Genomic DNA, 115,343 nt, shown 5'->3' with positions numbered 1-115,343 from the left:
TGCACTGCTGCAGGACGGAGTAGTCCAGCTCCTTGAGCAGGAGTTTGCCAGTTTGCTTCTGAGTCCCCGCCCGCTCCGCACTCATTCGATCACCACGGAAGACACCTCGAACTCAGGCTTCACCTTGTGTGTGTATGCCACACCGGCGCCCAGCGCCAGCAACAAGACCGCCACCATCAACAAACCAACAACGAGGAGTAGACGTGAGTTCATAATCAGTTCCACCAAAAACCCTTTACTTCAAAACTCGGCAGACCGCCCCACAGCAACCACGCAAGACCCAGTGACACCACGAGGAGAAGCACCACCGCCAGACCAGCCAGCATGAGGATGCGCGCATTGGATGGGCTCATGAGAAGACATTTTAATCAAAGATCTTTCCTGGGTTCAAGAGCCCATTGGGGTCGAGTGCCTTTTTCACCTTCTGCAAAAGCACGTAGCTCACATCACCAAACTGCTGACGTAGAAAGGCCTTCTTTGCGAGGCCCACACCATGCTCCCCAGTCACCGTCCCGCCGACCGCAAGTGTCTCATCCACAATCTCCTGCAGCGCCAGCTCCACTCGATGCATTTCCTCGGTATCCTTCTCATTTGTCAGGAAGGTGGGATGCAAATTCCCATCTCCCATATGGCCAAAGGTTCCGATGAGGAGGCGGTGTTTCGCCGCCGTCGCATTGATGAACTTCACCATGCGGGCGAGTTCGCTGCGGGGCACCGTGACGTCTTCCAAGATGGTCGTGGGTTTCACTCGAGCCAGCGCGGAGAAGGCATTGCGTCGCGCAGAGGCGAGTCGCGCGCCTTCCGCATCGTCTGCCGCCATTTTCACTTCACGGGCTCCATGGCTCCGGGCAATCTCCATCATGCGTGAGGCTTCATCCTCTACTGCAGCAGGATGACCATCCGTCTCCATGAGCAGCAGCGCCTCCACATCCGTGGGCAGGCCGATGCGCGCATAGTCCTCCACGCACTGCACCGTCATGCGGTCCAGAAACTCCAGCGTGCAGGGGATGATGCGTGCCGCAATGATGGCGCTCACCGTTTCTGCGGCCGCCTCCATGGAGTCATACATGGCCAGCATGGTGCGTCGTGCGGCTGGACGCGGGAGCAATTTCAACAGCACTTCCGTGATGATGCCCAGCGTGCCCTCGCTACCGATAAACAAATCCTTCAACGAGTATCCGGCAACATCCTTCACGCATTTGTTTCCCAGGCGTGAGATCTCGCCATCCGGCAACACCACGGTCATGCCCATGATGTAGTCCCGCGTAACGCCATACTTCAGTCCACGAAGCCCGCCGCTATTCTCAGCGACATTCCCACCGATGGTACTGATCTTCATTGAACCCGGGTCGGGCGGATAGAAGAGGCCGTGCTTCGCAGCAGCGTCATCAATCTCTTTCGTGATCACGCCGCACTGCGCACGCATGGTGAGATTTTTCTCATCCAGCTCGAGAATGTGGTCGAGCTTCACGAGGCAAAGCACCATGCAGCCTCCCATCGGCACGCTGCCGCCACTCAAGCCAGTGCCGCTTCCACGCGTCACGACTTGCCTCCCCTCGCGTGCGGCCAGCTTTACGCACGCAGAGACTTGCTCCGTGCTGCGAGGAAACACCACGCACGCAGGACGCTGCTTCAGCGCCGCCGTACCATCGAAGCTGTACGGAATGAGATCCTCGTCCGCCGTCAGCACCGCCTCTGCGCCGACGATAGCACGAAGCTCCGCAAGCACCGCCTCGTTCAAAGGCTTGGCAGTTGCGTGAATAATCGCGGATGGAACAGAACTACTCATGGGATGCGGCAGCCAAAGAAAGTAGTCCGCCAAGCCTCGGCGGCAGGGTGGCGCAACCCACAACTTTGCCAAGCACCCTGGCTCCAAATCCATCCACGACTGTCTCTTGTATCTTCTGCATTCGGATTGGAAAATCAAGAGTCATGCAACGAACCGCCGAAGCTCGGCGGACTACTTTCAAAGACTGCGGTAGCCATAGGCTTCACCAAGGTTCAGGCATTCATCCACAGGACGCAAACCCAAGGAGGGCGTGGCATGCGTGAGACACGCGGCAGCAGTGCATACGGCGGTCTTCAGACAACGGGAGACGTCCCACTGTTCATGCCAGCCATGCAAATAGCCTGCGGCAAAGGCATCACCCGCGCCCGTGGCGCCCACGATAAACCCTGTGGGCAGCTTCAAGGAGCTTTGCTTGGCGACCGCTCCATCTTTTGAAACGACCACACCACCCTCCACAAAGTGGATCACGACCTGCTGTAGCACGCCTCGATCCAGCAAGGCTCGCGCGGCAGCCACACAACCGTCCACATCAACGGCCTCGCCCTTCTTCAAATTCATACCCGCCACCTTGCCGGCCTCGATTTCATTGATGATCAGCACGTCGGTGTACGGCAAGGCACTCTCCGCAATCTCACGGAACTGCGGGTTCTCCGTGCTGACGATGTCCACCGAAGTAGTGAGCCCGCTTTTCTTCGCGGCTTCCAAGGCGAGCGAGGCGCGTGTGCGACCGCTGCTCACAAAGCTGTCCATCGCATCCAGCAGCATGAGATAGCCGAGATGGAAATGCTTCGCGTTCGTCGCGGTGAAGTCCACATGGGTTTCATTGAAGTGCGCATTCGCCCCGCGCTGATGGAAGAAGGTACGCCGTCCCGTGGATACCACTGTCATGGCGTCCGTATAGCTCGTGGGTGAGCTCGCGGTGTGATGAAGCTGCCGCGTATTGATCCCCGTCTTTGCGCAGTCCTGCTGGATCCACGCGCCGTTGGCATCATCTCCCACCAACCCACAGGCCTCCAGAGGATAGCCCACGCCCATCGCGGCGAGGTCCTTGAGCACATTGTACGGTCCGCCTCCATTGCTGGAGGTCTCCGAGCGGATGCTCGAGAGCATGTCCTGCTCCGGCCACGCGTCGATGATCTTCACGTAGTCGATGATGAAATTACCCGCGGCGAGGATTCCGGTGCGCATGGAGAGGGAACTCAAAGGTCAACGATTAGGTGTCAGCGGGATCAAGGATTGAGCAGTGTCAGTCGATACCGGTCACCACCCGCTTCCAGGCTCAGCGGCGCGCCATACGCCTCGCTCAAGCATTCACTGGTGAGCACCTCCTGTTTGGTGCCCGAGGCGAGCACGGCGCCTTGTTTCAGCACCAGCACATGGGTGAAGCACGGGAGAATCTCCTCCACGTGATGCGTCACCAGCACCATGGACGGTGCGCCGGGCGCGGTCGCAAGCTGTTGCAGCCATCCGAGGAAGTGCTCACGCGCCACGGGATCGAGACCAGCGCAGGGCTCATCAAGAATGAGTACGTGGTATTTCGACATCAGCGCTCGGCAGATCAAAATCTTCTGTCGTTCCCCCTGGGAAAGCACGCCCCAAAATGAGTCTGCAAGGTACCCGCAACCGATACGCTCCAATAGTGCACGCGCCTCGGTGCGCACCTCCGCACTGACTTCGCCCACCAGATTCAGCATGGCCTCGCGACCACTGGCCACGGCATCCAGCACGGGTTCGCCAGGTTCCAGATAAGACGTGAGTGTGCTCGTTACCAGGCCTACACGCTTGCGCACTTCGCGCCAGTCCGTGCGGCCGAATTCGGAGCCATCCACCGTGATGTCTCCAGCAGTGGACATCTCATAGCCGGTGAGGCAGTTGATAAGTGATGTTTTTCCACATCCATTTGGACCCAAGATCACCCAGTGCTCCCCTGCCCCGACACGCCAGTCCACGCCCTTGAGGATCTTCCGGTCGTTGCGCTCATAGCGCAGACCGGAGATGTTCAGGACGGGAGCGTTGCTTGTATCCGCCATGGTGTGGGTGCTCACAGGGAGAGCTTCACTGCCGTGCCAGTCTTCTGCGATTCCAGCGCGGCGGCGAATATCTCCTGCGAAGCCACCGCCTCCTCCACCGTGGCGCAACCGAAACGATCGCCCAGCTTGCCCTCACGCTCCATGAGGAACGCGGCCCACATCTGCTGAATCACATCCGGGAATCCCGGTTCGAAGATGCCACCCGTCACCGCCTTAAACGGCGTGCCAAAGCCAAGGTCCGTCTGTTTCCAGTACTGCTCCTTGCCGCCCTCGAACACCCAAAGGGTCTTGGGATGCTTCGTGGAGTAGCGCACGCCCCCCTCGGTGCCGAGCACTTCGATGAACCACGTATTCGTCTCTCCGGGAGCCAGGCGCTTCATCTCCAGGCGAAGGGGCGCCTCCTGCCCACCAATGTCCGCCCACGTGTGCAGCACGGCGTTGTCCCACGTATCGCAATCAGTCATGCCGCCCTTGCCATCCGGGCGCTGGGGGTAGCCCTTCTGGAGCTGGGCGAAGAGTGACTTGGGCTTCCACCCGAAGCGGAGCGGCAAGTGGCATGCATGCATGCCAAGGTCACCCAACACGCCAATCTCACCGCAAGTGCGGCTGAAACGTTTCCAGTTCGCAGGCTTCGTGGCATCCAGGTCACTGCTGTGATGGAAGCCGGACACAACCTCCAGCACACGACCGAATTTGGCGACCTTCACCGCCTGCACCACACGCTGCGCGCCGGGGAAGAAGGGAAACTCCGAACTGCACCGCGTGTAACGGCCCGTCTTCTTCACGACAGCAGCAATGTTCTTCGCTGCAGTGAGATCGAAACCGAAGGGCTTCTCCGCGAAGAGATCCTTCCCTGCCTCAAGCACATCAATATAGATGCGCTCATGCAGGTTGTGCGGCACGGCCACGTACACCACGTCCACGGCGGGATTCGCGAGCAACTCCTTGTAGTCACCCGTGAGCTGCGTGCAGGAAGGGATGCGCTGAAACCAGTTCCGCACGTCCTCCACCACGTCCGCCACGGCGACGAGTTCCGGTTTCACCTCCACGTCCGTGAGGGCGCACCAGCGCCCAAAGGCGCTGGCCATTTCACGGCCCATGAGGCCGCCACCAATGATGCCGATACCGACAGATTTCATCGTGAGGAAATTTGATGCTGGTACTGTCGAGGACTAGGCGATGAGCTTCAGCGCGTCATCCACGCTGACGTTGTCATGCACCATGGCCATGAGCGCTCGGGTGATGCCCTTGGGATTTGGGTGCTGGATGATGTTGCGTCCGTACACGATGCCCGCGGCGCCCTGCTTGAGCAGTCCTTGGGTGCGCTCGAGGATCTCGCGATCGCTCACACGACCGCCGCCACGCACCAGCACGGGGATGCCACCAGCGGTCTCCACCACTTGATTGTAGAGGGAGACATCGTCCGTGGGGTCCGCCTTGATGATGTCCGCCCCGAGTTCCACGGCCTGGCGTACGAGGTGCATGATCTGCACCACATCGCCATTCACCATGTAGCCACCGGCTTTTTCATTCGGCTGGAAGACGAGGGGCTCCACCATCATCGGCATGCCGTAGTAGTCCGCCTGCGGCTTGAGCTTCAGAATGTTCTCCACGCACTGCTCGTGGACTTCCGGCGCGCCGGGAATCTGGAAGAGATTCACGCACACGCACGCGGCATCGAAACGCACCGCCTGCAGCATGGTCTCCTCAATCATGAGGCTGAAGCGTGAAGTGGGCAGTTCCTTGCCGTAGATGTTCGCCACGTCCGTGCGCAGCACCAGGGAAGGCTTCTCGCGCCCGGGAATCTCCTGCAGGTGACGCGCCTGCCCTACCGTGAGCTGGATGGCATCCGGAGCGGCGTCCACGAGGGTCTTGATGACCTTGGGCATGGACTCGATGCCCTGGAGGAAGCCTGGCTGATTGAAGAAACCGTGGTCCACGGCGACGTCAAAGCAGCGTCCGGACTTGGCGTTGAAGAGGCGATTGAGGCGAAAAGACTTCATTGGAATGGGTTAGCTATGCTGGAAAGGCGGGCGGTGCTGTCAATGCGCAGCTCCCGTTACTTCACTCCCATCAGGTGATTGAGCACAAAAAGCTCAAGCGCCTCATAGTCACGGGCCTCGATGTACTGCTGCTCCAGCTTCCGGTCGTAGCTGCGCACCTTGTCCACGAGGTGCAGGAAGATGGTGCGGCTGTTCGCAAGGTGGGCGGTGATGGGACTGCCCTTCTGCGTGCGCATGGCCTTCACATCAAGACCGATGAACTCACCCTTCGAGCCGTAGCCATTCTCCTCAAGCACGCGCACCTGGTTGAAGGCCGCACGCAGGTTCGCCGCGCCGAAGTTCTTGTCCTGGTCGTACTTGAGGCCGTTCTGGTCGTTCAGGTGCACGCTGCCCAGTTTGTCGTGCGCCAGGGCAAAGGCCATTTCATCGGAGGGGTCCAAACCGGCGAGCAGAGCATGGGCCGTTTCGATGAGGCCCTTCACTCGCTTCGAGTCCTTCGAGGCATACGCCAGCGCAATGGCATGGCCGATGGTCGGCACGTACGCCTGATCGGTGGGTTCATTCGGCTTGGGCTCAATCCAGATCTCGATGTTCTTGTCGTAGTCGAGCATCTTGTTGATGGTCTCCAGCAGGCGGTCATAGGCCACGCGCGCATTCTTGCTCTCACGGATGTAGCTGCCTTCGCGTGCCAGCCAGAGGACGACGGCCTTGCTGCCCACAGCGTTCGCGATGTCGATGCACTTCTGGGTGCGGTCCCAGGCATACTGGCGATCTGCGGCGCTGTTGGAGGTATAGCCGCCATCCACTGTGGCATCCGCGAACCAGAGACGCGGCGCGACGAATTCGGGAGTGAGTCCCTGATTGCCGAGCATGGCCTTTACTTCCGTCGCCTTCTTGGAAATCTGGTCTGGTGTGAGGTCATCCATGCCGGGCACCACATCGTCATCATGGAACTGCACGCCATCGAAGCCGAGTGGCTTGTAGAGGGCATATTTGGCCTCATGCGGATACTCAGCGCGAACGGTGGGACCAAAGGGATCGCCGCCCTCGGAGATGTTCCAGGGGCCAAAGGAGAAGCGGTAGGTGGTGGGCGTGCTCATGAATGGGAAGAACTAGGAGTGAGAAACGGTTCGTGAAATACAGGTGCAGTAAACACCAGCTACACCCCGCGATTCTCCGTGTGGCGGCTCATAAAATTGCACAATTGTCTCAGCCACTCTCGACTTTACGGATAGATCGTGAGACGATGATGCATGGACCTCCAGCGCGAAGCCATCCATCTCGATGCCCGCCAGTCCTTTCGCCTCCTCCGGTGGAAGGACAACGTGCGCGATGTGGAGTCCATCCTCTCCCCCCGGCGACGCGTGAAGTTTCAGGGATCTGGAGAGCGCTGGCACTACCATCCGGAGATGGAGATCACCATCACCCAACACGGAAATGGTACCCGGTTCGTGGGAGATCACATCGGACCGTTCGACTCGCTGGATGTCGTGCTCATCGGCCCCAACGTGCCGCACTTTTGGAAAGGTCTGCACGGTTCGGCTGGCTATGCCGTGCAGTGGAATCTTTCACCTGGCCAGAGGCAGGCACAAAGCATGGCGACCACCACCGGTCTCGCACTCAGTCTTCCCGAGATGGAAGAGCTGAAGCCCCTCTGGAAACTCTCCGCTCACGGCATTCGCTTCAGCGGGCAGACTGCAGAGAAGGCCCTCTCCCTTGCCGAGGAGATGTCCCGCGAAGAAGGCATGGTCCGGTTGCATCTCCTCCTGCAACTCTTCACCACCCTCGCCCGCGCTCCCCGCCGCGAGTGGCAGCGGCTCTCGCAGCGGCCCTTCGACCTCTCCGGCCTGCACGCCCACCAGCCCGCCATCGAGCGTGCCATCCGCCACATCCTGGATCATTTCCGCGAACCCCTACCCCTGTCAGATGTGCTGAAAGTCGCCGGCATGAGCAAAGCCACCTTCGCCCGCCAGTTCCGCAAACATGCGGGAACTCCCTTCAGTGCGTTTGTGAATCGCGTGCGTCTGGATTCGGCGTGCAGGGAGTTGGTCGCAGGAAGCGCGACCGTGGGTGAGATTGCGTTTGGGAATGGGTTCAACAGTCTCTCGTATTTCAACCGAGTATTCAGGAGCGCGATGAAGTGCAATCCGAAGGACTATCGGAAGAAGGCGATGCGAAGATAGCAGCGCAACCTGCATAAAATATTCTTGTGTCCCATGCGCGGAACAAGCTATACATGCACGTCGAGCAACCCTCTTACACGACATGCACCACTATCAATGCGAAAAGTGTGGAACCACCATCAAGAATGCAACAACCCCGAACGCCCAAGGATGCCCCAAAAGCTTCCCCCACAAATGGCACAAGCTGGGCCCGGTCGGCGATCGCAACTATCAATGCTCCAAATGTGGCACCGTCATTGGCACCAATGCCACACCATCTGCACATGGATGCCCCAACGGCTTTCCTCACAAATGGTCCAAGCTGTGATTCGCATCAGCCACCAACCTTTTAGAAATACCACTTTGTGCATCGCGCTCGCAGGAACAGGCAGAGAGCCCTATGCACGAGGACAACATTAGCGGAACTCCAGCCATGACCGTCTTAGCCATCCTCGGAATTGCCATGGGTTTGACTCTGCTTTGCTATTCTGCGGTCGTTGTCAATGCATACGCCGTCCGAAAGTATTGCCACTCCCCGTTTTCGCCTCCCTACCTCATAGCATCGGGCATTTCCGCGACACTGCTTGTCATCGCTTGGTTTGTCGGAGGACAGGACTTTGACATTTGGGCAGCAGCGCGCCGTGATCTGAATGTCATGGTCCTCTTGATCCTCGTGTTCTTGGGGTTGTGCTGGACATTTTATTGCATTGGCATGCGAACATCCATCCCGATAGCAGCCTACATTACCCTCCTCCAATTTGCAGCCTCCCTGGTGCTCGTTGTCGCTATCGGCATCCTCCTTCTGGCCACTTTAAGTCGAAGGCAAAAAAGGGTAGTTCGCGTCGAGTATGAATGACACCACACGCGCAATCATTGGTGGGTCCTACCCCACCATCCCCTTCACGAGGTGCCCATGCACATCCGTAAGGCGGTAGCGTCTCCCCTGGAACTTATATGTCAACCGCTCGTGGTCGATGCCCAGGAGGTGCATCAGCGTGGCATGGAAGTCGTGGATGTGCACGCCGTCCTTCACCACGTTGTAGCCGAATTCACAGGTCTCGCCATAGACTGAGCCGGCTTTCACGCCGCCTCCTGCCATCCAAACGCTGAAGCAGCGGGGATGGTGGTCGCGGCCGAAGTTTGGCTGAATCTTGCCCTGGCAGTAGTTGGTGCGGCCGAACTCACCGCCCCACACCACAAGGGTGTCATCCAACAAGCCACGCTGTTTAAGATCCTTCACGAGGGCAGCAGCGGGTTGGTCGGTTTCCTTGCAAAGCTTTGGCAAGGATCCGGGAAGGCCGCCGTGGTGATCCCAGTCCTGATGATAGAGCTGGATGAAACGCACATCCTTCTCTGCGAGACGGCGTGCGAGCAGACAGTTCGCTGCGAAGGTACCGGGCGTCTTCACATCCGGACCGTAGGAGTCGAGGATGTGCTGTGGTTCATCCGCGAAATCCGAGACCTCTGGGATGCTCGTTTGCATGCGGTAGGCCATCTCATAGTGGTCGATGCGATTCTGAATTTCCGAATCCGGTGTGCCAGCGAACTGATGCTCATGCAGGTCCTTCAAGCGATCGAGCATGAGGCGTCGGCTCTGGGCGCTGACGCCCTCGGGATTGCCAAGATACAAGACTGGGTCTTTCGCCGCACGGAAGAGCACACCTTGATGTTTTGTAGGAAGGAAGCCGCTGCCCCAAAGATGCGCACCAAGCGGCTGGCCGCCTTTGCCCTTGGTGATGAGCACCACGAAGGAAGGCAGGTTCGCATTTTCCTGGCCAAGGCCATAGCTCAGCCAGGAGCCCATACTTGGACGCCCCGCAATCTGGCTGCCGGTCTGGAAGAACGTGACACCAGGACCGTGATTGATGCTCTCCGTGAACATCGAACGCACGACGCAAAGCTCATCCGAAATGCTTGCGGTATGCGGCAGCAAATCGCTGAACCACGCACCGGATTGCCCATACTGCGCGAACTTGAACGGTGAGCCCACCAGCGGGATGGATGACTGGTTCCCCGACATCCCCGTGAGCCGCTGTCCACCACGGACGGAGTCAGGAAGTTGCTCGCCATGGCGCTGATTCAGCAGCGGCTTGTAGTCCAGCAGATCCAGATGCGAAGGACCGCCGGACATGAAGAGATAGATGATGCGCTTCGCCTTGGGCGCCCAGTGGGTGCCTCCGAGCACACCGCGATCCACTGCGGCAGTGGCCGAAGAGGCTCCGAAGGCCTGCTCTTTACCCAGCATCTCTGCCAGTGCAATGCCACCCAGGCCCATGCCGAAGCGGTTGAGCATCTGGCGTCGGGAAATGGTACCGGCATTCATGGCTGGATGGGTCGCTGTATCAGAGTGTATCATCGTTTCACCACACAGGCATCATGGTTCATCAGGGCCTGCACCAGCACGGTGGCGGCCGCCGCCTCGGGCGCAGGAAGGGAAGCATCACGCTTTGCACTCCCCTGTTTCAGGAGCGCATCCGCTTCGGCGGGATGTTGCTTGAAGTGCGCGAGCTGCTCTGCGTGGAGTTGCTGGAGGATGTCCATCTCCTTCGCATCCGGTTCACGACTCAGGCAGGTGAGGAATCCCTGGATGATCATCTGTTTCACGTCGCCCTTTGCCTCTCGATGCAGTTTCTCCCCAAGTACCCGGGCGGCTTCCACATACTGGGTACCATTCAGAAGAATGAGAGCCTGTAACGGCGAATCGGTGCGTTCACGCTTTGCGATGCACACCGCACGGCGCGGAGCGTCAAAGGCCACCATGGCCGGTGGTGGACTGGTCCTGCGCCAGATCGTGTAGAGGCTGCGACGGTAGGCATCGTCACCGGCATCCGCCTTCATGGGCTTGAAGGCCTCAGTCATCTCATACGGACGCACGGGCGGCCCACCCGTCCTGGGCCTCAGCAGGCCGGAGGCAGCGAGTGCATTGTCGCGAATCATCTCCGCAGGCAGGCGGAAGCGCGGACCACGGGCCAGCCAGGCATTGTCCGGATCATCCGCCATCACCTGCGCACCGCCAAAGCTGTCCTGCCGATAGGTGCGCGACATGACGATGGTCTTCATCAGGTGCTTCACATCCCAACCGCTCTCGCGGAAATGCCATGCCAGCCAGTCCAGCAGCTCGGGGTAAAGCGGGCGCTCACTCTGGCTTCCAAAGTCCTCCGACGTCTTCACCAGTCCACGCCCAAAGAGACTCTGCCAGATGCGGTTCACCGTGACTCGAGCGAAGAGCGGATTCTCCGGACTCGTGAGCCACTTCGCGAGGTCGAGCCGGTTCTTCGGTGGCTGCTTGCTGAAAGGTGGCACCGCCGAGGGTGTGGATGGCGGCACCACTTCGCGACGCTGGTTGTACTCACCGCGGAAGAGGATGTACGCCGTCTTCGGCTCTGGCAGCTCACGCATCACCATGATTTCCTTCGCTGCATCCTGGGCCTTGTACAGCTCAGCACGAGCGACCTTCAGGTTCTCCAGGTGACTCTTCCACTCCTCATCTGCAGTGGCGAAAAAACGTTCCTGCAACAGCCTCTTGTCACTCACCTGTTCCGCGGCTGCGCCCCCCTCTTTGTCCGCATACAGCAGTGCAGCCTCCCCCGCACCCACCTCCCGACCGAAAACCCGGAAGTCATCGAGCATCCCACCCTTGAATCCCTTGTCGCGGAAGCGTTCTGCCAGCGCGATGTTATCGCCACCGCCACCTGTGATTTCCCTGGTGAGGCTGTCTCGGATGACATCCACGGCCGCGTGTTTGCCGTTCACATAGAGCTTCAATCCGTCAGCCCGGCTGGAGCCATCATAGCTCACCGTGACATGGGTCCACTGCTTCACGGGCAGCGGTTCCCTGGCTCGTACAGAAATGGCATTGCCCGGCCAGAAGTGAATCAATGACCACTTCAGCCTGCCCTCCTCGATGAGCAGCTCATACCCGCGACTGGCCGCATCTGTCCACGCGCGTGAGCGGTGAAACACGACCGCCCTGTCCTTCACATCCGGTGTCTGCATCCACAGTGAGATGCTGAACGGCTCCTGCCGCTGGAAATTGCCGATGGGCAGATCCACCGCATCATCTCCCGTAAAGAGCAGTGCCTGCCCTGCATGTCCCGGGACCAGCATGTTTTCTCCTTTGAGCTTCGCAGGTTGGTCGGCCTTGAGATCATTGGCCAGAGTGTTCTTCTTTCCCAGCGTCTCAAAACGATAGCGCCCCAGTTCACCCGGCACGGAGCCAGCATGAGTGTTCGCCGCATCTGTTTGCAACCAGGCCTCGAAGGCGTTGCGACGAGATTCACGAAGTGCCGCCGTTCTCTTTTCAAGGTCATCGACGCGCGCCTTCAATTCCCCAAGCTTTTTCTTTCCAGCCTCATCGACCAGCGATAGCGCCGGAGTCGGAGCGGACGACGTGAAGAAAGAATACAGGCCCGCTTCATCGATGTTCTGAAAGAGCGAGAACAACCCGTAGTAGTCCTGCACAGAGATGGGATCGAACTTGTGGTCGTGGCACCGTGCGCACTCGAAGGTGAGCCCGAGGAATGCCGTGGCAAAGGTCTGAACTCGATCTGCCACGTACTCCACGCGATACTCCTCCTCCACACTGCCGCCCTCGCTCTCCTGCTGATGCAATCGACTGAAAGCCGTGGCGAGGATCTGTTCATCGGTCGCATCCGGCAGGAGATCACCGGCGATCTGCCATGTGGCGAATTGATCAAAAGGCAGGTTCCGATTGAAGGCGGAGATCACCCAGTCGCGCCACATCCACACATCACGGTCACGATCCACCTGGAATCCGAAGCTGTCTGAGTAGCGGGAGACATCCAGCCAGTCCACGGCCATGCGCTCTCCAAACTGAGGAGAAGCCAGCAGACGGTCCACGAGCGCCGCGTAGGCCTTGTCCGGTTCCGCTGCGTAGGCCTTCTTAAACGCCAGCACTTCCGCAGAGGATGGCGGCAGGCCAGTAAGGTCAAAGCTGACGCGACGAATCAGCGTCTCTGCCGTTGCCTCCTTCTGGGGCTTGATTCCACGTTCCGCGAGTCCACTACCCACAATATCGTCAATAGGTGAAACGCTCCCAGCGCCCGGCATTCCCAGCTCCGGCTTCTGCACTGGAATGAAAGCCCAATGCGCCTCGTACTCCGCACCCTGCTCAATCCACTTCTTCAGGATGTCCACTTCCGCAGGCGTGAGAGACCCGAGCTTGGACTTCGCCGGAGGCATGTGTTCATCCGGATCCGTGCTCAGGATGCGCACCAGAGCCTCACTCTTCAAAGGATCTCCGGGGGTGATGGCCTTGTCCTTGATGGCATCCTCGCGGACATCCAGTCGCAGTCCCGCCTCACGCTTTTTGCTGTCGAAGCCATGGCAGTGAAAACACTTGTCCGAGAGGATGGGTCGGACATCACGATTGAACTGGACCTTGGCCGGGGAGGCAGCGCAGACCTCCACTCCACCAGCAGCGAGGCTGATGATGAAAAAAGCATAGAGAAAACTGGCTCGTGCAAAGCGCATGTGGTGATGCAGATGCAGGGAAATCACGCGGGAGAGTGATATTTGGACAATTGGACCGTCACGAGAGGCTGCCGGTTGAGGCAAATTGTGGAACTCGCTGGGGATCAGAAAACGTCAGAAATTGGCCAAACGAACTATCGTTTTGCGAACCGGGCACTGATTCTCAACGAGGTCCACAGATGGTCTTTTTGACCCTGCGGCATGTTCTTGAAAGCGGTCGCCGTGACGATAGCTGGGATGCCTGTTCCGGACGATCCTTGAGCGAGTATGGGTCCATGCCCATTTTATGCCGATATAATAGTTGAAACAAGCGTTGAATTGAGCGTGAAATGGGTGAGCGCGGCTCCCGGGCGGGAGGAGGCTGCGCAAGGGATTGATGGCTCATCGAATGTCAGGCCGGAAGGCCTAACGCCCACAGTCGGGCCGGAAGGCCCAACCTCCATCACTGATGTGACCGCCGAGGCTCGGCGGACTACTTTTTGGCAGACTACTTTCCTGCGGCCTCCTGCTTCCCCTGTGCCTTTTGCGGAGCCCGCCTCCCGGGCTCACGAGTTCCGGTGCCATCTCTCTTGTGCAGGGAGTCACCGAGGTCCTCGCGCGCACTCTCGGCGTAGCCTTGCAGCCGAGCCACCACTTCGGGGTGCTTGTCCGCCACGTTCATGGTTTCACCAGCGTCATTGTAGAGGTCGTAAAGGGCAAGCTCAGCTTGAGCATTGGTGTACTGCGCTGGCTTTCCGCCATCACCTCCCGGCTTGCCGCCGAGGGTGCGATAGGTGTGAGGCAGCACCAACTTCCACTGGCCGCCCATCACCGCCTGGAGTTGGTTGTTGGCGTAGTAGGTGAAGTAGAAGGGATGGGGGCACTTCGCATCCTTGGGGCTCTCCAGCATCTGCGTGATGTCCAGACCATCGATCTTATGGCCAGGCAGGGAGGCCCCGATGATCCTCGCAAAGGTCGGGAAGAGGTCGATGGTCATCGCCGGCTCACGACACTCGGAGTCCGCCGGAATCTTCCCAGGCCAGCGCGCGATGAATGGCACACGAATGCCCCCCTCCCATGAGGTGCCCTTGCCTTCCTTCAGAGATCCCGAGGAACCTGCATGCGTGCCATAGGAAAGCCACGGACCATTGTCACTGGTGAAGATGACGATAGTATCTTTCTCGATTCCAGCTTTCTCCAGAGCCTTCATCACCTCTCCCACGGACCAGTCGATCTCCATGATCACATCGCCGAAGACACCACGCTCCGATTTGCCTTTGAATTTGCTGCTCACATAGAGCGGCACATGCGGCATGGAGTGTGCGAGGTAGAAGAAGAAAGGCTTGTCCTTGTTCTTCTCAATGAACTTCACCGCGCGTTCCGTGTATTGCGTGGTGAGCTGCTCCTGCTCTTCTGGCGTCACTTCCGGATCGACGACTTTATCACCTTCAATCATCGGGAGCGGTGGGAAGCCCTTGCGCTTCTTCGGCTCTTCCCCCTTCTTGGCGTTGACCTTTTTCGCGTTTGCTTCGGCCTTGGCGAGGTTCGCCATCATTTCAGGATGGTATGGCCACATGTCATTCGAGTATGGCAGGCCATAGTATTCATCGAAGCCATGGTGCACGGGCAGGAACTGCGGCGCATCACCCAGGTGCCATTTGCCGGACATTCCCGTGGCATAGCCTTTCTGCTTGAAAAGCTCTGCCATGGTCACCTCATCCTTGCTGATACCCACCTGCGCGCCCGGCCCGAGGGCTCCGTGAATGCCAATCCGGTTGTTGTAGCACCCCGTCATGAGTGCTGCACGCGAGGCAGAGCACACCGCCTGGCTCACGTGGAAATTTGTGAAGCGTACCCCCTCCTTCGCGAGACGGTCGAGATTCGGCGTAGTATATCCCCTGGCTCCAAAGGAACCGATGTCCGCATAGCCAAGGTCATCGCAGAAGATGAGCACGACGTTGGGGGTCGTGGAGCGGTCGGCGGCATGGAGTGCCGCGATGCTCGACGTGAGCAGGACGAACGAGAGGAAAAGAACTCGTTTGATAGGGAACATCATGGTAGGCGAACGTGCTGGGTGATGGTGGCTACGGTAACGGAGGGTTTGGACATCACTTTCAGGAAACGTCCTGAATGCATGCGGGGAAGTGTTTGGCTGGTTGGTTCCGGGGTGATGGGCGTGTTGGTGTGCATTGGATTCAACACAGAGACACGGAGACGCAGAGGAACTTCAGAGACTGAGTGGGGAGTGTTGGGAGGGGTTCGCGGTGCGTGCCACCCTCTTCGCAAGTATTCCTTGTCCTTGTGTGAAACCAAGACGAACCGCCAACGGATCCTTTTCGTCCGAAGGCACCTCAGGGAGCCTCACGCGCGATCATGGCAAACTTGAGTTCTTCGCCGATGCGAAGGATGATTGGCGGGCAGGAACCCGCCGACCGCTGTCCGGTCAGGAGACCCGACTTCCTATTGGGGGACGCATGCTGATCCGCAGCTTTACGCAAACACACCCATCACCGGCTTCCCATGGCCATCTTCCGTCGCGTAGAAGGGACGCTTCTCCACGTCATACGCGGTCTTGGGATTGATTCCCATGGCGGTGAAAATGGTGGCATGCAGGTCCATGATGCTCACCGGGTCCTTCACCGCGATCAGGGGACGCTCGTCCGCAGTCGCGCCGTGCACATACCCCTTCTTTGTCCCACCGCCGAACATCACCACGGAAGTTCCTCCGGTGAAGTGGCGATGCAGTCCATAGTGCTTCATCTCCTGCAACTTGTCCGTTTTTGCACGGCTCTGGTCTCTGGCCTCCGATCCGGGGACACCTTCGATCATCATATCGCGGCTGAACTCACTGGCTACGATCACCAGCGTCCGCTCCAGCAGGCCTCGCGACTCAAGGTCCTTCACCAACTGGGCAATCGGGCGATCCACCTCTCCTTTGAGTCGCTTCACGGTTTCATGACCATTCTCATGCGTATCCCAATGCAGGAAGGGCACGTACTCGGTGGTGACTTCGATGTAGCGCGCTCCAGCCTCCGCAAGACGACGCGCCAGCAAGCAGCCCCTGCCAAAGCGACTGTCGCCGTAAGAAGCGATGGTCTCCTTGCTCTCAAGTGAGATATCAAAGGCGTCCTTGTCCTGTGAGCTCAGCAGACGCTGCGCGCTCTCCATGCTGCGGAGCATCGACTCCTGCTGGTAGTCGCTCATGAATTCACGATGCGGATTCTTGTCGATGAGCTTGCGGTAGGCCTTGTAGCGATTCGCAAAACGCCCCGGCTCCATGCCCTCCGGCGGCTTCACCGAACGCGCCGCCTCCTCAGGGTACGGCAGGTTAAACGGACCAAACTCCGCGCCGAAGAATCCACCGGTGGTGAAGGCCTTCAATTCCTCCTGCTCCCCCACCCCTTCAAGCCTCTGGCCAATGTTGATGAAAGGCGGAATGACCTGGTTACGCGGACCGAGCACCCTCGCCATCCAGGCGCCAATGTGGGGAGCTGCGACCGTCTGCGGAGGCACGTAACCGGTGTGCCAGTGGTACTGATGTCTCGAATGCAGGATGCTCCCCAAATCCGGCTGCACATGCGAGCGGATGAGCGTGGCACGATCCATGACGCCGGCACAATGCTCCAGCCCCTGGCTGATCTGCAGTCCCTCCACCGCCGTGGGAATCGCAGGGAACGTGCTCAGAATCTTCTCGACCGGAAGTCCTACCTCGAACGGCAGATACCGTTTCGGATCCCAGGTCTCAGGCGCCGCCATGCCGCCGCCCATCCAGAGCAGAATGCAGCAGTCTGCCTTTGCCGTGGGATTCACGAGCTTCGCACCCGGAGTGGACGCCGCACCCAGCAGTCGAGGCTCATGCGCCATGAGTGCGGCGAGCGTAGACGCGCTCAAGGCCTTGAGGAACGCACGTCGCGTCTCCCGCTTCTCACCATGAGTGAACACGCGCCCTGCGGCATGAGCTTGGAAATCCGGAGAATAGGGATGCATGGCGGCAGCAGGCTACAAGGATCAAACTGGGCAGGAAGTGCAATCTTACCGGACAAACTGAAACTCGGGAAGAAGCATGAGCATCCACAACATATCCTCCACCCCTTGGCTCTCATGCTTCCCGCCAACCATCTCAATCAGCAAGGCGGCCTCATCCGGCGTGGGAGCGCGCGACAGCGCCTTGCGAAACACTCCCTGCACCAGCTCAGGCGTGGCCGGATACCTCTGCTGCAGATCCACCGCGCCGCGCTTCAACAATCCAGCGAGGATGTTCCCATTGGCCAAATCGATGGCCTCAAGCGTCGTGAGATTTTCAGGGCGCACGGTGACGATCTGTTCGCGATTGGGCCTCCCCAACGCACGCTGGAGCAAATCACTCTGCACCACCGAGGCACGTACACGCTCTGGCGCCTTTGCGTGAGCACGGCCCAGCGCTTGGGTGATGCTGGGCATAAAACCATCCCAGGTCTGTTGTGCTTTCACGACATGTGCACGCTGCCAATCCTCGGGAGCCCTGGCAAATTTGCCCTTGGCATCCGGCAGCGACCTGGACCATTCCCATGTGCCATCGCTGGTGATGGCCTGTGATTTCCCGCCCGGCAGCACAACGTTGGCTTCGAAATACACACCCGCCTTGTTCGGCCCATTGCCGGCGTTCTTTGCCACCACAAGAACGTAGTTCTTGCCCGGCTTCAGCCCTCCCAAAGACACCACCTCTGCCGTGCCGAGATCCTCATCCTTCCCGAGCGAAGCACCATTTAGAAAGATCTCATAGCCATTGTCCACGGAGATCACGGCGCTCGCGCTCGTGGGCGCGCCCTTCACCTCGACCATCTTGCGGAAAGTCAATGTCTCGCCCGCCTCAGCGTGGCCAGATGCATTGGCCCAGATCCATCTGCCAGCGGGCTTCACCCCCAGCTCAGGCCTGCCACGGACCACGGACTTGTGCGCCGCCGCAGGAGCAGTGCCGGTGATTTGCCACACAGCGTCCACAAACTGCTCCGCGGTCAGTCGCTTGGCGATGGGACCACGGTACACATAGTGCGAGACCTCGTTTCCTTCCGCAGAGGTGACGCATTCTGACTGATAAGCCTGCGATCCTGCGATGAGCGCCAGCACGGCTTTCAGGTCATGCTTCTGCTCCACCAGATAAGATGCGAGGTAATCCAGCAGATCCTCGGACCACGGCTCCGTGCCCATCGCATCCACCGGATGCACAATGCCACGTCCCATGAGGCGGTGCCAGAGACGGTTCACCATGGTGCGGGTGAAGCGGCCATTCTCCGGGTGAGTCATGAGCCTCGCGAGTTGCTTCAGACGTTCCGGCTGCGGAGCCTTCGCATCCACGGTGCCCAGCTCGGGAAAGATCCACGCGGCCTGCGCCGTTCGTCCCGTAGGCTTGTCGCAACGATTGATCTCCAGCGGCTGCTCCGCGTAGATCGCCGCGAGCCCATAAGCCTCATCGAGCTTCCAGCGATCAATGAAGCTGTCGTGGCACGAGGCGCACTTCATGTTGATGCCCAGGAACACCTGCGAAATGCTCTGGGAAAACTGCACCTCCCGTACCTGGCTGGCATTCACCCCACCGCGCCATTTGATGCCAAAGATGAAGCCCTCTGACTCCGGCGTGGGTGAAAGCAATTCACGGGCGAACTGATCATACGGCTTGTTCGTCACGAGCGCCTGGTACAGCCAGTTTGTGATGGGCTTGCGACCGCCGTCGATGTAGCCCGTGCCCACGTAGTCATTGCGAAGCAGGTCATTCCAAAAGGTGAGCCAGTGCTCCGCGTAGTCCACACGGCGTTCCAGCGTGCTCTTGATGAGGCGAGCCCGCTTATCCGCCTTCTTGTCATTCACGAAGGCATCGACCTCCGCCGACGTAGGAAGCACTCCCACGAAATCGAGCGTGAGCCGACGGATGAATCCCGCGTCATTCAGCGGCTTGGGACGTGGAACTTTGTGATCCACAAGGTACTTGTCGAGGATGCGGTCAATGGGATTGGTGCGTCCATCCACCACGGGCGGCAGTTTGGGGAGACGCGGCTTCAATGGCGGTTCATAGGCGGACTTTCCAAAGGTGAAGCCATCTTCCCAGAGCACGCCTTCCTCAATCCACTTGCGCAGCAGCGCAATCTTCTCCTCCGGCACGCGCGCCCCCTTGGGCGGCATCTGGACATCCTTGTCCTTTGTGGTGAGCACTTCAATGAGCAAGTGTCCTTCCACTTTCCCCAAGGAGAGCACCGCGCCATTCTCCGAACCCGCGAGCAGGTCCTCCCGGGTATTCATGGAGAAGCCACCCTTCTTCTTGTCGCCGAGGTGGCAATCCGCGCAGTGCTCGCGCAGCACCGGCACGATCTGGTGGGCGAAATCGATCGCGGCACCGAGTGATCCGTATGAAACGGAAAGGAACACTAAAGCAGAAGGCAGCAGTCGCATATTGGTTGGCGGCACTGCAAAACGCCCTTACGCCATGATCCCTTTCACCACATGGCCCGCGATGCCGGTGAGACGCACATCCAGCCCCTGGAATTTCACCGTGAGCCGCTTGTCATCAATGCCCATGAGACGCAGCATCGTGGAGTGTAGATCATGCACGTGCACCACGTCATCCACGGCGCGATAGCCCAGCTCATCCGTAGCGCCATAGGTGCCCGGCTTCACACCACCACCAGCCATGGCCACACTGAAGGCGAGGATGTGATGGTCGCGGCCACTGCCCTGCCCCATCGGCGTGCGGCCGAACTCCCCACCCCACAGGATGAGCGTGTCATCCAGCAGACCGCGCTGCTTCAGGTCCTTGATGAGCGCCGCAGTGGCCTTGTCCACATCTGCGGCCGCGGACTTCATGCCGTCCTCAATGCCGCCATGGTGGTCCCACGCGCGATGATAGAGCTGGATCATGCGCACCCCACGCTCCGCCATGCGACGTGCCAGCAGGCAGTTGCTGGCGAAGGTACCATCCCCTGGTTGCTTCACGCCGTACATATCGAGGATGTGCTGCGGCTCGTTCTTCATGTCGGTGAGTTCCGGCACGGAGCTCTGCATTTTGAAAGCCATCTCGTACTGTGCGATGCGCGTCTGGATCTCCGGATCGATGCGCTCCTCCGCCAGCATGCCATTGAGCCGCTTCACCTCCTCGACAATCTGGCGCTGCGTGCTCTGGCACACCCCCTCGGGATTGCCCAGATAGTGCACGGCATCTCCTTTCGAGTTGAACAGGATTCCCTGGAACTTACTGGGCAGGATACCGCTCGACCACTGACGTGCAGAGATGGGCTGCTGACCTGTCTTGCCCGCCGAAGTCAGCACCACGAAGCCGGGCAACTCTTCTGTCTCACATCCCAAGCCATACAGGAGCCACGAGCCCATGCTCGGACGTCCCTTGATGATGGAGCCCGTGTTCATGAAGGCATGTGCCGTGTCATGATTGATCTGCTCCGTCTGCATGGAGCGGACAATGCACAAATCATCCGCAATGCCTGCCATGTGCGGGAAAAGATCCGAGATCTCATTCCCCGTCTGCCCATACTTCGCGAAACCGCAGAAAGCGCCACGCGCCTTGAGCTCCGCACCCTGGAGCTGCGCAAGTTGCTGCCCCTTCGTGAAGGATTCAGGGAAGGCTTTGCCATCCAGTTCCTTGAGCTTCGGCTTCCAGTCAAAGGTCTCCAGATGGGATGGACCTCCTGCCATGCAAAGATGGATGACACGGCGTGCGCGCACTGGCGCATGCGGCTTGGCCAGCACGCCATTCCAGCGGGCACTCTCGGGAGTCGCAGCGGCATTTGCGCGATTCAGCAACGACGCAAAAGCGATGCCTCCGAGACCATACGCCGACTGATGCAGAAACGCCCGGCGCTTCAATCCGCGATCGTAGCTCTGAAAATCAAAGTTCATGGGATTCACCTGGAAAAGCTTGGAGGATGAAATCAATCAATAGCGGGTGATGGTCTCGTGCAGGTTCAGGATCACGCGGCAGACGGAGGTCCACGCTGCCACTTCTGCCTTGTCCAGCTCTGCGGGCACAGGTTTCAAGCCGACCTTCAGCGATAACTCTGCGTCGGCGGTGTTTGCCTTGAAGGCTTCGCGCTGCGCATTCAGGAAGCCCAGCAAGGACTCGCGCTCCTCCTTCTTCGCGGGACGGCTTACCGCCAGCATGAAAGCGCGATTGAGCCGTGCGGCATCATCCAGAGGTTTGGCAGGGTCGGTCGACTTCGCCTCCAGCAGCCGGACCGCAAACACCCGTGCCGCTTCCACGAAGGTGGGGTCATTCAACAATGTGAGCGCCTGCTGGGGTGTGTTGGAATTGTTTCGCAACGCTGTGCATTCATCACGCATGGGCGCATCGAAGTTGGCCAGCATGGGATGCAGGAAAGTTCGCTGCCAGTGCATGTAAACCCCGCGGCGCCACTGACGGTCATCCGCGTCCGCGATGTAATTGCGGTCTGGGAACTGCAGATTCTCATAGTAGTCGGCAGGCTGGTAGGGCTTCACGCTGGGTCCTCCGAGGTCGCGGTTCAACGCACCTGAGATCGCGAGGGCATTGTCCCGCACGAACTCCGCATCAAGACGCCGCGGATTCTGCGAGGACAGCAGGCGGTTGGCCGGATCCACTTCGCGCATGTCCGCACGAAGGCTGCTGCTCTGGCGATACGTGCTGGAGCTCACCATCAGGCGAATCATGTGCTGCATGTCCCAGCCACTGTCGCGGAACTCGCACGCCAGCCAGTCGAGCAACTCCGGATGACTGGGAGGTTCTCCCTGAGCTCCAAGGTCATCCACCACTATGGAGAGGCCGTTGCCGAAAAACTGCTTCCACAGCCGGTTCATGGTCGCACGTGGCGTGAGTGGATTCTCCTTTGAGCAAAGCCACTCTGCGAGCTGCAGGCGCGTCGCCTGGGGCTTGTCCTTCTCCGGACGGAAGGTGGCAGGCAGAAACTCCGGCACTGCAGGCGGCGTGACTTCGCCAGTCTCATCCATCCAGTTGCCACGTGGCAGGATACGGACTGTCAGCGGATCCATCGCTTTGGTGACCATGGTCCAGGTCTTGCCGTCACGGCAGGCGAGCCACTCGCTGTGCAGCTTGCGGTACTCCGTGATGGCTGCGCGGTCGGTGCCTGTAGAGGTGAGATACAGCTCAGCCAACTCGTCGGAAAGCTGCTCCAGCTTCAGAGCTTCCGCGAGCTTGGCGCCCCATTCCCTGCCAAGCGGCTTGAGGGGAGCAAAGGGAGAAACTGACACGCGCATGACCCCGGCCATGTTCCCGGGAATGGTAACATGCAGTGTATCACCTTCCATCAGGGTCACCGGCGTGTCCAGGATCCATGCAGAGGCCTGCGGCTGATTCCATTCCTTGGATGAGGTCTTCCAGCCGCCGCGGAGATTGAGCTGTTGCACCGTACTGCTGTACTGGGGATCTTCATGGGTGGCAGTCGCATAGGCAATGGTTGCCGCAGCCGCCTTGTCGGCACCCTTACGCTGCACACTGATGGCAGGCTTCACTGTGAACGAGGTATCCTTCGCCCCGCCACGCAGGATGCTGTCGCCATGACGCGCATCCGGCAAAAGCTCCAGCCACACCGCAGCGACACGACCCGTGACACTTAGTGAAACCTTCGTGGTGTCGGCTGCTTTTCCGCTGAAGACGATCTTCCTTCCCTCCTCTACCACGGGCTGCGGCAGTTCGGGTTTGGGCTTCTCCGCGGCAGCACCATCCTTCTTGGGCGCGGGTTTGGCGGGTGCGTCCTTCTTCTTTTTGTCCGCAACCGGCGCCTCGCTCACCGTCACCTGCGGTGCGGGTGTGACCCAACCCTTCTGGTGTTGCGCAAGGAATTCCTGCGATGCACTCTTCCACGCTGCAAACTGTTCTTGCGGCACCGCTGCCAGCGCCTTCTTCGCGACAGCCATCATCCCGGCATGCAGCTTCTCGCCACGCTTCTTGAGGTAGGGGCTCACCACTTCGATTTCCGGCGGGAAGGGATAGTCGTTGCTCCAGCCCTTGAGTTCGGGGTTTTTCGTGTAGCCGTAGTCGGAGTACACGCCCCACTGCTTCACATCTGCAAAGAAGGCCTGCATCGCATAGAAGTCCTTTGCGGTAAAAGGATCGAATTTGTGGTCGTGACACTCGGAGCAGCCGAGCGTGGCTCCCATCCACGCGCCTCCCACGGTGCGCACGCGTTCTGCGCCATACTTTGCGAGATACTCTTTCGGCTGCGCCCCACCTTCGCGGGTCATCATGTTCAGGCGATTGAACCCGGAAGCCACGAGCTGCTCTGTCGTCGGGTTTGGCAAAAGATCGCCGGCAAGCTGGTCCCTTGTGAACTGGTCAAAGGGCTTGTTCTTGTTGAACGCGCTGATCACATAATCGCGATACGGGAAGATGCGCTGGTTCTGGTCTCCATGGAAACCGACCGTGTCTGTGAACCGCGCAACATCCAGCCACCACACCGCCATTCGTTCGCCGTAGTGCGGCGACTTGAAGAAACTCTCACGCAGGGCGTCGTAGGCGGCATCAACTTCCGAAGGCGACTTGCCCGCGGCGGCCTTTACAAAGTCACCCACCTGCTTGGGTGATGGCGGCAGCCCCGTGATATCCAGAGACAGGCGACGCGCCAGCATCCGAGCATCCGCCTGCGAGGATGGGCCCGCCTTTTTCTCGATCAGTTTCTCGGCGATAAAAGCGTCGATGGGATTGTGAATCGTGAAACGCGCGTCCTCAATCTTCGGCACCGCGGGCCGCACCAGGGGTGTGTAGGCCCAGTGCGCTTCATACACCGCACCCTCTGCCACCCAGCGGCGGAAGATTTCCTTCTGTGCGGCGGTGAGTTCCTTGTGCGCGTCATCCGGCGGCATCAGATCGTCAGCATCCTTCGTGAAGATGCGCGTGACGATCTCGCTTTCCTCCGGCTTCCCGGGGACGATGGGAATCGCGCCGGACTTGCCCGGCTTCAGCGCCTCTTCGCGAATATCCAGCCGCAACCCTCCTTTGCGTGAGTTCTTGTCTGGACCATGGCAGTGGAAGCATGTGTCCGACATGATGGGCCGCACATCGCGATTGAAGCGAATGGGTCCCTCTGCCGCAAAGACAGGCATGGCGACGTGGGTGGCGAGAACAAGGGCAACCAGAGAAGAGCGGCTCATGGGGGCAATAGCATAAAACGTCCAGACAGGTGGGGTCTAGCGGGAATCCCAAGGTGGATGACTCCATAAGAAAGGCGGCGCCATGGCAGAATGCCAGATAGACTCTTCATTCATGGACGATCCTTTGATGCGTTTTGTATGAAATTGCTCATCCTCTACATAGTCGCTCTCCTACCCTTGGTGGTTCATGGTCAGGCGCGTTCTCCTGCACCGTCCTTTGCGATTGATGCCAGCTTCCCCGGTGGAAACGTCCTCGTGGCCAGGGTGGATGGCGACACCATCCACCTCGCTCCAGACAAGCGGGACAGCATGGTCCCCTGGTTCTACTGGTACTTCCGGGTCACGGGCGCGGCAGGTCGCACCCTGACCTTTGTGTTCGACAAGGCCAACATCGGCGTACGCGGCCCGGGCGTCAGTGTCGATGCAGGGAAATCTTGGAAGTGGCTCGGAGCAGACGTAGTGCAGGATGGCACGTTCTCCTTTGCCTTTCCCCCGAAGGCCCACGACGTCCGCTTCTCCGTAGGCATGCCCTACGTGCAGGGTGACCTGGACCGGTGCCTGCAGAGGCACAAGGGCAACCCATTCCTCCACCTTGAGCAGCTCACCAAGACACGCAAAAGCCGCGAGGTTCCCTTGATTCGAGTCAGCGACCCGGCAAAGAAGGCTCGCTACGCCATCGCCATTACCGCACGGCATCACTGTTGCGAAATGATGGCCAGCTACACCTTGGAAGGCCTGATGGAAGGAGCCCTGGCGGACGATGCGGCGGGACGCTGGCTGCGGGAGCATGCGGAGTTTCTCTTCGTTCCCTTCATGGATGTTGATGGCGTTGAAGATGGCGACCAGGGGAAGAACCGCTCACCCTTCGACCACAATCGCGACTACGCCACCAACGTGCCGCGGTATCCGGAAGTCGCCGCGCTCAAGGAACGGCTGCCCGCATGGAGCGCAGGGCGGCCCATGGTGTTCCTGGACCTGCATGATCCGGCCCTCCGCAATGACATCCACGAGGTGCTGCATTTTCTGGAGCCAGAGGACAAGATCCAGGCCGGACGCCTTGATGCACTCTGCACCCATCTCGAACGTGAGCAGCAGGGCCCGATCCTCTATCGCAAGTCAGGCAATCTACGCTTCGGCTCTGGTTACAACAAGATCACAGCTCAACCTGCTCCCATCAGCTCCGGTTGGGCGCGGTCTCTGCCGAACACTCTTCTCGGCTGCACCGTGGAAATTCCCTACGCCAATGCCAACGGCTGCGAAGTGAACGCCGAGTCGGCACGCGAGTTTGGACGAGACCTTGCCGTGACACTGATGAAGTTCCTTCAAGACCAAACCGGCAAGACCACTGACAAATGAAATCTCCCATCATGCTTTCTTCCCTCGTCGCGTACTCCAGGTTAGCAATCATCGTCGCCGTACTGACCTTTGTCTTCGGCGCCGCGGGTATTGGGAAAACACATCCACCCTTGAGCTGATACAATCCCATCCATGCAAAGGCACTTTCTCTTTTTCGCTCTGCTGCTGTTCATCACCAGCACTTTCTCTCCCATTCACGCACAGACGACGCGGCATGACGCCCGGTCATGGCTGGTATGCGGCGACAGCAGAATCCACCTCATAGACAGCACTTCGTCCAAAGGAACGACACCTCATATCGTATGGACGTGGGATGCGCATCTCGTCGAGGATCTGCCAGAAGAGTTCAGAAAACGAAAATTCAATTCCGTCGATGACGTGAAGGCGGTTCAAGGAGGCAGCCAGTTGCTGATCTCCTCTTCTTCAGGCGCCGTAGCCGTGTGGGATGTGGAGAAGAACAAGACGCTGTTTCATGCCTCGGTGCCCAACGCCCACTCCATTGAACTGCTGCCAGGAGGACTGCTGGTCGCGGCTGCTTCCACACATGCGGAAGGCAACAAGCTGATGCTCTTCGACCCGGCCAAGGGGAATAGTCCGGTATTCACGGACGAACTGCACTCCGCTCACGGCGTGGTCTGGCATGAAGGGCGTCAATCCCTGTTCGCTCTCGGCTTCGATGTGCTGCGGGAGTACAAGTTGGAGGGCACCACCCTCAAGCGTCTTCACGAGTGGAAGATTCCAGGAGAGAGCGGGCACGACCTGACCCTCTCGCCTGATCAAAAGAGCTTTTTCCTCACCGAGCATACCGGAGCGTGGAGGTTTGATCTCGACACTGCAAAGTTCTCAAAAATCGATGGCTTTCCTGATGCACCGAATATCAAGAGCCTGAGCATGACGGTCGATGGGCAATACCTCTACACCGTCCCTGAAGAAAGTTGGTGGACACATCACGTGAGTCTCCTCAATCCCGCAAGTCGCCTGGCGTTCCCAGGCATGCGAGTTTACAAAGCACGCTGGTATAAAGAGTAGCGTAGCCACGGCGCAGCGAGGCAATCAGGTCCACTGGCTCACTGAGTGATTGGGGCTCGGCATGGGAGTAGCCGGCATTGGTCTCGGCCGCGACACTTATGGTCGCGTCGCACCAACGTGCGCCAAAAATCAACCGGCCTCCACCGCCGCTTGGCGTGACGCTTACATCCAAAACGTCATTGATGACTCGCTTGGCAATCAAGCTCTTGATCGACTCGTTGCTTATTCTAGTTCATGGGGATAATAAGAATTGAGGAATGCCCCCAACTCTCACCCCTTCATCAGCGAAAACAAATCTTCCATGTGACTCAAGAGGACGATGCTCACTACACGGGCTAAATCTTCAAACTTGGGATCAAACGTCACATCAAGCGAATCAAGCGAGTCCTCTGTGCGATTGTAATGACAGTAGATTTCCCCAGGAAAAGAATATTCTGTTTTGATCTCAATTTTTTGCTTAACCCATTCCGCTTCCGGTTTGCCTCCTTCCAATAGCCGTATTTCAATCACAGGCTGCGAGAAGGCCCCTCTGGGAACAAACATTCAGTTCAAAATTATCACCTGTGATGCGACCCGAATAAGATCTGACGAAGCGAGCATCTGTTGCGGTGTCGAGTGAGGCAATCGAAGAAACTGTTGAATCATCATAGAAGATGACCTTTCGTTCCTCAAATTTAAACTCGACCATTCCAGGCGCGAACTCCAAGACGTTTTCCGAGGCGACTTCGTATGGAAGCCATCGAATCGGCCTGCGATAATGGCGGCGGGCCTTGATCAGGATCATACGATTCAGTCAATTCGCAAAATTCATCAGCGGTACTGTAGCGTCCCAGTTCGGCGTTGTATATGGGTTCCCATTTTCATCTGCGATTTGAGTCGTGAGCCGGAAAATCTCGTTTTGGCACTTATATCCCAAGACATTCACCTTGGCTTTTACTCTAAAGTTCACACTCACTGGACCACCCTCCCCATGAATACTAACCGCGCTCTCGCTTGCGTCACCAGACAAATTCCATGAAGTGTTGGCGCCACCTTCACCTAAAATCTCGGCCGCGTCCAACATGTCCTGTCCTCTTATGCCAACCCAGCCCGTCAGGCGCAAGGCCCTGCTCCAATACTCCAAGCTGGACACGGCCGCGATGGTAATGATCTGGAAACACTGGAAGGAAACCCAACCGTGATGTTTTCACTCTTCTTTCTAGCACCTAATTAGTGGCTCACAAGGAGAGTGCCCGCGGAGATTCTCGCGCCTACAGGATATTCAATGGAGACATTACACCTTCCTGCCGGCAGAAGAGCTTTGATACATCGACCACTTTTGATACCGCGGTCTTACGAGAGTAAAAAGCTGGCGGTCATTGAATTGTCCGTGCCGAAAACTCAGTCTGCCAGGTTTTGAGTTTCACCAAGTCCTTTTCAATTTCGTCCGGGTCTGGCAACTGCACCGGGCCTCTTTGGGCTGGGCGTGCTCATAGCGGGAATACTTATCCCACGTTGCCGCTGGCATGTCGCTTTTCGTAGATCGGGTATGTCTTTGGCGTCAGGCACACGAAATGTGCCTCGAACGTGCCTCGCCAGAGAAGTAATTCAATGCCAAATCTTGAGCATTGTCCTCAGGATGAAAAGCGCACCCGTCAGGATTCGAACCTGAAACCTTCTGATCCGTAGTCTTTCGCCGGCATGTTTCCTTGAGATGCCTTAAAAATACTCGTGACACGTCCTCTGGTCCATTTCACAAGGGAACCAGCGTCATCGTGAGTATTTTTAAGAGAACTCTGCGTAACCAGAATGAGCAGCGAGATTGCACAACAAATGCACAACACTACTCACCTGAACGGAAGTGCGCGCTACTGCCGGCATTCGGTCCTCCACTTTCAGCGTCTATGCGCAAGCTCTCCGACTCATCGCCAGCGAAATTGCAGAAATTTGCGACCAACCAGCCTTGGGAGCCGATGGGATGGCCCTGAGGGACAAGAAAGGCCGTCCAATTCTAATGTCCCGGTTTGACTACAAAAAAAGGAGGGCGCAAAGCTTGGGTTTCGAAGGTCGACGCGGTGCCGCAGAGCATATTCTCATCGAATGAAGTCCAGCGATGGAAGCTCTCGTATGTTGAAAAGAGAGAGGCAGCTCCGGATGCCGCGCCGACGCGCGGTCAACAGCGTAACCTCCCATCTTAGGAATGCTCGCTCGCTGTTCAGCGAAAAGGCTCTGAAGCATGTCCATTCGAAATTGACGCTCCCCTCTCCCCTGCCCTTTGCCGACGTGAGCTTGGAAAAGCGCGGTAACAGCCGGTATCAGTCAAAAATCGAGGCCCCGCAACCCGTCGCGGACGCTCGAGCGGAGCTTGCTGAAGAGCCCGCGATGGGGTTCGGTGCTGGCTGGCACGGGGCACCATTTCCACCCCTGGGTTTATCGACAAATTCAAGAGCTTCGCATGCATTTCCGAGGAGGAATGTTTCCCTATCAAAGCAGTCCTCATCGTGAGAACCTCAAAGTGCTGCAGACTGATATCGCTCAAGTGCCCACGCTCGGAAGAATAGTGAGAGCAAAGCAGCGCCGCAAGCAGCCAACGAGCGAAGTCGAAATGCAGATGCTCGCATTTTGGCAATGGTATGACCGTGCGAATCGCTACCATTGGAGGAGGCTCTCAGAAGCCATGCTAGCCGCTGCCGCATGTGGGGAAGTGGAATTCTTCATGCACGTCGCAGACATTCTGCAGAGGGGCTTCGTATCCCCAGATGCCGCGGCCAACGAACGCCATGGTATCTGGACAGCAATCAAAGTCCGACAGGCAAAGTGGGTGGAGGCGAACCAGATTCGCCTTCCATGCCTCAAGAGTGACATCGTGATATCGTGGCAGGAGGTCGATGAGGAGATCGAAACCAATTCCGTCTTGAGACAGATGCTCCCAGAGTGGTCCGAAAAGTCCAGTGAGGCCCGCCGACGCATCATCACCCGTGTTGCCAAAATCGTGGGCGCGAGGTTGAGCGGAAGCAAGGGTTCCTCTGGCCGAAAGGTTACGGACAAGCATAGGCGCTAAGGCTGTCCACGATATCAACACCGAACTTTTGCGAACACTGAAAGTGATGACATTTATCCAGGCCACCAGAGCAATCACTTGGCAGTCTTTCCCAGTGGTGCCTTTGACTGCATCAAGTTCCAAGGAGATGGGCCAGAAGCGGCTCACCACCGACAGGAGATTTTCTCGCTTGTCGGGCTTCCCGGCGATCCTCTCTTGAATGTGCCACCCACGAAACCCCTTGAAGTCAGCGCTGAGCAGCTGAACTGGGAGGCCGACTGTCAGCGTTTGCTTCGAGATGTCAATTCACTGGCCAAACTGGCTCATTGGAGGGGCTGGTCAGAGCAATTCTGCACCGAGATCACGAAGGCAAATGTCATAGGCCTGCACGAAAACTGGATCTGCTTCCCAGTCCGTGAAATCAATTCTGGGTTAGTAAGGGGCAGACACGTGTTTGCAATGGCCAGGAGAAAATGGCGGCAAGGCAGGGTATGCTCCAGGCCCGAATATCCCCTTGATACTCGGTGCGACGTCGCTGGATGGCGTAACGCATGCGCACCTCATGGCTCAATCCCAAGGCCGAAAATCCCCCGACTATGCGCTAGCGGCACCGACAAAACCGTACAGAACTGCGTTTTGTCGGTTTTGTCGGTGCAAGGGAGCGAGGTTCTACAGAATTCCTCCTTCAACAGCCCAAACCTTTCGCCAGGTCCATCAGGACACAATGGTGCCAGGGAAAAGAGTTAGTGAACGGATCGATTCCCTGGTAGTCACCGTGAGCCACATCTTGGTTGATGGTCTCTGATTGCCCCTCATTCCGCAACGTGAGTGTGCTTGTCTCGCGCGGCAGGTGGATGGGCCGCGAGGCTCCATCCTCGCCCGCCGCGCGTCATGCACGCACTGCATGATTTTTTCGAACCGGCCTACTTCGAGTTTCGCTGTCCCAGTGGGCGTGTATTCGCCAGTTCCACGGACTGCGGCACCCGGTCGCCCATGGAGCGCGCAGGGGGGCTGCCATCCGGCTCACGTGGGGTGGCGATGTGCTCTGCACCCGCAGCGTAGGTGATGAGTCCGCTCGTGAAGTAGAGCAGGCTGTAGCCCAGCTTCGCCTGGTCTCGCTCCTCCTCCGCGATGCGGATATTCGCCGAGGTGACTTCATTCTGGATATCGAGCATGCTCAGCAGCGGGCGCGTGCCCAAGTCGAACTGCTCCCGGTACAGTCCAACGGTCCCCTTCAGGCTCTTGGAATACTTCCGCAACAGATCGAGGCGGTATCCTGCGGAAGTGTAGTCCGCCCAGTGGGCCGCCGCATCCTGCCGGATGGTCTCATACACCTCCTGCGTGATGGCCTCCTGCCGCTCGATGTCAGCACTGGCCTGCTGGATTTCCGCTTTGCGCCGTCCCCCATCAATGAGATCCCAGCTCATCACTATCATGGCACTGGCCGAGTTGTCCCGGCCCTCGATGCCATCCACGTCCTGTCCCACCGTGCCGCGTCCTTCGAGGTAGAAGCGCGGGGCATACTTGCCCTTCAGAGCGTCCTTCTGCAGGGTGGCGGCGGTGTGCTGGTGCAGAGTGGCCTTGTAGTGCCAGTTCTTATGGAAGTCGAGTGAAGCAAAAGATTTCACGGAGGGCACGCGCGGCATGGCCAGGGTGTTGGGCACAGGCTCGCCCACGAGCCGGAGGTACTTCGCCTCGGCCTGCTTCAGCGCGAGACGGCGCTCGCGGACCAGGTTCAGGGCAAGATTGTAGCGGGCATCGGAGAGGTCCACATCCGCTTGGGTGCCGGCAGCCTCCGCACGCTCCTTTGCCAATCCGAGGACGCGGCTGTGCTCGGCCACATTGTTTTCCGCATACATGATCTGCCGCCTGGCATGGATGATGTCGAGGAAGACACCAGTCACCGCATACGCGGTGAGCTCGCGCTGCTGCTTCTCCAGCATCAGCGTGGCCTCACGACGCTGCTGGGCGTCCTTGTAGCGATTGGAGAAATAGTTATTCGACCACAGAAGCTGGCGTCCCACGAGACTGGCGCTCCTGCTGAAGAGCCATTCGTCGCTGGCAAGGAAGCCATCGGAACTGCGGTCTCGTCGTTCTGCGCCTGCCGAGGCCTCCAGGAAGACCTGCGGACGCATGTCTGCCCGCATCTCCTTGGCGAAACCATCGGCCTGGATGACATCGGCAAAGACTTTGCGAACAGTGGGGTCATGCGCCAGCGCTTTGGTGATGGCGTCCTTCAGGTTGACGCTTCCTCTGGAGGCCGCGCCTCCGCCCTCTCCTGCCCTGGCCGTTGCAAGGAAGGCCATGCAGGTGCCCGTGATAAATACCATTGTTGTTTTCATGTTGTGCGTACATGTGTTTTTCAGGCTTGGGTTTTGTCTTTACATTAACCTAATAAAAAGAGACAAAGCTCCGCCATGATGCTGTGTGCCATGCCGGCTGGCGCGCTGCTCCATGGTGGCAGCCGTATCGACCCGCAGTGTCTTCAGCAGTGATGGTGTGTGTGTGTGACGGTCCTATCCGTCTGCCCCGTCAGCGTTCGCGGAGGGCTCGCTCCTTCGCGCGGTAGACCGGGCTGAGCAGGTAGTTGAGTATTGTCTTTTTCCCAGTGATGACGTCCACCTCGGCAACCATGCCGGGGATGATGGAAAGCTGTCTGCCATTCTTGTCCAGACCGAGAGTATTTTTGTGCGTGCGCACGCTGATGGGATAGTAGCTGGCCTCCTGCCGGGAGACTCCCAGACCTGCGGCGGAGCGAGCGGGCCGCCCCGGCTCATCCGTGACCGTATCCGCGCCGATGCGCTCCACCTCGCCATCCAGCCCGCCATAGATGGAGAAGTCATACGCGGTGAATTTCACCCGCGCGTTCGCACCGGGACTGAGGAAGGCGATGTCAGACGGCTTGATATACGCCTCCAGGAGCAGTGTGTCATCCAGTGGGACGATGGCCATGATGTCCGCACCGCTCGGCACCACGCGACCCACGCTGTTGATATAGATCTTGTTCACGATGCCGTGCACCTCAGAGCGGATGATCGTGCGGTCGAGCCGGTCCTTGTCGCGCTTGATGGCCTGCACCACGGATTCATACTCCACACGATCCTTGTCCAGTTGCTCCATGGCGAGCCGCTCAAAGTTCGAATTCAGCGTCTGGAGATCCCCCACCACGGCGGCAATTTCCTTCTGCGTGCGTATCAGCTCTATCGGAGACACGGCGCGGGAGGCAGCACCCGTTTGCAGCAGTTCCTCCTCACGGCGCATCAGCTTCAGGCGGCTCTCCAGGCTGGCCTGCGTGGCCAGGCGGTCCGCCTTCCGTTTTTCGAAGAGCTTGCCCTCCGTAGCCACGAGTTCGGCCCGCACGTCCGGAGGGAAGGTGAGCTCTGGTGAGCGCTCCGCCTCCGCCTGTAGCCGCACGAGCCGCGCCTCGAGCACCTCACGGCGCGCCACATTCTCCTGGTAGTTCGAGGCGAAGATGACATCGCGGATGCGCACCAGCGGCTGGCCCACCTCAACCGTCTGCCCCTCCACCACATGCAACTCCTCCAGAATGCCGCCCTCCAGGCTCTGGATGATTTGAACCGCCTGCGAGGGGATCACCTTGCCATGGCCACGTGTAACTTCATCGATCTCCGCATGCGATGCCCACCAGATGAAAAGGCCCACGGCGCCCACGGCAAGCCAGGGTCCCAGGGCGCGGAGCTTGCGCCCGCGGCGGCTCAGGAGCACACGCGCGCCCTGCACGAAGTCGGCGTCCTCATTCTCCACGATATCCCGGCGTGACTTCGCCGTACCGGAGGTGGAGTTCCGGCGCATGTCCGAGGCACGCCAACCCCTGCCGGCGGTCGCGCCCTGGCCTCCCTTCATGTGTAGTGCCGTGCTCATACTCTGGATGCGTGGACTTGTGGCTGCGCTGCAAGCGGATGCTGCGGACGGGACTTCTGCTGAAGGTGCTCGATGGCACCCTCCGCGGGACCATCATGGTGTATCCTACCCTCGTGCAGAATGATGATGCGGGTGGCGATCTTGAGCAGGCTCGACTTGTGCGTGGCCACCACCAGGGTGCGAGTGGCATCCCCCGCAAGGTAGTTGCTCAGGCAGTTCATGAACTGCTGCTCCGCCTGGAGATCCAGACTCGCGGTGGGCTCATCCAGCAGCAGCATCTTTGGCCGACGGACCAGCACCCGTGCCAGCGAGAGCGCCTGCCGCTGCCCACCGGAAAGGAGGGAACCCTGCTCACCCACCTGGGCGTGGATGCCTGCGGAATTCCTCACCACAAAGGAGGCCAGTCCCACCATCTGCACCACGTCCATCACCTGTTCATCCGTGATGCCACGAGCACCCAGGGTGATGTTGTCCTTCAGCGTGCCGCAGAAGATGGCGGCATTTTGCGGGAGGTAGCCCACATGCTCGCGGACCACGGCAGGGTGATACTGTGGCATGGAGATGCCATCCAGCGTGATCTCTCCCGAGGTGGGCTCGTAGATCTTGGTCATCAGCCGCAGCAGGGTGCTCTTGCCCGAACCCATGCGCCCGAGCAGCGCGACCCGCTCGCCCTGTGAGATGCTCAGCGTAAGGTCCGCGAGGGAAGGCACTGACTGCCCGGGATAGGCCAGGCTCACATGGTGGAACTCATACGTGGGCCGGAAGGAACGCTTCTGGATGAACATGCGCTCCTCCGCCGTCTCTCGTGGGAGCGCCATCATGGTATTCAATCCACCCAGCGCATGCAGTGCCTGCTGCAACCGTGTCATGAGGCCCGCCGCCATGGCCAGCGGCGTCATGATGCGGCTGCCGAGCATCACACAGGCAATCATGCCACCCAAGCTCATCTCGCCCTTCTGAATCTGGTACACCGAGGCTACGATGATGGCGATGGAGGTCACATTGATGATGGCCTTCGTGGTGGAGTCACCGAGCAGCGAGTACCAGTGCGCACGCACCTCCTTTCGTGAAGACTCCGTAACGGCCCTCTCGAACTTCGCGAGCAGTGCGCCCTCCGCATTGGATGCCTTCACGGTCTCCATGCCATTCACCGTCTCCGAGACCAGCGTCTGCCGCTCCAGCCCGGATTCCGAACCGTCCACCACGGACCGCCTTAACGCTGGCTGAATCAAGAGCTGGAAGAAAATGGTGAGCGAAATCGAAGCCACCATGAGCCACCCAATCACCTGCCCTCCCAGGAAGAATGTGGCCGCCGTCATCAGGATGGCAAAGGGCACATCCGCCAAGGCGAGAATCGAGGCAGACACGAAGAAGTCCCGCAGCACCTCATAAGACTTCGCCCGGCCTGCCAGCATGCCGGAGGATGGTGGCCGCACGCGCATTTCCAGCGAGAGTATCTGCAGGAAGAGATCACTGGCCAGCACGCGGTCCATTTCGCGCCCGCTTTCCTTCAGCACGTAGCCGCGCATCAGGCGCATGATATACTCAAAGGCAAAGATGGCTCCCACTCCCGTGGCCAGCACCCACAGTGTCTCCTCGGCACTGTTCGGCACCACTCGGTTGTACACCAGCATGGTAAAGAACGGCAGGGCAAAGGCAAAAAGGTTCACGAGAAACGACGCTGGCAGCAGTCGCAGGTAGTCCGCACGAAATCTCCACAGCGTGCTCCAGAACCAGCGGCGCCGCTGCGCGGCATGGTCGATCTCGCCTGCTGCTCCTGCCACCGAGGTGAAGTCATCATGACGCCGCAGGAGGATGGCGTAGCCGGAGTATGCCTTGCGCAGCGCACGCGCGTTCCCCGCGAACACTCTTCCCGAGCCGTCCATCGCCTCGAACTCGATGTCCCCCGCCCTCCCCGGCAGCAGCACTCCCACGTTGTCATCCTTCAGGAGCAGGATGGCTGGGAGGATGGGACGCGCCAATTTGCGAAGCTTTCTCCTGACAACCTGAATCTTGAATCCGGCTGCATGCGCCGCCTTTTCAAAGATCCTCACGGTAAGTCTGCCGGAACCGTCCACAGGCAGGCCTGCCAGCACCACCTCCGGGCTGAACTCCACGCCATGCCAGTCGGCAACACGCGCGAGGCAGCTTAATAGTGGATCTTCCAGTTCCTCACCATCCGCACTTGGTGGCGCGGACGAGACCTCGGGTGGCTGAACGTACTGGTCGACCATAAGACCGGGAGTGCGTGTGTGGAAATGAGATGATGCGAGTGTCTCTCGCGCGCCGACTAGGCGACGGCCGCGGGAGCATCTTCAGGTGCGGCTACGGTGTCCGGCACGGAGACTGCCTCGAGCTCCGCCACGGGTCCACCTGTTGCAGCCGCCGACTCCGCAAGCTGTGCGGAGCCGGAGGAGTCCTGGGTACCTGAGTCGCCGTCCTCTGGGGAATCGGGGCCGGTGGTCTCAGGTGACGTGGGAGGCAGCAGTGCCTCCACGGTATCCTGGTCTGATGCGAGCAGACCTTCTGGGGCGCCACCTGCCGGCTGGGAAAAGACCGAGAAGGTGGCGTCTTGCGCAATGCTCGTGGTGCCGTCTGTGTGGGTCACCACACTCTGGCCATGTACCTGCACCTCGCCATTGGCGGTGGTGTAGGTGGTGGCATCGGTGAATAGTGAGATGCTGGAGATGCCTGCATCCGCAAGCGTATGGAACTCACCCGCGTCACTCAGCCCATTGCTGTTGGCATCCTGCCAGATGCCTAGCTGGGCGAAGACGCTGTCTGCGGAATCCAGCAGGCCATCCGTGTTGTCATCGAAGTACATTCGCAGCGCCTCCATATCCGTGTGCGCATCTTCATGCCCATGGGTGAAGACAAACTCAGAGGCGCTGCTCACCTGGTGATTGCCATCCCGATCGTACACCAGGATGCCGTCATGATGGTCGACCCAGGAGACCTTGTCCGCGGCACCATCCCCATTGAAGTCAAACCTCACGTGGTTCATCGAATCGTCATGCGTGAGGTAATGCACACCATCACCATTCAGGTCCAGCGCCACGGGAGGAACTGGAGCATTGAGCGTGATATTGATGGGATTGGTGGAGACGGTCGTGTCCCCATCCGCATCTGTAAGCGCCACCTGGAAGCTCATGCCCACCTGCGGGATGTTGATGACATTCGCGGAGAAGGCGAATGCGCCAATGTCGAAGGCCTCGCCATTGTGTGCGGCGTTGGTCACACCATGGGCACCGGAAATGGGATTCTCGATTTCGAGCCGGTTGAATCCGCCACCGGAGGCCGTGACCATGAGAGTGTCATTCACATCCAGTCCGGTGACGAGATAGCCACCGAGGCCATCATTGACCAGCGAGCCCAGCACCAGGGGGGTAGTGGTATTGCTGCTCGCATCATACCACTGCAGTGCGGTGATGGTATTGAGCTGAGCATCCCCGGTATTCAGCGCCACTGCATGATCCGCGCTGCTGCCCGCAGGGTCGTCATTATCCGCATTGTAAATGCGCACCCACATTTCGATGTGATTGGTAGGTGAACCACTCGTATTGTCCTGGACAATCTTGAACTGGAAGTTGTTTACATTGTAGTGGATGCCGTAATCGTAGTCGTTGTTGCTCCCGTTGGAGGATGAACCGGCGGTCACAAAATCGAGACGGAGATTGTCCGTGTCGTTCATGGAGTTGTTTCCCACCCCGATACCGGTAGTACTGGAGTTCAGTGCCGAACCGCCCGAGGCGATATTGGTCACACCGGTGCCGCTGCGAGTGTAGCCAGAAAACAGCAAGTCCTGGTCCGTATTCGTACCCAATGGATCCTGCTGCACCTTGAAGGCCTGTGAACCCGATCCCAGCTGGCTGAAGTCCAACAGCACCGCCTGCTGTGTTGCGCCGATGGGATTGAGCACATTCACCTGGTAGGTATCCTGCGTCGCATTCGTGGGATCATGATTCAGTGTAACATTGAAGATCTGCGTGGCTCCCAACGCCCCGGGCGCGCCATCGACCCAGCCCTCCAGCCGGTTCGGCGTGGAGGAATTCGAGTCATGGTCCACCAAGTACAACTTGATGAGCGAACCACTGAGGCCGGAGGTGAGATTCACCGTATTTCCACCGATCACACCCGTGGCCTGCTGGCCATTGGTGATATTGGCAAAGGCGATGGTGCCCGGCTTGTCCGCACCCATGTTGTTGTCCACATCTCCGTCGCCGTCGAGCAGCGGCAACGGAAGACTGGAGGTGCTGGAGGCGCCAGCGGAGTTCACGAGGATTTCGGTCTGCGGGGTGATGCTGACAGGCGTGTCATCATTCACCGTGAGGGAAAGTGAGCCATCCACGAAATCGCCATCGGCATCGGTGACGCGGTAGTTCAGCGTAAAGTTCGCATCGTTCTCATTCGCGAGCAGCGCGTGGAGGATCGCTGCATTCTGCACCACGGAGTAGGCTCCGGAGGTCGGGTTCAGATTCACCGTCAGGACGGTGGTGCTGCCCTGCTTTACCAGCAGATTGTTTCCGGAGAGCTGGTAGCTGAAGCCCACAGGTGCACCCGTATTCAGCCAGGCGATCGTGCCGCCGTCGGCACCGAAGCTGTGGGACACCGTGCCGGTGGCATTGGCCGGGGCGAGGTCACCGGTGCCGCCAGGATTGCCGCCAGCTCCGATGACGTCGTCATCATCCACGATGATGGCGGCATTGCTGCCGGCGGTCGCGCTGTCGTCTTCAATCGTGACGGTCAGCGTTGTCGGCACCGTCGTGATGCCGTCCGAGACATTCACATCGAAAGCGAAGACAAACAGGTTCTCAAAGTCTCCTGGTGCATGGTCAATGTGTCCCTGCAGTGTGACCGTGAAGGCGCCCGCGTTGTTGATGACCACATCCATGATGGGAGTGGCCCCCACGGTGCCGACCAGATGATTCGTGCCGTCACCCACCCACGTGACATTCACTCCACCTGAAGTGAATGTACCAAGAGGCGGAGCCACCAGCGTGACCGTGAGAGGCTGGCCATCCGGGTCGGAGACGGAGATGGTGCCGGAGGCGGTGGCACTGTTGGTGCCATCGGTGGGATTGCCCACCGTGTCCGGGTTGGCCCCAGCCAGTCCTTCCTCCGACACCAGTGCTGTGCCTGTGCCCACCACCGGCGCGTCATTCGAACCAAAGATGGTGATGGTCAGCGTGGCGGAGGCACTGTCGGCAGTGCCGTCACTGGCGGTGTAGTTGAAGACATCCGTGATGGTCTCGCCAGCTTCCAGGCCTTGCACGGTCGCGTGGGCATCATTGAGGATGTAGTTGTATGAGCCGTTGCTGTTCAGTGTCAGCGTTCCATAGAGACCTGCGATGGCGACACCAACATTACCCGCATTGCCATTTACGGTGCTCACGGTCAAAGGTTCGATATCTACGTCCGTATCCGCCACATCGCTGAAGGATCCGCTCGGCGCACCCGCATGGGGCAGTGTCTGCAGCACATTGCCACTGGCATCGGCCCCATCTTCCTGCGCCCAGTTCGTGTCCGCATTGGCCACGGGCGCATCGTTGGTGCCAAAGATGGTGATGGTCAGTGAAGCGGAGGCACTGTTCGCCGTGCCATCGCTTGCCGTATAGGTGAAGGCCTCCGAGAGCGTCTCTCCCACATCCAGCGCCTGCACGGCGGCAAGCGCGTCATTCAGAATGTAGTTGTACGAGCCATTGCTATTGAGTGTCAGCGTGCCGTAGATACCTGCGATGGCTACCCCCACATTCCCCGCACTGCCGTTCACGGTGCTGACGGTCAACGGCTCCACATCCACATCGGTGTCCGCGATGTCACTGAAGGATCCGCTGAGCGAGCCAGCATGCGGCAGCGTCTGCAACACATTGCCACTCGCGTCAGAGACATCTTCCTGGGCCCAGTTGGTGTCGGCGTTGGCCACCGGGGCATCGTTGGTGCCGAAGATGGTGATCGTCAGTGTGGCGGAGGCGCTGTTGGCGGTGCCATCGTTCGCGGTGTAATTGAAGACATCCGTGATGGTTTCGCCCACATCCAGGGCCTGCACTGTGGCATGGGCATCATTCAGGATGTAGCTGTAGGCACCGTTGCCGTTGAGGGTGAGGGTCCCATACGTGCCCGCGAGGGCAATGCCCACATTCGCCCCGCTTCCGTTCACCGCACTAACCGTCAGCGTCTCCACATCCACATCCGTATCAGCAATGTCACTGAAGCTGCCACTGGGCGCGCCCGCATGCACCAGTGTCTGCAACACATTGCCGCTGGCGTCGGACACGTCCTCCTGAGCCCAGTTGGTGTCGGCATTGGCCACTGGGGCATCGTTGGTGCCGAAGATGGTAATGGTCAGCGTGGCCGCGGCTGAATTCGCACTTCCGTCGTTTGCAGTGTAGTTGAAGACATCCGTGATGGTCTCACCCACATCCAGGGCTTGCACGTCCGCATGGGCATCATTCAGGATGTAACTGTAGGCTCCGTTGGATCCCAGCGTCAGCGTTCCGTAGGTCCCCGCCACTGCAGCCCCCACATTGCCGGCACTGCCATTCACCGTACTCACGGTCAGCGTCTCCACATCCACATCTGTATCCGCGATGTCACTGAAGCTGCCACTGGGAGCGCCGGCGTGCGGCAGCGTCTGCAGCACATTGCCGCTGGCATCCGCACCATCCTCCTGCGCCCAGTTCGTGTCTGCATTGGCCACTGGGGCATCATTGGTGCCGAAGATGGTGATCGTCAGCGTGGCAGAGGCGCTGTTCGCCGTGCCATCGTTGGCGGTGTAGTTAAAGATATCCGTGATGGTCTCGCCGTCATCCAGCGCCTGCACTGAGGCATGCGCGTCATTGAGAATGTAGCTGTAGGCTCCGTTGCTATTGAGGGTGAGCGTGCCGTACGTGCCTGCCACGGCATTGCCGACATTCGCCCCGCTTCCATTCACCGCACTGACCGTCAGGGTCTCCACGTCCACGTCCGTATCGGCAATGTCACTGAAGGATCCACTGGGTGCGCCTGCATGTGCCAGGGTCTGCAACACATTGCCGCTGGCGTCGGACACGTCTTCCTGCGCCCAGTTGGTATCCGCATTCGCCACCGGCGTGTCGTTCGTTCCGAAAATGGTAATGGTCAGCGTGGCTCCCGCACTCGCCGTGCCATCCGTGGCGGTGTAGTTGAAGACATCGGAGAGCGTCTCACCGTCATCCAGGGCCTGCACCGCCGCGCTGCCATTGTTGAGCACGTAGTTGTAGGTGCCGTTGCCATTGAGGGTGAGCGTGCCGTGCGTTCCCAGAACCGCAATGCCCACATTGCCCGCCACCCCATTGACGCTGCCCACCGTCAGCGTCTCAATGTCCACATCCGTATCTGCAATGTCGCTGAAGGATCCGCTGGGAGCTCCTGCGTGTGCCAGGGTGAGCAGCACATTACCACTCGCGTTGGCTACGTCTTCCTTGGCCCAGTTGGTGTCCGCATTGGCCACCGGCGTGTCATTGGTGCCGAAGATGGTGATCGTCAGGGTCGCTGCCGCCGAGTTCGTGGTGCCATCATTGGCCGTGTAGTTGAAGACATCGATGATGGTTTCGCCAACATCCAGAGCCTGCACCGCAGCATGGGCGTCATTCAGGATGTAGCTGTACGCGCCATTGGCACCCAGAGTCAGGGTGCCGTACGTGCCGGCCACCGCTGCACCGACATTGCCCGCGCTGCCATTGACTGTGCTCACCGTCAGCGTCTCGAGATCCACGTCCGTGTCTGCAATGTCGCTGAAGGATCCGCTTGGTGCACCTGCGTGCACCAGGGTCTGCAGCACATTGCCGCTGGCATCAGCGCCGTCTTCCTGAGCCCAGTTTGTGTCTGCGTTCGCCACTGGGGTGTCGTTGGTACCGAAGATGGTGATCGTGAGCGTGGCTGCCGCCGAGTTCGTGCTGCCATCATTGGCCGTGTAGTTGAAGACATCGGTGATGGTCTCACCCACATCCAGGGCTTGTACCGCAGCAAGAGCATCATTCAAAATGTAGCTGTACGCTCCATTGGCTCCCAACGTCAGCGTGCCATAAGTGCCAGCCACCGCTGCACCGACATTGCCCGCGCTGCCATTGACTGTGCTCACCGTCAGCATCTCGACATCCACGTCCGTGTCCGCAATGTCGCTGAAGGATCCGCTTGGTGCACCTGCGTGTGCCAGCGTCTGCAACACGTTGCCGCTGGCATCGGCCCCGTCTTCCTGCGCCCAGTTCGTGTCCGCATTGGCCACTGGGGCGTCGTTGGTACCGAAGATGGTGATCGTCAGGGTCGCTGCCGCCGAGTTCGCGGTGCCATCATTGGCCGTGTAGTTGAAGACATCGGTAATGGTCTCACCCACATCCAGGGCCTGCACCGCAGCATGCGCATCGTTCAAGATGTAGCTGTAGGCGCCAGTCGCACCCAGAGTGAGGGTACCATACGTGCCTGCCACCGCGTTGCCCACGTTACCTGCCGCTCCATTCACGGAACTCACTGTCAGCGCCTCCACGTCCACGTCAGTGTCTGCAACGTCACCAAAGGTGCCACTCGGGGCGCCATTGTGAGCCAGGGTCTGCAGAACATTGCCACTGGCATCCGCACCATCCTCCTGCGCCCAGTTGGTATCCGCATTGGCAACGGGCGCGTCATTCGTTCCGAAGATGGTGATCGTGAGCGTCGCCGAGGCACTGTTGGCCGTGCCATCCGTCGCCGTGTAGGTGAATACATCGGTGATGAACTCCCCATCATCCAACGCCTGCACCGTCGCATGAGCATCGTTCAAGATGTAACTGTACGCCCCGCTCGCGCCCAACGTCAGCGTTCCGTACGTGCCTGCCACGGCATTGCCGACATTCGCCCCGCTTCCATTCACCGCACTGACCGTCAGCGTCTCGACGTCCACATCCGTATCGGCAATGTCACTGAAGGCTCCACTCGGAGCGCCGGCGTGGGCCAGGGTCTGCAGAACATTGCCGCTGGCATCCGACACGTCTTCCTGCGCCCAGTTCGTATCCGCATTCGCAACGGGTGCGTCGTTGGTTCCAAAGATGGTGATCGTCAACGTAGCGCCCGCGGTGGCAGTGCCATCGGTCGCGGTGTAGTTGAAGACGTCAGTGAGTGTTTCACCGTCGTCCAGGGCCTGCACCGCTGCGCTGCCATTGTTGAGCACGTAGTTGTAGGTGCCGTTGCCATTGAGGGTGAGCGTGCCGTGGGTACCAAGAACTGCATTGCCCACGTTGCCCCCCACCCCATTGACAGAGTTGACCGTCAGCGTCTCGATGTCCACATCGGTATCTGCGATGTCGCTGAAGGTGCCGCTAGGGGCACCCGCATGCGCCAGGGTGAGCAACACATTACCACTCGCATTGGCCACATCCTCCTTGGCCCAGTTGGTATCCGCATTGGCCACGGGCGAATCATTGGTGCCGAAGATGGTGATGGTCAGCGTGGCCGCGGCCGAGTTCGCAGTACCATCGTTCGCGGTGTAATTGAAGACATCGGTGATGGTTTCACCTACGTCGAGCGCCTGCACCGCGGCGTGCGCATCATTTAGGATGTAGTTATAGGCGCCGTTGGCTGCCAGGGTGAGGGTACCATAGGCACCTGCCACCGCTGCACCCACATTGCCCGCGCTGCCATTGACTGTGCTCACCGTCAGCGTCTCGACATCTACATCCGTGTCCGCGATGTCGCTGAAGGTTCCGCTCGGTGCACCTGCGTGTACCAGGGTCTGTAGCACATTACCGCTGGCATCGGAGACATCTTCCTGCGCCCAGTTCGTATCGGCATTGGCCACAGGGGCATCGTTGGTACCGAAGATGGTGATCGTGAGCGTGGCTGGCGCTGAGTTCGTGCTGCCATCGTTCGCGGTGTAATTGAAGACGTCGGTGATGGTCTCGCCCACATCGAGTGCCTGCACCGCGGCATGCGCATCATTCAGGATGTAGCTGTAAGCGCCGTTCGCTGCCAGGGTGAGGGTGCCATAGGTGCCGGCCACGGCCGCACCCACATTGCCCGGCACGCCATTCACGGAGCTCACGGTGAGTGGTTCCGCATCAGCGTCGGTATCGGCGTTGTCACTGAAGACACCGCTCGGAGCACCGTTATGGGGCAAAGTCTGCAGTACATTGCCGCTGGCATCAACGCCATCTTCCTGCGCCCAGTTCGTATCGGCAATAGCCACCGGTGCATCATTCGCGCCAAAGATGGTGATGGTCAGCGTGGCCGAGGCTGAGTTCGTGCTGCCATCGTTGGCGGTGTAGTTGAAGACGTCCGTGAGAGTCTCCCCTGCATCCAGCGCCTGCACAGATGCATGAGCATCATTCAATATGTAGCTGTACGCTCCATTGGAACCCAGCGTGAGTGTGCCATAGGCACCTGCCACGGCCGCGCCGACATTGCCCGGCACGCCATTTACGGAGCTCACGGTCAGCGTCTCGATATCGATATCGGTATCCGCGATGTCGCTGAAGCTGCCACTGGGCGCGCCGTTGTGTGCCAGCGTCTGCAGAACATTGCCACTGGCATCAGCGCCATCCTCCTGAGCCCAGTTCGTATCGGCATTGGCCACAGGCGCATCATTGGTGCCGAAAATGGTGATGGTCAGGTTGGCGGAGGCGCTGTTGGCCGTGCCATCCGTCGCCGTGTAGGTAAACACATCCGTGAGGGTCTCGCCGTCATCCAGGGCCTGCACGGAGGCGTGCGCGTCGTTCAAGATGTAGCTGTAAGCGCCACTCGCGCCCAGGGTGAGGGTACCGTACGTGCCTGCCACGGCACTCCCCACATTCGCCCCGCTTCCGTTCACCGCGCTCACAGTGAGTGACTCGATATCGACATCGGTGTCTGCGATGTCGCTGAAGGATCCGCTCGGAGCGCCGGCATGGGCAAGGGTCTGCAGAACATTGCCACTGGCATCCGACACGTCTTCCTTGGCCCAGTTCGTATCCGCATTCGCAACGGGTGCGTCGTTGGTTCCAAAGATAGTGATCGTCAACGTAGCGCCCGCACTGGCGGTGCCATCGGTCGCGGTGTAATTGAAGACATCCGTCAGTGTCTCGCCGTCATCGAGGGTCTGCACTGCTGCGCTGCCATTGTTGAGCACGTAGTTGTAGGTGCCGTTGCCGTTGAGGGTGAGCGTGCCGTGGGTGCCAAGCACCGCATTGCCTACATTGCCCCCCATCCCATTGACCGAGTTGACCGTCAGCGTCTCGATGTCCACATCGGTATCCGCGATGTCGCTGAAGCTGCCGCTGGGTGCGCCAGCGTGGGCCAGGGTCTGCAGAACATTGCCACTGGCATCCGACACGTCTTCCTTGGCCCAGTTCGTATCCGCATTGGCCACCGGCGTGTCATTGGTACCGAAGATGGTGATCGTCAGGGTCGCTGCCGCCGAGTTTGTGCTGCCATCGTTGGCGGTGTAATTGAAGACATCGGTGATGGTCTCGCCCACATCGAGCGCCTGCACCGCGGCGTGGCCGTCATTCAGGATGTAGCTGTACGCGCCGCTCGCTGCCAGGGTGAGGGTGCCATAGGTGCCCGCCACGGCCGCACCCACATTGCCCGGCACGCCATTCACGGAACTCACGGTCAGGGCCTCGATATCGACATCGGTGTCCGCGATGTCGCTGAAGCTGCCACTGGGAGCGCCGTTGTGTGCCAGGGTCTGCAGCACATTACCGCTGGCATCGGCGCCATCTTCCTGCGCCCAATTCGTATCGGGATTGGCCACAGGGGTATCATTGGTACCGAAGATGGTGATGGTCAGCGTGGCCGCGGCCGAGTTCGCAGTACCATCGCTCGCGGTGTAATTGAAGACATCGGTGATGGTTTCACCCACATCGAGCGCCTGCACCGCGGCGTGCGCGTCATTGAGGAGGTAGCTGTAGGCACCGGTAGCGGCCAGGGTGAGGGTGCCATAGGTGCCCGCCACGGCCGCACCCACATTGCCCGGCACGCCATTCACGGAACTCACGGTCAGGGCCTCGATATCAACATCGGTGTCTGCGATGTCACTGAACGCACCGCTCGGTGCGCCGTTGTGTGCCAGAGTCTGCAGCACATTGCCGCTGGCATCAGCGCCATCTTCCTGCGCCCAGTTCGTATCAGCATTGGCCACAGGAGCATCGTTGGTTCCAAAGATGGTGATCGTCAGTGTGGCTGGGGCTGAGTTCGTGCTGCCATCGTTGGCGGTGTAATTGAAGACATCGGTGATGGTCTCACCCACATCGAGCGCCTGCACCGCGGCGTGCGCGTCATTGAGGATGTAGCTGTAGGCACCGGTAGCGGCCAGGGTGAGGGTTCCATAGGTACCTGCCACCGCTGCGCCGACATTGCCCGGCACGCCATTCACGGAACTCACAGTCAACGCCTCGATATCGACATCGGTGTCTGCGATGTCGCTGAAGCTGCCACTGGGCGCGCCATTGTGTGCCAGGGTCTGCAGCACATTGCCACTGGCATCGGCGCCATCTTCCTGCGCCCAGTTCGTATCGGCATTGGCCACAGGGGCATCATTGGTACCGAAGATGGTGATCGTCAGGGTGGCGGAGGCACTGTTGGCCGAGCCATCACTGGCGGTGTAAGTGAATGCATCCGTGATGGTCTCACCTTCGTCGAGAGCCTGCACGGAGGCGTGCGCGTTGTTCAAGATGTAGCTGTACGCGCCACTCGCGCCCAAGGTGAGCGTACCGTAGGCACCGGCCACCGCACTCCCCACATTCGCCCCGCTTCCGTTCACCGCGCTCACAGTCAACGCCTCGATATCGACATCGGTGTCTGCGATGTCGCTGAAGCTGCCACTGGGCGCACCGTTGTGTGCCAGGGTCTGCAGCACATTGCCACTGGCATCAGCGCCATCTTCCTGCGCCCAGTTCGTATCGGCATTGGCCACAGGGGCATCGTTGGTTCCAAAGATGGTGATCGTCAGGGTGGCTGGGGCCGAGTTCGTGCTGCCATCGTTGGCGGTGTAATTGAAGACATCCGTGATGGTCTCACCTTCGTCGAGAGCCTGCACGGAGGCGTGCGCGTCATTGAGGATGTAGCTGTAGGCGCCGGTGGCTGCCAGGGTGAGGGTACCATAGGTGCCCGCCACGGCCGCACCCACATTGCCCGGCACGCCATTCACGGAACTCACGGTCAGTGCCTCGATATCGGCATCGGTGTCTGCGATGTCACTGAACGCACCGCTCGGTGCGCCGTTGTGTGCCAGGGTCTGCAGCACATTGCCACTGGCATCAGCGCCATCCTCCTGCGCCCAGTTCGTATCGGCATTGGCCACAGGGGCATCGTTGGTTCCAAAGATGGTAATAGTCAGGGCGGCCCCCGCACTGGCCGTGCCATCGGTGGCAGTGTAGTTGAAGACATCCGTGAGCGTTTCCCCATCATCCAGGGCCTGCACACTGGCATGTCCATTGTTGAGCAAGTAGGCATAGGTGCCGTTGCTATTGAGTGTCAGAGATCCATAGGTCCCTGCCACTGCGGCACCTACATTGCCGGCGCTACCGTTCACTTCACTCACGCTCAGCGGCTCATCATCCACATCCGTGTCCGCAACGTCGCTAAACGCGCCACTCGGAGCCCCATTGTGTGCCAGGGTCTGCAGTACGTTGCCATTGGCATTGACGATGTCCTCCTGCACCCAATTCGTATCCGCATTGGCCACCGGCGTGTCATTGGTGCCGAAGATGGTGATCGTCAGCGTGGCTCCGGCGCTGGCCGTGCCATCGGTGGCGGTATAGTTGAAGACATCGGTGAGCGTCTCACCATCGTCCAGCTTCTGCACATCCGCGTGAGCATTGTTCAACGCGTAGTTGTAGGTGCCGTTGCTATTGAGTGTCAGAGATCCATAGGTCCCTGCCACTGCGGCACCTACATTGCCGGCGCTACCGTTGACTTCACTCACACTCAGCGGCTCATCGTCCACATCCGTATCCACGATGTCGCTGAACGCGCCGCTGGGAGCCCCATTGTGCGCCAGGGTGAGCAACACATTACCACTCGCATTGGCCACATCCTCCTTGGCCCAGTTGGTGTCGGCATTGGCGATGGGTGCGTCATTCGTTCCGAAGATGGTGATCGTCAGAGTTGCAGAGGCAGAATTGGCATCGCCATCGGTCGCAGTGTAGTTGAAGACATCGGTGAGGGTCTCGCCATCATCCAATCCCTGCACGGTGGAGTCCTGAGGGTTCACCACATAGGTGTAGGCGCCGTCAGCATTGAGCGTCAGCGTGCCATAGGTACCCGCCACCGCGACGCCCACATTGAGCGCATTGCCATTGACTGAGCCGACGCTTAGTGGCTCCACATCCACGTCCGTGTCTGCTATATCGCTAAAAGCACCGCTCGGAGCTCCATTGTGCGGAAGGGTCTGAAGCACGTTCCCGCTGGCATCCGCCACATTCTCCTGGGCCCAGTTCGTATCCGCAAGCGCCACTGGGACATCGTTGGTGCCGAAAATGGTGATCGTCAGGGTGGCGCTCGCCGTCTGACCGGAGGGATCCGCTACCGTGTAGAAAAATGCCTCCACCAAACTCTCGCCTTCATCCAGCGCCTCCGGTGCGGGATTATTCGGGTTCAGCGTGTAGATGTACGCGCCATCCGCATTCAGAACGAGCGTGCCGTACTGCCCCTGCACCGTAACAACGGAAGAGCTCAGCGCCGTTCCCACCGTTCCCTGTACACCAGCGAGCGTCACCAGCAGGGCCGCACCCTCCGGTTCCGTATCCGCCACGTCGGCAAACGGCCCAATGCCCTTGTGCAAGCCATGCACCAAATTTTGCAACACATTCCCCAGGGCAAAGGCCGGGGTCACATCTGACTCCACGATGAAGTTGGTGTCATCCACTGCGGCAGGTGGCAGATCCGGTGGCGGCGGTGGGATGATTGCAGGCTGAACTTCTGGCGGCGGCGGTTCCGTCACGGGTTCCACGGGCGGAGCAGCGGGCTCCGTAAAAAGATCCACCTTTTCCTGCTCTACATCTGCGGGAGGCAGTCCATATGGCCCGAGCGGGGCAAAATCCAGGGCGTCATCGTCATAGGATGCGCGCCATAGCATGAACTCCTCCACGGCGGCCCCTTCGCTCACCGCGTTGATACTCACCTGCTTCAGCTGATCCAGATTGCTCCCATCATCCGGTATCAGCACGACATAGGTTCCGTCTTTCCACTGCACCACCACGCCATCCGCCAGCTTTGTCACGCTGGCTGGTGGCTCGCCGTCACGAGAGATATGGACATTTCCCTGAAAATGGACCGGAATACGTGCTTCCGATTTGACCTCGACGTTCTTTGTCTCGCGCCGTCCCGTGGAGGCGTTTGACTCGATGATGGAAATTTTCATGGCGAGTGATCATGGGTGTGCCTGAGGGTGCGAGATTCGCCATTCGCAAAGGTGCGACACAGAAATGCAACGGCGCAAAGACGCGCGATCACGCGTATTGGGAGGACGATAAACCAGACCGAACTACTGACGCTCTCCAGTGTGCTGTGACTAACTGACGCGGGGATTTACCGACGGAAGGCTGAATGACCAGCCGCAATGGTTCTTTGCGGAGTGGATAAACGAATATTCACTCTTGTCCACAATTTTGTAATATTTTCTTTCTTTTGCGAATCTCTCTCAATTTCGAAAGGCTATTTCAACCCTCCATTGCATATGCGCAAAATTTCTTAAAATATCCCGCAATCATGAGCTAATTTGCTGCAATTGCGGGTGCCGTGTGAGGGACAAAAAGTCACGCGAGAAGTGCGTTGCACATCGAGCTCTAACTGGGAGTTTTTGCCCAGCGTTGTGTTATTTTGCGGTGTCGCTCATCCGCTCCACGATCTGTGCGCTGTACATGGTCAGGTCACCGACATAGGTCCTGGCTCCATACGGCACAAAACCACTCAACTGGGACACGGCAAAAATGCAGCCCGCGAGTTTCCACTTTTGGGTTTCTGCATCGAAAATGAACGCCGCCCCGCCAGAATCCCCCTCAGCCGCCTGACCGCCGGAAGCCTTTTCCCGGAAAGTCGTGGCGAAGCAATGCGTCTTGTAGCCACCTCGGGTAGCGGCCGGCTGACTCACCTCGTCAGTGGTGGCCAATGCCCAGCGCTTCTCGCGGGTAGTGCGCTGCTGAATGCCAAACCTCACAGGCCCCTCCTCCCGTACCTCCATCTCCACATAGCCCGTGCCCACGAGAATCACGGGCGTCTTTGACTCCACCCCCGCGGTACTGAGAGGCACGTCCGGCAGACGTCGAAGGGCGGACATTTCACCATCTTCATCCACACGGAACAATGCCAGATCGGACTTGGAGCCGTCTGGATTCACCATGACGTGCCATGTACCCTTGATGGGCCGGTAGCAGGAACCGTCAGAAAGCTGGAAGGGAAGGCAGCCCACATGGGCGCTGGTCAGCACCCAACCGTTCCCTAGGTACAAACCTGTACCCATGCCCACCGTCCCAATGTTCTCCCAGAAGGGAAACGACGTCGGTTGGCTTCCGATATCCGCCCCTACGCCCAAGACCGCTTGGGGAATGGCCTCCGGCTGTCGATGACCCGAAACCTGGATCGTATCCGGAGAGAGCACGATCGCGTGAAGGTTCGTCACGGTAAGGCAAAGAGCCGCGAGGAGGGAGGATTTCATCATGCTTGGAAACCTTCTGTCAAATTTAACACACTTTTCACAAATATCATACACACCTGGGGCGGAATTCACCGTTTGCCGGAGCGGTCACTCAGAGCGGGTAGCGCGGCACCATAGGCACCGTGCTGGAGGACATCACGACCACAACCGCGAGGGCGCTGAAGAATCAGGCCTCTCACACACCGTCCCTATCAGCCACCTACAATGCGGCTTTCGATTGGCGACGGAGGGTTGGGAGTCGGAGGACTATTGGGGGGCTTTGAAGGGATTCACTCGGGGGGCTTTGTTTGACAGAAGAACTTTGCGAAATTTGCACAAAAAATGCAACAAAAATATCATTTCTGAGAGCAAAGGGCTTTACCCGGACGTTCGGTCAGCGATTTCTCAGATGACGCGCCCGGAGCGCCTCATGCCACATGGCATCTCCTGCGATCTGCAGCAAGTTGGGAGGTATGCTTCATCGAAGTGACAGCAGGGATATCAATACCAACTCGCGACTTCACGGTTGGTTTGAAAAGTAGCGGACAACTACCAATGAAGATAGTTGCCCTCGCCTTCCATGCATTGACCGTCACCGTCGCGCTCATAAGCCTGATTGCGAGGTATACGGGCATAGCCGAAGCTCTTATCGCTGGCTTACCCTCTGCCGCCACCATTGTTTGCCTACTTCGGCCAATGCTGATCCCTAAGATTATCGCGTTCACCGCATCCGGCCTGTGGGCTTTGGCCGGCATCAACGTCCTTCTCGGCTCGAGAGACCTGATGGGATTCTGCATCGTACTCGGAATGCTGGGCAGGGTGTTTGTCACCATTGGGGCGCTTGTCGGTACTGTACCACGGGCAAAGCAGCCAGCCTCCACACTGGAAGGCGACCTGTCCGACCGGTGAGGGGGAATAGTTTGCTTTACGGCTCTAGCCGCCACCATGGCGCCATCCGAGAGCTCACACCGTCCTTCAAACGCTCTCCGCGACAATACTCCTTTAGCTTGCGGCCTCCCATTGAGACGTTGCGAGATCGTGAGGAAACGCTACACCAGTGAGACCAAAAGAGACGGATGAGCACGCGGTTTCGCGGTGATTGCCTGGCAAGTCTTGTCCGAAGATCCTCTGACTCGATCCAAGCAAAGACCATGGGAGAAAACGCCGGTCTAATCTCGATGAAGGTGGAAATGATATCCTCAGGAGACTGTGCGGCGAGAATATCGAGATAGCGCTCACGGCAGGCCATTTCGCTTGTACATACATCCGAAGCCCAAACGGCATGTTCGCGCACCCAAAAGCTAGGATCCCCGTCGCGAAGCTCAGCTAGACGGATCAGGGAGTCTTCATCACCCTGAAATGCCAGAAGCGTAACCGCAAGCGCTCGCACTTCGGCGTGACCGTCAAACATCCACTCGTGTGCAAACCTTGCAATGGAGGCCAAATTGCCAGCAGCATGGGCAGCAAGCACTTGCCACAGAATCTCCTCATCGCTGTCCGTATCAAAAATCATTTGCCGGCGCTTGTTTCGAACTACAGGAAAATCATTTAAGGTTGTCTCCCAAAGCACTTGTGTTCGTCGCGATATTGCTCCTTCACAGCTCGTCACACGGACGTAAGGGTGCGGCTCCCACAGTTCCTGATGATCGAGTATCGCACTCGGCACGAGACGTAAAAGAGAGATCGTTACGTCATCAACAAAAGAAGCGATGTCCATCGTTGCAGCCGGCCCAGCCGCAGCTGCCAGTCTCAAGAACTCCTCAGCCCAGGGGACAAACTCTTCAATGGCTATTCGGCTCCAATGGTGGAGTGGGCCAGCAGCGTTGAACTCGGCCAATTCACGCCGGGAAGACGCACGTCGCTTTGCCACATAGCCATTGAGGTTGTCGTATTTCCCGGCAACATCAGCCTCTGTGGCAGAAGGGCGATTTGTTTCGCGGTCCCCCCCCCAAGCGGGGCTCGAAGTACTCAACCATGTGCGCTGTTCACCCGATGGCGGCGCCAAGCGTGCGCCTTCGTATTGCCCTTCGCTACCGACCCGAATCTCCAATGTATCGCTGGGTGTCGACGATGACTCCATGGGAATTGCAGCGAGCGCAACAGCCGCCAAGTCACGTCCCCAGGTGCGTAGCTCTTCATCCATTTGACAATGATAAAGCAGCCAACCGCCTGAGGTAAATGATGCATAAGTTCTGATGGCTTCCCAAGACAGGTTGGGCCGCTCGTCGGCTTTTAAGGCGCTTCCCCATCGATGAGCATTAAAGCCGAAATGAAACTCTACGAATACTGGATGAGAGATCGCAGCTTCAAGGAGTTCAGCGTCTGAAGCCCGTGCAGCTATGAGGAATAATGGGAACCGGAATTCGGGAAGATCTTTTAGACGATCTGCGAGTTCAAGGGCCCATTTACCAACTTCGATTGAAGGCTTACGTAGAACGTAAGCAAACACCAGGAGCCAGTGACTCGCGAGCTTCCTAGCATTGGCAGTTGGCGCGTTCTCAAAGGTTCCAAGGGCGCTTTCAAATTCATGTCGAGCAATGGAGTCAAAACCCTCAGGGGCCAGCTCTGCGAAAGCCATCGGCAGCGGCAACAAACCGATGTACGAGCTCCCTAACCGTGGAAGTGTGAGTGTTTCCGTGGCTCGAAGCCAAGTTCGGAGATCATTGGTCGAACCGTCGCAGAGAATCAACTCGGTGAACCGCGCGGCGGCGTGGTAAAAGTCATTCTGATTGGTAGGATCTTGTCTGAGACCGAGGGCGGCCTGGACAAGAACGCCGTCCGGATCCGTCGGAGGTATGCATTCATCAAGGCCAATAACACTCCTGTCGGGATTGGGACCTTCAATGGCTGCTTGCCAGCGAAGTCGTAGCGCCTTCATCGCTACATCGCGACGATATCTAGCTAGGTATGGGAACAAATCATCCAGTATATGTTCGTCTCGACTGTTTGGGAGCGGCACGACATTTTGAAGGACACCGGCTGCTTCCGCCATGGCAACGACTTCCTCTATCTCATCGGAGGTGAGAAGGGGCAGGTCTCGCCGCATAGCGAGCCTGCCGACCAAGCCGAGACCAATCAAATTCCGTCTCGGGGTATTGGTCGGATCCAAAACTTTCCGGAATTCAGAAAAAAGGGCGCTATCCCCTCTGTCGCTCCCATTTTCAAAGATATCTTCCGCATCGCCCAGTAATGTAGGCCACTTAACCATTCGCCACAGCCGAGCAAAACTGCGCAGGTTCTGCCACTCTTCACTTTCTACAGGGAGGTCGCGTGCTGGGTGCGCAAGTGCTTTCAACGCTGATTCTCCTAAATGCCAGCGTGCCAGCAGCCCCAATGGCTCTGTCGAACTTTTGATTGGGAACCTCGCCGGATACTCGGCGGTGCCTTGTTCGAAGTAGCAAAACTCCTCTGACAGGTGACAGTCGATCAGCGCGGGAAGCAGCGCCGTGTCTGGACGAAACGAGATAATGCCAATCGCAGCGTAGGAAAGACGAAGCTGCTCCGGGGATTGTGCTGCAACAAGCTGCGACGGGGGAACTTCATTACCGTCTTTGCTACCTGTTGCGTCTCCCGGGAAGACAAATCTCAGCCAACGCTCCAGGATAGGCTTGAGCGGTGACTTAACATCGTCGCCAATGCGCCACCGTGTCGCCAGAGGAGTGATGAGGAGCGTCTCAAATTTACCGGGCAGATGCTCACGAAAAAATGCCTCTACCGCATCGATGTACGAATGGAGGTCATTGCTGACAAAGAAATCCAGTGATTCGACGTTCAAAGAGTTGTTGTGATGCAAAGCCCATAGCCGAAACAGCGCGGTCCTTGCTTGAATGCAGGTGAAGCGAGGTTGCAAGAACGTAAGCAGTAGAGCGAGGTGGACAGCACGCGCCTTGTGGTCGTTCGATGCTGCAGGTTCAAGCATTTGTTGGACATGTTCACACAATTGATCCGAATTACGGTCCGTCCCTTGAAGTTCAGTAACTCGCTGGATGACCAATGCCCAGCCCAAAACTAAGTGATCGCTATTCAGAACGGTTTCACTCCAGTCCGCTGTCACAAAGATCCGTTGTTCACAAAGATCAGCTCGTGCCTTGTCCAAACCAGGCAAATGCTGTCGCAATTCGGCGGTTGCTATCGATTTTGTTTCCTTTTCGGGCCAGCCAATCCGCTTCGCCAGGTGTGAAAGAATCTCCGACGGAGTGCTGCCCAGCTCCTCATGTAAGTCGATCCATTGCGGATCGCGCCTTTCGAGCTTAGCCTCTAGCTCAGCGAGCAAGAGCACGTCGCGCGTGAGGTGGGAAAGCGACGAGAGTCTGTCACGCAATCTCAAGCATAGCTGAAAATAGCGCGGCACGCTTGCCAGCTTCCGGATCCCCTCCGATAGAGCTTCGGGAGCGAGGTCCGGAGCAAATGTTGCCAATGCAGCGGCGAACTCCGTTTCATCAAATGGTTCGACGTCGATGATTTCGGAGTTGCCCCAGAACTTTCCACCCGCGCCGGGGCGATGCAGCAGCGGTCGGGACGTGAAGAGAAGCCGCAACTTCGAGCGGAGCTCTGGGCCGTGCTGGTGGTAATCGTAAAGCAATCCCTCGGCCGCTTTCCAAGCGCCCCGTTCATTGGCACCATCCAAGATTAGCAGTACCGCATCATGCCAGCGCTGGAAGACTTTCTTCGCCACGCTGTGAATGCGGCGATCGCCAGGCATGAATAGGCTTTCGGCCGCCATGTGGACAACTTCCTCTATGTTCGCAGCTTGACGCCATGCGAGGCTATCAAGCCAAAACACAACTGGGAGATCACCCGCTAGATTGCCAGCGAAGTCTGCGGCAACCCATGTTTTTCCCGCACCTTCTTCTCCTTGAAGCACGGCGACTCCAATTTTTTCCTGATCCCACCATTCTTTTATCGCACTTCGCAGTCGCGGTCTTGGTACAGCATTGGAAATGTCGATCTGATTGTGGAAATGGCTGCCAAGCACGCCACCGTGGAGTCGCGCTTGTAGCTTCGCTGACGCTTTCTCACTAGCCACAGCCCTACTGGCTATCCCAGAAAGTTCCGCGTGGAACTGATTCAGAGCTTCAGCGTAATTAGGCGTCTCCATCTGCACCGCAGCTCATTCATCTGCGGAAGCCATCAGCTCTGGTAAGAACTGCTTGAGAATACCCCAATGTTTTACACACAGAGCACCCAAAGGGATCATCGTGCCGTCCAATACCAACAGCAGCAAGTCCACGCCGGTTTCTTCAGTCAGCTTCTCAAGTCTCAGTTTGAGCTGGCTGTCTGCCTTGGTGGTTGCGAGAATGTAGACGTCGGTCAGAGGACATTCTCTAAGAACACGCTGAATGTCCGCTTCCACCGCGCTTCCGGCGACCTTGGATTTTTTGTAGAGTTTCGCCTGAATTGAAACGCCTGCCATAGGGCTGTAGGCGTCTCCGGTAGGCTGATCCCCTGACCTAGCCAAATAGAACGGCTTGCCCGTTTCGGCGGCAAGGAGCCTTGCCATCAGTCCCTCGAAGCCATGCTGGCCACTGGGATCTAGATGGTCGGTAAGTGCTTGGCGAAGGTCACTCCAGCATGTCAGATTCAATGCGGGCATATGTGTTTCCTCGCAGGATAAAGAGAAGGCCTGAATGGAGTAAAGAAGTTCGGAAGGGTGAGAGTTTGCACCGTCTGCAAAAAACTCCCCGATAGCCGACCAAATCAATAGGTACCCTTCGTTTACCCTACGCCCCGAGCCATGCACACGCTTGGCCACGTTAGAGCCAGCCAACTGAAGCTAGCACTTCGATTTTCCCGCCGATTTCGGGAAACTGGTGGAAGACACGGCCCAAGAATTCCAATGGCGAATCGGCTCTCAGAATGCACAACAGCCGACCCAAGTTTTCGAGCGTAATCAGCGTAACTTGCTGAGAGGAAGCGCACCCGTCAGGATTCGAACCTGAAACCTTCTGATCCGTAGTCAGATGCTCTAATCCGTTGAGCTACGGGTGCATTTGCTGCGTTATGCAGCGGGATTGAGATAGTAGTTGGGATGGCGGAGTTGTCAAATTCGGTGGCACCCTTTTTCAAGAAATCTGAAACTTTGTGCCGTCTCCCCCGCCACGGACTCCATGGTCCGTACTTTATTCGGTCTGAGGCTTCGGCAGGGACTGGCGCTCAAAGTTGGCGGCATTCGAGGGGGTGATGAGGATGGGTTTCACCCGCTGGTGCTTTTTGAGTGTCTGGCTCGCATCGTCCAACACCCGCTCAATGTCCCGCCAGGCGACATCGACCAGAGGTGGATGGTAGATGGTGGCGTCCAGCACACTTTTGTTCACCAAGCTTGCTCCGCCATCAGCGCCGGGTACGGCGTCGGTGCCGAGGACCAGGATGGACTCGCGAGTTTCCACGCTGGTCTCGCGCAGTTGTTTTGCAGCACCGGAGGCCATGAGGTCGTTGTGGGCGTACACCACATCGAATTGCTTCTGTAACCGGAGCGCTTCCTGAATGCGCGCTGCGGCATCTTTGTCGTTCCATTGCGCGGGAGCGTCATGCACCAGGACCACGCCAGGCTCTCGCTGGAGAGCCTCGCTGAATCCCAGCGCACGCTCGGAAGAGGCGCTTCCCTCGTCACCGCGCAGTTGCACCACACGGCCCACAGGTACCGGCTTGCCTTCGTCGGAGGCTTTTGTCCTGAGGGCTTGAACGATAAAATCGGCGGCCATCGCTCCGAGACGCCGCTCATCACAGGATATGGACGCGGTGAAGGCATCCTCCGGGAGTTGTGCTGACATCGCGATCACTTGGACACCACCGGCAATGGCTCCACGCAGGGCAGGCGCGACCACGGATTCCTGCAGGGGGAAGATCACGATGAACTTCGCCCCCTCAGCCTGGGCATCGCGGACCTGCCGCGCCTGTTCCGCGGCACTGCCACCCGCACCGTAGCGCATGACGGCCATCCCGGGTCGGGTGCGGGCCAGGCGCTCCAGGAGGGCACACTGATAGTTGCGAAGGGGGATCTCAACGGTGTCTGCCAAGATGGCGACCTTCACGCGGCCGTCCTTCTCACGTGAGGGTGGCGCGCCATACTGCTCCATCGGATCCTTCGGCTTGCAGGAGGGCGAGATAAGGAGCATCAGGCAAAGGAACAGTAGCCCCCCCACGGTCTGCCCACCAGCGGGGCGACTCTGGATAGCAGGGACGATGGGAAGCATTCTGGGGTTGGGAAGCATGCTGGAAAGGTTGTATCACAGAGCTTCATCATCGGAAAGCTCGGGTCGCACTTCGCGTCCGCCAATGCGCTCTCCCTTCTTGCGTACGGCGATGAATCCGCTGGCGGCCACCACAAGGCCCGCGCACACCCAAGCCATGGTGGTGAAGGACCACCACTCGACCATGCCATACGCGAGGAAAGGAGCAAGGACGCCGCGAATGCCAGTGAGGAAGGTGTGCACACTCATGTATTCGGCCACCGCATGCTCCGGCGCGAGTTTTGTGACGAAGAGTGCCCACGCGACATTCCCACCCGCGAGTGAAAGTCCGGAGAGGGCCATCCCACTGCCCCACCACCAGTGATTGTCCCCGAGGTAAAAGCACAGGATGGACGCTGCCGTGATGAGGTTCAGCGTGATGCGCACCACAAAGAATGGAGCATGGTCGAAGAGCACACCCCAGTGGTAGCTGGATGCCAGACGGGCCACCAAAGGGACCACACCCGTGAGCAGCGCCACCTGCTCCGCACCCAAAGCGATGCCGTGCGCGGGATTGGCCAGATACTCGACGAAAAGCGAGTACGCGATGAGATTGCCCACGCCCATCATCATCCAGGAGATCAAAAGTGTGCGGAAGTCGCGATCCTCACGCACCCACCGCCATGAACGCCAGAGCCTCTGATCCTCCGACTCTGGTACCTCCCAAGGCGTAGCAGGCAGGCCGTAGGTGAGCCAGCCACTGATAAAAGCCATCAAGGCAAAGACCCACAACAGCCACGGATAGGAGTCCATCTTCCAGCCAAGCAACCATCCTGCCGCCCAACTGAAGAGCGCCGCACCCAGCGAGCGCGTGATGCTCGTGATGGCATAGAGCCTGCCACGCTTCTCCCGCGGATAGTTGGTCCGGTAGAGCTGGGTCATGAGCGGTATCTGCAGCGCGAAAAGGATGAATCCAAAACTGATGCCCGTGATGAACATCACCTCCGAACCTGGGAAAAGAGCAGCGAGCGCAAAGCACCCGGCGCCCACCAGTTGCGTCACCGCTGCCGTCTGCGCCACCGTGCTGCGCATGCGCAGCAGCAGCGGCACGACAAAGATCGCCGCAATCATCCCCGCCCGTGGACTGCTGAGGAAGACAGCCTTTGCAGCATCACTCGCAGCAAAGACCTGCACCGCCACGATCATGCCGAACGTGGTGTAGGCGGTATCCAGAATCCCTGCCGGGGCAGACCTCCACATCTCATTGCGAAACATGATGGCGGAGGGCGTGGCTGGTGACATGGGGAGCCGGGAAAATCTTCCAAATTTCCCTCCACGCAAACGTCTTGCACGGGAATGACGACGCCGCATGGCCTTGCGCGTGAACAAAAGTTAATCCATGCGCGTCAGAATCGCGCTTGCTGCTGACAACACACTCCGGGTAAGATTTGCCGCCATGAATCAGGGAATTCACCTCACGCTCGCGCTTGCGTTTTTGATGCTCGCCGCCGCCCCCGCCACCCAGGCCGAGCCACCCGAGAAAGCCAGGCGCTATCTGGACATGCTCCGGCAGCGGCCCCAGTTCGGCGTGGTCTTCGAGCGATTTCTGGACGCATGGTATGAGGAGTCCACTCCGGATGCGCTGGCGGAACACCTCAGGGCGGAGGCCGCAAAACCTGAGGCGAAGAGCGGCGACCATTTGCTGCTCGCCCTCTTCGAAACCCGTCGGGGTGATGAAGCCGCCGCTGTTGCTGCCTTCAAGAAAGGTCTCGCACTCGAGCCCGCCAATCCCCTTGCGTGGCAGGAGCTGGCCCGGCTGCAGGTGCGCATGCTGGACTTCAGCCAGGCCCTGGAGAGCCTGGACAAAGCACTCCAGCAAAAGCCGGATGGCGCCCTCGCGGTGGAGATTGAGAAGCAACGCGGGCGTGTGCTGCTGCGCACGGGCAAACCCGAAGATGCCCTCACAGCGTGGCGGAAGCTGCTGGAAGCGCACGCGGATGATGAGGACCTTGCGGAAGAGGTCGTCGATGTGCAGCTCGATGAAGGGCTCTACACCGAGGCGGTGGCGCTGATGGAGTCGCTGATCGAGAAGACGAAGGACGCCTATGCCAGGGTCAATCGTCGCATGCGGCTGGCAGACATCTACCTCCGAGCCGGCATGAAGGCAGAAGCGCTGGAGCAGCTCGCAGAAGTGATCCGCCAGTCCGGGCACAACACCTGGATCGAAGGGGAAGCCCTTGCGCAGACCGATCAGATCTTCCGTCGCGAGGACAACCTCAGCGGCCTCGCGGGTCATCTGGACAAGCTCGCGAAGCAGGAAGATCAGCGGGTCGCCATCAAGCGTCACCTCGCTCGCGTATCTGCCGAGACAGGGCTCAAGGATCAGGCATTCACCATCTACAAGGATCTGCTGTCACGCACTCCGGGCCGTCGTGATCTGCGAGAGGGTTACCTCGATCTGCTGGAGCGCTTTGGAAATTTCACAGAGGCCATTCCGCAAACCAAACTGCTGCTGGAGCAAAATCCCGGGGACAAGGAATTGCACCTACGTCTCGCCGCACAGCAGCAGCACGCAGGTGACCCCAAAGCGGCGAGCACTTCGCTGGATGCGTATCTCGCCGCGCCAGGCTCGGGTGAATATGACTACCTGCGTGTGGCGATGCAGCTCGAAGCGTGGGGTCGCAAGGATGATGCGAGGACCGCTTTTGAGAAGCTGGTCGTCAAGCATCCGGACAGTGTCAGCGCCAAGGAGGCCCAGGCGCATTTCCTGCACCGCATCGGAGAGAAAGAACAAGCCCTCACCATCTGGATGGATCTCGCGGCCAAAGGGGATCAGGAACAGGTCCTTGCCGTCGCCCAGGCTCTGCTCGCGAGGCTGGAGGCCAAGACCGCCTATGAAGTGCTGCGTTCTCGCATGAGTGAATTTGGCAAGGATCCGCGCTATCTCGCCCCACTGCTGACGGCGGCCATCACTGTGAAGGAGCAGAAGACTGTTGCTCCCCTGGCAGTGGAGCGTGTGAGGCTCACCCTGGATTCCGGCATGCTGGAGGATGCCATCCGTCAGGCCGTGCAAGTGCTGGAGGGCGCGCAGGAGATCTCCACCACTGCGAAGTCTCTACAGGGCCAGCAGAGCATGAGCATCGCGGAGCGTTGCCTGCTCGCCACCTTGCTGGAGGAGATGGGAGAAAAGGAATCGGCCGAGCGCACCCTGCGCGAGGCCGGAACGGAACATGCCCTGCTCGCCCAAACACGGCTCGTGGGATTGATCGAAACACGACAGGACTGGCCACGTGCATCCCAGGAGATGGAGAAGCTCATCGCGATGCCAGAGGGTCGCACTTCCCAACATCTGCAGAGGCTGGTCGATCTGAAGGAGCGCTCGGGTGAGCCGGAGGCGGCCCTGAAGGTAGCCACAGAATGGAAAACCCTGTCTCCAGGTGCAGTCCAGCCATGGCTCACAGAAGCGACATTGCTCACGGCACTGAGCCGCCAGCAGGACGCCATCAAGATCTTGCGCGCAGCATCGCGGAAGTTTGAAGACGACGACAATGTCGCCGCTGCTCTGGCCAGTGCGTATTCCGAGGCAGGTCAGTTTGGCGATGCAGAGCGAATCTTCATGCGTCTCGTGGAGAAGGCCGAATCTCTGGAGGACAAGATTCGCTGGGTGGGTGCACTGGCGCAGGCAGCCAGTTCACGAAACACGCTCAAGCAGGTGACCGAGTCCTTCCGCGAACGTCAACGCAACAACCGCGAAGACGCAACGCCCTGGCTGGCGCTCGCGGAGATTGCGAAGGTCTCCTCCGACCAGGCCGAGCAACGCCGCTGTCTGCTGGAAGCGGCACGCCTTCGTCCCAAGGATATTGATCTCCTGCATCAGATCGCGCGAGTGGAGGAGGATACCGGTGACTTCAAGCAGTCCTTGCAAACCCTGGAGAAAGCTGCGGCACTCGATACCGGTTGGAGGACAAAGCAGGCCATCGCGATGGCGCACCTGCGCGCAGGCGATGACGAACTGGGCTTCCGCTTGCTGGGAGATCTCATGGGCGGAAAGGACATCGAACCCAAGGATGCGCTGCGCCTCGTCGATGCGATGATGGCACGCGAACATTGGGACAAGGCAATCGCATTTCTCACACCGCTGGTGGACAAGCATTCCGAGGACTACCGGCTGAGATATCTGCGGGGCATCGCCCTGTTTCAGAACATGGACAATGCCGGCGCGATTGCGGAGTTCCTCCGTGTCGCCGCAGCAAAGCAGGAGGTGCCAGACGTATTAAGGCGCCCCCCCACAAAACTCGTCTCGCCGTGGGAGACCACCTTCTATGGAGCCATTGAGAAGACCTCACCTCCCGGCGCGGTCTCGGTCTACCGCATGACACGCAATCTGTACGAGGCCACCCAGTACCGCATGCGCGCGCAATACAGCGGGATGATGGGCTCTGGTGTGCGCGTCCCCGGGGATGTGGAGTCTGCCCGCACCTATGCTCTGGCCAATCTCATGCTGCTCAATGCTGAGGAGGCTCCGGAAGGAAAAGCACGCATCGCCAGCGCCCTTGAGGCCGCAGGGATCGAGCATGTTGCAGTGCTCATGTCATTTGAGCCCAGCCCGCAAGCCGCCTGGAACATGACTGTGTCGGAAGATGCATTGCGCGCCCATCCCGCAGACACCCTGCTCCACATGTTCTGGGTGGACTTCAACAATGGGAACAACAATCAGTCCCTCCCCATCGAACTGTGTCAGAGAGCATTCGATCTTCTCCAGGAAAAGTACCCCCTCCCGGCCTTTCGCGCGGCAGCGGCTGCGGTGAGGACAGCTCCAGAGGCTGGACTGCCCATGCTGGAGAAGGCACTGGCAAGCTTGGAGGGCAAGCAAGATCCCACCTCCAACGTGGTCACCGAGCTCTCTCAGATGCTGGGTGGCGGACAGAATGCCACGCAGTCTCCTCCCAAGCTGGAAGCCCCGGAAGCAGTGCAAAAGAAAATGCTCGCCGTCATGGTGAACAACATCCTGAAATCGCCGGCGCCCAAACCGAACTCGTACGATTTCTCCATCCTCTATGCCTCCAATGCCTGCCGAGCCCAAGGCGCGTGGGAGGCCTATGTGACTCTCTGGAATCATCATCTCAAGGTATTGCGCTCCGTGGATCCCACGGCCCAAAAACAGCTCATGGCGTGGAGCTACGGGGGAGGCCAGAATCAGAAACCTTTGCTGCGTCCCCTGCTCTTCCCCAGCAGCGATACCCTGCCCGGTTTGTTCATCAAGATGATGCACTATTCGGATCCCTTCAATCCGCATGTGGATTCCTATGCCCGGTCGGGCCCTGAGGATGACTACACCGGCATTGTTCCCTTTTTGGATCGGGTGGAGGATCCTTCCATGCGTCTCGCTCTCTCTTATAAGGCCAGCCAGACAAAACGCCTGGAGGAAGATCTGAAGGCACACGCCAGCCGTGAGGATGCTTCCCCCAATGACCTGCTCATGGCCGCGAGCTACGCAGGCACCACGGATAACCTTGAAAGCGCAGCCACCTACCTGCTTCGCATGCAATCCTTTCCCATGGATGCCGTCCGCCGAGCGGAGGTGGATGCAGCACTCGTCCATGCCGTAACGAATTTGAAGGAAAAGCCACCTCAACTTTTGGAAGCAGGACAGCAAGCAGCAAGGCGGCTGAGGAGCGCCAAACTCGATGCCCGTCAGCGGGAGGATCTCGCGGAAGCTTTCGCCACTCTTGGCCTCAAGGAGGAAGCGGAGCAATGGCGGCGCCTGGCCACACTCACGCCCGCCCCCGCCCAGCAGCGCTCCTACGGAGGAAGCTACTCATCACAGTCCTCACCCTCACGTCTGGACACGGCAATCGCGAAGGGGAATCACACGGAGGCCGTCAAGATTGCCCTCAGCGAGCTGAAGAACATCAAGTCCCAGTACTGGGATGACAGCAGCGGCTATGCTGTGCAGGAGGGCAGCCAGCTCGTGAAGAAGCTCACGTTTCCCGATGCCAGGGTCAAGCTCATCGCTGCCATGGATCCCGGGGAAGACGCTCCAGTCACTCGCCGCGAAGAATTCGCAGCTCTGCTGGAACTTGTGGAAGAAAAGGAGCGTGCCCGGAAGATTTACGAAGAGATTCTGCAGAAGAACGCCAATGCCCACACCGTTCGCATCCGCCTGCTTGCCATCACCGCCCATGGTGATCCCGACAAAGCAGGCTCACTCCTCCTGGACATACCGCTCAAGGCATTCAATCAGTCGCTTGACGGGACTCTTCTGAGCCTGTGCAATGAAGATGAACTGCCTCCCGCGGGACGCATAGCGATCTTCAATGCACTCTCTGCCGTGCTGGAACAACACGCCGGGGATGATGCCGTGAAGCGGCTTCGCTCGGAACTGGACTGGATCCAAGAGCTCCCTCCCCTACTCGGCCGCCGCACCTATGGCGGGGGGAAGACCCTGCCATACATGTTCGACAGGGATCCATATGCCGACAAGCGCTACAGCTATGTCAAACCCGACGCACCGGAACTGAAGCAGCGACGCGATGCATTGAACCGCCTTTGCAAGGCGATGATGCTGCATCCGCGGCTCGCGGCGTCCGGCTTCTCCTGGTATGCGGCACTCGCCCTGTCCGAGAATGGAAATGCGGAGGAGCTGGCCACTCTCGCCACCAGTCTTGTGGAAAAATCCAAGGCGCACCATGCCTCCGGAGTGCCTCTCACGCCACTGGCGCCGCGCAGGTACAGCTTCTACGAGGAATATACGGCGGTGTGGCATCCGCACCCGGTAGAGTTCCTCATCTGGCACGCTTGGAAGAATGGGCGCACGGATTCCATCAATTCGGAAATCCTCCCGATGGCCCAGCAAATCGTGGATCGCAGCCAACTCAACTTCCTGAAAACACAGGCTCGGATGTGGACATGCGAGCCCGCCGAATTCGCCACAGCGGCGGAATCTGTTGTCCGCGCGGCCAACGTCGCCATGGGTGGCAGCCATCGGCAGACAGAGTATGCCGTGTGGCTGACGGATCGCTGGAAAGAGCGGAAGATTCCAGGCCCTGTGCTCGACAAATCCATCTTGTCCTTCGCGAAAGCCTCCTCTGGATACAACGAAGGCAATTACATCCGGCTCTATCTCAAGACTCGCCAACAACTCGCGCCCGAGGCAGACACCGGTGAGTTCCTGAAGCAACTCCTCGCCACCATGCTCGGCCCGCAGCAGAACCGCTGGCAGGGCCGCATGCTTTCCTTTGCAAACGTGCGCTATGGCCGGGGCGGGTCCTACAATGACCGTGATGCCTACAATGCAGGAATGATCCTTTCCGCCCTGGCCGAGCACACGGAGACGAAAGGCATTGCCGTACAGGCAGGCATCCTCACAGGTCTCATCAACCATGCTGAATGGGTCCGCAGTACGCTGGGGCAAAGAATCGGCGAAGTCGGCAAGGACGCGAAGCTGGCCATGGACTTCCTGGAGAAGGCCGAATTCCTCGGCGAAGCCCCGCAGATGCGTGTGGTGAACGACGAGCGCATCGTGCATGAGATCTTCCTTGCTGCACGACAAAACACCGAGGTGCGCAAGGCCATGACCGACGCGTTGAAATCCAAGCCCCGTTCCTTTGGCGTGGAGCTTGCGGAAACCATGCTACAGCAGAACCAGGATGCGGCCCTCTCGGCATTCCTCAAGCGACGCAAGGCAGATCTCGCCACCATCCCCCCGGATCGCATTGCGGGTCTGGCATCGTTGATCCGGGCAAACATGCCTGCGGCCAAGAATCTGGCGACCTTGGACGTGGTGCTCAAGGACGCTCTACAACCCATCTTCGCGGCAGAACTCGCGGAACAAAAGACCCTCCTCGACAAGTGGATGACGGCAAAGCGGATGCAGGATCTGCAACTGGACGACAACAGGTATGAGGACGCCCTCGTGAAAAAATTCGTGGAGCTGTCTGAAAGCGATCCCCCCAAGGCCATCGAATACTTCAACCATGCGTGCAAGCTCATGGAGACCAAGGAGTCTACCATGCAGTGGACCACCTCCACCGCAAGCAATGGCTGGACCCTGCGCTCAAACATGCTCGCGGAGGCCATGAAGACAGCACCCAAGATGAGGATGTTGGGTCTCTCGATGCGGCTTTATCACGAGGACACGAGCGGGAACCTGACCATGAATGGCTGGTCCCATGACGCAAAGTGGGGCCAGCCGATCCAAGAGGCCTGGAAGAATGCCGGAGGCCTTCACAACAATGAAGCTGGCTTGCAGGGGATGCTCACGGCTTTGCAAAAGGAACTTGGCGACACTCCGCACACGTTCCTGCCACTGGCCTTCTACGATTTCTTCAACCGTCTCCCCCTCAGCCTGCGCATCGAGGCACTGAGATGGGCTGAGAAACCCACAGGCGATCCATCACTCGCGCCACTGGCAAAGGAGCTGGCTCTCGCCGGCCGCTTCTTCCTGGCCACGGAGAATGGCGCACGCTCCAATCCAGAGATGCAGAAGGCGCTGGCGGAACTCGGTGGTGTGGAGCCTGTGTGGCAACATGAGGCGGCCAGACTGCGCGATGAGAAACTGCATCCCCGTGCGCGCCTGGCAGTCGCGCATCACCTCTGCTACCGTGCCCCGGAAGCGGTGCCCGCAGACGTTGCATCCGTGGGCGCAAAGCTGGCCCTCGAGGCTCAGCAAAAGCTCCAATGCATGCACGGATACCAATACGGATGGCTCCTGAAGGCATGGTGTCGTCTACCCGCCACCGACGAATGGAAGAATGAAGCCCAAGAACACTGGGCAGCATGGAAACGGCGCAATGACCGCAAGGTGCAAAGCAGGACCCTCCGGTACGAACCCCATGAATGGCCCATTGTGAACATGCTGCGGGTAGCCGCTCACGCTGGGAATGAGGCCTGGATGGCCGAATTGCAGGTAAAACACTCCTACCATTTCCAGGACGATCCATCTGGCATCGCCATTCTAGCCGGCGAGGGCCGCCTCAAGGAGGCACTGGACTGGACGCGCGCAGGCTGGTCCAACATCCTGCTGGCTCCCGAGAATGGCATGTATTGGAATGCAGCCACGGCCCAGGCTGTGACGCAGCTTCGAACCTTCGACGCGGAACCCGACATTCGTTTCCTCTGCGAGGTCATTCTCTCCAATCTTCCCGACCCCATCAAACCTGAGCAGGCATCCATTCCGAACTTCGCGGATCGCCGCAAGCGCATGGTCGAGCTGGCGAAGCGCATGAAGGACATCACCTTCTCCACCCCGGAGCTGAAACGGACCTGCGCGGAAGAATTTGCCCAGTACTACTATTGTTATGAACCACTGGCCACCATCCTCGATGAAGTCGCGGAAAAGGTGGACATCCCGGCTCTGGCCAAGTCACAGAACTCGAACGAGTGCCTGCGTCGTCTCAGGCCGGTGGTTGCCAGCGTCAGCAGGAAGATCTGGAATGGTGACGCCAAGCCCGCCATCGCCGCCTATGACAAGGCGCTCTCGACGCCGGATACCCTTCACGAATACTATCGACGGTCCGCGGTGAAGCACTCCGTGGGAGACGTCCTGAAGCTTGTGCCCAGCAAGTGGAGCAGCCAGGAGAAACCGGACCGCTCTGCGCTGCTGGCGCTGGTGGACCACATCCTGGCGAAGACTCCGGACACCATGTTCGAGGAGCACGTCGCGAATGCGATTACATTGAAGATTCTGATCCATCACCTGGATGGCCATCCAGAGGCCATCGCGGAGTGGCGCAAGACGCTGACCGTTGATCGTACGCAGAAGATGAAGACCTACCTCTCCCGGTATTTTCGCATGTGGACCTTCTTCGACACGATGAACCTCGATGCGAAGTTCCGGATGAAGCCCGAGGAGCGCGCGGCTCTCATTGGCGCCTTGCTGAAGGATGAGTGGATTGGCACAAGATATCCCGACACTGGCACGAATATCGCCAATCTCATTTCCACCCTCACCAAGGACAAGGCGCTGAAGCCGGAGGACATTCCAGTCACGTGGAAAGTCATTGCCGAGGCCTACCCACGCAAAGGACGCACCGCGAGTGAGGCTGCCGATGTGCTTGCCCAGCGCGGGATGCTGAGCGACGCCCTCGCAGCGTTCGACCTTGCCATCTCACAGGCATCCGCAGACTACGCGACCTCCGCGGCATTCATCTGTCGCAAAGCTGAGTTGCTCAGGCGGCTGAAACGCGATGAAGAAGCCGCTGCGGATCTGCTGGCGCTGGATGAAAAGAAGATGGGCCCCGGCGGAAAGGCGCAGCGAGCTGCACTGCTAAAGAGCATGGAAAACGAGGCGAAGCCGGGGCAGAATTCTTCACAGTAGGTTTGCGAAGGGTAGATATCGGCAACACGGAAATGCGAGGTCCAGACCGTACCTCGCACTCCAAACGCTGGAAATTCACCATTCCAGTTCAATGCATGCCACTGAAGCTCCGGGTGGAAACACAAAGGGCTTCGCGTTCCCCGCGAAGCCCTTTGCACAGATGTCCGATGTCAGGCGTGGAAAAGCAGCTCGTTATGCCAGCTTAATCTCCTCCCCGGTCTTTGAATTCGCCAGCAGCACCTGCTCGCGCATGTAAGTGGGATCCGTACGGAAGGTGAGACGAGCCTGGTACTTGCGCTCCAGGTCGACCAGAATCTGATCGTCAGAGGAGCGGAGGCGCTGCATGACGTCCGGATGGATCACCACCAGCACGTCACGACCGTTCTCCGGCAGGCGGGCCAGCACGGAGGTCAGACGGCGCTGGATTTCCACGCTCATGGTGAGCGGGGTCTTGATCTGGCCGTGTCCCTTGCAGTGCGGGCACTCTTCGAACATGGCATCGCTCAGGCTCTCGTGCAGGCGCTGGCGGGTCATTTCCATGAGGCCGAACTGCGAGATTTGCAGGATCTGCGTCTTGGCCTTGTCGCGCTGGGTGTGGTCGACCATCGACTTGTAGACCGCCGAGCGATCCTTGCCGTGCTTCATGTCGATGAAGTCCACCACGACAAGACCACCCATGTTGCGCAGACGAAGCTGGCGTGCCACTTCGGCGGCGGCTTCCATGTTGGTCTGGAGGATGACCTTGTCGACGTTCTGGCCGCTGCCCTTGTTTCGGCCGGTGTTGACGTCGATGGCAATGAGGGCCTCTGTTTGGTCGATGACAATGTAGCCGCCGCACTTCAACCACACCTGGCGGTAGAAGGCCGTATCGATCTGGCGCTGCACATTGTACTTCTCAAACAGGGCACCCGGACCGGTGAAGAGTGTGATGCGACGCTGGGCTCGGCGGGAGATGGGTGCCACGAGTTCCTTCATGCGATCCACGGTAGCGGGGTCATCACACACGATCTCATCGAGATCTTCCGTGAGGAAGTCACGCACGGTGCGCTCAAAGATGTCCGGTTCCTCAAAGCAGCAGCAGGGCGCCTTCTGGCTGTCGCGGCGGGAGGCGATGTCCTTCCACTGCTCCAGCAGGATGCTCAGGTCACGCACAATGTGGCGGGTGCGCTTGCCGGAGGCTTCCGTGCGCAGGATGATGCCCATGCCTTCCGGAAGACTGAGTCCCTCAATGATGCGGCGCAGGCGAGCGCGCTCCTTGGGGTCATCGATTTTGCGCGAGATACCGCAGGATTCGTTCTGCGGCATGAGCACGAGCAGACGTCCGGCGAGGGAGATATTCGTGGTGACGCGCGGTCCCTTGTTACCCACAGGTCCTTTCGTGATCTGCACAAGGATTTCCGAACCCACGGGATACAGTTCAGGAATGTCCTTGGCGCTGATGTTCTTCTTCTTCTGCCCACCCTTGCCGCGGCTCACCTCTTCCATTGCCTGGGTGTTCAGAGCTTCCGGAATGGCATCCCAGAAATGCAGGAAGGCATTCTTCTCCAGACCAATGTCCACGAACATGGCCTTGAGACCCTGCTCAATGTTCTTGATGCGGCCCTTGTAGATACTGCCGACCAGGTGCGTGGTGCCCACGCGCTCCACGGAGTACTCCTCAAGGATGCCATTCTCCAGCAGCGCCACCCGGTTCTCGAGCTTCTCGCAGTTGATGACAATGCGCGTCCCCTGGGTGGGATCCTTTTTGCCGGTGATGAACTGGGTGATCTTCCTTATTCCATTCTTGACGAATTCCAAAGCCATAAGCGTAAAAAGTAGGTGAGGTTGCGGGTGGCAAGCAATCTAAAAGGGCAGGCCTATCGGCCGAAGAGGCGCTTGAGAAGACCGCGGCGTTGCGCGGGCTGTTGCGGTTGCTGGTTGCGTACATTGCGGCTGCCTTCTTCATCCGCCTCCTGGCGGACAGCGGCGCGCACGCGCACATTCTGCTCGGCACGAGGAGCACGCTTCGGCGGAGGCTCATTGTCTCCAGAGTCGCCGGCCTCCTCCTCGGAAGAGCCCGGAAGCTGGACGGGGGGCATGCCTTCAAAGCTGACCACCTCCACCGGATTGAAGTTGCCCTGCACCTCCGGCACGGAGGCAAGATTCACGGTATAGCCAGTCTCCAGGGCCAGCGCCTGCTCCATGACACGCTTCGCGATGGGAGCCGCACTCACGCCCCCCCCCTTTCCACCCTGCACGAGAATACAGCAGGCGAACTTGGGATTTACGTAAGGGGCGAAGGTAATGAAGAGCGTGTGGTTATCCTTCACGGACTCCCCCTTCTCGTTGTGCCTCCAGTTCTGGGCGGTACCGGTTTTGCCAGCCACTTCCACGTTGTTGATGCGGGCCGCCCGAGCCGTGCCGCCATCTTCCATGACCACACGCCACATGCCTTTTCGCACCAGCTCGATCTTCTCGGGTGTGAGGCCGAAGTCCGCAAAATTCGCGCGCAGGTCAGGCTTCTGCTCACGCACGAGTTCATTCCCATCCATGACCTTCTTGAGGAGGTGGGGCTTGAATGCCAGACCACCATTACCCACCGCTGCAGCCACACCGGCCATCTGGAGCGGGCTGGCCTGCACGGCACCCTGGCCGATGGAGATGTTCGCCATGGTCGCTTCCGAGAAAGGTTCACGCGGACGGTTTGCATTCCACCAGCGCTTCGTGGGCAGGATGCCGGGATCTTCTTCTTCCAGCTCAATGCCTGTGCGGGTACCCAGGCCCAGCATGTCCCCCGCCTTCGTCATGTTCGCATCACCGGCGTGGTTGCCGTACTTGTAGAAGTAGCAGTTGCAGGACTGCTTGATGGCACTGGAGAGGTCGAGGCTTCCGTGCGCCCCACCCTTCTGGCCAATCCAGCACTGCATGTAGCGATTGCCGAACGTCAGGCCACCGGGGCAGTTCCACACATCCCTCTGCACACCTCCCAGAATGCCCGCCAGAGAGGTCATGATCTTGTAGGTGGAGCCAGGCACGAAGCTGCGGACAGAGCGATTCAGCAACGGGTTCGTGGTATTGTTGTTGTACGCCTGCAGGTCCGCCTTGCTGATGGCTGGAATAAACTTGTTCGGATTGTACGAAGGCACCGCCGCCATCGCCAGCACCTCGCCGGTGGCGGGGTTCAGCACCACCACCGCACCGCGGCCGATGGCAGGCGTGCTTTCGCGCAAAGCCATCTCCGCGATCATCTGGATGCGCGCGTCGATGGTGAGATACACGTCATTGCCCTTGCGCGGTTCCTGATAGCTGATCTCGCGCACCAGCCTGCCCTTTTCATTCTGCAGCCAGGTACGGATGCCCGGGCGTCCGCGCAGGTCGTCATCAAAGCTCTTCTCCAATCCCGCGACACCGTAGTCATCAGGCACGTAGGAGTCCCATTCCTTGATTTCCTCTTCAGAGACCTTCTCTACATCCGCCCCCGCCACATAGCCGAGGGCATGGCAGGCCATGGAGTCAAAAAGGTACTGCCGTACCGGGCGAGCCTCAATGTGCACCCCGGGCAGTCCCAAACGGTGCTCCGCAAACTTCGCAAAGTCCTCAAACGACAAGTCACTGCGATAAGCCCACGGTACCACTCCACGGTGCGTGCGGTAGTGCACCCGGAGATTGTTGGCATTGTAGCCGGAGGCGAGGCCGAGCTGGTTCAGTGAACCAATGATCACTTCATCGAAGATGGCGACGATATCGATCTCCTCCTTGGAACGCATGATGCCCTGATTGGGGAACAGAAACTCGCGCATGGGCACCTTGCGCTTCAGCTCGGCAGGCTTGCCCTTGTTTTCCTCTTCGACTTGCTTCTTGAACTCATCGACGAGCGTCTTGAGATCGATTCGAACCTCGAAGGAGGGCTTGTTGGCCACGATCGTGATGCCGTTGCGATCCTTGATCTCGCCACGGGTCCCGGGCACGCGGGCACGCCACTCCTTGGTGGTCGGAATCTTGTGAACGAACTCCTCGTTTCGCTCGACACTCAGATTCCACAACCGCTGCGCCAGGGCGCCGAAGCCCACAAGCAGCATGATGGTGAAGATGTAAAGGCGGAGGCGGTACTTAACGACCATTGTAGCGGTAGGCTAGCCCCTCATTCCTCACTTCATGGTGGACCAGACGCGCGAGCGTATGAAGAAGGAACAACAGGAGCGGTGAGACGAGCATGGCCAGTAGCGTATTGGTCACGAGCTTGGTCCACATCCCAGGTTGAAACGCAAAACTGCCCCGGACGAAGGAGAGCAGCAGATATTCCGTGAGCAGCCACGCGAAGGTGCCCACGCCCACCATCAGCACAGGAAGCTCCCAGCGCCCCCGGCGGAACAGCGGACGAATGCCCTGCATGAGCGCACCGATCATGCCGAAGAGGATGATCGAGTAACCCACCGGCATGGCGGTGATATTCACATTCTTTTCCACGTGGTTCTCAGCCACGAGCTCGGTGGCCTCAAGCGCAGGCACCTTCTCCGGACGATACGGAAGGTGCCGTGCGTCCCACGCCAAACCCGTGAAGAAAGCGAGGACCAGCATCACGGGAAACGTGACGCTCAGGGACGCGGAAAGGAAGAAGACCGGCGGGAGCAATACCCGCGCATACTGCGCGAAGGCGATGGCGGGGATGAACTCCTGAAACCCAAACGTGAGGGCCAGCAGCGCGCACACCAGAAGATTGTAGACGAAGGTCATGGTGTATCGGCAGCTTCCTTGTGCACCACGAACACATCCTGGAGCAGTGAGAAATCCACAGCGGATTCTACCACGGCCTCCCCGGAAATGTCACGAATCTCAAACGCCTTCACTTTGCCCAGGAGGATGTTATCCGGGAATACCCCGCCTTCACCGGTGGAATAAACGGCAGCGCCGGGGGTGATCTTCAGGGTGCGGTCCAGGAACTTCAGCCTCAAGTCCGGCCGGGTCTCGAAGCCTCCCCGCTCACCCATGAGGATGCCTCTGGCCTGCATGCCCTCGATACGGGCCGCCACGCGGCACTCCTCGTCTGTAAGCAGAATGACTTCCGCCGTGTGCGCAGCGACCTTGCCCGTCTTCCCCACCATGCCAATCTGGCCTACATAGGTGATGACGGCACTGTCGGTGCCCACGCCGTCCATTGCGCCCTTGTCGATGATGACCGTATTCCACCAGTTCGAGGACGAGCGGCGCAGCACGCGGGCGGCGGTGAGCTTCATGTCGATCTGCTGACGATACTCCAGCATGCCGCGGAATTTGTTGTTCTCCGAGAGCACCTCCTCGTATTTCCGGGCGGTGATGCTGAGTTTGTCCACCTCCTGTTGGAGGCGGCGGTTCTCGTCTTCGAGGGCGGCTACATCCCGGGGGCTGGCGGTCACCTGCTGCACCTGCTGCTCCACCTGGGCGCCACCCCGGATGAAAGGAGACAGCACCCCCATGACCCACGTCTGAATGGCACGGGTCTGCGGCGTCTTCAGGGTAAACACAGCCACCACTGCCGTCAGAAACAGCAGAAGGGCTGCCACATTGAGTTTATTCATGGATGCAAGGCTCCGGCTCAGGATTCACCCGGCGTTCCCCACGGGGAGTGTTCCGGCAATCTGGCTTCACCTGCCAGGTGGACACCTCAGGCTTCCGAGGTGCTCACCTTGCGCAGAAATTCGATCTCGCTGAGCACGCGGCCCGCGCCCTCCGCCACGGCACTGAGCGGATCTTCCGCCACATGCACCGGCAGCGCCGTCTCTTCCTGCAGCAGCTTGTCCAGTCCGCGCAGAAGTGCTCCGCCACCTGCGAGCATGATGCCGCGGTCCACGAGGTCCGCGGAGAGTTCCGGGGGGCAGCGCTCCAGGGTGGTGCGCACCGCGTCGATGATCGTGTTCAGAGGCTCCAGCATCGCCTCACGCACCTCCTGGCTGGTGATGGTGATGGTCTTGGGAAGGCCTGCCACCATGTCGCGGCCCTTGACTTCCATCGTGGTTTCCTTGCCCAGCGGGTAGGCGGAACCAATGCGCAGCTTGATTTCTTCAGCCGTGCGCTCGCCAATCATCAGATTGTACGCGCGCTTCATGTAGTTGATGATGGCCTCGTCGAGCTCGTCGCCAGCAACGCGCACGCTGCGGCTGTACACGATGCCGCTGAGCGAGATGATGGCCACCTCCGTGGTGCCACCACCAATGTCCACAATCATATTGCCCGCGGCTTCCTGCACCGGCAGGCCCACGCCGATGGCCGCGGCCATGGGCTCTTCAATGAGGTACACTTCGCGGGCGCCAGCCTGCTCCGCGCTCTCCTTCACGGCGCGCTTCTCCACCTCCGTGATGCCGGAGGGGACAGCCACAACGACACGCGGCTTTGCGAAGGTGCGACGGTTGTGCACCTTGCGAATGAAGTGACGAAGCATCGCCTCGGTCACCTTGAAGTCTGCAATCACGCCATCCTTCAAAGGACGGATGGCCACAATGTTGCCGGGCGTACGGCCCAGCATGCGCTTGGCATCGTCTCCTACGGCCACCACCTCATTGGTGCCGGCCTTTACTGCCACTACAGAGGGCTCACGGAGGACGATGCCATTATCTTTGACGTAAACGAGAGTATTCGCAGTACCGAGGTCAATGCCGATATCATTGGCGGCAAATCCAAACAGGCGTCCAAAAAAAGACATGGGGTTCGTGAAATTGGTAGGTGTTGAGAAAAGTGATCGGGATCAGGGAAAGGGACACCGGGTTTTGAGCGTTCGTGGAAAATGCCAGTTTCTAGAACTGGAGTCCCTGAATGCAGCGGCAACCGGCTGGCCGCCAGTAAAAAACCCCCTAATATTTCGTCAAGGGAAACCTTCGCGGCATTCTCATCTAGAGGCCTCTCGAACCGATGGCACGATTCATGCTACCCCAACCGCCTCAAAGTGAACCGTGTACAGCAAGAATCGCGCCATCTGCACGTGACATTCTTACGAAGAAGCACTAATTCGCCTAGGAACCAGTTTCCCCGCCTCCACCTCATACACCAAGGCGTCCAGACCAGACTCTCCAGGCGTCATTCATGAGCAGCAGCGGCGGCTCTCCCTGCCCTCTCCTGCCACATCGCGCAGCTCAAGGTGAGCGAATCCCAGTCCTACGGTGCCCAATGAATCGGACACCCGTAATTTTTTTGCATAAAGTACACCTGGCCGGTGACTACTGAGAAACTCCCTGCATGAGCAACGACTCCCCGTCCCCAGAATTGCCCTGCCCTTCCGAGCCTGGCGTATTCCGTGACCTCGTCAGGGAACACGAAGCGATGGTTCACGCCACCGCAAGACGCGTGACGCGGAATTCAGCTTTGGCCGAAGACGTGGCACAAGAAACCTTCCTCGCCCTAGCACACAAGCCTCAAGGTGCCTTGGGATCGGTGCGGGCTTGGTTACGCAGCGTCGCCGGGCGGAAGGCTCTCAATGCCGTACGCTCGGAATCACGCCGTCGTCGTGTAGAAGAAGCTGCAGTTTTGGCATTGGACTCTTCAGAACAGCCTCAGTCGCCGGACATCGAGCCACTCATTCGGCAAACCTTGGAGGAACTCCCACCGCATTTGAAGGGGCCGCTCGTAGAGCACTACCTCGAAGGTCAGAGTCAGCAACTCATGGCATCTCGCAAGGCGGTCAGCCAATCGACCATCTCGCGCCAGATTGCCGCCGGCATGGGGGAACTGAAACGCCGTCTCCGCGCCAAGGGCATCCTTTGCGGCGCCGGACTCACGGCGCTCTGGGGCGGACAGTCCGCCAGCGCCGCTCCGGTGCCACTGGGCACGCTCGGCCATCTCGTCGCAGGCGGTGCGCACTCCAACACTTCCGTTAGCACGATCACTTCAGCCCTTCTCAGCATGAACATCGCCAAAGCCTCCCTCGCTGTCGTCGTCGCCACCGCCGTTATTGCCGTCCCTGTGCTGCTCCAGGATCGAAAGGACACATCCGACAAACCTGTCGTGGCGAAATCTCCTTCGAAGTCGCCATCCGCCGAAGGATTCCTCCCAGCTTCGTCAATCAATTCCAAAATGACCGGTAAGAATGCCAGCGCAGAAAAGCACTATCGTCCCGAACCTGTGACTGAAGAAGTGAGCCTCAGAATCGACGCGCTGGTGGCGCGCATGAAGGGAATGTCAGAGCAGGAAATGATGCAGGATCCTGAGATACTAGAGCTGATGGAGAACTTCATGCGGCTCATCGAGAGTGACATGGCGTCAGGCTCCCGTCTCGAACAAGCACTCACCGACTTCATGGCCTCAAAAGGCGTCCAGAAGCATGATCCCGAAAGAAATGGCCCTCCCGGTTTTTCCATGGACATGGGACTACGTGCGCCGGACGGACCGCTTGCGCGGTCCTGGATGGAAGCCACCCTGTCCAACGATCCGAAGCGGGTGCATGACTGGGTGCTGAACCGGATCGAAGGAGCGACCTTCGAGTTTTCGGTGGATCCGAGCCTGGACAGCTCCAGTGAAGGCGTCAGCGTCCTGAAGCCGCAGGCGGCTCCAAAATATGACCAAGAAGAAGACTGAGGTGATGGTCTGCGACGAAGGTCCGATGCCTCTTTGAACTAACGCTGAGTGAGCCGGCCAGACTCGACCTCAAACACACTTCCCTGAAGGCTCTCCTCATCCGCCCAGTCCACAAAGGTGGTGGTGATGATTTTCTGAGCCTTGCCCGGCAGATTGGCCAGCAGGGCCTGCCGACGCGCCTTGTCCAATTCGCCGAAGATGTCATCCATGAGCAGCAGTGGTGGCTCTCCCCTGCCCTCCTCCAGCACGCGTGCCTGGGCGAGCTTCAGCGCCAGGCAGAGGGTGCGCTGCTGTCCCTCCGAAGCGAAGGAACCCGCCGCACGCCCGTTGATCTCCAGGAGCACATCACCCCGGTGTGGACCACGTGCGGTGCTGCGACTGCGTTCTTCTTCACTGCGAGCACGGGATAGTTCCTCCTCCAATGAGCTGCCCTCATAGCCTCGCTGATAGGTGAGCATGCCCTCCTCTGCTCCACCGCTGAGTGCCTGATGTGCGGCACGAACGTGCGGTTGCAATCGCGTGATGAGTTCATCACGGCATGCGGACAACAATTCGCCATGCGTGGCGACAAGCTTTGAATAGGCGTCCACCTGCCGCCACTGGATCACGGCATCGCGCTTCAAGAGAAAATTGCGGCTGCGCAAGGCACGCTCATAGTTTCTCAAGGCAGGTAGATAAGCGGGATACAACTGCGCCGCTGCGAAGTCGAGATAACGACGGCGATGCTCCGCGCTGCCGCGCACGAGATTCATATCCGCGTGGTCCATCCACACCACCCGTGAAGTGCGCGAGAGATAGTCTCCGCTGCGCGACGTCACCACGTTATCCACCGCCAGCCGGCGCACGGTGCTGCTTTGACCAAACCGCAGCGTCGTTTCGCCATACAGGCCCTCGACGATGCAGGCCTTCGCACCGAAACGGATGAAGTCCGTGCGTGTGCTGGTCCGTGGAGACTGGAGCCTCATCAACAGGCACGCCGCCTCCAGCAGCGAGGTCTTTCCTTGCGCGTTTCTCCCCACCAGCAGTGTGGTCCCGGCGTGAAACGGCACCTCCGCCGCCTCAAAACACCGGTAATCCTTCAGCCGCATCCACTTCAGCATGAACGATGATGCGATGAACTGGCCCGATGTCCAGCTCAGGGTGACTGTGTAGGCAAATCCGGCACAGTATCTGCTTGTTTGAAGGTCTGAATAAATCAGACCTCCGTACATCCGCAGCCCTGGCCTGTAACGATTAGTTCGGTTGCCAGTCACCCTGCGGGGTGAACCATACTTCCCACCTGAAATACACTACTATCTGGCACTAACCATTTACCACTGAACGAATGAACGACCTTGTCTACATCAGCCGCAACTTCACCGAATTCGGAGGCTTCGCCCCCGCTGAAATCGTGGACTTCCAGAAGCGAGGCATCCTGTGCGAGAGCGATTTCGTCCGCGTGCATGGTTCGGAAGCCTGGCTGCCCCTGACGGATTGGCTCACGAGCGCCGTCACGGATACGCCCGCGCCGAAGGCAGCGAAGCCAAAGGCTCCTGCCAAGAAGAAGACTGCCAAGACGACCGCGAAGAAGGCTGCGGCCTGAACTGCCCTCTGCACAAGACAAGCTCCGGCATCCAGGCAAGGAGCAGCGACCCGGTCGCCGCTCCTTGATGGGTCTGGCGCGCGGTCTCAAGCTAGAACTTCAGCGTCGCATTCACGCTGATGGTGTGATTCACGTCGTCGCCGCGACCGAACTCCGCATTGTAATACACATTCGCGTAGAACTCAGGACCAACCTGCATGCCGATGCCACCTCCTGCGAAGATGGCATCCTCATCCCGATCCTCAGAAAGGTAGTCGAAGGCTGGACCTGCACCACTGTCGAGCCGTGAGCGCAGCGAGGTTCCGTCCTGTAGAAACTCGTGCTGCCAGAATACACGCACCTCCGGAATGAGCGCCACCTGCTCGCTCAGGTGGATCGTATAAGCGAAGCGTGCACCGAGGTACGCACGCAGGCTTTCCTCACTACTGTCCTCCATGCGCAGGTCCAGGCTGTCTGCGCCGCGCTCGGTAAACCCATCCACTTCCAGTCTGGTGTACTGCAGGCTCGCCTGAGGACCGAAGGTGAAGTTCCCCACCTGGAAGTCATAGCCAGCGCCTAGCAGAGTGAAGAACTCCATGGCATCCGGGTCGCCATGCGCGGTGCGCTTCAACGTGGCCCACTGAAGGGGACGCTTCACATCAAACTCGGTGCTACCACCACCAATGGCAGCATTGGCGTAAAAACCTGCAAGATCATACGTGGCATAGAGCCCGAAGCGCACGCTCTCCAGATCGGTCTCCGCACCATTGGCATAGTCACCCCAACCCTCTTGATAGCTGGCAAAGAATCCGACGGCTACACTATCTGCGATGGCATAGTCCGCACCCACCAGGAACGTGCCGCTTTCAAAGTCCTCATTGGGCGCAAGGCTCAAGCCGCCTTCGGAGAAGAGTCCGCTGCCTTGCATCCATGCCTGCCAGCGATGCTCATCCGCATGTGCGAGCAAGGACGGAGCCACTGCCTTGGGGTTCTTCACGCCTTTGCCACTGGCGGCAATTGGCTGCCCTTTTCCATGCTGTAGAGAACGGGCCCCGAGGCGGCGAGCACTGAGGTACTGGTGCAATTGCTGACCATGGTTGACGCTCAATTCCACTGCAGTGCTCAAGGCGCCCGCATAGGCTTGCGGCATGATGGATTCAAAGGCCTGGGGGTACTGGCCTTCCTGCAAAAGGTCCAGTGCCAGAGTGACCTCACCCACGTCGCCTTCTTCAATGCCAATCCACTCGTCCAAGGCACGGGCCACGCGGGTCTGATTCGGCGTCTGCGCCACCAAGGTGTAGCTGGTGGGAGCCACGACTAATACACCATGATTTTCTGCATCAAAAAAGCGACCCCGATTCACCGACGGCTGCGGCATGAGGATGCGGTCAAACCTGCCTGCAATCATCCCTGCCTGCAGGAAGGGATACTGCTGACCGTATTTCAACTTCGCACCAGCCAGCGTGCGCACGTCGAGTGTACCCGCCAGTCTCGCAGTGCCACTGACGACAAGCCGATCAAAGGAACCAGGACCGGCAATTTCAATCTGCAGTGTGCCTCGGCGGCTTTGGTTGTAGTTACCGCGAATGGTGAGCTCACCTACCGAGTTCCCCGGCCCGACGGTGCCGGAGTTGAAAACGTTGCCGATGATGAGACCGTTCCCTCCAAGGAAAGCGCCGGGCAGCACGAAGAGCGAAGGAGTCTGGAACGCACCATTCACATGCAATGATCCTTGGCGGATGAAACTGTTGCCCACGACCTGGAAGGCACCATTGCTGAAGAACAAGCCAGCGCCGAGCTTGTTAAACTCGCCCGGCACGAACACCGTCCCTCCGGCGATGGTGGCGCGTCCAGAGTTCACCGTGAAGTTGCCACTCGTGATGGTGAGTTGATTGTACACCTGCAGGAAGCTGCCCGGTGCAAAGGTGAGTGAATTCACCGTGTTGTTCTCTGCAGGGGTGCCCGTCTGCACAAACCCGGATACAAAGAAATCCGCATCGACCGGCGTGAACACAAACGCGCTGTTCTGAATGAAGGGACCGTAAGGCAGGCCGAAGATGGTGAGGAGCAACTCATTCGACAGCAGCTCGAGTCTCATGCCGAGATAGTCGAACTGCGTGGCCGCGAAATCTCCCAGTGTGACCGAAGGAGCGAGTGTATCAAAGCTCAGGAGGGTGTACGTGCCGGGCGCAAAGCCCGGGCCATCTGACAAATTGAGTTTGATGGTTCCTTCCACGCTTTGGGTCAGCAGACCATTGATATCGATCAAGTCAGACGGAGTTCCCAATTCAAAGTCCAGCGAGGAACCTCCCTTGAGATCCAGGCCGCCCAGCGTGAGAGTGCCTGGAGAATTTCCCGCAGAGAGAGTCCCGCCGCCCTCCACGATGACGGGCCCACTGATGAAACCGGATCCACCAAGCAGTGCGCCGTCTTGAACAAACACCGTGCCTGTGCCGGTAGCACTGCCAGTGCTGTTGTTCACGATTAAGCTCCCTCCCGACACAATGGTGTTCCCCAGGTAGGTGCTGGCGCCGGACAGCTCCAGGATGCCAGTGCCATACTTCTCAAGAGAGATGCTACCTGTGACACCCAGTTGTATGCTGCCGGAGAACTCGCCCTCTCCCACGCGCAGGGCACTGCCTGTGGAAGTGGCCGACAGATGCACTGAGCCTTCGCCATCGAGTCGGGCAATCGTCTCGCTTACATCACTAGTATCTCCAACATACAGGGCACCCGTTCCTTGAATGGAAACGTTCGATGTGTCTGCGATTTGCTCGCCCAAGTCGACATGAGCCTCACCGTCCGATTTGATGATCAGATTTCCAGCGATGGTGGTGGCACCGGCTGTCTTCGCAAAGAACACTGTTGTGGCAGCATCCACCTCGGTGTCTCCGGTGTAGGTATTCGAACCTGCGCCTCCCACATGGAAGTAGGCTCGCTGTTCTGCACCACCACTCGACATGCCAAAGGTGATGCCCCCGTTGCTGATGACTCCATTCAGATTCACCACACCAGTGCTATCATTGGCATCACCGGGATTCTGAATCCTGCGGTGTCCTCCATTGAGCTCTACATCGCCGTTGAAGGTCATGTCGGCCCCACCGCCACCTGTGCCGAGCGTGACGGTGCCATTGATGACCAGGTCATTGGCCAGAGTGCGATCTCCTACAGATGAGGCGGTGAGGGTCGTGGCGTTAGCCATCGTCACCGTTCCAGAACCCAGAGCGGTGTTATGCCCTACTGCCAGTGTGCCCGCGTCGATTCTCGTTTCCCCAGTGCGCGTTGTGGCCTCCGTGAGATTCCATCGACCCGTGCCTTGCTTCACAAGAAGACCGTCAAAGGTCAGGTCTCCGGTAACTGCCGTGGTCAGTGTCTCCGTGCCTGCACCATCCAGCGTCAGCGTGGTGCCGGTATTGGCGCTCATGTTCAAGTCACCGTTGATGCGGCTGCCAGTGAAAAGGGTCACCGAGTTGGCGAAATCTCCCATGCTCACCTGGCCGTGGATGATACCTGTGCTGTTGTTGACCAAGGAGCCAGCCGCTCCTGAGATGCGCACGCCATATCCGTCTGCGCCCGCGCTTACCGGCCCAGCACCACCCGTGCCTGCCGTGATGGTCCCAGAGTTGTTCAATACACCACCGCCATCCATGCGCACGCCATCACCACCGGCCCCGCCTGATTCGATGCCAAAGTCGGCACTCGCGACGGATCCTCCATTGCCTGCGTAGATGTCGCCCGTGTTCGTAACGGACCCGCCACCTCCGAAGTAGACCCCAGCAGCTCCGACTTCGCCAAAGACATCCCCACTGCCGCTATGACCTGCACGGATGGTGCCACTGTTAGTCAAGGCGCCGCCTCCAGCCAGAGCGAGCCCAGCTCCACCACTCGCGCCCAGCACGCCGGATCCGCCCTCACCTCCCTGAATGGTACCTGAGTTGGTCACATCTGCCGCCCCTTCTACACGGAGGCCAAAGCCACCGGCGCTTCCTCCTCCTGCACCGCCCGGTTCTCTTCTCCCTCCGGCTCCACCCGTGATGATATTGCGGTTCACGATGGTACCGCCAGCATCCATTCGAACGCCATCCCCTCCGATAGCCTCACTCCCCAAGGCAGATGCAACACCAGTACCTCCCTCGATGACACCCTCGTTGACGAGCGTCCCTCCCCCCACCGAATGCAGACCGATCCCGCCCAATGCGCCCAAGGTCACGCCATCATAAGTGAAAGCGACTCCGTCACCTCCTTGAATGATCGCCCCGGCATTGTTGGTCACCTGTCCCAGACCATTGATCTGCACTCCCGTCGCACTGGAACCTCCTAGAATGCGACCACTATTCACAACAGTACCGCCTGCTCCGAAAAGCACAGCATTCCCGCCTATGGACTCTCCCAAGATGCTTCGGCTTCCATTGCCGCCTTGTACCAATCCCTCATTCGTCAGGGTGCCACCTCCCGTAAGTTCGATGCCGTGCCCTCCCTGACCGATTCCTCCTCCTGCCGCGCCACCAATAATTTCGGACGACACTCCGCTGTTAATCACGGTGCCAACGCCGTCGATTCTTAGGGCTCCACCACCGGATCCGCCTTGGGGCAGTTCTTCCAGGGAAGCCTCCCCACCGCTGCCACCCAGAATCTTTCCGGAATTGGTCACTGCTCCATCCGCTCCGAGATTCACGGCGACTCCGCCGCTGCCAGGAAAAACAAGCGATAGCTCACCATTCCCTCCTCGGATTGTCCCGCTATTCGTCAGAGTGCCTCCTCCCACGATCTCCAGGCCAGTGCCACCATTGCTTCCAGGTAACAACGGTATGGGCAGTGGCTCACCGAATTCTATGGTACCCGTTCCCCCATTGATGGTGCCGCTATTGGTCACCGTACCCACGCCGCCAATGAGCACCCCTGTGCCCCCTGTTCCTCCTATCGTGAGGTCTGCCAGGTTTGGCGCTGCCACCCCTCCTTGTATCAATCCAGAGTTTTGCACCATCCCATTTCCCGCGATGTGTACCCCAGCACCTCCCTGGATGGAATTCGTACCATCATACCCTCCACCACCTGCAAAGATGTCACCTTCGTTGATCACCGAACCATCCGCGCCAAGGTACACACCCATACCCGTGATCGGTCTGCCCACGGCCTCGGTCTCGAACTGGGCATTCTGACCCCGGATGGTGCCTTGATTCGTCACGCTTCCACCGCCGATCAACACCACGCCGGATCCTCCTGGTGCAAGGCCAATGGAACTCCCTCCCCCTACTCCAGCGATGATGTTGCCAGTATTCACCACGGTACCGATTCCTTCGAAACGCACCCCGTCCGCTCCTGCTCCACCTTGCGGGGTGGGGCCGTCCAAGCCCCGACCACCAGTGATGTCGCCGTGATTTGTCAGACTCCCGTCCCCAGTGAAGTGAACTCCGATACCGCCGTTGCCAGTAAGGGTGGGTGAGACGCCCCCGTCACCTCCGCGAATGATACCCAAGGCACTCACGTTCACCGTGGCCCCTTGGCCTGCTGTCACCGCCGTACCGCCTGCACCGCCCGAGGTACCATCACTTCCTTCCAAGATGGCCGCTGCTGTGTCTGTTCCGACCTGTAGTGTGGCCCCAGGGTCTACGAATGTGCCTCCCGTATAGAGCTGGGCTCCAGTAATGGTCAGGGTACCGGTGCCCTGCACCGTAAGACTTCCAGAGCCACTCATGATGGCCTGAATGCCCACACCGAAGCCATGCGTGTCAACAAAGCCGCCTCCCCCATTGAGCACCACATCCCCAGACTCGAAGTTGCGGAGAAAGTTGGATTCATTCGCGGTCGCTCGCAGCACGCCGCCATTCATGACCAAGGATGACGAGCCCGAACCTTCTGTGACGAATCGGGTGCTCAAGACACCACGCGAACCTGAGGAGCCGTTGAGGTTCAGCACGCCTTGAGATGAATCATTTCCCATGACCACGGAGTTTGTGGTGAGCGCACCTGAGGATGAGATCGTGAGGGTGCCCTCAGTCCCTGCGCCGTCACCGAGAAAAAGCGTCCAGCTCACCGCGCCGGACTGACCGACCGTTACCGTACTCCCATTCCGGATGAACGTCTGATCGCCGGTGCCATTCGTTGGCAGATTCGCGGGGCTCCAATTCGATGGGACAAACCAGCTTCCGTTGGACGGATTCACCCATGTGGTGTTTTGAGCTGGCAAAGAGCCGAGGCCCAGTGTGAGGAGCAGGCAATGCCACCACCACTTTCCGGCTCCTGCAGGTTTCTTGTTCCAAGACATGGAGCACGGGGGGACATTGCATCTCATGGGGTTTGAGGGGGTTATGTCTGGCAGCGTATCTAGTCTGGGAAATTTTCCAAACTCACCGTTATTCTCATAGGAAGATCCGCTCAAGCTCGTCATCGCAACCAGTTGGCTACCTGCGCTTTAGAAGAGTGATAAAATAGTACTTATTCTATTCCTATAATTTTTTAGATCACACCTCGTTGCTCACGGATTGCCGGGGATGTGCGCGTTCCTCACTGGATAGTCGCGCATGCAATTCCACCGGGCACTCTTGAAGCCGTTGGGACGGGATTCTCCCGCAACTGCGGAGCATCGTCGGAGAGCCCGGAACCGGTGACTTCGCATGTCACGCAGCAGCCGGAGCGGAGGAGCACTGCCACGCGCTGTTGGCCCGTATCGACCCAGCCTTTTAACAGGGAAAACCGGAGCCGACAGCCTTCCCATTTGCGTTTGCTTTTCCCGCTCTCGCAGTGCAAAGCTATCGCCCCCCTCATGCCCACCTTCCAGACAGTCAAAGGCTTCCGCGATTTCCTCCCCGAGGATTGCGCACGTCGCAACTACATCTTCGCCCGCTGGCGTGAAGTCGCTGCGCGTCATGGCTTTGTGGAGTACGAGGGTCCCACATTGGAAAGCACGGACCTGTATCGCAAGAAGAGCGGCCAGGAGATCACTGAGCAGCTCTTCTGCTTCACCACCAAGGGTGAAGAGGAAGTCTCCATGCGCCCCGAGGTGACCCCCACCCTCGCACGCATGGCGGCGGCGAAGCAGCGCGACTACCCGAAGCCCATGAAGTGGTTCCAGGTTGGCCCGTGCTACCGCTATGAGCGGCAGCAGCGCGGACGCCTGCGCGAGTTTTATCAGTACAACGTCGACATCCTCGGCGAGTCTTCCCCCGCCGCGGATGCCGAGTTGGTGGCTTTCGCTATCGAGAGCCTGCGGGTCTTTGCGCTGGAGCCCGGTGATTTTGTAATCCGCTTGAGCGACCGCCGACTGTGGGCGGACTTTGCGGCCAAGTTCTCGCTCGACGAAGAGAAGAACGCCGCATTCCTTCAGGTCATCGACAAGATGGAACGTGCCCCCGAGGCCGTGACGGATCAGAAGCTTCAAGCACTGGGCATTTCTCTGGCGCAGGTGAAGGAGTTCATTGCTTCGGTGGATGAGAATCACCCCACGTTCGCACCGCTGCGCGAGAATCTCTCCGCGCGTGGGCTCTGGCAGTACGTGAAGATCGACCCGGGTATCGTGCGGGGCCTTGCCTACTACACCGGCACCGTGTTCGAAGCGTTCGATGTGAAGCATGGTCTGCGTGCCATCGCCGGTGGTGGTCGCTATGACAACCTTGTGGGCCTTCTCAGCGACGGCTCCGTGAATCTCCCTGCTTGTGGCTTCGCCATGGGTGACGTGGTGCTTGGCGAGCTCATCAAGGTCACGCCGGCAGCACAAGCTGCCATGGACCAGTGGATGCGGAATGCCGCTGCGCTGGACGTCTATGTCATCATCGCGGACGAAACCCAACGCAGCAATGCGCTTGGCATCGTACAGCGCCTCCGCCAGGCTGGCCTGCGCACGGACTACAGCTTCACCGCCCAGAAAGTGGGCAAGCAATTCCAGGCGGCTGACAATGCGAAAGCACGCTTCTCCGTGGTCGTGGGGGCTGAGTATCCCACGCTCACGCTGCAGAACATGCGCACCCGCTTCAAGAGCGAGGTGGCAGTAGATGCGCTGGAGCAGAAGCTCGGTGAAGCGCTGGCAGAGCCGGAAACGGGGACGTTGCTAGCGTAGAGGCAGAAAGTAGACCGCCGAGCTAAGAGCGGTTTAAGTTACAGTGTAGCCATTTTCGTATTGGGGCGCGCCACCCCAACCGCGACCTGCGGTCGTGGGGAGACGCACGGTAACGCTGTGCGGGACACTGTGGGCCGAGAAGATGTCCATGATGCGGACGGACACCCTGTCATGGTTCTCTGTCCACAAAGCCCATTTCACGCAGCCTGACCGCCGAGGCTCGGCGGACTACTTTCTTACTGACCCGCCTTCTTTGCGAGCTCGTTGTATTTCGTCATCAAGTCGTTGTACTCCGTCATGCGGGTATTGAGCTTTGTCACAACACCATCGCGCTCCACAGCCAGATCCTTGAGCATTTGATTCTGCTTCTCGATGGTTTCGTTCTGCTTCTTGATGGCCTCGTTCTGGGCAGTGACAGCAGCGTTTTGCGTCGCCATCGCCTCCTTGCTCTCTTCCATGCCGGTGGCATTTACGGCGAGTTTTTTCTGCAACTGTTCCGCGCGGGCCGTGACCTCGGCGAGCTGCAGCTTCGTGGCGTTTGCCTCCTGTTCCTGGGCGGCGATTTTCAGCCCCTGCTCGTCAATACGCAGGGTGAGCTGTTTGATTTCCTTTTCCCAAGCTGCCGCCTTTTCCGCCGTAGCACGATGCTTGGCCACTTCGTCATCTAGCAGCGCTTCCACCGCTTTCAGGCTGGTGTGGAGCTCGGTTTCGCGGACCCACTGCTTGGCGCAAAGACCGCAAATACCAAGTATCAACACTCCCAACAATACTCCAAGAAACTTCGTCATGACTACTTACTGGGCAGGTGCGGGTGCTGGTGTAGGAGCAGGAGCGGGAGCCGCTGATGATGCGGGGGCTGGGGCGGCCGGGGAGGCAGCACCGGGAGCAGCAGGCGTTGCAGGAGCACCCGTAGCCTTTGCTATGTCAGGAGCCTTGGTCTGGAAAGCCACCTTCTGGAAGCCGACGCGACGCACAGTATCGAGAACCTGGACCATGGAACCATGACGGGCATTGGCATCACCGCTGATGTACACGGGCGTCTCGGCATTGGCCCGGAACTTCTCGAACAACGCTTTTTCCAAGTCCGGCAGTGTCATGCGATTGGTGTCCATGAAGTAGTTGCCACTGGCATCCACCGCGAGATTGATCATATCCGGCTTGAAATCCGTCTTGGCCGTGGTGGCAGTGGGCAGGGAGACCTTGATGGTCTGTTGCTTGGCCATCGTCAGGCTGACGAGCATGAACGAGGCAAGCAGGAAGAACATGATGTCGATCAACGGAATGATCTCCAGTCGCGCCTTCTTCTGGGGAATGGGAGAGCGTAGCTTCATGAGCTCGGGAGACTCTGCAAAAAGTTACGCCGTATATCCAAGGCTCTTCTGCTCCGCTTCATTCTGCGCCACGAGCACCGTCACGTTGGTGGCGGCAGCTTCAAGGTCGAACTGGAACTTCGCCAGGCGGGAGTGGAAGTAGTTCAGGGGAATGAGCGTGGTGATGGCGATGCCGAGGCCTGCGGCCGTGGCGATGAGGGCTTCACCGATACCACCGGTCACCTTTTCCACAGCGAGTTCACTGTCACCAATGGAGGTGAAGGAACCCATGATGCCGGTCACCGTACCCAGGAGACCAAGCAGCGGCCCGAGCGTCACGATGGTATCCATGGCATTCAGGAAGCGGCCCGCCTTCTGCATTTCCAGTCCTGCGGCCACTTCGAGCGCGCCCTGCAGAGAGCTGTGATGATGGTTCAACCCATGGTGTATCATGCGGATGACCGGGTCCGTCGAGTTGCGGGAAAGCTGGATGGCTTCCTTCATGTTTCCTTCCTCAATCGCAGCGTACACGGCCTCCAAACGCTTCGGACTCCGGCGTCCGGTGAGGCGCACCCACCATGTGATACGCTCCGCAAGGATGCAGATGGCCACCACCGCCGTCAGCAGGATGGGGTACATGATGGGGCCACCGTCATGGATGAGTTCCACGATGGCATTGCCGAGGATGGGAGTGGTATCGATGATCATTAACTTAACTGGCGGGTATCTTAGCGGCGGAGCACGAAATGGAAGGGAACGTTGTACGTCGTGGGCGCACCGGCGGGGAAACGCCAGCGGCGCTGAATCCAGCTGGACGCGTAGCTATCCAGCTCGGCATTTCCACTGGTGACCAGCACACGAATGGAGGAGATGGTGCCAGTGGCGTCACAGACGATGACAAACTTGGGACTGCCGGACACTCCCTTGCTGCGTGCCCAAGAAGGATAGGGCGGAGCGGGACGCTTGCCCCTGCTACCGGCGCCGCCGGTGCGCATCCCCTGCCCCGCGCCCGTGGCGCCACTGCCAGTGCCAGTGCCGGTGGACTGCACGGTTGCTGGTCTGGGACGCGGCGCAGCGGGCTTGGGTCTCGGTTTTGGTTCCGGCTTGGGCTTCACCTCCACCATCTTGATCGGCTCAATGATCTCCTGCTTTTCAGGCACGGGGAAGATCACATTCTCGGGAATCACGGGCTCCACCATTTCGGGCACCTGCTCCTCCACGACCACTTCCTCCGGCACGACCTCTTCCACCACTTCTTCAGGTGGCACCACTTCCTGCTCTACGGAATCAGACTGCAGTTCCACCATGCCGCCCATGGTTTCGTCATTGGCATCCTTGTCCGTGTTCCCCTCTTCGTAGAGGCTCAACTCAAATGCAGGCTGGTACAGGCCAATGCTGCCGGTTACCAGGAAGCTGGCAAGGATCGCATTGGCACAAGCAAGCCACATGCGCGCTCCGATGCGGCCAGACTGCATCGTATAGCGCACCAGCTCAGACCTGATCCCTCCGAACTGCGGCACCCGGAGTGGCGGCGCAGCGGAATGAGAAACAGGTGGAGGTACAGTTGACAGTTTCAAGCAGGGCGAAAGAGTAGAACGGAGAGCGGTTGCGTCAAGTTGCGTCTGCGTCTCAATTTCAGTGAATCCAGCCAATTAGTTCTTCCTTGTGCAAACCGAAACCAAATCCCCCGATCTTACAAAAGCTGCCTCTCTACTCGAACAGGCGGAGCAGCTCCATGGCCAGGGTTCCCCGGCCGCATGTCGTGAATCCATTGCCCGCGCCGACGAGGGGTTGAAGGCGTTGGGCATCACTTCGAAAAACGAGTTCGGCCCGGCCCCGCTCCTTGCCGGCCGGATTCTGCTGTGCCGTGGGAATGCCCAGCGAGACCTGCGAACGCCCGAGGGTCGCACAGAGGCACTTGCCTCCTACGAACACGGCCTCGCGGCAGTGGCGACTGTTGCGATGCCTGAGGATGCCACCCCGTTTGACCACCAGCTTGCGGCCAATATCATGACGAACAAGGGAATCGCCCTCCTGCAATCTGATGACGCGACTACATTGCGTGAAGCGGTGACCTGGTTTGAAAAATCGGCTGCGTACCGCAGGACCCTGCCTCGGGACATGCACAGTGTCCGCTGGGGCTTGGCTGCCGCATGCATGAATCGTGGGGACGCCCTGACACGCCTAGGCCAACCGGAGGACCTGCAAGAGGCCATACGCTCCTATGATGAAGCGGTCCAGTGCCTGGAGGAACTGGCAGGCTTTGACCATCCGCCCTTCATCGTGCGCTATGCCGTGGCTTACATGAATCGAGGCCACGCGCTCATGGCTCAGAACTCGCCCGAAGGCGTGGCGGAGGCCATCAAGTCCTTCGCCTCGGCCACTGCCATGATGGAGCTCCACACGCAAAAGGATTCCATGGAGTACCACGGCACCATGGGATGTGCCATGATGTGCCACGCCGCAGCCCTCATGGAGCAAGGTCGCGAGCAAGCCGGGCAAGTCGCAGAAGAAGCGCGCAAGGCAATTGCGCACGTACAGCACTTTGAGAAGGAAGATCTGCTTTCCACGGAAGTGAGCATCAAAGCACGCCACCTGCTGTGCCGTGCGCTGGCCACCATGCTGGATCGCACACCGCCCGATGCGCCGGAGGTCGATGAATGGATCACGGAAGTCACCGACACCGTGGATGAAGGCATGGCTCTGGAGCGTCTCTGGGAGCAGCGCGGGCTGGAGGGCTTCCGCCTCATGGCCGTGGAATTGTTCCGCTTCGGCGTGCGCGTCTTCTTCATCCGTCAGCCACACTTCCTTGCCGAGTTCATCCTTGAATGCCTGGACCCAGAGCAATCGCCTGGTGCACCGGTCACCTCAGAGGAAATGCATCACCTCGCCGGTTCCGTGATCTGGGATGCTGCGCTGAACATTGAGCAGCGCGCCCGTGGGGCCAGCGTGCAGGAACGCGCATCTCTAGTGGAGATCGTAAGCGACCTGCATGCGGCGGACAAGCGCCTGCAGGAATTGCGCGAGCAGTATCTTGGTTCGAGCGACCCCGTGGTGGTGTGATAGGAAACAGCCGTTCACAAGGAGAAAACAATCCGCCGGGTCTCCGGCGGATTGGATGAGGATCACCACCTGTCCGGCAACGTCGGTGGATGCCATGGTGCTCACCAGCCCCCTGATCAGTTGGTATATCACCCATGGGGCATTCTTCTGTGGACGCCAACCTCAAGGGCGCGGCGATCTCAGGCGGCTCAATTGCGGGTTCTATGCCGTCCACAGGGTCAATGTCGAGCCGGCCGCGATCATGTCCGCAGCGGTCTCACTTTCGCCGCTTCCTGCCCTGACTCATGGTCGGAGGGAATGCTTTCAGGAACTGTTCCTCGGCAGTCATGGTGCCGATGAGAAACATGCGACCAGAATCGGGCAAGCAGTATTCCGCTGGTGGATTGACCACACGCCGGCCGTGCTCCTCTACAGCAATCACGGTACAGCCAGTGAGGGAGCGCAGGTCCAAATCTGACAACTTTTGCCCGGCCATGGCAGCGGGAATGGAGACGGGGAAGATATTCACGCCCTCCGCCAGCAGCAGGCAGTCCGAACCACGCAGCACGTTGAGAATCGTGTTCGCGCCCATGGAGGCGTAAGACAGCACCAGGTCAGCCCCGGCACGCAGCAACGTGGACACATTCCGATCCAGCGTGCTGCGCGTAAGGATCTGCCAATTGCTGCGCAGGCGACGGAAGAAGATGGTCAGTGCCACATTGGTGTCATCATCATGCGTGGTGATGATCAAAGTGCTGGCCGAGCGCGCGTCGGCCCGCTTCAAAACCTCCATCTCAGTGGCATCGCCAATGATGGCCTCGGGAATGGATTGGACACGCTCCGGCGATTTTTCGATGATCGTGGTGGTGCAGATGTCGAGCTCGCGCAGCGCACGGTAGGTAGCGCGGCCCACTTTGCCCCCACCAACAATGAGCACTCTCGGTTTTTCGCTCGCAAGTGACGTGAAGCTGGAGTTGAACTTGTCCAATTGCACTCGTGTACCAGCCACAAAGAGCACCGTTTCCTCCATAATCGGCTGCTGCGCCTCGGCGGGCTGCAGCGCACCACGATTCCAGGTGCCGATGACGCTGATGCCGGTGCGCGCGCGAATCTGGCTGGAGGCCAGCGTTCCCCCCACCAGTGCGGTGCCCGCTGCCGCCGCCTCGGCAATCAGCAAGTCGTCGAGCTTGCCGATCACATGGGCGTCAGAGTCCCGGATACTCACGCGCCGGGCCAGCGTGTTGCCCATGATTTCCTCCAGCCGCAACACGTGGGTGGCACCGGCCAGTTCCAGCACGTCACGTGATGACTGCGTCTGCGCTGAGGCCACGATGGGCAGATGAGGCGCGAGCTCACGCGCAGTGAAGGTCACGCTCGCATTGACCATATCGCCACGTGTGGTGACGAGCATGGCCGCCTGCTCGATGCGCATTTTGCGATACGTTTCCGGATCATCGAGCTCCCCCACGGCGGCTCGGATGCCGCGCTCATCCAGTTCCAGGGCCTCGGAGACCGTCGGGCACAGGACCACGTAGGAGTGGCCGTACTTCTCCAGCATCGGTATCAGTGATGAAGCCACGGCATCGTAGCAGGTCAGCAGCACATGATTCTGCGTTTCCTTGGGCAACTCGCGTGGGGCTTTGGCCATTGCCTGCGCGCGCATCCACGGCGCGTAAAAGAACTCGATGAAGGTAAACGGCAGGAGCACCAGCAGAAAGATCACGCCGGTCACCAGCACCACGACGGAAAACATCCGCCCCAGATCGCTCGTGAAGGTGATGTCGCCGAAGCCAAGGGTGGTCATGACTGTGCAGGTCCAGTAAAACCCAGTCATCCACGAGTGCGTCCGGCCTTCCATCAGCATGATCACGTGAAACAGCACGCTGAACACGGTGACCAGGCCAAGCAGGATGAGCAGCAGATTGAGCAGTGCTTTCAGGTTGGCGCGGCTGGCACGGTCCCCCACGATCGAGGCGATGACGGAAACGAGGGCCTTCATGAAACCACAACCTGCGCCGTGCTCCCGCGTTCTGCAACTCCTTGAATCGCAAAGGAACCAGAGGTCGAATCCTTGTGCCGCTACAAGCTCCACGAAAAGCCACACCGACCCACGAATTCGCACACGTTGCATTGCAACAGGACGATTTGCAGCGAATGGAGAAAGACCCCATGTCTGACTCAGCCCCCCGCCCGGCAACGTCGCTGGATGCAATGGCGCTCCAGCAATTGATCGCCGCCGCGGCGGAGAAGGACAGGCCCAGAAGGAAGACAGTCCCGTCTCTCTGCCACCCATCTCCGTCCCGGCCTTCGAAGCGGCGAGACATCTCTTCGAGCAGATGTATCAGCCAGCCCACGCAATGGCGGAGGATCACCAGCTCTGGATGTCTGCTACAGCCTGCGCCTCCGCGGCTGGCATGTAGTGCGTCACACGGCAGTCAAAATCGCGCCCGGTCAGATTGTCATGGCCATGCCCATCCCCATTTGCTAAGACAATGAAGCAACCGCCGCAATTGATACCACCATGATGCAGGCAGCTTCTTATCTTCTCGCAGTGGCTGTGGCCGTACTTCTTGGAACCGCGCCCGGCATCGCAAGGGCACAACAGGTGCCAGCGAAGCAACCCGTCACTGCTGAGCAGTTGGTGCAAACTCTCGAAGAACAACTGAAGTACGTGTCCACCTTGGAACTGAAGTGGAAGTTGACTCTTGTAAGAGCCCCCATGCCGAAGCTGGCAGACAAGTTCGCCGAAGATGCCAGGAAACTGCAAGCCACCTCCCCCTCCAGCGAGCTTGAAGCGAAGCGTCTGGAGATGGAGATTTCAAACGCCAAAAGCTCCGAAAAACACTACCGCCAAGCCAGCCTGAGCTATGCAGTCTGGGCACTGCGATGTCACGGCTATGCCCAGTTTTATGGTTCCAAGCACGTGCTGGACGATGACAAGCTGACCTTGAGATCGGAGTATGTCGGCGAAGTTTTTGGACAACACCGAATCATCGAACATTCCTCGCGGTCAGTCGACCTCACCAGCAAGAGCAATGTCCTGTACAACACCCTGAGCGCTTGCCCACCACTCGCCATCATCCATATCCTCAAAAAGAAAGGAAGTTCATCGGAAAGCAAAGCATCGGTCGTCTCCCAGGATGATTCCAATGTCGAGGTGACATTCCCACTCCAGGACAGCCAGACTTTGCGAGCGAGATTTACCCTTCCCCACTACGCCTGCAGCAAGCTGACTGTTGAAGACTCCAATGGGAAAGTTCTGGAAACAATGGAGTCTTCTGCCCCGTGGAAAACCGTTCCAGGTCTCCCCTTTCAGCCAGCGGTATGGACCCACTCCGAGGTCCCGATGCAGCGCACCTGGGAGTTCCTCGAATCCAGGGAAGTCGGGCCAGAAGGATACAAGGATTTCAAGGAACCCATCGGATACCGCACCCTCAGCGAAGAAGAAGGCATCCCCTAGGCCCGCCGCTTCTTTAAGAAGCGCTTCCACGTGAGCGCCAAGCCGGTCCACCGAGAAGGGCAGCAGCCAGCGAAGCAAGTCCCCCAAGCGTCTGCCCAATCCACCCACTGCCCCAATCACCGACAAATGTCGGTGATTTGATCTTGCCATTTGCCGACTTTTGTCGGTAAAATCCAAATCATGGCAAAACTCCTGTCCCGGCTTTCTCCTGCCGAATCGGAAATCATGCGTCACCTCTGGGATCTCCAGGAGGTGCGCGTCAATGAACTGCTCGATGCCTGCAATGCGGAACGTGATGAATCCATCACACGCAACACCCTCCTGGTGCAGCTTGAGCGCCTCGAGGCAAAAGGCTGGGTGAAACGCAGCCGCGACCAGCGCGCTCATGTCTTCATGCCCGCCGTCCCGCGTAAGGAGGGATTGAGACACGCTACCCGTGAGTTTCTGGATCGCTTCTTCGGTGGCGCGCTCACTCCGCTCCTCGCCCACTGCGTTGATGAGGAGAAGCTCGGCAAGAAGGAGATCAGCGACCTTCGCGCCCTGCTTGATGAGGCGGAAGCCAAAGCCTCCTCACGGAAGAAATCGTAGTCCCTTTTCTCTTCCCACTCGATGAAGACACACTGGCTCAGCGACCTTTTCTCCCGGCCCATTCCGTTGCTGCTTCAGCAGTCGGCGGATGCCGCCATCCTCGCGCTGCTCGTATTGCTGGCGTGCTTCTTCTTGCGGCGACGCCTGTCCGCTTCATGGCGGCATGCGTTCTGGCTGCTGGTGTTCGTGCGCCTGCTGCTTCCCGGTCTTCCCGTGATTCCCTCAAAGCCGATCACCACTGCTCAGGTCTCCCCCGCCACGCAATCAGACGTTGCCACACACCAAGAGCGAACCAACACAGCGACGCCAACCAGTTCATCCCCCGTACCATCTTCTTCCGCTGAGTCTCCTGCGGTAGCGTTGTCATCATCTTCCTCGCGAGGAGCCAAAGTGGATAAGGCACCATCGGCAGCCCCGGCGTTCTCCCTTCCGAGTGCGCGAACACTCCTACTGATGACCTGGGTGCTGGGTGTGTCCATCATGTTGGTGATGGGATGCTGGCGTTCCTTCCGGCTCCATCTCTCGCTGCGACGTGCTTCTTCACCAGCCCCGGACGGATTGAAGTCCCTGCTTCAGGACGTCGGTCGCAGTCTGCGTCTGCGCCGTGTTCCCGAGGTGGAACTTTGCTCCGCAGTCCGTGTGCCATCCCTCGCCGGCCTGTGGAGGCCACGCATCCTACTGCCTCCCGGCTTCGCAGAATCTGTGCCCCCTCAGACTCTACGCATGGTCCTGGGACACGAGCTGGCGCACTGGCGTCGTCATGATCTTCTGTGGCAGCTTCTGACCAGTGCCCTCCTTGTGCTGCACTGGTTCAATCCCCTGCTCTGGCTGGCGCATCACCGTTTGCGGGAGGAGGCTGAGGCTTCCTGCGATGAGTGGATGCTCTCCCGTCTCGCGCAAGATGAGGCCCGCGCCTATGGGGATACCTTGCTGGATCTTGTGGATCGGCTCCCAGGCCGCGTCAGCCCATGGAGGGTCGGCGAGCCTGGACTGCTCGGCATGGCAGCTTCTGTCGCCGGGGTGCGTCGTCGTGTGGCATTGATCGCCCACTGGATTGGCGGAAGCCGTGCCAGTCGGAAGCTCGGCATCATTGCCCTCCTGGTGATCACATTCCTCGGCCTTCTTCGGGCTGCCGAGCCGGTCCAGGAGATCAAAGCCGCTCTCACTGTGGGCTGGCCTGCCACCACCACTCTGCACATATTCGACGACAAGACTCGCGATCCCATCGCAGGCGTGAAGCTTGCACTGAAGTCAGGGAAATTTGTGCACGAGGTGACGACTGACGACAAAGGCCGGGCGACCCTCAACCTGCCACCCCAACGGCCCGACAGCTCCGTCGGTTTTGCGATCCGTGTGCGCAAAGAGGGCCGCGTCCCCACAGTCATCTTCTGGCACTTGGATCAACCTTCGTTCACCCCACCGGACACGCTGGATCTTCCCCTTCCCAAGGCGGTTCCCATCGGAGGCATCGTGAAGGATGCCGACGGCAAGCCTGTGTCTGGCGCGCAAATCGCGCTCATCATGCGCGGGTCCAACATGGGTGGCGCCACGCAGGAAATCTTTCCTGATATCTGGGAACGTCGCGTGCCCACGGATGCCAATGGTCGATGGACTTTCACCGAAGCGCCTCCTGGCAGAAAAAGTTTCTCACTCGCGATCGAGCATTCGGACATCATCCCTCTGAAAAAGTATCCCAAAGGAGATGAAGTGCTGCCGTTCTATGAAAACCGTGGTGAGACCATCGTGCAGCGCGGCGCGGTCATCACAGGGAAGGTCGTGGATGACGCAGGGAAGCCCGTCAAGGGCACCATCGTGCTGGGCGAGTCTGGTTCAGACAGCACCACTTATCCTGAGTACAAGACCAACGATGACGGCACGTTCCGCATCGGCAATGCCAGGAAGGGCGAGAGCGTGATGGCCACCGTTACCGCCAAAGGTTATGCCCCCTATCTAACCCACCTGAGCTCCGCTGGCGATGGTGCACCGGTCGTCCTCACGCTGAACAAGGGCAAGGAGTTGAAGGTTCGAGTGGTAAACGCAAAGGGTGATCCCATCGCAGGTGCGATGGCCGCGCCCGACGAATGGCGAGGGACCAATCCCAAACAGAATGGCCCTCGTGTCTTGAACTATCGTTTCACCACTGGAAAGGACGGGACCTTTACGTGGAAACATGCGCCAGACGTCGCGATCTCATGGGACTTCTTTGGCGCGGAAGGTCATCGCGACAATCGGGGTTTCGTCATCACTCCCGGAGATCAGGAAATCAAAGTCGTCCTCGAGAAGCTTTCCCAAATCATCGGCACCGTGGTCGATGCGGACACGGGCGCTCCGATACCCTCATTCAAGATTGTGCCTGGAGATGTGCGCGAATTCCCTGGTTGGAAGGAGGCCGGACATCGCAGTTGGGTCTGGTGGAGCAGTGGCACCATGCAGGGCACGGATGGGAAGTTCCTCTTCTCATCAGATCGCGGAAGGAATGGCGAGTTCCGCCGTCTTCTTCGCATCTCGGCAGATGGGTATCGCCCCTTCCTTACGGAACCCATTGATGAGATCTCCGGTGAGGTCACATGGAACATCAAACTCAAGAAAACTCCGCAGCTGAAAATCCAGGTGCGCCAGCCCGATGGTCAGCCTGCTGCAGGAGCCAAGGTGAGCTGGAACAATGTGCGCAATGGTGCCGCGCGCGTCACGAACGGTGATTTCAGCGCACTCGACGGGCCGGTAGGCGATGACTGCTTCTTCCGCGCCGACACGGATGGCGTTGCTTCAGTCGCGCCTGAAGTGGACGAGTTTGGACTGGTGGCTGTCCACCCCTCAGGCTGGGGCGTGATTGAACCCGGAAAAGTTCGTGGGGACGACACCATCACTCTCACCCCTTGGGCCGTGCTTGATCTCGATCTTCGGGGCATCCCTGCCGATCTCCGTGCGAAGACCATGGTCATGTTGTATGCCGTGGTTGAGAACAGCCCTGGAATTATTGATGGATTTCATGAACTGCCAAAGCCCAATGCGAAGACACAGGTGCAGGAAGGTGCTCGCATGATACCGGGCCTCTACAAGCTGGCCATCAGCTACGACATGTATGGCGCAGCCCCCCTGGTATTCCCGCTGAAGGCTGGTGAACAGACGAAAATTGACACCAGCACACTCTGGAAATGGTGTGAGCCCGCTCTTCCTCTGAAGCTTCCTCCCGGAGCCGCGACGGACTCCCGCCACCAATTGAAGGTCGTGTGGGACGGCACGGAAGATGATGGATTCTTGCTCCCAGAGGACAGGAAGCGCCTCGTCGAGGATGTGTGGAATGGCCACGTGACCTACAAGAAGAAGGACGCCCAGGGAAACACACCCGAGGTCATCCATCTCCAGAAGCTCGGGGCTGGCAGCTACCGCCTCACTGGCAACATCAAAGGCTGGCCCGCGGGGACCCCTCGCGACAAGCCCTCCGTCGTTCTCGCCACGATCGATCATCCCTTCACCATCCCCGCCTCTGCCGTGGGCACACCCACGTTCGTCGAGAAAGAGTCATCCAACAAGACCTCCCCTCCCCGCATCCAGATGACGGGAGTGCCAGTGTACGAACTGCCACCGCTGGAGATAAAGTGAACGATGGTCCCTTTTTCCCTCTACGCCTGCTTCTTCTTGAAGAAGCGCTTCCACGTGAGAGCCAGACCGGTCCACACGAGGAGAGCGGCAGCGAGTGAAGCGAGGCCTGCGAGCGTTTGCCCAATCCAGCCGCCGGCTTCACCGGTGTGCACCCAGCGTGACCACAGGCGCAGCTTGCGGCCCGTGTTGTAGTCCGCAAAAGTTTCATAGGAAGACTCTGCGCCGGTCTTGAGATCGATAGTGAGCGTGGATTTCAGATCGGGGCGTCCGCGATGCGAAGTGGAAATGGTGAAGGCAGCGGAAGCACCGGGCTTCTCGGGAAGTTTTATCTGGATGCTCTCCCATCCGGGCACCTTGGCTTCCGCGAGTTTCCAAGCCGCATCGAGACCTTTCCACTGCTCCGGATTCGGCTTGGGTGGTGCGCCACCTCCCTTGCCACCACCGGGAGGTGCCTGGCGCGGCGGAGGCGCTTCAGTACCGGTGATTGAATAGAGAAGATTGTTTGCCCAGCCGTAGGACATGATGAGTCCGGTGAGCGCAATGATGGAAAGCGGGAGGATACCCCAGAAGCCAAGGGCGTGGTGCCAGTTCCAATGACGGGCCTTGCCATGAATCCTGAAGTTCATGGTGGAGCGCATGTGAAAGGCGCGCCATGTCCAGTGCTTGGGCCACCAGAGATAGACACCGGTGAGCATCAGAAGCAGGAAAGCCACGTTCGCAGCCTTGGTGATGTTGCCACCGATGTCCTTGTAGTCGCCCTGCGCGGCGAGCCAGCGATGCAGGCCGAGTACGAACTTGAAAAAGCCACGCAGGCCGGGATTCCCCTCGCCCAGCAGGTCGCCGCTTTCGGGATGCACGTAGATTTGTTTCTCACGGCCGAGATTCACGGCCACAGCGGAGCTTTCCTCCGAGAGGATCATCACGCCAGAGGGCGCCGGGCCATCCTTGGCACGTTCGCCCATGCGGCCCAAAAGTTGCTCCATTGAAATGCCACTCGCTTTCTGTGTGGCGGTGACATGGTATCCATCCGCCCACTCCAGGATCTGTCGTTCATAAGTCATGATCACACCCGTGACTGCCATCACGAGGATGATCAGTCCGGCAACAACGCCGGCCACGAGGTGCGACCAGAAGAACAGGCTGCGAAGGACGCGAAGCATGATGTCGGAAATGAATGGGGGCTTGAGAGTGGAAAAGGCCGCTCTCGATGTGTACTCCGGCGCGGAGTGCCCATCTGAAGCGGCCTGTGTTGAATTTAGGAATGGACTCTTACATCTCCGCCCACTGGCGGATCAAGTTGTGATATACGCCCGTGAGCTGCACGTTCGTCTTCTCCACCACATCATTGCCTGGAAGGTCACGGCCCAGACGCTGGATGGCGAGGTCGAGGTCGAACAGCAGCGAACGCTGCATGTCGTCGCGGATCATGCTCTGCAGCCAGAAGAAGGAGCAGATGCGCGCGCCACGCGTGACAGGGGTCACGTGATGCAGGCTGGTCGCGGGATAGAGCACCATGTGACCAGCAGGCAGCTTCACGCGCTGCACGCCGTACATGTCTTCGATGCACAGCTCACCACCGTCATATTCTTCGGGACCTGCGAAGAAGAGGGTGGCGGACAAGTCCGTGCGAATGCGCAGCGGGGTGCCCGGCACCTGGCGGATGGCATTGTCCACATGCGTGCCGAAGGACTGGCCTCCGGTGTAGCGATTGAACAAAGGGGGGAAAATCTTCAGCGGAAGCGCCGAAGACAGGAAGAGGGGGTTGCGGCTCAAGGCATCCAGGATCATGCCACCCAGTTCCTTCGCGGCGGGATGCCCCTCAGGAATCTGCATGTTGTCCTTGGTCTTGGCAGACTGATGACCGGCGGTTACCCGGCCATCAGTCCACTCTGCCTGGTCCAGCACCTGCCGCGCGTGCGCGACTTGTTCTGCGTTTAGAACGTCAGGGATGCGGATCAGCATTACTTAACCTTTGTCTTAGAACTTCACGTTGAGCGAAATCACCGCCGAACGACCAGGTCCGGGGACGAAGTGACCACCACCCACGCGATCGATGTAGTCCTCGTCGGCGAGGTTGTACACGTTCAGACGGATGGCGATGTTTTCGTTCACCTGGTAGCCCAGCATCGCGTCGAAGGTCCAGTAATCCGGAGCTTCACGCTGGTTCAGGTTGTTGTTGTAGCGGCTGCCCACGTACTGTGCGCCCCCACCGATCTGGAAGCCGTAAGGCAGGTCATAGACCGTCCAGAGGCTGAAGGAGTTCTCAGGGGTGTTGGGCACGTTGTTGCCAACTTCCAGCGGGTTCTTCGAGGCTTCGATCTCGCTGTCGAGATAGGTGTAGCCAGCGAAGACGCGCCAGTTGTCCGTGATCTGACCGGCAAGACCGATTTCGAAGCCCTGCACGACCTGCTCGCCCGAGAGTTCAAAGGCGGTGGGGTCAGCGGGATCCGCGGTACGGGCATTGGTCTTTTCCGTGCGGAAAAGGGACGCCGTGATGGAGAGCTTCTCATCGAGAAGGTCCCACTTGGTGCCCAGCTCGTAGCTGCGGTTTTCTTCCGGATCGGTGTTGAACTGGTTCACGACGGCCGAGGCGGAACTGCTGGTGAGCAGTTCGGTGGCCGGGTTGAACGAGGTGCCATACGCGAAGTAGATGCTGCCGATTTCCACTGGCTTGTAAACCAGGGCGGCGCGCCAGCTCAGCAGGCTGTCATCACGATTGTAGGTGTCCGAACCGCCATCAGCATGGCCGTCAGTGAATTCGGTTTCGAGGTAGTCCCAGCGGAGACCGCCGTTGATTTCCCAGTGGTCACCGATCGCGACTTTGTCGAACAGGTAGAGGGCAGCGGAGTCCACGTCAGCAGCCGAGTAGGCGCCCGTGTGGAAAATGCGGCCGGTCCAGTTCTGGGTCGGGTTCGGGTGGAAGAGATCGGACTGCGGCACGGTGTCCGTGGCGCGAGCGCGGTTCTCGGATTCTTCACGCGTCAGCTCGAAGCCGGCGGTCAGGGTGTGCCTGAGGGCACCCGTCTCGAAGTCCGCGACGATGTCGGTCTGGTTCGAGTAGATGGTGTCTTCCTGGTCGCGGGATTGGAACTGATGGTTCAGCGTGGTGCCCGTGCCGGCGAAGCGCGGCGCGGAGATCACGGAGTCACGAGTCGTGCGGCCCACGCGGAACAGGCTGCGGAACTTGAGCGTCTCCGAGAAGTCATGCTCGAAGATGGCGGTGCCGATATCCGTGCTGATTTCTTCGTAGTCGCGGTCCGTCAGGCCGTAGTAGTTGTGGAACGGCACGGGAGCGGCCTTGTTCGCATACTTGCTCAGGCTGGTGACAGTGTCTGGCACCCACGGGATGCCGTAGTCAGGCTGGTTGTCCTGCTCGAGGTGGAAATAGTTCAGGGTAAGACGGGTGTCCGTACCAAGACCGAAGACGAGGGAGCCAGCGACGCCCCAGCGTTCATCTTCCACGTAGTCACGGCCGGGGATGTCTGCGTGATGGTAGAGGCCATTCAGGCGCAGCGCAGCGCCGGTTTCCGGGCCAGGAGCCACAGGAGCCACGGACTTCGCACCCTTGCCGGAGACGTTCACCACACCCTTGCCGGACACGGGAGCGGGAGCAGGCGTGCCAGGGGTCTGGTTGGTCCAGAGAGGCTGGTTGATGTCCAGCGTGGCGCGGAAGTAGTTATCCGTGCCGCCGCCCACGTCTGCTGCGTAGAAGGGCTGCAGCTGCGCGGACTTGGAGACGAGGTTGATGGAACCACCGGTGGATCCACGGCCAGCGTTCGAGGAGGAAGGTCCCTTGAAGACTTCCACCTGCTCAAAGTTGAAGGGGTCACGGGTGTAGCCACCGAAGTCGCGGACGTTGTCCACGAAGATGTCGGTCTTGGCGTTGAAGCCACGGATGGAAAGGTTGTCACCAGCAGGACCGCCGCCACCTTCACCCGCCTGGATGGAGATACCAGGCACGTTGCGAAGCACGTCGCGGAGAGAGGTCGCGTTCTGTTCCTTGATGACCGCTTCCGGGATGACGGTGATGGTCTGGGGAACGTCGCGAAGGGGTCCCTGAATCTTGGGGGACTCGACACGCTCGGGCTTGTAAACCTTGTCCTGCGAGCCTTCCACGATCACCGGGGGAAGCGTGGTGCTGGCAGCGGGAGCTGCGGGAGCGGGAGCGGTCTGCGCGGCGAGATTGCCGGCAGCGCAAAGGAGCGTCGTAGTAACGGCAAGGCCCTCGGTCGCATGGCTGCGAACGGAGGACTTGCTGCGGGAGCTGCGTCTCTTCATGTGTTGGTTTGAGTCTAGTGGAGTATTGGTGCCAAGACTCAGTCTCAATAAGCGAAGGGTATTCGCAATTGCGTCTGAGTCTCACGTTCATTGAGACTGGATCGCAGCACCAGTCAATCACAATTCTTTGCTCCCTTTACAAAATGCTCGCCCGGAACTGCCGGAGGCCTCCATGGCACCGTTTCTTGGTTGCGCGACAAGCCCGTGGGACGCTATGGTTCTCGGGTACATCACACCAAATCCATCGTGCTGCTCCCCGCCCGCCTGCACCCTATGAAATGGCCTTCACCTCACATCTTGGTCTGCGTTTTGACCCTCGGCATGGCAGCTACCCTCCCGGCACAGGCGCCCCCAGGGCCTGGAACTCCGCCTGCCGGCGCGCCGACTCCAGAGGAAGTCCTGAAGATCATTGGTGAGCAGGTGGCTTCCATGGGCAATACCACGTTTGACATCCGACACTCTGCAGTCCCTCCGCCCAAGGAGTATCTCACGAATGGCCGGGAACCTGCCTTCGACGCCGGCGGCAACATTGTCCCAGCAGTTTCCCAAGCCGGCTCCAGACCCACGCGCACAGCTCCCACCATGGCGGCAAACTTCGTGACGATCAAAAACTCGCCAGTGCGCGTGCAATTTGCCAGCCGAACCGAGTACTACGTGGGGCACACCATTGAAGGGAATCTCCATCTGGAACAATTTGGCCATGCCACTCGAGGGCACGCCGAGGCCCAACACTCCACGAGAATGTTCGTGACCCAGGTGAAGACCTATTCCCCGTACGGCACCGCGTTTGCACTCCTCCCTGTATTTTTTGTCGATCGGTATCGTGCCGCCGTCGCCACGTCCGAACCCGCGGAACTCAGCTGGTCAATTGAGAACGCCACGGCGACGGAGGTTACTCTTGCCCTAAGAGCAAAAGGTAAACTGAGTCTGCACGCCGTCTTCGCCCTTCCCTCCTACCGCTGCATCTGCCTCCGGACTTATGACTCGAATGAATCGCAGCTGGACTGCATCCAGCCCGTGGCCGGAACTTCAGTGTCACCGCAGTGGCCCTTCCTCGCTGGAAAGTATACCAACAGCTACCGGGGGGTATCGATGAGGACCTCCGAGGTTGTATCAACTGCCCCGCTCAAGCCAGGCACCATGAAACCCCAGCAAGCCCCCAAAGGCTTCGTGACCATCACCTGGGAGGAACGGCTGAAACAAATCAATGCCCAAGTGCAGAAGGCCAAACGCTGAATGGGAACCATCACCGCCCTTGATTGCTTCGGGGACCGCATCGACAGGTCCGTATGAAGAAGGTCACGCTTTTTCAACAAGTCCGGGACTATCTGGCGAAGCAGGGACTGCTGGAAATGGGCATGCTGCTCGCAGTGCTCGGGCTGGTGGGCAGTATCTGGGCGTTCTCCGAGGTCGCGGACGAGGTGATGGACGCGGAGACGGACCACTTCGATGCAGTCATCCTCCGTGCCTTTCGCGTACCCGGGGACCTTAACACCGGCATTGGCCCGAAATGGATGCCTACTGTGGTGGGAGATCTCACCGCTCTGGGTGGCGCTGCGGTTCTTACATTGATAGTCCTCATTGTGCTCGCGTTCCTGCTGCTGAGGAGAAAATGGGGCTCTGCCGTGCTGGTGCTGTGCGCCTCTCTAGGTGGCGCGCTCATCAGCACCACGCTAAAGGGTCTCTTCCAACGCGCGCGCCCCTCTGTGGTCCCGCACCTCACAGAGGTCACCAGCATGAGTTTTCCCAGCGGGCATTCCATGCTCTCCGCGGTGATCTATCTCACTTTGGGAGCCTTGCTCGCACGCACGACCAAGGATCGCAAAGTGAAGGCCTTCTTCCTTTTCACGGCCCTTTTCATCACGGTAATGGTGGGCACCACGCGAGTCTACCTGGGCGTTCACTTCCCCACGGATGTGCTGGCAGGCTGGTGCGCTGGGACCACGTGGGCGCTGCTTTGCGTCATCATCGCCCGCTGGCTTCAGAAGAAACGTGTGGTGGAGCCGCCGGGAGAGTCCGCCACACCCGCGGATGGCTGACAAAACGCGCGACATGGCGAAATACCGTGCCAGAAGCTGAATCTGGCGGATAGTGGCCGGCTCATGCCATTCCGTGCCCTGGGCCTCGACGCCCGTATCATCAAAGCCATCAGCGACGCCGGCTACACCGAGCCCACGCCCATCCAATCCGCAGCCATCCCGGAGGTACTCGCCGGTCATGACGTCATTGGCATTGCCCAAACGGGCACCGGCAAGACGGCCGCCTTCACCCTGCCACTGCTTTCGAGAATCGCGGCCTACGCTCCTGCCAATCAGAGCCCGGCCCGGGGTATCAAGACGCTCATCCTCGCTCCCACACGCGAGCTCGCCGTGCAGATTGAGGAGAACGTGAAGGGCTACGCCAAGTATCTGTCCCTGCGTGTGGCCACCGTCTTCGGCGGTGTGGGCGAGCGCCCCCAGATCGAAGCCTTGCGCACCGGTGCGCACATCATCATTGCCACTCCGGGACGTTTGCAGGACCTCATGAGGCAGCGTCATGGAGACTTCCGCGGCCTGCAGCACCTGGTGCTCGACGAGGCCGACCGCATGCTGGACATGGGCTTCCTGCCGACCATGCGCCAGATTATCAAGGAACTCCCGCCCAAGAGGCAGACCCTGCTCTTCTCCGCCACGCTTTCCAAGGAAATCGAAACTCTCACCCACGAGTTCCAATACCGTCCGAAGCAGGTGCAAATCGGACGCCGCTCCAATCCCGCCGAAACAGTCACCCAGTACGTGTATGAGGTGCCGAAACACCTGAAGCCCGGCCTGCTGCTGCATTTGCTGAAAGATCCCAGCTTCAACATGGTGCTGGTCTTCAGCAAAATGAAGCACGCCGCCGACCGTCTCGCCCGCTTCCTGGAAGGCAAGGGCATCAAGACGGCAACGCTGCACGCGAACCGCTCCCAGAACCAGCGCCTGCGCGCGCTGGCAGACTTCAAGAGTGGTGCTGCACGAGTCCTGGTTGCGACGGACATCGCAGCGCGCGGCATCGACGTGGATGGCATTTCGCACGTGGTGAACTACGACTTCCCCATGCATGCGGAAGACTACGTGCACCGCATTGGTCGCACGGGACGCGCACAGGCCATCGGTGATGCACTGAGCTTCGTCACCTCTGAAGACCAGTCTGCGCTGCGTTCGCTGGAGCGTTTCATTGGACGGGGTCTGCTGAGGAAGAAAGCAGAAGGCTTCGACTACAGTGCACAGCCTTCCGCTGCAGCACAGCCAGAAGCTCGGGAGCGTGAGCAGAAACCAAAGGTTCTTCACAACTACAGTCGGCGCCGGGGTCCCTCATCGGGCGACGGTGGTGCCAGGAGCAGCCAAGGTGGAAGCCGAAGTGGTGGCGGTGGCGGTGGTGGTGGAAGACATCGCGACGGAGGTGGCCGAAACTCAGGCTCCGGTCAGCGTGGCCGGGATCGTCGATAAAGGCAGGGGCTTCCTGCCACCAAGCTGCGGAACAAATGCTGAACAGCAGGCTCGTCCTGCTGTCTCAAACTCACGCTCTGCTCGCAGGCCGGTGTGGCCGCGGATGGCTGGCATCACTCCCCCAACCCATGTCGAAGAAAGCGTCCACTCCGACAGCTCACCCGTCTCCGCGTTTGCCGGATGAAAGCGTGGCGAGACGACTGGTGGTAAAAGGCCTGGTGGGGACGGCGTTGGGTGGGGCTCTCGGATACTTTGGCTACCCATGGATTGCCGGGAATCGCCAAAAGGAATTTGCGGCGGCCATGCAGCGCGTTTGGGACAACATCAAAGAGCACCCCAGCGTGCGCCGGCGACGGGAGGTGGCGGAACACCCTGCCCGGACAGTCCCCATCGTACTAGATGCCGATGGCCGCGACTATGAGACCTTTTTGACCGCGCTGCATCTGCGGCATATCACCCCCATGGAGGTGATTCGACCTCACTTCAAGATGCGTGGCACCGTGGCAAATTGCCTGCCACCACGGGAGATCTGGCCCAACATCGCCACAACACTGAGGGTTGCGGATGAAGTACGGCATCAGCTTGGCGCCCGCCTGGACGCCATCGTGAGCGCGTATCGCTGCCCGGCATACAATGCCGCCTGTCCTGGTGCAGCGCGTTCATCGTTCCACATGCAGAACTTTGCACTCGACCTCGTCTATGATTGCCCGCCCGCTCAGGTGGTGAAGGCAGCCGAGGCGCTTCGATTGAAGGGCTTCTTCAAGGGTGGCATCGGGCGATATGCAGGATTCACGCATATCGATGCTCGAGGCACGAATGCAGACTGGTGATCGATAACCAGCTTGTCGGCTGAAAATAGTTGCGTGCACATTGCCTGCACCTCGCAAAACGCACCCTGTTTCATTTGTGGATCGCGCACATCTTGCGGCTGCATCGAGCATATTTTGACCACTTTGTGGACAAAATAAAAGAATCTCAGATAAGCGCAAAAATTCTGTGAACAACGATTAGCACCGCCTGTCATACATGGGCCTCCGATGCAGGTCGAAAGAGATCGAACCTTCCGGACGCGTCTACGACATGGAACAGGAACAGCCCTTGCAACAGTACGCACCGCACACTTCTTCCCAGGCATCTCATGATATGCTTTTCGGAAGACGCCGCATGGTGAAATCGCTCTTCGGAGCACTCGCAGGAGGAACCCTCGCCTTTGGCCAGACTTCCTGGCTCTTCGGTAAGGAGGCCACCGGTACCAAGACTGGAACCAGCAAGCCTGGAGAAGGTCATGAAGAAAAAGACAGCACCCCGACGTCCACCGAACTGGACAAGATGGGCAAGGAATATGAGACCTTCCTCGCGGGGCTCGGCCTCATCTTTATCAAGCCTGTTGAGGTGCTCATGCCCCACTACAAGGTGCGCGGCAAGGTGAAGAACTCCCTTCCACCCCGTGAGCTCTGGACCAAAATGCCTCCGACGCTCAAGGTCGCGGACAAGCTTCGCCAGCAGCTTGGCGTGCCTCTGAAGGCCGTGATCAGTGCCTACCGCAGTCCCGCATACAATGCGGCCTGCACGGGTGCCGCGACGCAGTCCCAGCACATGCTGAACGTAGCGCTGGATCTGCACTTTGACTGTGCTCCCTCCAAGGTCGTGCAGGCTGCGGAAACACTCCGCTCCCAAGGCTTTTTCAAAGGCGGCATCGGGCGCTATCCGGGCTTCACACACATCGATACCCGCGGCAAGAACGCGGACTGGCAGGGCTGAACCCTGCTACAGCGAACTGTTCCATAAACACACTTGGAGAGCGGCGACTTCGGTCGCCGCTTTTTTTACGCTGGCACCCCGCTACATGCGGCGCTCTTCCAGCACTTCCAAGCCCGTGATCTTCCATGCGTTGCCAATGGGCTCCAGCGTCAGTCGCGCGGTATAGCGATTGATACGCTGGTGCATGTGGCCCCAGTGTCCCACGGTTCCTACAGCAGTCCACTGCCCTTCGGCGATGAAGCCATCCTGTTGTGGCAGCACACGGTCGATGTTCACCGCCATGTCAGTGACCTTCACTCGCGTACCATCCATGCCCTCCAGCGTCAGGGCGCGCACGGTTTGGAGATAAAGCTTCTCCAGCAGCGGACCATGCACACTGCGGGCCAACACGTCATAGATGGCAGACTCGCTGCTCTGATCGAATGCACGATAGGTATTCCGCAACAGGGCATCGAGAATCTTTCCCGCTTCCTCCTGGGTGGGAGTTTTGCCTGGGGAAAGTCTGGCGGACCACTTGTGCGGAGCGAACGTCCACGCCCCTACGCAGACGATAGCCGCGAAGGCAGATGGCTTGAGAACACGTGCCATCCCCTTTCCCGGACTCCGCCATATCCACACCAGCGCAATCAGCACGACCACTCCAGAGATGAGCAGCGCGACCGGCAAATTCACCCACACCGCATCCACCATGGGCACCTGCGCGAGAGGCGGCGCGGGAGGGATACGTCCTTCATTCTTCCACACGGAGGAAGGTGCTTTGGGCGTGAGGAAGATGCCTGCCTCCATCGTCGGCCCATAGATCACGGTGACCGGTATGACTTGCACTTCGCCACGAAAGCCACGCCATTCCAGCTCCACTTGGCCCACATTCGCGGGCGCATGAAACTCCCACGACATGCCCAACATCGTGTCCATCACGGCTACGGCTTCGTCGGGCTTGATTTGGTCGCTGTTGCCAGGCATGCCCTTGAGGATCTCCAGCCCCTGCCGCTCCGGCTTCACCTCCAAGCCATCGATGCGCAGCGCGCACCATGGCGCTGCCTCGACACGGGCCTTCTCCAACACCTGCTGCTTCACCGCATCCGGCAGGACCATCTCCGTACCGGGCGGCAAGTTCAGCATCCCGAGAACAGCAGGCATCCACACAAGGCACTCCACCCGGCAGGTGTAGGGCTCCATGTAAAGGTAAGCCTGCACATTGCTGCTGCCTGCACGTGGCGGACCTGTGCCATCCCCATCAAAGGGATGGCCCATGACCGTGCGCCCGAGCAGGCACAGCAGCAGATAGATGGCAAGACGTGCCAACGGCCGGATCACGCGAGGGTCCAAGGTTTCCTGTACTCGCGCGTCAGCATGGCATTGGCCTCGGCATCGTCGCCGAACTTCTCCGCCTTCGGATCCCACTTGATGCTGGTGCGGCCGAGACGCAGCGCAATATTCCCCATATGGGAAATACTGATGGTGCGGTGCGCCGCTTCGATGGGAGCCACCACCGGCTTGCCGGAGTACACGCAATCCAGGAAATTGTCCGTGTGATCCTTGCTCTCGTAGAGGTGGATTTCCTCGGGACGAATCTTGTCCGCCAGGATTTCACGGGAGCTGGCCTGCAGCTTGCCACGGTTCACCCAGATCCACTTGCCACCTTCACCTTCGAAGAAGATGCCGGAGTGGCTGAACTTGGCGGGATCCTTCTCCAGCGCCGCTACTTCGGGCATGATCTTCTCAGACTCATCCGCGATCACATAAGTGAGTCCGTCGTCGAAGACGGCTTCATAGTGGAACGCGGTTGCGGTGTTGTAGAGTGCATCCTTGGGTGGCATGTCGCCCTTGATGTTCTTCAACTCCACGGGACCGGTGTTTTCACGATCCATACCCCACTGGGCGATATCGATATGGTGTGCACCGAAGTCAGTGATCATGCCGCCGGAGAAGTTGAAGTTGTGCCTCCAGTTCAGAGGCAGCAGAGCCGGGCGATACTCCATCTGTGAGGCCGGTCCAAGCCACATATCATAATCAAAGTCCGCAGGGGGAGCTTCAGGTGCGGTGCGATTGCCCCACTTGTTCCAGTCCTTGTGCCCACCAGGAAGACCGATGCGCACTCGCTTCACCTTGCCAATGCGACCGTTGCGCACGAACTCGCAGGCCATTCGGAAATACAACTCACTGCGCTGCTGGCTGCCGGTCTGCCAGGTGACGCCGGCCTTGTTCACCTCTTCCACCATCTGACGTCCTTCACCAATGGTGAGCGAGAGAGGCTTCTGTCCGTAGAGGTGGATGCCTTTGCGCGCGCACATCACGGTCTGGTAGCAGTGCCAGTGGTCTGGTGTGCAGATCTGCACGGCATCGAGATCTTCCTTTTCCACCATCTCGCGGAAGTCGGCATAGGCGGTGCAGCTCTTGGAGGCCTTCTTGGAGAAGGTCGAGTAGTGCTTGTCGATGATGCCTTTGCCCACTTCACGGCCCCCTTTCATCTCGCCGCTGTAGCCGTAGTTCGTGCCTTCCTTCACCGGATCTGCCACAGCGATGACCTGGCACTTCTCATTGTTCAGGAAATTACCCGTCCAGTGAGTGGCAATCGTGCCCCAGCCGAAGACACCCACATTGATGCGCTCCGAGGGGGCAGGTCTCCCCTTCCCCAAAGCCGTGGCGGGAATGATGGTGGGGAATCCCAACGCGGCGACAGATTGCGCAAGGAAACGACGACGTGACGTGCGAGGTGCGGAGTCGGTAGTGGAAGCGGATTTCATGGCAGTGGCCGAGTGTAGAGGGGGCCTCCCCTGCTGGGCAAGGGAAATGCCGCAAACATTGGGCACGTGCGAAGCCAAACTGCTGCGCCCGGGAACATCGGACATAGGTCCTATTGAGCGGAAGCCTCCGCTCCACCAGCATCAGTCAAATCTCGCCCCCATGAAAGCGCTGGTTGAAAACATCGCAAAACACCTCGCCGAAGTATGGCGCAGCCCCGACAGCCCGAGAAGCGGTCACACGTATCGCTGCCAGTGCAAGCGGCCCATCTTTTTCCGCAACAGCCTGTGCCTCGCCTGCAAGGCGCCACTTGGCTACGACCCTGATCTCGCGGAGGTGCGCGCGCTGCTACCCGGCCCCAAGGAAGGCACCTGGCTGCTGCACGGTGAAGCACCCGAAGCTCCTGCGTACCGGCGTTGTGCGAATCTCGACACGGCCGCTGGCTGCAACTGGCTGGTCCCGGCGGAGCATCCCTCGGATTTGTGTGTGTCCTGCCGGCTGAACCGAACGATCCCGAATCTCTCGGACGCGGACAACTGCCGCTATTGGCGTTCCATTGAGATTGCCAAACGTCGCCTCGTCGCGCAGCTCCTCTCGCTCGGATTGCCAGTTCAATCGAAGGTCGAGGAGGCTCCGGAGTACGGAGTGATGTTCGACTTCCTCCGTTCCCCTCCGGAAGGTCCCCGAGTCATGACCTGCCATGGCAACGGGCTCATCACGCTCAATGTCGAAGAAGCCGATGACTCGGTGCGCGAGAAGACCCGCTATGAAATGCGCGAGCCATACCGCACACTCCTCGGACATTTCCGGCATGAGATCGGTCACTATTACTGGGACCGCTTGATCTCAGGCACGCAGTGGCAGGACAGATTCCGCGAACTCTTCGGCGACGAACGTGAGGACTACGCTGCCGCGCTGCGCCGCAACTACGAGAACGGTCCCCCGCCCGACTGGCGAGACCGGCACATCAGTGCCTACGCCTCCGTGCACCCCTGGGAGGACTGGGCCGAGTGCTTCGCACATTACCTGCATCTCGTGGACAGCCTCAACACCGCGCTGGGCTTCGGCATGAAAGGCGAAGACATCGAGGCCGATATCGAACCTTTCAAAATGGAGGATCTCTATGATCCAGAAGATGCGGACGCGAAACGCGTGCTCTCGCTGGTAAACTCCTGGATGGAATTGGTGACCGCGCTCAATGAACTCGCACGCAGCATGGGACAGCAGGATTTCTATCCTTTTATCATGTCACGCCCGGTACTGCGAAAACTGCACTTCATCCAACTGGTGGTGAAAGAAGAGCGCAATAAAGCGACAGCGTAAAGGTGGTGGCGGCACCAGTACCGCCAGGCATCCCCCTCACACCCGCGGCAGCTCCAACACAAAGCTCGCACCACTGCCAACCGGCGCCTTCTCCAGGCTCAGCCGGCCACCCAGCGCCTTGCTCAGGCGCTCACACAAGGCCAGTCCCAGACCCACACCCGGAGCGGAGTGCGCCGCCTTGTCTGCACTCTTATGGAAGGGGCGGAATACGCGACGACGCTCCTGAGGCGCGATGCCAGCACCATGATCGCGTACGCGCAGCATGGCGAGCGGACCTTTGGTAGAGGCTTGCACATGGATGGTCTTGTCCGCCGCGCGGGGTGCGGCGTACTTGCAGGCGTTGTCCACGAGGTTGAAAAGAATCTGCTCCAGCGCCGCCACGTCCACACGCAGCAACGTCTTGCGCTCCTCCTCATTGGCATCCACGGCGATCTCCATGCCAGCCTGCTCCGCCCGCTGACGCAAACGCGGCACCACGCGGTCCAGCACCTCTCCAATGCTCACGCTCTCCACCTGAGCACGCGCGCTCCCCCTCTCAATGCGGGCATAGGCGAGTACATTCTCCACCAGGTGGCTCAATCTCCCTGCCTCAGCCTCCAAGGTACCGAGGTAGTTTTTCTTCTGATCCTCATCCCGTACCATGCCACTGGCTAGCATCTCCGAATACAGGCGGAACGTGGTGAGGGGGGTGCGCAGCTCATGCGTAACGGCGGAGACGAAGGCGGCGCGGCGCTCGCTCAATGCCACCGTGCCAAAGAGCACCGCTCCTACCGCAAGCCCCGCGAGCCCCACACACAGCCACGCCACGACGAGGGCGGAGCGCATGGGCGTCCAGAACGGTGAAGGCGCCACTGCCAGGGGACCCGTCACCAGTCTCACCGGCAAAGAAGCGAGGCGCAGCGGATCATCGAGCACTGGCTGGTCCGGCAACGCATTGGGGGCAGGAACAAGCATCGCCTGAGGGAAAAGGTCGCTTACCTGCGCCAGCCATTGGTCACGCAGCTTTGGCCAGTCCAGCCAGACCCCTTGCAGGACCCGGGCTCCGTCGAGCGTGGCCTCGCGTGTAAGCAGCAGCGTATCCTCAATCCAGAACCCCTGAAGCGGCTTCGCGGTAGCAACAGGCGGCGGTGTAGTCGGCGGCGCTTCATGTGGCATTTCCTGTGGTGCGGCAGGAGCAGCAGGTGCCGTAATGGGAGCCACCGGCAAAGTAGGGACAGGCGCATTCACTGCGATCTGCGAGTTGGATGCGAGGGTTCCCGCATTGGTCGCCACCTGGGCATTGGGATCCGGAAACGAGGGTTGTTGGATGCTACCGAGCGTCCCTCTCATGTCGGCCTTCTTGGCTTCCGCGACCTCCATTTGCGGATTTGACGGTTGTGAGGGCAAAGCGTGATCCATCTGCGAACGGTCCGCTGGCTTCTCCGACACTCCCTGTTGCTCCTTCTGCCTCGCTGCGGCGATCGCCGGTTTCTGCCCGGTTACAAACCCTCCGGCGCTGCTGGTGCCTTCCAAGTCGGAGGCAGTGATGTCGGCATTGTGCTTCTTGGCCTCCTGTTTGGCGTCAGGAGCAGAAGGAAGTTTGAATGAATATGACGAGGCGCTCTCCTTTCCTTCCGTGGAATTCTTGCTCCTCACCTGCGACATCGCCTTTTCCTTCGTCTGGATCTGCTGGGGCAGCGTCTCCACCTTCTGGGATTCCACGGCGTTTTTGCGGAGGGTATTCTCGTATGCCAGCGAGCCTTGCTGGATGTATCCGCCCTGCCCCAGGTTGGGCTCCAAGGCCTTGGTCGGTGCAGGTGGCGGTGTAGTCGGTTTGGCAGCGGACTCCAAGACCAGCGTACCGGACACCACATTCATATTCTTGGAGTCAAAGGAGTTCCACGCGCACAGCATCTGCCCGTTGCTCCAGGCCCCTGGCGCCGCACTCAGGTCGCCACGCGCACCATTGCTCTGGGACACCTGGGGAGCGCCGACGCGCGCGCCATTGCCCGGCTTGGCCAACAGAGCGCGAAGCTGCTGCAGACGCGTCTCCGCATTCTGGATATCTCCCGGCTCCAGATAGTTTTGCAGCGCCAACGTCCGCGCATTGCCGGATGGCGCTTGGGGGGAACTCGCCTTTCCCTGACCATCAAGTTGGAAATGGAGCATCACCAGATCTGGTGGAACTCCGAGGAGCGGCGACGGCGCGAGCACCTCTCCCTTCTTCACTTCCGTGTTGTCCCGATTGAAGAATCCCTCCGGCGCGTGGAAGGCGCGGAAGGCTTCCGGGGGGCGGGCGTTCTCACGAATCACCAGCGTACTGGCCTGGAAATCGAGCCGCCACAGGGCAAGGCGTACGCGTTCCTTGTTCGCCGCTTCTTGGGCCGCATGTTGCCTTTCCCGCTCGAGTCTCAGCGTGTGCACAGTCACCCACCCCATCCCCCCTATCAGCAGGGCGAGACAACCGAGGAAAACCAGCCAGGTGTAGACGGGACGATTCATGCCTGGACTTCCGCTCCATTCACAGCGGGACTGTTTCCTCCATCAAAGCGATACCCCTTGCCGCGCACCGTCACGATGAGCATGGGTGCGGAGGCATCATCCTTCAGCTTTTGCCGGAGGTTCGCCACATGCATGTCCACCGTGCGGGTCTCCGTATGATTGGGAGTGATACGCCACACGTGCTGGAGCAGTTCATCCCGCGAGACGACGCGACCACGGTTCTGGGAGAAGTACCTCAGCAGATCACGTTCGCGGTCGGAGAGTTCGGTTCGAGTGCCATCCGAGTAGCGCAATTCACCGGTGGCAAAGTCCGCCGTGCCGCAGGGCAGTTTTGCCTTCTCCTGCACCGGCTGGCGCTCCGGCGCGCGGCGCAGTACGGCATCCACCCGGGCGAGCAGTTCACGCACACTGAAGGGTTTCACCACGTAGTCATCCGCACCGAGACGCAGGCCGCGCACGCGATCATTCTCCTCACCTCGCGCGGAAAGGATGATGACCGGGGTGCCGGGACGCTCGGCGCGCAGGGCTTTGAGGATATCGAACCCGCTGGCGTGCGGCAGCACGAGATCCAGCAGCATGAGATCAAAGGTGGCGGTCAGCGCGAGACGAGCACCTTCCTTGCCATCGGCGGCAGTCAGGGTGGTATAGCCCGCAAACTGGAGCGCGTCCTGGACGCCACGGCGGATGGCGGCGTCATCTTCCACGACAAGTACGGTACGGGAGGGCATGGCGGGGTATTTGGCTACTGTAACACGAGGAAACTGAACGGGACAAGACAAGCTCCCACCGGCACCCGTTCATTTCTGTAAAGGCTCCGTAAAAAACCAATCACCCCGCGTATAATGTGCGGGAGTGGCGTGGGCTGTATACCGGGACTCTTAGGATGAGCCCCCACCCTTGCCGCGCACCTCCTTTACCCATTCACGAGCATGAGAACTTGCCCGTTTATCCTCCTCTTTTTTGCAGGCTTTACCGGAGCGTTTCCTTCCATGGCTGCCGACTTGGAACCGGAATTCCCCAAGCCCCCCACCCCCATCGTCAACTATGAATCCGGACGAGTGCGCGAATTCCACGTGACACTGCTGGACGAGAATGACCAGCCTGTCGCCAGTGTGCCTGTGGACCTGTACGGCATGCGGCGGGGCGGTCGCTGGCCAGCATTGGACGACTCTGTCTCGAAAGACCACGGGCCCTGGTG

67 protein-coding genes and 1 tRNA gene (2 of these 68 only partly in view) are annotated in these 115,343 nt (G+C 59.3%); 21 read left to right on the top strand and 47 right to left on the bottom strand.

The annotated features are described in order from the left end of the window. The 9 genes from DES53_RS07455 to DES53_RS07425 all read right to left on the bottom strand — a co-directional run. Window positions 1–85: the 5' end (the start) of a (Fe-S)-binding protein gene (locus DES53_RS07455; protein WP_113957604.1), read on the bottom strand. It extends 1,292 nt beyond the left edge of the window; only the first 85 of its 1,377 coding nucleotides appear in the window; it begins with the start codon at window positions 83–85; its stop codon lies off the left edge, out of view. Then, entirely contained in the window at window positions 82–213 is a 132-nt protein-coding gene (locus tag DES53_RS33830) for a hypothetical protein (RefSeq protein ID WP_281270136.1), read from the bottom strand. The genes DES53_RS07455 and DES53_RS33830 overlap by 4 nt, the downstream gene beginning before the upstream one ends. Before the next feature lie 2 nt (window positions 214–215). After that, complete coding sequence (locus DES53_RS32850) at window positions 216–353, bottom strand: hypothetical protein (RefSeq protein ID WP_170156936.1); 138 nt, start codon at window positions 351–353, stop codon at window positions 216–218. Window positions 354–364: 11 nt separating this feature from the next. After that, complete coding sequence (locus tag DES53_RS07450) at window positions 365–1,789, bottom strand: FAD-binding oxidoreductase (RefSeq protein ID WP_113957603.1); 1,425 nt, start codon at window positions 1,787–1,789, stop codon at window positions 365–367. A gap of 177 nt (window positions 1,790–1,966) precedes the next feature. Continuing rightward, on the bottom strand, window positions 1,967–2,977 hold the full coding sequence (locus DES53_RS07445) for a carbohydrate kinase family protein (protein WP_113957602.1): 1,011 nt from the start codon (window positions 2,975–2,977) through the stop codon (window positions 1,967–1,969). Between the two features lie 41 nt (window positions 2,978–3,018). Then, window positions 3,019–3,819, bottom strand: coding sequence for an ABC transporter ATP-binding protein (locus DES53_RS07440; RefSeq protein ID WP_113958125.1), 801 nt, complete (start codon window positions 3,817–3,819; stop codon window positions 3,019–3,021). A gap of 11 nt (window positions 3,820–3,830) precedes the next feature. Continuing rightward, window positions 3,831–4,958, bottom strand: a complete 1,128-nt coding sequence (locus DES53_RS07435) for a Gfo/Idh/MocA family protein (RefSeq protein ID WP_113957601.1) — start codon at window positions 4,956–4,958, stop codon at window positions 3,831–3,833. Window positions 4,959–4,991: 33 nt separating this feature from the next. Then, window positions 4,992–5,822 carry a class I fructose-bisphosphate aldolase gene (locus tag DES53_RS07430; protein WP_113957600.1) on the bottom strand — a complete coding sequence of 277 codons (831 nt, stop codon included), beginning with the start codon at window positions 5,820–5,822 and terminating at the stop codon, window positions 4,992–4,994. 56 nt (window positions 5,823–5,878) lie between these two features. Further along, window positions 5,879–6,922, bottom strand: coding sequence for a TIM barrel protein (locus tag DES53_RS07425; RefSeq protein ID WP_113957599.1), 1,044 nt, complete (start codon window positions 6,920–6,922; stop codon window positions 5,879–5,881). A gap of 153 nt (window positions 6,923–7,075) precedes the next feature. Between DES53_RS07425 and DES53_RS07420 the strand changes: the two genes are divergently transcribed. Continuing rightward, window positions 7,076–8,005 carry an AraC family transcriptional regulator gene (locus tag DES53_RS07420; RefSeq protein ID WP_113957598.1) on the top strand — a complete coding sequence of 310 codons (930 nt, stop codon included), beginning with the start codon at window positions 7,076–7,078 and terminating at the stop codon, window positions 8,003–8,005. A 412-nt stretch (window positions 8,006–8,417) separates the two neighbouring features. After that, window positions 8,418–8,840 carry a hypothetical protein gene (locus tag DES53_RS32845; RefSeq protein ID WP_170156935.1) on the top strand — a complete coding sequence of 141 codons (423 nt, stop codon included), beginning with the start codon at window positions 8,418–8,420 and terminating at the stop codon, window positions 8,838–8,840. Between the two features lie 27 nt (window positions 8,841–8,867). On the opposite strand, the gene DES53_RS07405 is transcribed toward DES53_RS32845, so the two are convergent. The 7 genes from DES53_RS07405 to DES53_RS07375 all read right to left on the bottom strand — a co-directional run bounded on the left by DES53_RS07405 (window position 8,868) and on the right by DES53_RS07375 (window position 24,580). Continuing rightward, window positions 8,868–10,307 (bottom strand): DUF1501 domain-containing protein, encoded by a 1,440-nt coding sequence (locus DES53_RS07405; RefSeq protein WP_113957595.1) that lies wholly within the window; start codon window positions 10,305–10,307, stop codon window positions 8,868–8,870. 29 nt (window positions 10,308–10,336) lie between these two features. Further along, the gene (locus DES53_RS07400; protein WP_211325477.1) at window positions 10,337–13,504 is read right to left on the bottom strand and encodes a DUF1553 domain-containing protein; all 3,168 of its coding nucleotides are present in this window, start codon (window positions 13,502–13,504) and stop codon (window positions 10,337–10,339) included. Between the two features lie 460 nt (window positions 13,505–13,964). Further along, window positions 13,965–15,512, bottom strand: a complete 1,548-nt coding sequence (locus tag DES53_RS07395) for a sulfatase family protein (protein ID WP_113957593.1) — start codon at window positions 15,510–15,512, stop codon at window positions 13,965–13,967. Between the two features lie 434 nt (window positions 15,513–15,946). Continuing rightward, window positions 15,947–17,443 carry a DUF1501 domain-containing protein gene (locus DES53_RS07390; protein ID WP_113957592.1) on the bottom strand — a complete coding sequence of 499 codons (1,497 nt, stop codon included), beginning with the start codon at window positions 17,441–17,443 and terminating at the stop codon, window positions 15,947–15,949. Between the two features lie 45 nt (window positions 17,444–17,488). After that, complete coding sequence (locus tag DES53_RS07385; protein ID WP_113957591.1) at window positions 17,489–19,879, bottom strand: DUF1549 domain-containing protein; 2,391 nt, start codon at window positions 19,877–19,879, stop codon at window positions 17,489–17,491. A 27-nt stretch (window positions 19,880–19,906) separates the two neighbouring features. Continuing rightward, complete coding sequence (locus DES53_RS07380; RefSeq protein WP_113958124.1) at window positions 19,907–21,337, bottom strand: DUF1501 domain-containing protein; 1,431 nt, start codon at window positions 21,335–21,337, stop codon at window positions 19,907–19,909. Between the two features lie 36 nt (window positions 21,338–21,373). Beyond that, on the bottom strand, window positions 21,374–24,580 hold the full coding sequence (locus DES53_RS07375; RefSeq protein WP_245958111.1) for a PSD1 and planctomycete cytochrome C domain-containing protein: 3,207 nt from the start codon (window positions 24,578–24,580) through the stop codon (window positions 21,374–21,376). Window positions 24,581–24,718: 138 nt separating this feature from the next. Between DES53_RS07375 and DES53_RS07370 the strand changes: the two genes are divergently transcribed. Then, the gene (locus DES53_RS07370; protein WP_170156934.1) at window positions 24,719–25,936 is read left to right on the top strand and encodes a M14-type cytosolic carboxypeptidase; all 1,218 of its coding nucleotides are present in this window, start codon (window positions 24,719–24,721) and stop codon (window positions 25,934–25,936) included. 132 nt (window positions 25,937–26,068) lie between these two features. Continuing rightward, complete coding sequence (locus tag DES53_RS07365) at window positions 26,069–26,965, top strand: DUF6528 family protein (protein ID WP_113957589.1); 897 nt, start codon at window positions 26,069–26,071, stop codon at window positions 26,963–26,965. A 270-nt stretch (window positions 26,966–27,235) separates the two neighbouring features. Here DES53_RS07365 and DES53_RS07360 read toward each other — a convergent pair whose 3' ends face one another. Both DES53_RS07360 and DES53_RS32840 read right to left on the bottom strand, forming a co-directional pair. Further along, window positions 27,236–27,508, bottom strand: coding sequence for a hypothetical protein (locus DES53_RS07360; RefSeq protein WP_113957588.1), 273 nt, complete (start codon window positions 27,506–27,508; stop codon window positions 27,236–27,238). Window positions 27,509–27,758: 250 nt separating this feature from the next. Further along, the gene (locus DES53_RS32840) at window positions 27,759–28,028 is read right to left on the bottom strand and encodes a hypothetical protein (protein ID WP_170156933.1); all 270 of its coding nucleotides are present in this window, start codon (window positions 28,026–28,028) and stop codon (window positions 27,759–27,761) included. A gap of 1,593 nt (window positions 28,029–29,621) precedes the next feature. Here DES53_RS32840 and DES53_RS07345 point away from each other — a divergent pair. Continuing rightward, on the top strand, window positions 29,622–30,005 hold the full coding sequence (locus tag DES53_RS07345) for a hypothetical protein (RefSeq protein WP_170156932.1): 384 nt from the start codon (window positions 29,622–29,624) through the stop codon (window positions 30,003–30,005). 902 nt (window positions 30,006–30,907) lie between these two features. Here the strand turns inward: DES53_RS07345 and DES53_RS07340 are convergent. The 5 genes from DES53_RS07340 to DES53_RS07320 form a co-directional block, all read right to left on the bottom strand. Beyond that, entirely contained in the window at window positions 30,908–32,290 is a 1,383-nt protein-coding gene (locus DES53_RS07340; protein WP_211325476.1) for a TolC family protein, read from the bottom strand. Between the two features lie 226 nt (window positions 32,291–32,516). Then, window positions 32,517–33,866 carry a beta-barrel domain-containing protein gene (locus DES53_RS07335; RefSeq protein WP_113957583.1) on the bottom strand — a complete coding sequence of 450 codons (1,350 nt, stop codon included), beginning with the start codon at window positions 33,864–33,866 and terminating at the stop codon, window positions 32,517–32,519. Then, window positions 33,863–36,100: a type I secretion system permease/ATPase gene (locus tag DES53_RS07330; protein ID WP_113957582.1), complete on the bottom strand. Its 2,238-nt coding sequence runs from the start codon at window positions 36,098–36,100 to the stop codon at window positions 33,863–33,865. Before DES53_RS07330 ends, DES53_RS07335 begins: the two co-directional genes overlap by 4 nt. Window positions 36,101–36,156: 56 nt before the next feature. Then, the gene (locus tag DES53_RS07325) at window positions 36,157–49,194 is read right to left on the bottom strand and encodes a VCBS domain-containing protein (protein WP_113957581.1); all 13,038 of its coding nucleotides are present in this window, start codon (window positions 49,192–49,194) and stop codon (window positions 36,157–36,159) included. 453 nt (window positions 49,195–49,647) lie between these two features. Then, on the bottom strand, window positions 49,648–50,490 hold the full coding sequence (locus DES53_RS07320) for a trypsin-like serine protease (protein WP_113957580.1): 843 nt from the start codon (window positions 50,488–50,490) through the stop codon (window positions 49,648–49,650). 531 nt (window positions 50,491–51,021) lie between these two features. Between DES53_RS07320 and DES53_RS07315 the strand changes: the two genes are divergently transcribed. Beyond that, a complete protein-coding gene (locus DES53_RS07315; protein ID WP_113957579.1) occupies window positions 51,022–51,375 on the top strand; it encodes a hypothetical protein in 354 nt (117 codons plus the stop codon). A 16-nt stretch (window positions 51,376–51,391) separates the two neighbouring features. On the opposite strand, the gene DES53_RS07310 is transcribed toward DES53_RS07315, so the two are convergent. The 5 genes from DES53_RS07310 to DES53_RS07290 form a co-directional block, all read right to left on the bottom strand. Beyond that, window positions 51,392–55,564 carry a HEAT repeat domain-containing protein gene (locus DES53_RS07310; protein ID WP_113957578.1) on the bottom strand — a complete coding sequence of 1,391 codons (4,173 nt, stop codon included), beginning with the start codon at window positions 55,562–55,564 and terminating at the stop codon, window positions 51,392–51,394. Window positions 55,565–55,576: 12 nt separating this feature from the next. Further along, window positions 55,577–56,059, bottom strand: coding sequence for a hypothetical protein (locus DES53_RS07305; RefSeq protein WP_113957577.1), 483 nt, complete (start codon window positions 56,057–56,059; stop codon window positions 55,577–55,579). A 321-nt stretch (window positions 56,060–56,380) separates the two neighbouring features. Continuing rightward, a tRNA-Arg gene (locus DES53_RS07300) sits at window positions 56,381–56,454 on the bottom strand. Window positions 56,455–56,585: 131 nt separating this feature from the next. After that, on the bottom strand, window positions 56,586–57,659 hold the full coding sequence (locus tag DES53_RS07295; RefSeq protein ID WP_170156931.1) for a substrate-binding domain-containing protein: 1,074 nt from the start codon (window positions 57,657–57,659) through the stop codon (window positions 56,586–56,588). Between the two features lie 33 nt (window positions 57,660–57,692). After that, window positions 57,693–58,937, bottom strand: coding sequence for an MFS transporter (locus DES53_RS07290; RefSeq protein WP_170156930.1), 1,245 nt, complete (start codon window positions 58,935–58,937; stop codon window positions 57,693–57,695). 97 nt (window positions 58,938–59,034) lie between these two features. On the opposite strand from DES53_RS07290, the gene DES53_RS07285 reads away from it, so the two are divergent. Beyond that, window positions 59,035–67,953, top strand: coding sequence for a tetratricopeptide repeat protein (locus DES53_RS07285; RefSeq protein WP_113957574.1), 8,919 nt, complete (start codon window positions 59,035–59,037; stop codon window positions 67,951–67,953). 192 nt (window positions 67,954–68,145) lie between these two features. Here the strand turns inward: DES53_RS07285 and DES53_RS07280 are convergent, their stop codons facing one another. From DES53_RS07280 to DES53_RS07260, 5 genes are all read right to left on the bottom strand, one after another. Next, entirely contained in the window at window positions 68,146–69,756 is a 1,611-nt protein-coding gene (locus DES53_RS07280; RefSeq protein ID WP_113957573.1) for an Rne/Rng family ribonuclease, read from the bottom strand. A 53-nt stretch (window positions 69,757–69,809) separates the two neighbouring features. Beyond that, complete coding sequence (locus tag DES53_RS07275; protein ID WP_211325475.1) at window positions 69,810–72,011, bottom strand: penicillin-binding transpeptidase domain-containing protein; 2,202 nt, start codon at window positions 72,009–72,011, stop codon at window positions 69,810–69,812. A gap of 31 nt (window positions 72,012–72,042) precedes the next feature. Further along, on the bottom strand, window positions 72,043–72,666 hold the full coding sequence (locus DES53_RS07270) for a hypothetical protein (protein ID WP_113957571.1): 624 nt from the start codon (window positions 72,664–72,666) through the stop codon (window positions 72,043–72,045). Next, on the bottom strand, window positions 72,663–73,487 hold the full coding sequence (mreC, locus tag DES53_RS07265) for a rod shape-determining protein MreC (RefSeq protein WP_113957570.1): 825 nt from the start codon (window positions 73,485–73,487) through the stop codon (window positions 72,663–72,665). The genes DES53_RS07270 and mreC overlap by 4 nt, the downstream gene beginning before the upstream one ends. An 86-nt stretch (window positions 73,488–73,573) precedes the next feature. After that, window positions 73,574–74,608, bottom strand: a complete 1,035-nt coding sequence (locus DES53_RS07260; RefSeq protein ID WP_113957569.1) for a rod shape-determining protein — start codon at window positions 74,606–74,608, stop codon at window positions 73,574–73,576. 530 nt (window positions 74,609–75,138) lie between these two features. Here DES53_RS07260 and DES53_RS07255 point away from each other — a divergent pair. Continuing rightward, a complete protein-coding gene (locus tag DES53_RS07255) occupies window positions 75,139–76,473 on the top strand; it encodes an RNA polymerase sigma factor (protein ID WP_113957568.1) in 1,335 nt (444 codons plus the stop codon). 38 nt (window positions 76,474–76,511) lie between these two features. Here the strand turns inward: DES53_RS07255 and recF are convergent, their stop codons facing one another. Beyond that, entirely contained in the window at window positions 76,512–77,573 is a 1,062-nt protein-coding gene (recF, locus tag DES53_RS07250) for a DNA replication/repair protein RecF (RefSeq protein WP_170156929.1), read from the bottom strand. Window positions 77,574–77,797: 224 nt separating this feature from the next. Between recF and DES53_RS07245 the strand changes: the two genes are divergently transcribed. Beyond that, a complete protein-coding gene (locus DES53_RS07245; RefSeq protein ID WP_113957566.1) occupies window positions 77,798–78,055 on the top strand; it encodes a hypothetical protein in 258 nt (85 codons plus the stop codon). Window positions 78,056–78,146: 91 nt separating this feature from the next. Here DES53_RS07245 and DES53_RS07240 read toward each other — a convergent pair whose 3' ends face one another. Further along, a complete protein-coding gene (locus tag DES53_RS07240) occupies window positions 78,147–84,299 on the bottom strand; it encodes an autotransporter domain-containing protein (RefSeq protein ID WP_170156928.1) in 6,153 nt (2,050 codons plus the stop codon). 498 nt (window positions 84,300–84,797) lie between these two features. On the opposite strand from DES53_RS07240, the gene hisS reads away from it, so the two are divergent. After that, the gene (hisS, locus tag DES53_RS07235) at window positions 84,798–86,087 is read left to right on the top strand and encodes a histidine--tRNA ligase (protein ID WP_113957564.1); all 1,290 of its coding nucleotides are present in this window, start codon (window positions 84,798–84,800) and stop codon (window positions 86,085–86,087) included. Window positions 86,088–86,323: 236 nt separating this feature from the next. Here the strand turns inward: hisS and DES53_RS07230 are convergent, their stop codons facing one another. From DES53_RS07230 to DES53_RS07215, 4 genes are read right to left on the bottom strand one after another with little or no spacing between them, the layout of a single operon-like run. After that, window positions 86,324–86,875 (bottom strand): hypothetical protein, encoded by a 552-nt coding sequence (locus DES53_RS07230; RefSeq protein ID WP_113957563.1) that lies wholly within the window; start codon window positions 86,873–86,875, stop codon window positions 86,324–86,326. Between the two features lie 6 nt (window positions 86,876–86,881). Continuing rightward, complete coding sequence (locus DES53_RS07225; RefSeq protein WP_211325474.1) at window positions 86,882–87,418, bottom strand: ExbD/TolR family protein; 537 nt, start codon at window positions 87,416–87,418, stop codon at window positions 86,882–86,884. A gap of 24 nt (window positions 87,419–87,442) precedes the next feature. Beyond that, window positions 87,443–88,105, bottom strand: coding sequence for a MotA/TolQ/ExbB proton channel family protein (locus DES53_RS07220; RefSeq protein ID WP_113957562.1), 663 nt, complete (start codon window positions 88,103–88,105; stop codon window positions 87,443–87,445). 20 nt (window positions 88,106–88,125) lie between these two features. Next, on the bottom strand, window positions 88,126–88,845 hold the full coding sequence (locus DES53_RS07215; protein WP_147263266.1) for a TonB family protein: 720 nt from the start codon (window positions 88,843–88,845) through the stop codon (window positions 88,126–88,128). Between the two features lie 217 nt (window positions 88,846–89,062). Here DES53_RS07215 and DES53_RS07210 point away from each other — a divergent pair, with 217 nt between their 5' ends. Then, a complete protein-coding gene (locus DES53_RS07210; protein WP_113957560.1) occupies window positions 89,063–90,460 on the top strand; it encodes a tetratricopeptide repeat protein in 1,398 nt (465 codons plus the stop codon). A 256-nt stretch (window positions 90,461–90,716) separates the two neighbouring features. Here DES53_RS07210 and DES53_RS07205 read toward each other — a convergent pair whose 3' ends face one another. Further along, entirely contained in the window at window positions 90,717–92,438 is a 1,722-nt protein-coding gene (locus DES53_RS07205) for a potassium channel family protein (RefSeq protein ID WP_113957559.1), read from the bottom strand. A 522-nt stretch (window positions 92,439–92,960) separates the two neighbouring features. On the opposite strand from DES53_RS07205, the gene DES53_RS07200 reads away from it, so the two are divergent. From DES53_RS07200 to DES53_RS07190, 3 genes are all read left to right on the top strand, one after another. Then, entirely contained in the window at window positions 92,961–93,899 is a 939-nt protein-coding gene (locus DES53_RS07200) for a hypothetical protein (protein WP_113957558.1), read from the top strand. 180 nt (window positions 93,900–94,079) lie between these two features. Next, window positions 94,080–94,487, top strand: coding sequence for a BlaI/MecI/CopY family transcriptional regulator (locus DES53_RS07195; RefSeq protein ID WP_113957557.1), 408 nt, complete (start codon window positions 94,080–94,082; stop codon window positions 94,485–94,487). Window positions 94,488–94,508: 21 nt separating this feature from the next. Continuing rightward, window positions 94,509–98,090 (top strand): M56 family metallopeptidase, encoded by a 3,582-nt coding sequence (locus DES53_RS07190; protein WP_113957556.1) that lies wholly within the window; start codon window positions 94,509–94,511, stop codon window positions 98,088–98,090. A gap of 20 nt (window positions 98,091–98,110) precedes the next feature. Here DES53_RS07190 and DES53_RS07185 read toward each other — a convergent pair whose 3' ends face one another. From DES53_RS07185 to DES53_RS07175, 3 genes are all read right to left on the bottom strand, one after another. Beyond that, window positions 98,111–99,250, bottom strand: a complete 1,140-nt coding sequence (locus DES53_RS07185; RefSeq protein ID WP_113957555.1) for a PepSY-associated TM helix domain-containing protein — start codon at window positions 99,248–99,250, stop codon at window positions 98,111–98,113. Window positions 99,251–99,359: 109 nt separating this feature from the next. Next, entirely contained in the window at window positions 99,360–100,052 is a 693-nt protein-coding gene (locus tag DES53_RS07180) for a Fe2+-dependent dioxygenase (RefSeq protein WP_113957554.1), read from the bottom strand. A gap of 15 nt (window positions 100,053–100,067) precedes the next feature. After that, window positions 100,068–102,368: a TonB-dependent receptor gene (locus DES53_RS07175; protein WP_113957553.1), complete on the bottom strand. Its 2,301-nt coding sequence runs from the start codon at window positions 102,366–102,368 to the stop codon at window positions 100,068–100,070. 321 nt (window positions 102,369–102,689) lie between these two features. Between DES53_RS07175 and DES53_RS07170 the strand changes: the two genes are divergently transcribed. The 5 genes from DES53_RS07170 to DES53_RS07150 all read left to right on the top strand — a co-directional run bounded on the left by DES53_RS07170 (window position 102,690) and on the right by DES53_RS07150 (window position 107,596). Beyond that, the gene (locus DES53_RS07170; RefSeq protein ID WP_113957552.1) at window positions 102,690–103,604 is read left to right on the top strand and encodes a hypothetical protein; all 915 of its coding nucleotides are present in this window, start codon (window positions 102,690–102,692) and stop codon (window positions 103,602–103,604) included. 53 nt (window positions 103,605–103,657) lie between these two features. Continuing rightward, complete coding sequence (locus DES53_RS07165) at window positions 103,658–104,407, top strand: phosphatase PAP2 family protein (protein WP_245958110.1); 750 nt, start codon at window positions 103,658–103,660, stop codon at window positions 104,405–104,407. Between the two features lie 63 nt (window positions 104,408–104,470). After that, window positions 104,471–105,835: a DEAD/DEAH box helicase gene (locus DES53_RS07160; RefSeq protein WP_113957551.1), complete on the top strand. Its 1,365-nt coding sequence runs from the start codon at window positions 104,471–104,473 to the stop codon at window positions 105,833–105,835. A gap of 128 nt (window positions 105,836–105,963) precedes the next feature. Beyond that, entirely contained in the window at window positions 105,964–106,665 is a 702-nt protein-coding gene (locus tag DES53_RS07155; RefSeq protein ID WP_170156926.1) for a YcbK family protein, read from the top strand. A 334-nt stretch (window positions 106,666–106,999) separates the two neighbouring features. After that, window positions 107,000–107,596, top strand: a complete 597-nt coding sequence (locus DES53_RS07150; protein WP_211325473.1) for a YcbK family protein — start codon at window positions 107,000–107,002, stop codon at window positions 107,594–107,596. A gap of 81 nt (window positions 107,597–107,677) precedes the next feature. Here DES53_RS07150 and DES53_RS07145 read toward each other — a convergent pair whose 3' ends face one another. Beyond that, complete coding sequence (locus DES53_RS07145; protein ID WP_113957548.1) at window positions 107,678–108,913, bottom strand: hypothetical protein; 1,236 nt, start codon at window positions 108,911–108,913, stop codon at window positions 107,678–107,680. Next, on the bottom strand, window positions 108,910–110,343 hold the full coding sequence (locus DES53_RS07140) for a Gfo/Idh/MocA family protein (RefSeq protein WP_170156924.1): 1,434 nt from the start codon (window positions 110,341–110,343) through the stop codon (window positions 108,910–108,912). Before DES53_RS07140 ends, DES53_RS07145 begins: the two co-directional genes overlap by 4 nt. A gap of 160 nt (window positions 110,344–110,503) precedes the next feature. On the opposite strand from DES53_RS07140, the gene DES53_RS07135 reads away from it, so the two are divergent. Continuing rightward, entirely contained in the window at window positions 110,504–111,664 is a 1,161-nt protein-coding gene (locus DES53_RS07135) for a zinc-binding metallopeptidase family protein (RefSeq protein ID WP_113957546.1), read from the top strand. A gap of 36 nt (window positions 111,665–111,700) precedes the next feature. On the opposite strand, the gene DES53_RS07130 is transcribed toward DES53_RS07135, so the two are convergent. Then, window positions 111,701–114,145, bottom strand: coding sequence for a sensor histidine kinase (locus tag DES53_RS07130; protein WP_113957545.1), 2,445 nt, complete (start codon window positions 114,143–114,145; stop codon window positions 111,701–111,703). Continuing rightward, entirely contained in the window at window positions 114,142–114,873 is a 732-nt protein-coding gene (locus DES53_RS07125; protein ID WP_113957544.1) for a response regulator transcription factor, read from the bottom strand. The genes DES53_RS07130 and DES53_RS07125 overlap by 4 nt, the downstream gene beginning before the upstream one ends. A 261-nt stretch (window positions 114,874–115,134) precedes the next feature. Between DES53_RS07125 and DES53_RS07120 the strand changes: the two genes are divergently transcribed. Next, window positions 115,135–115,343, top strand: partial view of a carboxypeptidase-like regulatory domain-containing protein gene (locus DES53_RS07120; RefSeq protein WP_170156923.1) — the beginning only. It continues 937 nt past the right edge of the window; the window shows 209 of its 1,146 coding nt (coding positions 1–209); the start codon lies at window positions 115,135–115,137; its stop codon lies beyond the right edge, outside the window.

Source organism: Roseimicrobium gellanilyticum (assembly GCF_003315205.1).
GTDB classification, from domain to species: domain Bacteria; phylum Verrucomicrobiota; class Verrucomicrobiia; order Verrucomicrobiales; family Verrucomicrobiaceae; genus Roseimicrobium; species Roseimicrobium gellanilyticum.
This window is presented reverse-complemented; position numbering and strand designations above follow the sequence as displayed.

Excerpts from the sequence above, each read along its gene's own strand:
- DES53_RS33830 (WP_281270136.1), bottom strand. The coding sequence starts at position 213 with ATGAACTCACGTCTACTCCTCGTTGTTGGTTTGTTGATGGTGGCGGTC.
- DES53_RS32850 (WP_170156936.1), bottom strand. The coding sequence starts at position 353 with ATGAGCCCATCCAATGCGCGCATCCTCATGCTGGCTGGTCTGGCGGTG.
- DES53_RS07450 (WP_113957603.1), bottom strand. The coding sequence starts at position 1,789 with ATGAGTAGTTCTGTTCCATCCGCGATTATTCACGCAACTGCCAAGCCT.
- DES53_RS07445 (WP_113957602.1), bottom strand. The coding sequence starts at position 2,977 with ATGCGCACCGGAATCCTCGCCGCGGGTAATTTCATCATCGACTACGTG.
- DES53_RS07440 (WP_113958125.1), bottom strand. The coding sequence starts at position 3,819 with ATGGCGGATACAAGCAACGCTCCCGTCCTGAACATCTCCGGTCTGCGC.
- DES53_RS07435 (WP_113957601.1), bottom strand. The coding sequence starts at position 4,958 with ATGAAATCTGTCGGTATCGGCATCATTGGTGGCGGCCTCATGGGCCGT.
- DES53_RS07430 (WP_113957600.1), bottom strand. The coding sequence starts at position 5,822 with ATGAAGTCTTTTCGCCTCAATCGCCTCTTCAACGCCAAGTCCGGACGC.
- DES53_RS07425 (WP_113957599.1), bottom strand. The coding sequence starts at position 6,922 with ATGAGCACGCCCACCACCTACCGCTTCTCCTTTGGCCCCTGGAACATC.
- DES53_RS07420 (WP_113957598.1), top strand. The coding sequence starts at position 7,076 with ATGGACCTCCAGCGCGAAGCCATCCATCTCGATGCCCGCCAGTCCTTT.
- DES53_RS32845 (WP_170156935.1), top strand. The coding sequence starts at position 8,418 with ATGACCGTCTTAGCCATCCTCGGAATTGCCATGGGTTTGACTCTGCTT.
- DES53_RS07405 (WP_113957595.1), bottom strand. The coding sequence starts at position 10,307 with ATGAATGCCGGTACCATTTCCCGACGCCAGATGCTCAACCGCTTCGGC.
- DES53_RS07395 (WP_113957593.1), bottom strand. The coding sequence starts at position 15,512 with ATGATGTTCCCTATCAAACGAGTTCTTTTCCTCTCGTTCGTCCTGCTC.
- DES53_RS07390 (WP_113957592.1), bottom strand. The coding sequence starts at position 17,443 with ATGCATCCCTATTCTCCGGATTTCCAAGCTCATGCCGCAGGGCGCGTG.
- DES53_RS07385 (WP_113957591.1), bottom strand. The coding sequence starts at position 19,879 with ATGCGACTGCTGCCTTCTGCTTTAGTGTTCCTTTCCGTTTCATACGGA.
- DES53_RS07380 (WP_113958124.1), bottom strand. The coding sequence starts at position 21,337 with ATGAACTTTGATTTTCAGAGCTACGATCGCGGATTGAAGCGCCGGGCG.
- DES53_RS07375 (WP_245958111.1), bottom strand. The coding sequence starts at position 24,580 with ATGAGCCGCTCTTCTCTGGTTGCCCTTGTTCTCGCCACCCACGTCGCC.
- DES53_RS07370 (WP_170156934.1), top strand. The coding sequence starts at position 24,719 with ATGAAATTGCTCATCCTCTACATAGTCGCTCTCCTACCCTTGGTGGTT.
- DES53_RS07365 (WP_113957589.1), top strand. The coding sequence starts at position 26,069 with ATGCAAAGGCACTTTCTCTTTTTCGCTCTGCTGCTGTTCATCACCAGC.
- DES53_RS07360 (WP_113957588.1), bottom strand. The coding sequence starts at position 27,508 with ATGTTTGTTCCCAGAGGGGCCTTCTCGCAGCCTGTGATTGAAATACGG.
- DES53_RS32840 (WP_170156933.1), bottom strand. The coding sequence starts at position 28,028 with ATGTTGGACGCGGCCGAGATTTTAGGTGAAGGTGGCGCCAACACTTCA.
- DES53_RS07345 (WP_170156932.1), top strand. The coding sequence starts at position 29,622 with ATGCTAGCCGCTGCCGCATGTGGGGAAGTGGAATTCTTCATGCACGTC.
- DES53_RS07340 (WP_211325476.1), bottom strand. The coding sequence starts at position 32,290 with ATGGCCTTCCTTGCAACGGCCAGGGCAGGAGAGGGCGGAGGCGCGGCC.
- DES53_RS07335 (WP_113957583.1), bottom strand. The coding sequence starts at position 33,866 with ATGAGCACGGCACTACACATGAAGGGAGGCCAGGGCGCGACCGCCGGC.
- DES53_RS07330 (WP_113957582.1), bottom strand. The coding sequence starts at position 36,100 with ATGGTCGACCAGTACGTTCAGCCACCCGAGGTCTCGTCCGCGCCACCA.
- DES53_RS07325 (WP_113957581.1), bottom strand. The coding sequence starts at position 49,194 with ATGAAAATTTCCATCATCGAGTCAAACGCCTCCACGGGACGGCGCGAG.
- DES53_RS07320 (WP_113957580.1), bottom strand. The coding sequence starts at position 50,490 with ATGATGAAATCCTCCCTCCTCGCGGCTCTTTGCCTTACCGTGACGAAC.
- DES53_RS07315 (WP_113957579.1), top strand. The coding sequence starts at position 51,022 with ATGAAGATAGTTGCCCTCGCCTTCCATGCATTGACCGTCACCGTCGCG.
- DES53_RS07310 (WP_113957578.1), bottom strand. The coding sequence starts at position 55,564 with ATGGAGACGCCTAATTACGCTGAAGCTCTGAATCAGTTCCACGCGGAA.
- DES53_RS07305 (WP_113957577.1), bottom strand. The coding sequence starts at position 56,059 with ATGCCCGCATTGAATCTGACATGCTGGAGTGACCTTCGCCAAGCACTT.
- DES53_RS07295 (WP_170156931.1), bottom strand. The coding sequence starts at position 57,659 with ATGCTTCCCATCGTCCCTGCTATCCAGAGTCGCCCCGCTGGTGGGCAG.
- DES53_RS07290 (WP_170156930.1), bottom strand. The coding sequence starts at position 58,937 with ATGTCACCAGCCACGCCCTCCGCCATCATGTTTCGCAATGAGATGTGG.
- DES53_RS07285 (WP_113957574.1), top strand. The coding sequence starts at position 59,035 with ATGCGCGTCAGAATCGCGCTTGCTGCTGACAACACACTCCGGGTAAGA.
- DES53_RS07280 (WP_113957573.1), bottom strand. The coding sequence starts at position 69,756 with ATGGCTTTGGAATTCGTCAAGAATGGAATAAGGAAGATCACCCAGTTC.
- DES53_RS07275 (WP_211325475.1), bottom strand. The coding sequence starts at position 72,011 with ATGCTGCTTGTGGGCTTCGGCGCCCTGGCGCAGCGGTTGTGGAATCTG.
- DES53_RS07270 (WP_113957571.1), bottom strand. The coding sequence starts at position 72,666 with ATGACCTTCGTCTACAATCTTCTGGTGTGCGCGCTGCTGGCCCTCACG.
- mreC (WP_113957570.1), bottom strand. The coding sequence starts at position 73,487 with ATGAATAAACTCAATGTGGCAGCCCTTCTGCTGTTTCTGACGGCAGTG.
- DES53_RS07260 (WP_113957569.1), bottom strand. The coding sequence starts at position 74,608 with ATGTCTTTTTTTGGACGCCTGTTTGGATTTGCCGCCAATGATATCGGC.
- DES53_RS07255 (WP_113957568.1), top strand. The coding sequence starts at position 75,139 with ATGAGCAACGACTCCCCGTCCCCAGAATTGCCCTGCCCTTCCGAGCCT.
- recF (WP_170156929.1), bottom strand. The coding sequence starts at position 77,573 with ATGCTGAAGTGGATGCGGCTGAAGGATTACCGGTGTTTTGAGGCGGCG.
- DES53_RS07245 (WP_113957566.1), top strand. The coding sequence starts at position 77,798 with ATGAACGACCTTGTCTACATCAGCCGCAACTTCACCGAATTCGGAGGC.
- DES53_RS07240 (WP_170156928.1), bottom strand. The coding sequence starts at position 84,299 with ATGTCTTGGAACAAGAAACCTGCAGGAGCCGGAAAGTGGTGGTGGCAT.
- hisS (WP_113957564.1), top strand. The coding sequence starts at position 84,798 with ATGCCCACCTTCCAGACAGTCAAAGGCTTCCGCGATTTCCTCCCCGAG.
- DES53_RS07230 (WP_113957563.1), bottom strand. The coding sequence starts at position 86,875 with ATGACGAAGTTTCTTGGAGTATTGTTGGGAGTGTTGATACTTGGTATT.
- DES53_RS07225 (WP_211325474.1), bottom strand. The coding sequence starts at position 87,418 with ATGAAGCTACGCTCTCCCATTCCCCAGAAGAAGGCGCGACTGGAGATC.
- DES53_RS07220 (WP_113957562.1), bottom strand. The coding sequence starts at position 88,105 with ATGATCATCGATACCACTCCCATCCTCGGCAATGCCATCGTGGAACTC.
- DES53_RS07215 (WP_147263266.1), bottom strand. The coding sequence starts at position 88,845 with ATGTGGCTTGCTTGTGCCAATGCGATCCTTGCCAGCTTCCTGGTAACC.
- DES53_RS07205 (WP_113957559.1), bottom strand. The coding sequence starts at position 92,438 with ATGAAGGCCCTCGTTTCCGTCATCGCCTCGATCGTGGGGGACCGTGCC.
- DES53_RS07200 (WP_113957558.1), top strand. The coding sequence starts at position 92,961 with ATGATGCAGGCAGCTTCTTATCTTCTCGCAGTGGCTGTGGCCGTACTT.
- DES53_RS07195 (WP_113957557.1), top strand. The coding sequence starts at position 94,080 with ATGGCAAAACTCCTGTCCCGGCTTTCTCCTGCCGAATCGGAAATCATG.
- DES53_RS07190 (WP_113957556.1), top strand. The coding sequence starts at position 94,509 with ATGAAGACACACTGGCTCAGCGACCTTTTCTCCCGGCCCATTCCGTTG.
- DES53_RS07185 (WP_113957555.1), bottom strand. The coding sequence starts at position 99,250 with ATGCTTCGCGTCCTTCGCAGCCTGTTCTTCTGGTCGCACCTCGTGGCC.
- DES53_RS07180 (WP_113957554.1), bottom strand. The coding sequence starts at position 100,052 with ATGCTGATCCGCATCCCTGACGTTCTAAACGCAGAACAAGTCGCGCAC.
- DES53_RS07175 (WP_113957553.1), bottom strand. The coding sequence starts at position 102,368 with ATGAAGAGACGCAGCTCCCGCAGCAAGTCCTCCGTTCGCAGCCATGCG.
- DES53_RS07170 (WP_113957552.1), top strand. The coding sequence starts at position 102,690 with ATGGCAGCTACCCTCCCGGCACAGGCGCCCCCAGGGCCTGGAACTCCG.
- DES53_RS07165 (WP_245958110.1), top strand. The coding sequence starts at position 103,658 with ATGAAGAAGGTCACGCTTTTTCAACAAGTCCGGGACTATCTGGCGAAG.
- DES53_RS07160 (WP_113957551.1), top strand. The coding sequence starts at position 104,471 with ATGCCATTCCGTGCCCTGGGCCTCGACGCCCGTATCATCAAAGCCATC.
- DES53_RS07155 (WP_170156926.1), top strand. The coding sequence starts at position 105,964 with ATGTCGAAGAAAGCGTCCACTCCGACAGCTCACCCGTCTCCGCGTTTG.
- DES53_RS07150 (WP_211325473.1), top strand. The coding sequence starts at position 107,000 with ATGGTGAAATCGCTCTTCGGAGCACTCGCAGGAGGAACCCTCGCCTTT.
- DES53_RS07140 (WP_170156924.1), bottom strand. The coding sequence starts at position 110,343 with ATGAAATCCGCTTCCACTACCGACTCCGCACCTCGCACGTCACGTCGT.
- DES53_RS07135 (WP_113957546.1), top strand. The coding sequence starts at position 110,504 with ATGAAAGCGCTGGTTGAAAACATCGCAAAACACCTCGCCGAAGTATGG.
- DES53_RS07130 (WP_113957545.1), bottom strand. The coding sequence starts at position 114,145 with ATGAATCGTCCCGTCTACACCTGGCTGGTTTTCCTCGGTTGTCTCGCC.
- DES53_RS07125 (WP_113957544.1), bottom strand. The coding sequence starts at position 114,873 with ATGCCCTCCCGTACCGTACTTGTCGTGGAAGATGACGCCGCCATCCGC.